We start from the raw sequence: 115343 nt of genomic DNA, 5'->3' as shown, positions 1-115343 counted from the left end.
GAACACTTTATTCCTTTAAATGGGACGAGTGATAATATTCGTAATAACGATGTGTATTTAGGTCATGTATATGCGTTTTTGAAACTGATATTGCATATTCTTTCATTTAATTATACACTTTTCTTTCTATTAGAGAAAATTAGACCCTCCATTTCTAAAACTAAATCTTAAAAACAGAACACTTTCATCTAGCTTTTGTACCTATTATTATTTTTTGATGAGGCCGTTTTCTCAAGATCACGTACCACTGTTATATCCATTATATTTGCATATACCTGTGTAGTCTTCACACTTTTGTGTCCTAATAGCTTTTGTACCGTAGTAATATTGGCACCACTATATAATAATAAGGTGGCATTTGTATGGCGGGCGGTGTGGAATGACACACGTTTATCAATTTTCGCCAAGCCTGCTAATAAATTCAATTCTTTGTTGATATTCGAATTGTCTTTCAACTTAAAGAAGCTGTCAAGATCATCTTTATAGCGTTGCAATATCTCGATTCCTTTGCCTTCAAATAATAAATATAAAGGAAGACGTACCTCAATACCAGTTTTAACAGACTTGTATATAATCCAGGTTTCCTGATGGAATTCAACAATATTTGCGGAGGTCAGACTGGTGAAATCAGAATATCGTAACCCTGCGTAGCAACAAAATAAAAAAGCATCTTTTGTTTTTTGTAGCCTCGTATATCTTCCTGTTAGCTGTAAATTTTCAAAGCGATATAATTCTTCCGGAGCCAGGTGCGTATGACTTCCCTCTATACTTTTAATTTTATACTTTCTAAAAGCATACTTTTGTATATCCATATATTCCTTATTTATAGCAACGTTAATATATCGTTTTAGATGCTTCATGTGCTTGGCAATAGTATTAAGGTGATAGCCTTTAGACTGCAGGTGATTATCAAATTCGGACACAAATTCAAATGTCAAATCGGTGAATAATATCTCTTTCTTAAATCCCTGAAGTAATTCAAGGGTGGAAAGATGATTTTGTCTGGTACTCTCTTTTAAAAGAGAATTAGCTACTTCTTCTTTGAAGAAAGTTAAGAATGACCTCCCGTTACTCAGAGGTTTATCAATCGAATTCTTTAATAAATCTAGCGATATAGGCTTTCCTTGTTGCCATAATCCAAGTTCTGTATGCTCAATAGCAGCTATATTTTCATACAACATACGATTCAAAACATTGGCGTTAGGATGATTCTTCACCATCTTTCGTTTGGTATCCCACTGATCGGGTTTGAGATATATTTTGGTGGAGAAATACATTTTTTTCCTGTTCAAGTAGGCCTCTACTTGTACTAACGCCATTCCTTTTTTATTCAATCTCTTTTTTCTGTTAAACACAAGGTTGTAACTGATCTTTTCCATACTTTCATTTTTTAATTAATAATAGAACAAATTAGATGTAATTCTGTGCTATATTAGAGGCGAATAAGCATTAATATCTCTAAAAAAATAAATCTTCAAATAACATAGTATTCACAAAACTTTAAATTAAATGCCACTTTTTTATTCGTTCTTCTACGAAAAAAGCAAAAAGAATAGCTTTTAAAAGTGTTTTATGACTAAAAACGAGCAAAAGAAATATTAAAGGATACATTTTGCTCATACAAAGTGTTACTATTCATTTTATCGATCAACGCTTTTAATAAGAAAAAATATGCTTATCGGCACAAATACAGTATATAAAATAACAAAATGTTATATTTGCAACCTTTTTTTATTAATATAATTGTTAGTTTCAGATTTATTGATATATTTGCAAATTGTTAGAGTAAAGATACAAATAATGTAAAGTTAAACTTTAAGAGAGAATTTATGAAAAGAAAATTGATGCTGTTATTGGCATGCCTTTTTGTGGGCATAGGTCTGGTAACTGCCCAAACTCAAAAAATCACAGGCGTTGTGATTTCTGAGGAAGACGGGCAGCCGGTTGTTGGCGCTTCTGTGTTGGTAAAAGGTACCACTCAAGGTACAATCACAGATGTAGATGGTAATTTTAATTTGTCGAATGTACCAAGTTCTGCAAAGACTTTGCAAATCTCGTACATTGGTATGCAGACACAGGAAGTGGCGATAAGGCCTAATTTGCGAGTGGTTCTTAAATCAGATGCACAGCTAATAGACGAGGTTGTTGTAACTGGATATGGAGTAACTAAAAAAGCTGCATTTACGGGGTCGGCTCAAACGGTGGACAACAAAGACTTGATGAAAAAAACAGATGCAAATTTTATGAAGTCTTTGGAAGGGTCAGTCGCTGGTTTACAGGTAAATAGCATGACTGGACAACCTGGCGCATACGCTTCTACTACTATTCGTGGAGTCGGTTCAATGAATTCCGGTACCGAACCTTTGTATGTCATCGATGGTATTGCCATTTATACAGACAAAATGGGGGCTTATAACAAGGCCGGAACAGGGGATATGGCGGCAAGTCCGATGGCTAATATCAATCCTAACGACATTGAGTCTATCACAGTTTTAAAGGATGCTACAGCTACAGCTATTTATGGAGCTCGTGCAGCGAATGGAGTAATTGTAGTTACTACTAAAAAAGGTAATCTTGGAAAAGCGCGTTTTAATGTGAATGCAAAGGTCGGAACCAGTTTTATTGGTAAGATAAATCATAATTATCGTACGACAGATCTGGATAAGTACAAAGAGATTTGGACTGAGGGACTGACGAATGCCGGATATGACGGAGAAGAGGGTATGACCTCCGCTGAATGGTTGAATGCTTATGTGATGAATGGGTTTGGTGTGGATTTGACGCAAAACATCAAGAGCGTAGATTGGCTGAAAGAAATTCTACAAAACGGTTTTTCACAAGAGTATGATATCAGTGCTCAAGGTGGTAATGAAAACTTGCGCTATTACATTAGTGGAGGATATTTTCAGAATACCGGTATTGTTATCGGAACTGGAATGAAACGTTATAGCGGACGTATCAGTCTGGATGGAAAAAGCGGGCGGATAGGATATGGGCTTTCTGTAAATGGAGCACTTTCTGATATCAACAATACTATGACTGAAAGTCAATATACTAATCCTATTGTAGCAATATACGACATTCGTCCTTTTGAACAAGTACGTAATGAAGACGGAACATATAATACAAACGTATATTATAACCCTGTAGCCATTAACGATAAGGAAAAAGGTGATAAACGTAATCAAAAGCAGATTACATTGGTTGTGAATCCATATTTCACTTATAATATTATTGATGGTTTAACATGGAAGACAAATGCTGGTTTGAGCTTGATTGATTTGGACGAGTTTTTTTACAGTTCAATTTATAATCCTCAATATTCCGGTAGTGGTATGCTTGGTCAAAGAAACCAGGAACGGGCAACAACCTTAACCATTACCAATACCGTAAATTTCAACCGTACTTTCAAAGACATGCATCATTTGAATGTATTGTTGGGACAAGAAGCACAGAAAATATCTTATAGAACTATCTATGCAGCTGCCAGTGGATATCCTAGTGATGCTGTTTTTGAACTGGACAATGCTTCCAAACCAACAGGAGCAGGGTCTTCAACCAAAGCGAGTACTCTTTCTTCGTTCTTTATGAATGCTGAATACAACCTAAATGACAAATATTACCTGTCAGGCAGTTTTCGTTATGATGGCTCATCAAGATTTGGTGTAAATAATAAATGGGCTCCATTCTGGTCTATCGGAGCAAAATACCGTATTTCTAACGAAAGCTTTATGGAAAGTACTAAAAGTTGGTTGACAGATTTGACTATCCGAGGTAGCTATGGAACTGTAGGTAATCAGGATATTGGTTATTATGCAGCAATGGGACTATATAATTATGGATATTCTTATAATGGTAAACCTGGAGCTATTCCCTATCAAATAGCCAATCCGGATCTAAAATGGGAAACAGTTGCCAAAGCCGATATCGGTATTCATGCCGTTTTCTTCGAAAGACTGACACTTGAGGTAGACTACTATAATCAACGGACAAAAGATATGATATTTGATGTACCTCTTTCTTATACAACCGGATTTGGCTCTATCTTGAAAAATGTAGGTGAGATGGAAAACAAAGGTATAGAGTTCTTGATAAACGCTAATGTGCTTAGGGCTAAAGATTTTAGTTGGGATGTTCGTTTTACTGGTACGGCAAATAAAAACAAAATTATAAAACTTGCTACAGAAAAACCAATTGAGAATACTCTAACCATAAGAAAAGTTGGTGAAGCGTACAATACGTTCTATATGCCGGAATATGCAGGAGTAGATCCTGAAACCGGAGAACCAATGTGGTATAAAGGACAAGAAGGAGAAGAGAAAACGAAAAATGTAAATGAAGCCGGTCAGCGAATTGTGGGTTCTGCCGATCCTAAATTTTATGGTGGCTTTGGAATGAATTTCAAATACAAAGGGTTTGATTTCTCTTTTGATACTAGTTTCACGTTGGGAAATAAAGTCTATAATTCCGGATTTGCATTTGATATGCAGGTTGGACATTATTTCTTAGGCCCAGTATCTAACTATGTTTATGACAATCGATGGCAAAAGCCGGGAGATATAACCGACGTACCGAAATTTGTAGCTGGAGACGGCTCGGGAGCAGAGACCTATTCCAGTCGTTTCTTGATGAATGGTTCTTATTTAAGAATGAAGTCCATGGTTTTAGGGTATACTCTTCCGAAGAACCTTATGAATAAAGTGGCTATTGACAATTTAAGAGTTTATATCTCAGCTGACAATTTGTTCACTATCACAGCTAAAGATTTTATAGGGTTTGATCCGCAAACTAGATCTACTGGTATGCAGTCTTGGGCATATCCTGTGCCTAGAAATATCATGTTCGGTCTTAATCTTAGCTTCTAAAACAATAACTTTAGAAATTTATGACAATGAAGAAAATATTATTTGTTTTATTAACCGGTTGGATGGCAATTTCATTCACCGCATGTGATGACTTTTTAACTGAAACACCGTCAACTTCTGTTCCGACAGAAGAAGCTTTGGTTAGTACTCAAGATTTTCAGAATGCTTTAAATGGTGTATATTATACATTAGGTACATCTCGTTTTTTGGGACGTGACGTATTAGCAATTGGAGATGCGCCAACGGATATCACTTCACATTCCGTTGCAACGTCTCATTTCTATGATATCTTCCGCTATCAGATACAGGATACGAATTCATACATAGAAGAAATATGGGCATACGGATATTGGGCTATCGACCGTTGTGCGCGTATCATTAAAGAAGGTGCTTCATTTAAAGAAGTAGCTAAGGGGGATTTGGCAGAAGTGGAAGGATGCATCGCTCAAGCCTATGCAATTAAGGCCCTTTGCTCTTTCTATTTGACTAATATGTTTGCTTTACCATATTCGGAAGCCAATAAGACGACATTAGGTATCGTAAATGTTATTGAACCTGTTCCTGCCTATTCACAGGTGTCAAGAGTCAGTGTTGAACAAAATTATGATCTGATTCTTGATGATATATCGAAGGCGAAAGAATATTATGCTAAAGAAGGTGTTGAAAATGTAGGTAAACAGTATATGAATACGGCTGCGGTTGCTGCACTTGAAGCTCGTGTAAAACTCTATATGAAAAATTACGAAGGGGCTATAACCGCTGCTCAAGAGGCAATAAACCTAAGTGGTGGTACAATTGTATCAACTAAAGAAGGTTATAAGAATATGTATACAACATTGGCTGTTTCAACAGAGGACATTTTCTTTATAGCAAAAGCTGAAGATGATTATCTGTCCGCCAATGCGCTGAATACCTTATGGAATAAATATGGTTTGTCTATAAATAGCACAACAATAGCAGAATATTCACCTAATGATATTCGCCTGGCACTTCTCGGAGGTACATGGACAGGAGGAAAAATGCGTGGTATTACCACTAATAATCAGATTTCTAATTTGCCGGTTTTCAGACTGCCTGAAATGTATTTAATACAGGCAGAAGCGTATGCGAAACAATCAACTCCTGATTATGGTAAAGCTAAAGAAAAACTGTTGGAAGTAGCGGCAAAAAGAAACCCGGATTTGGATGATAGTGAAATTGCAGAGGATCAGACGATTATTGATGTGATTGACAAAGAAAGAAAATTAGAACTGGTTCAAGAAGGACATCGCTTCTTTGATGCAAGAAGATTAGGCAAAATTATTAGTGTGGCAGATGGAGCGTATACTAATTTCAACATTGCCAAATTTGTGTACCCAATACCTTCTTTTGAAGTTAATTCAGGTTTTGGAGTTATACAAACAGAGGGATGGAGTGATAATCTACCTCAATAATATTTTTTAATTGTCTTCAATATAAAGATAAGTCTTAAATAAAAAGATGAGACCTGCAGATTTAGAGTTAATCGAATTTGCGGGTTTCTTATTTATAAATACGTATACGAGTATGAAAATTGCGATGTCATGTCGTAAGTCTGTTGTTTGCGGTGTAATAGCGACTATGATATAGCGGCTGCAATAGGAATAATATAGGATATTTTGAATTCCAGATGATACGAAAAAGAGGGCAATAAAACATTGTCCTCTTTTTTTTTGTTATATTTGCGCTCACATTATTATATATAATAGAAGTAAAGAATGAAAGAATTTGTAATATCCGAAGCCAAAGTAGAGACAGCAGTGCTTGTCGGACTCATCACACAAACGCAGGATGAGCGTAAAACGAATGAGTATCTGGATGAACTGGCTTTCCTTGCCGAGACGGCTGGGGCGGAAGTAGTGAAACGATTTACGCAGAAGTTGCCCACAGCTCATTCTGTGACCTATGTCGGAAAAGGAAAGTTGGAAGAAATCAGACAATATATTCGTAACGAAGAGGAAGAAGAACGTGAAGTAGGAATGGTCATCTTTGATGATGAGCTTTCTGCGAAGCAGATTCGTAATATTGAAGCTGAACTGAAAGTGAAGATACTGGATCGTACTTCATTGATTCTTGATATATTTGCCATGCGTGCGCAGACAGCCAATGCGAAGACACAGGTGGAGCTTGCGCAATATAAATATATGTTGCCGCGTTTGCAGCGACTCTGGACTCACTTGGAACGCCAGGGAGGTGGTTCTGGTGCCGGTGGTGGTAAAGGTTCCGTGGGACTTCGTGGTCCGGGTGAAACACAGCTCGAGATGGACCGCCGTATCATCCTGAACCGTATGTCATTACTGAAAGAACGCCTGGCGGAGATTGACAAGCAGAAGGCTACCCAACGAAAGAATCGCGGACGTATGATACGTGTTGCACTGGTTGGTTATACCAACGTGGGAAAATCAACCATGATGAATCTTCTCTCCAAGAGCGAAGTGTTTGCAGAAAACAAACTGTTCGCGACTTTAGACACCACTGTACGCAAAGTGATTATTGATAATCTACCGTTCCTGTTGTCAGATACGGTAGGATTTATTCGCAAGTTGCCTACCGACCTGGTCGAATCTTTTAAATCTACCTTGGATGAGGTGCGTGAAGCAGATTTGCTTGTGCACGTAGTCGATATTTCCCACCCCGGATTTGAGGAACAGATTGAGGTGGTGAACAAGACACTGGCAGAGATTGGCGGCAGTGGCAAACCTATGATACTTGTATTTAATAAAATAGACGCTTACACCTACGTGGAGAAAGCGCCGGACGACCTTACCCCCCGAACAAAGGAAAACTTAACACTCGAAGAACTGGTGAAGACGTGGATGGCAAAGATGGAGGATAACTGCCTCTTTATTTCCGCCCGCGAACGAATCAATATAGACGAACTGAAAAATGTAGTTTATCAGCGAGTGAAAGAATTACACGTTCAGAAATATCCCTATAACGATTTTCTTTATCAGACCTACGAAGAAGAGGAAGAATAATCAATATGTCAAAGTGCAGATGTGCCGATTTCTATGCAACATGCGTAGTCAATTGACACATTAGCATATTGACACATTAACACATTATTAAAATGAAAGACTATCGTAGATTGACTGAAGATGAGGTACTTCAGTTGAAGAGCCAGTCGTGTCTGGCCGATGATTGGGGAAATGTATCAGTGGCAGAGGGCTTTAATTGTGAGTACGTCCATCATACCCGTTTCTCGGGTGAAGTAAAACTGGGGGTATTCGAATCTGAATTTACATTGCCAGGGGGAATTAAGAAACATTCGGGATTACGTCATGTGACGTTACACAATGTATCGGTGGGTGATAACTGTTGTATTGAAAATATCCAGAATTACATTGCTAATTATGAGATTGGTAGTGATACCTTCATTGAGAATGTAGATATAATCTTAGTGGATGGATTAAGCACTTTCGGTAATGGGGTAGAAGTGGCCGTTTTGAATGAAACAGGGGGGCGCGAAGTGTTGATGAACGACAAACTATCTGCGCATCAGGCATATATACTTGCGCTGTATCGTCATCGTCCCGAACTGATTAACCGCATGAAAGCAATTGCGGATTATTATTCTAACAAACACGCTTCTGCTGTCGGTAGTATTGGCAATCATGTCATGATTCTCAATACAGGTTCAATCAAGAATGTCCGGATTGGTGATTACTGTCACATTTGTGGAACTTGTCGTTTGTCCAATGGAAGCGTCAATAGTAATGTGACAGCGCCTGTACATATCGGTCACGGGGTAATTTGTGACGACTTCATTATCTCTTCCGGTTCAAAAGTGGATGACGGCACAATGCTGACCCGTTGTTTCGTCGGACAGTCCTGTAAATTGGGACACAATTATTCCGCTTCCGATTCTTTATTTTTTAGTAATTGTCAGGGAGAGAACGGTGAGGCGTGTGCTATTTTTGCAGGTCCTTTCACTGTGACACATCATAAGTCTACTTTGCTGATTGCCGGAATGTTCTCGTTTATGAATGCAGGCTCGGGATCCAATCAGAGCAACCACATGTATAAGTTGGGACCTATTCATCAAGGAACGATGGAAAGAGGAGCGAAGACTACTTCTGATTCATATATCTTGTGGCCGGCACGTGTCGGAGCGTTCTCATTGGTAATGGGACGTCATGTCAATCATGCCGATACATCTAATCTTCCTTTCTCTTACCTGATAGAGCAGCGGAATACAACTTATCTGGTTCCGGGAGTCAACTTGAGAAGTGTAGGTACTATCCGTGATGCACAAAAATGGCCGAAACGTGATAGCCGCAAAGACCCGAACAGGCTGGATTATATCAATTATAACCTGTTGAGTCCTTATACCATTCAGAAGATGTTCAAAGGTCGTTCCATTTTGAAAGAATTGAAACGTGTGTCCGGTGAAACTTCAGAAATCTACTCTTACCAGAGTGCTAAAATCAAGAACTCTTCTTTGAACAACGGAATCCGTTTTTATGAAATTGCTATCCACAAGTTCTTAGGAAATTCCATCATAAAACGACTGGAAGGCATTAACTTTCAGAGCAATGAAGAAATCCGCCAACGCCTGAAACCCGATACGGAAATTGGTATTGGCGAATGGGTGGATGTTTCCGGACTGATTGCCCCCAAGAGTGAGATCGACCGATTGCTGGATGGCATTGAGAGAGGAGCTGTCAATCGTTTGAAGTCCATCAATGCAAGCTTCGCGGAAATGCATGAGAATTATTATACTTATGAATGGACATGGGCTTATCATAAGATTCAGGAATTTTATGGCTTAGATCCGGAAACGATAACAGCACAAGATATCATCGGTATCGTGAAAGCCTGGCAGCAAGCTGTTGTCGGATTGGATAAGATGGTATATGAGGATGCTAAGAAAGAATTCTCGTTGTCTTCCATGACCGGATTCGGTGCTGATGGCTCTCACGACGAAATGAAGCTGGACTTTGAGCAAGTACGCGGTGATTTCGAAAGCAATACATTTGTGACTGCTGTGTTGAAACATATTGAAGATAAAACAGCTCTTGGAGATGAGCTTATCAAGCGAATTGAAGCTATCGTAGAATAATCGAAACAGCAAACTGTAAACAAAACAGTGGGCGGTGAACAGCAGATGCCGGAGGATAGCATTGCTTGTTCGCCGCTTCTTGTTTTATAGTTTAGGGTTGTCTCTTGCTGTTCCTTCTTTTCTCCGTTATTCATTCTTAATTCTTCATTCATCATTCATCATTCTTCATTCTTAATTACTACCTTTGCCACACTAACTAACATTACGTAATAAAATAAGAAACTTATGGCAACACCTCCGTTTAAGTATCAGCCCATGTTTGAAAAGGGAAAAGATACAACTGAGTATTATCTGCTTACAAAAGACTATGTATCAGTAAGCGAGTTTGAAGGAAATCCCATCCTGAAAATTGAAAAAGAAGGTTTGACTGCGATGGCTAATGCTGCTTTTCGTGATGTATCATTCATGCTTCGTCGTTCACACAACGAACAAGTTGCTAAGATTCTGAGTGATCCGGAAGCAAGTGAAAACGATAAGTATGTGGCGCTGACTTTCCTGCGTAACGCAGAAGTTGCTTCAAAGGGCATACTTCCATTCTGTCAGGACACTGGTACTGCTATTATTCACGGTGAAAAAGGACAGCAGGTGTGGACTGGATATTCTGACGAAGAAGCGCTTTCACTGGGCGTATATAAAACATACACTGAAGAAAACCTGCGTTATTCACAGAATGCGCCTCTGAATATGTATGATGAGGTAAATACCAAATGTAACCTCCCTGCACAGATTGACATCGAAGCTACCGAAGGTATGGAATATGAATTCCTTTGTGTAACAAAAGGTGGTGGCTCTGCCAACAAGACGTATTTGTATCAGGAAACAAAAGCGATCCTGAATCCCGGTACACTGGTTTCGTTCCTGGTTGAAAAGATGAAAACATTGGGAACAGCAGCTTGTCCTCCTTATCATATCGCTTTCGTAATTGGTGGTACTTCTGCTGAAAAGAATCTGTTGACAGTGAAATTAGCTTCTACTCATTTCTATGATAATTTGCCGACTACCGGAAACGAATATGGCCGTGCATTCCGCGATGTCGAACTGGAAAAAGAAGTATTGGCAGAAGCTCACAAGATTGGGTTGGGGGCACAATTCGGAGGTAAATATCTTGCTCACGATGTACGCATCATCCGTCTGCCTCGTCATGGTGCTTCTTGTCCGGTAGGGTTGGGCGTATCTTGCTCTGCCGACCGTAACATCAAATGTAAAATCAATAAAGAAGGTATCTGGATTGAGAAACTGGATTCAAATCCGGGTGAACTTATTCCGGCAGAATTGCGTCAGGCTGGTGAAGGTGATGTTGTAAAGATCGACCTCAATCGTCCGATGCCTGAAATTCTGAAAGAACTGACTAAATATCCGGTTGCTACCCGTCTGTCATTGAACGGAACGATTATCGTAGGCCGTGACATTGCTCATGCTAAACTGAAAGAACGTTTGGATCGCGGTGAAGACTTGCCACAATATATTAAGGATCATCCTATTTATTATGCAGGTCCGGCAAAAACTCCGGAAGGCATGGCGTGTGGCTCTATGGGTCCTACTACGGCAGGACGTATGGACTCTTATGTAGAACTGTTCCAAAGTCATGGCGGTAGCATGGTGATGTTGGCAAAAGGTAACCGTAGCCAGCAGGTGACAGATGCTTGTAAGAAATATGGTGGTTTCTATCTTGGCTCTATCGGAGGCCCGGCAGCTATCCTTGCACAGAATAACATCAAGAGCATCGAATGTGTGGAATATCCGGAATTGGGTATGGAAGCTATCTGGAAGATTGAAGTAGAAAACTTCCCTGCATTTATCTTGGTAGATGATAAGGGTAATGACTTCTTTAAACAGTTGAAACCGTGGAATTGCAAAAAATAACCGGTTTATACCTATTGGGATAAAACTGTAAGAAGAGGTTGTAAATACCGTGAATTTATAAGGGGCTGTCTAACTTTTTTGTTGTTAGACAGCCCCTCTTCTTATTTTAAGGACTTAAAGATTTTCCGAATATTTACTTTTGCAGTGTAAATATCAACTTTTCATCATTTGTGATTACTTATTCTGTTCTTTTTTCCATTTTTCATATCTCTTCAACACCTTACTTCCATCTTTGTTATACCAGCTATAGCCATTCCGGCGCTCGTGCCCGATTTCTGATATATCATATTTTTTAATGCCGTCACGGTCGCAGAAAAAAGGCCGGTTTGTCTCCAGTTCATAAAAACGTGCCCAAAGAGTAGGGCAGTCTTCACAAGGAATCATGCGATAATCTTTTTTGCCTTCACTGTTAGTGAAATATTCCTTCTGTATTCCTTTTATTTCAGACTTTTGGAACCATTTGATAGCTCCTTCTATGGATTTTACAACGTCTGCAGATGGATTGGGAAGTGACATCAGCAGCAATACAATATTGTCAGACTCTTGTCCGCTTAGTGACGGGAGTTCATAGGCACGTGCTTTGCAGGGTTCCAAAGTGACACGGTCGTGTTGGGCGCACCATACTGTTAACTCTCCATTTTGGCGCACCTGCGTTTTGAGTATACACTCTATCCCTTTATTAAATGCATTATGTGCTTGTTCGCAGATATTGTCAGGAAGGAAAGTGTACGGAGCTTTCTTTTCGTATATGGCCCGAAGTTGATTCATGACTCTTACCATTGCATTGTCATTGTAGGTGATTTGTACATAATAACCTTTGGGACGCGGATAAAATTGAGGCCATCCACCGTTTTCATACTGTGATTTGAGCAAATATTGAATACCATTCAGCACTCCTTCTTTATATTTCTCCTTTTGCGTAGTCAGATAAAGCCGTGACAAATATTCTATTTCTGTGGTAGTGGCATTGTTATCAATGGTACTTTGGTTGGTATCTTCTTTAGCTTTTAGTGCCGCATTATATTCTTGTTCCGTCAGTTCCGCCGGCATATAGATATTCTTAGGCCAGCCTCCGGTCGTTTGTTGATATAGTAACACGTTGTCACCGATGCGTTGGGCTTCTTCCGTCTTGAAGAAATCATCGTCAAATTTGGGAGCGATGTGTACCCATTCTTTGTAGTTTTGCTGTTTTCTGTAATCTGTTGCTTTTTGGGCTGAAACATTTGTCAGGATAAAAAGTAGCAGTAAGAAAAGGCTTAGTTTTCTCATGGCTTTTATTATTTAATGTTTTTATGGTATGCAAATGTATGCTCCTTATTCCAGATACTTCGTAATCTTTCCACTGATTTGCAACAGTGATATTTCGCAAAGTTTCGTATTGTATTCGGCGGAGAGGATGCGTTCCTCTGCATCTAACAAACTTTTTTGTGCTTCGCGCACTTCAAAGCCGGAGAGGTCTCCCTGTATATAACGGTCCATGGCAATATCGTGGTTGTCCTTGGCGGTTATCAGGTTTTGACGTTCCAGATTCAACAATTGGAGATTGTTGCGATAGGCTTGCCATAGGTTACTAAGATCAGAGCGGAGTGCTAACTCCATGTCCTGTCGTTCCAGACGACGATTTTTGAAAGCCAGACTTGCATTTCTCTTTTCGCGGCGACGATTACCGTCGAATATATTAAAACCGACAGTTATTCCGGCATTAAAACCCAGTTCACCTCTTCTACTGTTTGCGTTGATGTCATACTTGTTGAACGTATATCCATATCCGGTATTTAATTTGAGATATGGATAGTTGCGTGAGTTTATTTTCTTGTAGTCCAATTGGGCAAGTACCGTGTTTTGATCGGCCTTAAGCAAAGAAGCATTGGTTGCTAACGTAGAATTCCACAAATCATCAAATTGCAAGTCGCTGTGTACGTCGATGGTGGAGTCTTTGATAATAATGTTTTGATTGACGTTGTTGTTGGCCATTAGTTCATTCAATTGGATGCGTGAAGAATGTAGCAATTCCTGTTGTTTGATGTATTGGGCACTGTCTGCATTGAAATCCACTTTTGCCTGCTGATAATCCAGTCCTGAAAACTTACCGACCAGGTGACTAGCCTCGGCTATGCGCAAGCGCTCTTTGGAAAGGGACATTGCATAATGAAAGTTTTTCAGACGGATCTTCTGCTGGATAAAATTATAGTATTCGGAAGTCAGGGCAGCAATAAAATCTTCAATAGCAATACGGGTGTTGGTTTCCCCCTGACGTTCCAGCTCTTTCAACTGTTTGTAGGTGGTACTGATATTGAATCCGTCGAAAATAGTCCAGTTGAGGTTAAGACCGACATTAACCGTCTGATCGTAGACTCCGTTATTCTTTGTTATTTCCCCGGTAGCACGCGCCTTGGTTTCAATATTGTCCAGGTTTCCGGTATATCCGGCAGAGAAGTCCAGTGTAGGCAGGTAACCCGCATTTCCTAATGTTGCGTTGTTTTTGCTGATCTGCTCTTCATTATGGATGATACGTAAAGAGTAATTGTTTTGCAATCCTTCTTCCAGACACTCCTTTAGAGTGAGGACTTGTGCCTTTGCAAAAGAGACTGATAAGAAGGCACATGCAATGGTTATATAAATGATGCGTTTCATGCAAATTCCTTTCTGTTTCATTCTTGTAGTTTTTTGATTCGGTTAGTCGAAATGTAACTGTAAATAGCCGGTACAATGTACATCGTAAGCAGAGTAGATACGACCATACCACCCACGACCGCCGTACCCATGGCAATACGCTGGTTACAACCTTCTCCGGTGGCAAATGCCAGCGGAATAAGTCCCAAAACCGTAGAGGCACTTGTCATCAGAATCGGACGGAGGCGTTGCAGGGCAGCATCTTTGATGGCACTCATTTTATCCTCTCCGGCTTCTTGTTTCTGATTGGCAAATTCTACAATCAGGATACCATTCTTCGCCACCAGGCCGATCAGCATGATAATACCGATCTGACTGAAAATATTCATCGTAATATCTCCGAAATACATGAAGACCAAAGCTCCGGCAATAGCCAGTGGCACTGTCAACATGATAATCAACGGATCTTTGAAACTTTCAAACTGGGCTGCCAGAATCAGGTAAATCAAAAGGATAGCCAGGATAAAGGCGAACATCAGACTGGATGAACTTTCACGATATTCCTTCGAATCTCCTGACAGAGCAGTGCGGAAAGTGTCGTCTAATGTTTCTTTGGCAATCTTATCCATTTCATCCAGGCCTTGTCCGATTGTTTTGCCATCTGCCAATCCCGCAGAGATCGTAGCTGACACAAAACGGTTATAGCGATATAACTTTGGAGGTGCAATACCGCTTTCCAATTCAATCAAGTTATCCAGCTGAATCATATCTCCACTATTGCTACGGACGTAGATCGCTTTCAGGTCGGCTGGTTTATTTCGTTGCTGGCGGTTGATTTCACCAAGAATTTCGTATTGTTTACCGTTCATATAGAAATATCCCATACGCTGGCCACTTAATCCATATTGCAGCGTTTGAGCAATGTTTTTGGTACTTACCCCCATAATACTGGACTTGTCGCGGTTGATCTGAATACGAGCTTCCGGTTTACTGAACTTCAAATCAACGTCCGCCATCTGGAAGACTGGATTTTCATATACTTTAGCCATAAACTTGGGCAACACTTCTTCCAGTTTTTCCAAATTGGTAGCCTGAAGTACATATTGAACAGGCATACTTCCACGACGTCCGCCGAAAGAAGACTGCTGCTGTACGAATGAACGCGCCATTGTTTTCTTCTGTACCGCTTTTGATATTTTCTCTGCAACATCCATCTGGGTGTAATTACGTTCATTCATATCCTTCAGCGTGATGCGCACGTTTCCGCTACCGCTGGATACACGGGCAGTTATAGATTCCGCATCAGTAAGAATAGAGTCTACCAGCTGATTAATGTCTTCCGTATAATCTCGGATATATTCATAAGTGATGCCTTCTGCTCCTCGTGTATTGATACTGATTTGCGAACGGTCTTCAAGTGGAGCCATTTCCGCGGGAATTGCATTCCACAGAACACCAATCAGGCATATGGTAATGAAAGTAAATGGGAGAGCGATCCAGCGTTTGCTAAGGAAAGCGGCAAGTGACCGGCTGTATAGACGGTTCATTCCTTCAAAGAACGGTTCTGTCTTGGCATAGAACCAACTCTGTTTTTCCCGTTTAATAAGTAACTTTGTTGCCAGCATCGGAGTGAAAGTCAATGCGGCAAATGAAGAAATAATAACCGAACCTGAAATAACGATACTGAACTCACGGAATAATCGTCCCGTCATTCCATCCATAAAGACGATAGGGAAGAATACCGCCACCAGCGTAATAGTGGTAGAGATAACAGCAAAGAAAATTTCTTTGGCTCCTTCTATTCCCGCTTCTTTCGGGGCCATTCCTTTCTCTATACGGATGTAGATATTTTCCGTCATAACGATGGCGTCATCTACCACCAGTCCCACCGATAGTACGATGGCGAGCATGGAAAGCACATTGATGGAGAATCCTGCCAGATACATAACGAAAAATGCACCGATAAGCGAGACAGGGATTACGATACAAGGCACCAACGTGACGCGCCAGTCACGCAGGAAGAGGAAAATGATGATGATTACGAGTACAAAAGCCTCATATACAGTTGACTTTACCTCATTGATAGACGCACGGATAAACTTGGTATTATCAAAACCATAATTATAGTGTACATCTTCCGGCAAGTCTTTTTTCATCTGCTCCATACGTTGGTATACAGCATCCGCGATCTCAATATGGTTGGCTCCCGGTTGTGGAATGACTACGACACCCACCATAGGAACGCCATTCATCTTCATATAACTCTTAATATCAGCAGGCCCCAGTTCTGCACGTCCGATATCACTGAAACGTACAATACGGTTATTCTCTTCTTTGACAATCAAGTCATTGAATTCATCTGCGGTATGCATCAATCCTAAAGTACGGATCGTCAACTCGGTAGTATTTCCTTCGATGCTACCTGAAGGAAGTTCCACATTTTCATTGTCTACAGCATTTTTGACATCGATGGGAGTGATACCGTAACCGGCCATCTTTACCGGGTCGAGCCAAAGGCGCATGGAGTAACGTTTCTCTCCCCAGATAGATACGCTACTTACATCGGAAATAGTCTGTAGTTGTTCTTTTACAGTGAGGTCCGCTATTTCGCTTAATTCCAACAGAGAACGTTTGTCACTCTGAAGGGCAACCATCAGGATAGGCATGGCATCGGCATCGGCTTTTGAAACTGTCGGTGGGTCACAGTCGCGAGGCAGATAACGTTGGGCACGTGAAACCTTGTCACGTACGTCGTTGGCCGCTGTTTCCAGATCGACGGACAATTCAAATTCTACTGTGATACGGCTTTGCCCCTGCTGGCTCACACTGGACAAAGAACGTATACCGGGAATACCGTTGATATTCTGCTCCAACGGTTCGGTTATCTGGTTCTCGATAACATCGGCATTAGCTCCCGGATAAGAGCAGCTGACAGAAATGATCGGATTATCTACCGACGGATATTCGCGGACACCCAAATAGTTGTATCCGATGAATCCGAAAAGGAGGATAATAATCGTTAATACTGTGGCTAATACCGGGCGACGTATACTTAATTCGGATATATTCATAGGGCGCTGGTATTATTAATCAATGTTGTCAAGTGTAACGGCGAGTCCGGTACGGAGTTGCAGTGTTCCTGAAGTAATGATTGTATCTCCTATGTGTAGCCCTCTTATTGCCTGTACTTCAGATGCGGTGCGGATGCCGGTAATGATATCCACCGGTTCGGCTTTTCCTGATTTGTACAGGTAGACTTTATCTTTACCCATTTCCGGCACAATTGCTTCCGTAGGGATGGCTATCGCATTAGGAATCTCATCCTTTTTCAACAGTACACTGGCGTAACGGCCGGGAAGCAGGGTGTGATTGACATTCGGGTATAATGCACGGGCGGTAAATTGATGCAGATTCGGATCGATGGCAGATTCTACAGCGTATACTTGTGCGCCGAAAGCATCCAATGTTCCTTCAACGCTGAAATTGAGATTGGTTCCCTTTTTGATTTGTTTGGCATAGCGTTCCGGTACGGAGAACTCAACTTTCAGTGGAGCGATTTTTGTCAGTTTGGCTACAACTGTAGTCGGGGAGGCATACGTACCGACACTGACCTGTCGAAGTCCGATAATCCCGTCAAACGGAGCACGAAGTTCAGTCAGTTCAATATTAGTTTTTATAATTTCTATATCGGCATTCAGGGTTGCTAAATCCGTCTTCACCTGTTCGTAGGCTTCTTTACTGACAGCATCCCGTTTCAATAAAGCGTCCTGACGGAATACACGGTCTTCTGCCAGTTTCAATTGCGAAATCAATCTTTGCAGTTGTGCTTGCAACTGTCTGTCATTCACTTTGGCTAGTAATTGGCCTTTCTTTACGGCTGTTCCTTCTTCAAAGTTGATTTCTACAATCTTTCCCGACGTTTCGAAAGATAAATCCACTTCTTCATCGGGTAGAAGAACACCGGTAGTGGTAAACTCATCTGTCAGGGATTGCGGTTTTATGACCTTGGCGTTCACATTTAGAACTTGTTTCCCTCTTTTCTGATTGCCACTCATCACTTTGTCGGCGGCTGTTAGTTCGTCGTTTTTTTTCGGTAATTGTGAGTAGATTCCTCCACCGATAATCCCGGCACCAACAAGAATAATGATGCCCCATTTAGTCTTTTTATTCATGGTTTAGTATTGTATATCGCAATTATATTATCTCTTTAGAATAATTAGACTCTCTCCGATGGGAAAGGTTTAAAGAAAGGAAGATTAAAAAAGAGTTAATCAGTAAGCAGCCCGATATTTTCCTTCCTCTTTATCTTCCAACATATTCAGATAAGAGGTATAACGGGATTCGCTGATGAGGTGGTCTTCCACTGCTTTGCGTACGGCACATCCCGGTTCATGACGATGTGTACAGTTGCCATATTTGCAGTCGGCGGAGGTTTTGAATATTTCAGGAAAATAATGTCCGATCTCTTCTTCCTCCATATCGAATGTGCCGAAGCCCTTGATACCCGGAGTGTCGATGATATAGCCATCTCCTTCTACAGGGAACATTTCGGAGAAAGTAGTAGTATGCATTCCTTTGTTGTGGTAAGAAGAGATTTCGCCGGTTTTGGTTTCTATACCCGGCAGTATGGAATTGATAAGAGTCGATTTGCCGACTCCCGAATGACCGGAAAATAAAGTAATATTGCCTTCCAGCGCTTTTTTGATTTTGTCCACTCCATTGCCGTTCTTTGCGGAAACTTTGAAGCAAGGGTAGCCGATTTGTGTGTATAAGTTGATAAGTGCGTTCAGATAGCGGAGTTCATCTTCGTCGTAAGCATCTACCTTATTGAATACCAGTTTGACAGGGACGCGATAGGCCTCTGCGGATGCAAGAAAGCGATCAATAAAAATAGTGGAAGTTTCGGGATAGTTGATGGTTACCACCAGCATACACTGGTCGAGATTGGCAGCAAGGATGTGAGATTGTTTGGAAAGATTGGAAGAACGGCGGACGATGTAGTTCTTTCTATCTTCTATTTCACTGATAAAGGCAGTGCCTTCCTGATTAAGTATAATCTGAACACGATCGCCTACTGCTACAGGATTGGTACTGCGAATCCCTTTCAATCGGAAATTACCTTTGATTTTACATTCGATAGATTGTCCGTCATCGGTTTTCACCTGATACCAACTACCCGTGTTTTTGATTACTAATCCCTTCATATTGATTACAGATTAAAAATGAAGAATGAAGAATTCAGGCTGTGTTTCAACTGAATAATACAGCATTGTGATTCCTCATTCTTCATTCTTAATCTTTGATTGATTTAAACAGTCATAATTTCTTTATCCTTTTCAGCCAGCATATCATCGATTTGTTTGATATACTTATCATGGATTTTTTGCAGTTTGGCTTCCGCATTCTTCTGCTCGTCTTCTGCCAATCCATCTTTTACGGCCTTTTTCAGTGCGTCGATACCGTCACGACGCGCGTTGCGTACGCTTACTTTAGCTGTTTCGCCTTCTCCTTTACACTGTTTTGCCAGTTGTTTACGACGTTCTTCCGTCAGGGGAGGGATGCCGATACGGATCATTTCTCCATTGTTTTCGGGCATGATGCCGAGGTCAGAGTCGATGATTGCTTTTTCGATGACACGGAACATGCTTTTATCCCAAGGCTTAATCACGATACTGCGGGCGTCCGGAGTAGTAATTGCAGCTACATTGCTGATAGGCACCATACTTCCGTAAGAATCTACGCGGATACCGTCTAATAAGCGGGTACTCGCTTTTCCGGCACGGATATGTGCCAGTGCTTCTTCCAGATACATGATGGCCATATCCATCTTTTCTTGTGCATTGTCAAGGCAAGTCTTTACGTCTACCATATTTTTTGAGATTTAAAATTGCATTTTGATTGATTAAGTAGCAAAAGTATATTATTTTTTGTTCATCTGCAACAGCATCCCCATCTTTTTTATGAGTGACTTGCCAATGATAATCAGGGTAACGGCGGTGATAATCATCAAAATACCCATCATTAACCGAGGAGTCAGTTTTTCATGAAACAGGAGAACACCGAAAAATAAAGCTGTCACCGGTTCCAGAGCACCCAATATTGCCGTTGGGGTAGAGCCTATATAATGAATGGCTAATGCGGTACAGACCAGTGATACGGCAGTTGGCAGAATGGCGAGTGATAATACATCAGCCCAGAGCCAGACAGATGGTATTACTTGCAGTTCCGTACAGAAATTTAAACGGACGATATAAACCGATAGTCCGAACAAAATGGCATAGAATGTGAGTTTCGTGGTCGGCAGGTTTTTCAATGTCGAACGGTTTACACCTACTATATATATAGCATAAGAGAGGGAAGACAACAGAACAAAGATGATTCCCAAAGTCGATAGTGGTTTATTTCCATCTCCCTGATAAAGCAAGGCAATGCCTGAAAGTGCCAGCAGGATGGAGAAAACGGTAATTGCGGAAATCTTTTCTTTGAAGAATATTCCCATAATGACAGCTACCATCACCGGATAAACAAACAGAATCGTTGAAGCAATTCCGGCATCCATATAATTATAACTCATAAACAAAAGCAGTGATGAAAAAGAGAATAACAACCCCATAATGACTAAGGGTAAGACGTCTGCCTTACGAAGCGCAAAAGACTGGTGCTGCATTTTCATCAGAATACCCAGCACGATTGCCGCAAAGAAGTATCGGTAGAATAAAACGGTATCGACACTCATTCCGGCTGCATAGAGCGGAAGTGCAAAAAGAGGATTCATACCGTAGCTCGCAGCGGCAATCGCTCCATAGATAAAACCTTTGGTTTTGTTGGTCATTGTTTTGCTTTTTTAAATGGCGTGCAAAAGTACGCAGTTCACCAATGATAAACAAGTGTTTAGGCGGTTGATAGTATAATTTAATCTTTCGTATGCTAAAAACTATTTCTTGGTAAAGAGATAACTAATCTTGTTTATGCATAAAATTAATCGTCTGACTATAGTCGAACTTGCGTCTGACTACTGTTAAACTTACGTCTGACTATAGTTGAACTTTCGTCTGACTATAGTCAGACGAAAAAGAATTAACTGTCAGATGATTAATTTTATTCGATAGGGAGATTAGTTATACGCCTCCCGAGTAATAGTCTGCAGGCAATAGGCAATCAGGTTTTTGAATAAACGCTTGCATATATCTTGGATTTTCCCGAATATTGCATCTGAATTATCGAAAAACACAGATGGCCAAAGCTAAATTTCTTGTTGTTTATTGCCTGTTCATATCGGGACTTTGTTGCATGGCAAATGTGACGAAGGATATCAATATGCGCTTTAAGGACGTAAGGCAAGGGCTTTCTCATCAAACGGTCAATTGTTTCTATCAGGATGAATTCGGTTTTTTATGGATTGGCACTCAAGACGGGCTGAATCGATTTGACGGACGTAAGTTTGAAGTATTCAAACCGGATAACGCTAATCCTTATTCCATCAATATCAATAATATCAGGCAGGTTTGCGGAAATAAAGCCGGATTGCTCTTTATCCGCAGTTTGCAGAGCGTGACTCTTTATGATATGCGTTTGAATCGTTTCAGGGTGTTGCGTGAAGGAGAAGTTGCGGGAATCTGTTATGCGCACGATGCATTATGGATAGCTACCGGAAAGGAAATCTACCGTTACCGCAACCTCGACCAGACGCCCGAATTATTCTTTTCATTTCCTTCGGATGAGGAGGATGTATTGATGAACAGTCTCATGGTTCGTCAGAATCAGACAGTGGTGGTGGGTACTTCCTCCAAAGGGATATATTGCATTGACCAGTCTGCACATATCACCCGGCGTATGGATGTGGGAGCTGTCAATTCAATAACAGAAGACAGAAACGGAAGTATCTGGATAGCTACCAGAAACAGAGGACTCATACGGTTGGATGAAGATGGAAAATTTACTCATTTCAGGCATCATAAGATAGCTGAAAATACGATTAACCATAATAATGTGCGTCATGTGACACAAGCTAATGATAGTCTCCTGTATATCGGAACTTATGCCGGTTTGCAGACTTTAAACCTGTTTACCGGAGAGTTTACAGATTATGAATATGACTTGAATGTGGAGGCGGCCGATATACGTTCCATTATTTCGATGCATTACGACACTTCGGGGACTTTATGGTTGGGGACTTTCTATCAGGGAATCCAATATTATAATGTAGCGAATGATGCTTTCCATTTTTACCGCTCGTCTACGGCTGTTGGCGGTCATTTGAATTCTTATATTATCAGTTCCATAGCCGAAGACCGTTCCGGACGGATCTGGTTTGCAAGTGAAGGAAGCGGGTTGAACTATTATGATAAACATACCAAACGCTTTTTCCCTTTAAAAAAGGTCTATTCTCAGGAGCTTTCTTTTAAGATAGTGAAGTCTCTTTATTATGAGAAAGAGCCGGATTATCTTTGGGTAGCTTCTCTTTATCAGGGAATCAACCGGATTAATCTGTCGACCGGGCATATAGAATCTATCTCGGAAAACATCTATACTCCGGAAGGAAAAACAGTTGTTGACAGAGCCTATAATCTGGTGAAAATGATAGAGTTTGCCGGCCACGATTCTTTATTGATAGCTGCCAAGGGAGGATTGCTTGTATTGGATAAAAAACACCTTCGACTTCATCATTTCGAACACCCTTCGTTGGCTGCCAAACATCTGTCGCAGGTTTGGGATATGACGTTTGACAAAGACGGGGATTTATGGCTGACTACCTCTTTTGATCTGATACGAGTCAACCTCAAAGCGGGTACTGCTCATAGTTATCCTTTCTCCCAAATAGCGCAGAGTACAGCGCAGCATCACATCAACCACATTTTATGTGATAAGAAAGGACGTATATGGCTGGGATCGACAGGCTCGGGAATTTATCTATTTGATAAGAAGACAGATTCTTTTGTGGGGTACGGAGCGAAACAGGGATTGGAAAATGGATTTATAACCGGATTGGTGGAGAGTCCTTTGGATGGTTCTATCTATGTGGCAACCAATGGTGGCTTCTCTAAATTCAACCTGGCAACGACTACATTCGAGAACTATAACAGACAGAGTGATTTTCCCTTGAATAATGTAAATGATGGAGGGCTGTATATTGCGTCCGACCACGATATTTACGTGTGTGGTCTGGCGGGTATTGTCTCTATCGCCCAGGAAAAGCTGAACAAACAGTCTGTTGACTATGATGTGTTTGTAAAACGGGTGCTTGTGGATAATACGGAAATACAACCGCTTGATTCGTTGGGGCTTATCAAAGAAACCGTATTGTATGAACATCGGTTAGTATTGCCGCCCAGATATTCTTCCGTCACTTTTGAGATAGCAAGTAACACCCTGAATAATATTTCTAATATCGGTCTGGAATATAAACTTGAAGGCTTTGATAACGAATATATGAAGGCGGGCGATAATACGATGATTACCTATACCAATCTTCATCCGGGGCATTATACTTTCCATGTCCGTGGCGACCAGGTGGGCGTTCACGGTCAGGAAGCACCTTCCATTAGTTTTGAGCTGATAGTGGAGGCTCCCGTTTATCAGCGGGCATGGTTTATTTTGTTGATGGTGCTGGCAGCTATCCTCATTGCCGGCTATATTATCCGTATGTTCTGGATACGAAAAACCTTGCGGCACTCTTTATTGGCCGAGAAACGGGAAAAAGAGTATATCGAAAGTGTGAACCAGTCCAAACTGCGTTTCTTTACCAATGTATCGCATGAATTCCGTACTCCGTTAACACTTATATCCAGCCAGCTCGAAATGCTCCTGATGCATAAGGACATTATTCCTGAAGTATATAATAAGATTCTGGATATTTATAAAAATTCCCGCAGGATGAATAACCTCGTGGATGAAGTCATTGATATCCGCAAGCAGGATCAGGGATACTTGAAACTAAAGATTTCTAAAGAGAATATTGTGGCGGTGATAGAGGAAATTTGTGGTTCTTTCTATAGTTATGCCCAACTGAATAAGATAGATCTCCGCTTTTCTTCCACTCTGAAAGAAGCAGATTTGTATATTGACAAGACGCAGATAGAGAAAGTATTCTATAATTTATTGTCCAACGCTTTTAAGTATACGAAGCCTGGTGACTGGATTTCTGTTGAGCTGTCAGCGGAAGGAGATAATGACATTGTGATTTCAGTCAACAACCTGGGGGTAGGCATTGATAAATCCAAGATCAAACATGTATTTGAACGGTTTTGGCAGGATGATTCGGCAACAACCACACGAACTGTCAAAGGATCGGGCATTGGATTGGCGATGGCGAAAGGAATTGTAGAATTGCATCAGGGAACCATCGGAGTGGAAAGCGAACCGAATGGAGTTACCTCTTTTACCGTTACTCTTCACCGGGATGCGAATATGAATATGGAAGTCTCTTCCTCCGCAGATGAGCACGTTGCTGAACATTATATAATAGAGCCTCAAGAAATTTCGGAAATGGTGAAGCCGGATAAAACGGTGAAAATGCTGATTGTAGAAGATAACCCGGAAATGCGTAAGGTATTGACGCAGATTTTTGAACAGATATATGAGGTATATACGGCTGCCGACGGACAGGAAGGATTGGAACGGGCTTCTTCGCTGCAACCGCAGATGATTGTAAGTGACATCATGATGCCTGTCATGTCCGGACTGGAAATGTGCGAGAAGTTGAAAAGTAATTTGCAGACCAGCCATATACCTGTTGTCTTGCTGACAGCCCGCAACCGGGAAGAACATACCTTGGAAGGCTTGCAGACAGGTGCGGATGATTATATTTCCAAACCTTTTAATATCAAGATATTGGTAGCCCGGTGCAACAATATCATTCAGACTCGTAAACTACTTCAACAACGGTTTGTTCGCAACGACGAACCTAAAGTGGAAGACCTTCCGTTCAATCCGATCGATAAAAAGATGTTGATGGATGCTACGGCGATTGTGGAATCTTATATTGATAACGCAGACTTTGACGTGGCTACTTTTGCACGTGAGATGTGTATGAGCAGAACGTTGCTTTTTACCAAATTGAAAGCATTGACCGGACAGACTCCGAATGACTTTATTTTATCTTTGAGATTGAAAAAGGCAACAGAAAAATTGCGGAATGATCCCAATGCCCTGATTGCTGATATAGCATTTGATTACGGCTTTTCTAATCCAAGTTATTTTATCCGGTGTTTTAAAAATGCTTATGATATTACTCCGGCTGCTTATAGACGGAAATATGCAAATTCTTAATTTACAGAATTTTATATATCTGCTTCCTGACGAGAATTGTACTATTTGAACTTTTATACGGACGATTCTATTATTCGAAATCATTAATAATTGGGACTTTTGCGCTGTAATCATTCAAATTATTACATAGTATGAAAAACATCGTAATTAAATGGGCTGTGTTCCTGACAGCCTTTCTTATCTCTTTAGAGGTTAGTGCTCAAAACGTCAGAGTTTCTGGAGTGGTGACAGACGCACTTGGACCGATTCCCGGAGCTAATATTATGGAGGAGGGGACTACTAACGGTACAGTGACGGATGTAAATGGAAAATATTCAATCAGTGTGTCGGCTAAATCGACCCTTGTTTTTTCTTGTATAGGATATAAGGAACAGAAGATACGTGTCGGTACGAAAACAGTGCTGAATGTGAATCTGGTGGAAGAGTCGAAAATGCTCGATGAATTGGTTGTTGTTGGTTATGGAGTTCAGCGTAAAAGTGATGTGGCTACTTCGGTAGCTTCGGTCAAAGCGGATGAAATGAAAACATTTCCCGCCGGTAATGTGGCTGATATGTTACGTGGACGTGCCGCAGGTGTGAATGTAACGAGTAGTTCCGGACGACCGGGATCGACTCCTTCGATTACCATTCGTGGTTCCCGTTCTATCAGTGCGGACAATGCACCTTTATATATTATAGATGGTTCTCCTTCCAGTGCAACAGAGTTCAGTACGTTGAGTGCGGATGATATTGAATCGGTTGAAATACTGAAGGATGCTGCATCGCAGGCTATTTATGGGGCACGTGCCAGTGATGGTGTGGTACTGGTGACTACCAAACGTGGTAAAGCCGGAAAAGTGGAAGTCAATTATAATGGTTATCTGGGTATTCAATCTCTTTGGAGAAATTTCGATTTCTACTCTCCTGAAGAATATATGCAGCTTCGTCGTGAAGCAAAGGCGCATGATAAAGGAATAATTGATGCGCGTGAGATTTCTATAGCCGAAGCGTTGGAAGATGAGGTGATGCAACGGGTATGGGCCGGTGGAAAGTTTATCGACTGGGAAAAAGAAATGTTCAGAAATGCAATCTATCATAATCACGATGTCAGTGTACGTGGAGGAACAGAGAAAATCAAAGTATCGGCAGGTGCCAACTACTTTGACCAACAAGGAATGGTGGTTACCGGATCGGGGTATCAGAAGTTTTCTTTAAGACTGAATCTGGACTTTGAAATTGCTAAATGGATTAGTTTCGGTATCAATTCTTCTTATGCGATGACAAAACAAGATCGTGAGGATGGTAACTTTAATGATTTTATTACTAGTTCTCCATTGGCAGAGATATATGATGCTGATGGCAAGTATACAAAATATATCAACTCGGAAGGAAATTATAATCCTTTGTACCGTGCCGAACATTATGGACGTGAAGTAACTCGTGATAATTACCGCCTGAACTTTTTTATGGATGTGAAGCCATTCAAGGGATTCAATTATCGCCTGAATACTTCTGTTTATAATCAGACGTCTGAAGACGGTTCTTATAAAGATTCCCAATATCCGGGAGGCGGAGGAACGGCCGTTCTCGATGAATCGCGTACACAGAACTGGCTGGTTGAGAATATTGTGACTTATAAAGTGCCTATCCGGAATAAGAAACACCAGTTGACATTAACCGGCGTTCAGTCTGTCGACCATAATGGTTCGAAATCTATCGGGTACTCGGTTGAGAATCTTCCGGTGGATAAAGACTGGAACTTCATTTCTCAGGGTGAGTTTACAGGCAAGCCCCGTCGTCTGTTTAATGAAAATAACTTGGTGTCTTTCATGGCTCGGGCGCAATATTCACTTTTAGATCGTTATTTGTTGAACGTGGCTGTCCGCCGTGACGGTTCCAGCCGTTTCGGAAAAGAAAATAAATGGGGAACTTTCCCGTCAGCTGCTTTTGCCTGGCGTGCCAATCAGGAGAGTTTCCTAAGAGATGTGTCGTGGATTGATAACCTGAAACTCCGTGTGAGTTATGGTATTGTAGGTAATCAGAACGGTATCGGCAATTATACTACTTTGGGACTGGCTGATAATAAAGGATATGAGTTTGGAGATGTTTTTCAAATGGGATATTTGCCGGGCAAGGAACTGTCTAATCCAAACCTGAAATGGGAACAGTCTGCAACAGCTAACTTTGGTGTTGATTTTAGTTTCTTCAATGGTCGTCTGAATGGTACGGTTGAGTATTATAATACTCATACGAAGGATTTGTTGGTGGAACGTTCCCTGAATGCGTCACTCGGATATACCACCATGCTTGATAATCTGGGAAAGACGAAATCCAGTGGCATTGATCTTTCTTTAAATGGTGACGTGGTACGTACGAAGGAGTTTACCTGGACACTCGGAACTAATTTCAGCATGTATAAGAATGAAATTGTCCGTATTGACGATACTCTCGATGAGAACGGAAAGCCGGCAAGTCAGGTAGCCCAGGGATGGATTATCGGAGAACCGATCAATGTATACTATGATTATCTGGTAGATGGAATTTTTCAGTATGATGATTTTGAGATTACTCGTGATGGTACGGGAAATCTAGTCTATACACCGAGAAATACTTATGACAGTGATAATGACGGTGTGGCCGACAGTCCGATTGATTATGGTGGCGCTATTGAACCGGGAATGGTCAAAGTGCGTGATAACAACGGGGATGGAAAGATTACAGCTGATGACAGGGTACCTATCCGGAAAGATCCGAAGTTTACACTCTCCCTTTCTTCTACATGGAACTGGAAAGGATTTGACCTGTTCATGGACTGGTATGGAGTTTCCGGCAGAAAGATTAAGAACGGTTATTTGTACGAGTATAATTCCGGTGGTTCTTTACGTGGAAAACTGAATGGAGTGAAGGTGGATTATTGGACTCCGTTCAATCCTTCGAACAAATTCCCACGTCCTTCTTATAGTGCGGACCCTGCATATTTGAGTGCTATTGCCATTCAGGATGCTTCTTATATCCGTTTACGCACCTTACAACTGGGATATACTTTCCCCACCCGACTATTGAAGAATACTCCGATTCATAAGTTACGCTTGTATGCAACTGCTACTAACTTGCTGACATTTACGGAATTTAAATCTTATAGTCCCGAACTGACTCCAGGATCTTATCCGGAGTCCAGACAATATGTGTTCGGTGTCAATGTTTCATTCTAAAATAAAGAATCCTTATGAAAAAGTTAATATATACAGCCTTTGTCATTTGCGGAATGTTGACCGCTTCCTGCTCGGATTTATTAAATCTGGAATCAAAAACAGCTGTTACAAATAATTATCTGTTCACTACTCCCGAAGGATTGAATACTGCCGTTACAGGTCTGTATTCCCTGGCACGTGAGTTACCGGGTGGAGCGGATAATAATGAATCTAATTTGTACATCGTTACCATGTGTGACTTTAATACGGATATTGCCACACTTAGGGCAGGTGTCTCTACTTCAATCGGACGTTTGAATACAAGTTTTACTCCAAGTACTGGAGATGTCAATAAGTTCTGGAAACATCACTATGGTATTATCGGAAAAGCAAATGAAATTATTGTAGCCGCGGAAGCCTTGGGGCTGGATGACAGCGATGTATTGCACGCATGGAGTGAAGCGAAATTCTTCAGAGGACGGAGCTATTTTGAACTTTGGAAACGCTTTGACCGTCTTTATCTGAACGTCACTCCGACCACTGTCGATAATCTGAAACGGGAGTATAAACCGGCTTCTCACGAAGAACTGATGACGCTGATGACGACTGATTTGGATGATGCGATGAAAGGTCTGGACTGGTCGCTTCCTCAAAATAACGGAAATGTGCTGTATGGACGAGTAACGAAAGCGACTGCCAAACATGTCCGTGCACAGGTTGCCATGTGGGAGTCAGATTGGGATACAGTCATTGAGGAATGTGAAGATATCTTTAAACAGGAGGGTATCTACTCGATGGAAAAGAAGGCCGAGAATGTATTTAATAGCGCAGATTTGAAATCCCCGGAAGTATTGTGGAGTTTCCAATATTCACAAAACTTGGGTGGAGGAGGTTCCGGAACTCCGGTTGCCGGACATCGTATCTCTATTCAGACCACTACCCGAATCAATAAAATTTCAGGTTGCATCAATACGGCCGATCAGGGTGGATATGGTTGGGGACGTATTTATCCGAATACCTATTTATTGAGTTTATATGATCAGGCTAAAGATACACGATACAATGAATTGTTCGTACACCGTTTCAAATACAATGATCCTAATTCTCCTAAATATGGAGAATTGATTCCCCTTGCGAAAAGTTCCAGCTATTGTGAGACGTTGCATTTTATGTCGAAAAAATACTTTGACCAGTGGACTATGGCCGATAATCCGGACCGGACAACGGGATTCAAGGATTTGATTGTCTATCGACTGGCTGAAACTTACTTAATGGCGGCAGAAGCGTATATGCGCCGTGACGGAGGGATGAGCACGGATGCTCTGCGCTGTTACAATAAAACATGGGAACGTGCCGGAAATGACAAATTTGCGGGACCTCTGACGCAAGATATTCTTTTGGATGAATATGCTCGTGAACTGAATTTTGAGGGAGTTCGCTGGCCGTTGCTGAAACGTTTGGGACTTTTGGGTGAAAGAGTGAAAGCGCATTATGGTGAGACGAAAGTTGAAAATCCTTATTTAGATAAAGATTATGCGGAATGTCGTGCCAGCTTTGTAGTTGGAAAGCACGAATGTTGGCCTATTCCACAAGAACAGATTGACTTGATGGGGAAAGAGAATTTTCCGCAGAATGAGAATTGGTATTAAGCGATTGATTATCTGTAAAACATGAATAAGTATGAAAAGAATAATATATCTGTTATTGATTTTAAATCTAGGGATGCTTTCCTGTGTCGATGATGCGTCGGTACGTGTGATGCCTGAATTTAATTGTAAAGATACAAAAGTAAACCTAGCAAAAGCGGCGGGTTCTTCCGTCACATCGCTATTATATACTAATGTCGGTCAGATTGTTGCTCAATATCAAGCGGAGTGGCTTTCTGTAGATGTAAACGCTAAAAGTGTAATATACACTGCCTTGACGCAGAATGACGGTGAGGATGCAAGGAGTACTGTCGTGAAACTGACTTGCGGTTCATACACAGTGGAAGTAACGGTTACACAGGATTCCAAAGAACCGGATCTTTCTTTGAAGGTAGGACAAAGTGTAGATGATGGTATCGGTATGATTTTCTGGGTGGATCCTTCGGACAATATGGTAGGAAAAGCTGTATCTGTAAAACGTCAGGGAGGAAATCCTTTTGAGGCTTCCGTGATGTCTCACAATGCGCTTTCCACAGTGAATGGATATGTCAATACGGCTTTGTTTACTGCTCCTGCTGCAAATGATGCAGTGGCATACTGTCAGTCGTTGGGTGAGGGATGGTATCTGCCTGCACGTGATGAGTTATGGGAGTTGTTTGATGTTTACAATGGTATTGTACATACTGATCCGGATTTTATTTCGACTGTACCCGATAAGTTGACGGAAGTTGAAAAAGCGGCACGTGCGGCATTTGATAAGATGTTGACCGATTTGCAGGGTGATGTGATAAATGAGGCTGCCGGTTCGGGCAATGGGGAAAGCTATTGGTCGAGTACGGAAAATGCAGCAGGGGATAAGGCTTATTGGGTACGTTTCGGAAAGTCTGGTGCTGATGCAGGAAATAAAACAGCTACCAACCGTTTTGTGAGATGTATGCGCACAATTGGTGATTATACTTATCCTGAAGAGCCGGCAACTTTGACGGTTACTCCTAATCCTGTGACATTGGAAGGTGCTAACGAAGCGGAAGCAAATGTTACGTTGACATCCAATAAGAGTGTATTCAGTGTAGTGTTGGCAGATGATTCCTGGCTTTCGTATATTATTTCAGGCACAACAGTTACGTTCAAGGCAAAATCGAAGAATGGCACTGGTAATATTCGTACGACAATTGCTACAATAACAGCCGGTACTGGCGCAGCTGCAAAAGCAGTGGAGGTAACAGTGAATCAAAATGTAGCTGCCGAGGGAGACGCTTCCCTCGAACTGAGTACCAATACGGTGACTATTACTCCTGATGCGGTAGCAAAATCAGAGGTAATTACAATGATTTCTGATGAGACGGAATTTGCAATAAATATCACTGATGAATCTTGGGTGAAAGCGTATGTTGATGTAACAAATAAAACTCTTTATTTTTGGACATTATCTCCTAATCTGAATAGCTCTAACCGGGTAACGACTGCTACGGTAACAGCCGGAAGCGGAGCAAAGGTGTCTAAACAAGAGGTTACGATTACACAGAAAGGACTTTTAAGTTCCGAGTTTGCGGTTGGACAGGTAATTGCGGATAATGGAGCGTTGAAGGGAGGCATTGTTTTCTGGGTAGACGCGACTAATCGTGGTAAAGCTAAAATCATGTCGTTGGACAGAGAGAATTTGGCATGGTCTACAGCAGGCTCTCCGGTTTCTACCGGTTTGACTTTATCTAATGATGACGGTTTAGCAAATACTACTGCCTTGGCAGCATTGCCGAATGCAGTGGAAATGCCTGCTCTTAAATATTGCATGGATAAAGGTTCCGGATGGTATTGGCCTACAAGATCGGATCTGGAACAGATGTTTGAAACCTATAATGGGACTAAAGTAGCAGATGCAACAGAGAATACTCCGAATGCGATTACTGATTTTGAAAAAGCAAATCGTGAAGCATGGGATCTGGTGATTACTAATGCAGGAGGAACTGCTATGAATACGGCAGCGGCATCTTCTAATGGGGATTCTTATTGGGCTAGTCGTGAAACGTCAAGTGGTACAAAGGCATTTTATGTACGTTTTGGAAAACCACTTGCCTGGGATAAAGCAAATGAGAAAAAGACTGGGGCAAGATACATTCGTGCAGTCCGTTCAATCTTGAAATAATGGTATTAGGTATGTGTAAGGTATATAGAAAAATAATCTTAGCCTGCTTGTTATTGATTGTTACCGGCACGGTCTGTGGTCAGCGTGTGACGCAAACGATCAACGATGGTTGGAAGTTCTCTCTCTTTGAGGGAGACGCGTCCACTGCTGACTTTGATGTGTCCGGTTGGACTGACGTTTCCATTCCTCATACTTGGAATGCAAAAGATGCAGAAGATGAAATTCCCGGTTACTTCCGGGGAAAAGGCTGGTACAGGAAAGCCGTGACAGTGGAGGAACTGATTGCCGGTCAAAGAGTTTATCTTTGTTTTGAAGGAGCCAATCAGGAGACAAATGTATTTGTGAATGGAAAGTTGGTAGGGAATCATAAAGGTGGTTATTCGGCTTTCACGTTTGATGTGACTGACTATGTTCATACCGGACGCAACTTGGTGGCAGTGAGTGTTGACAACTCTCATAATCCGGATATTGCTCCTCTTTCGGCAGACTTCACTTTCTTCGGCGGACTTTATCGGGATGTTTATCTGGTGTATACTTCACCCGTGCAACTGTCTACCACTCATTATGCTTCCAGTGGAGTATATCTCAAAACAGTTGGGATAACAGATGCTCAAGCGGAAGTGTGTGCAAAAACATTCTTGTCCAACGCTTTGAAAAGTAATCAGACATTGATTCTTGAAACGGAGATTTTGGATGCAGACGGCAATAGAGTGGCACTTTCCGCAAAGAAAGTGAATGTGAAGGCAGGGGAGAAGAATGTAGCCTTTAAAGCGTTGATGACTATTGCGCAACCCAAACGGTGGGATGTTGATTCTCCTTATTTATATAAGGTGTATAGCCGTTTGAAGGATAAAAAGGGAAAAGTTCTCGATTGCGTTGTTAATCCGCTGGGAATCCGTGAATATCATTTTGATGCAGAGAAAGGTTTTTTCCTGAACGGGAAATATCGGAAATTGATTGGTACCAGTCGGCATCAGGATTACAAAGGAATGGGGAATGCCTTGCGGGATGAAATGCATATCCGGGATATACAGTTGAGTAAGGATATGGGAAGTAATTTCCTGCGAGTGGCTCATTATCCGCAAGATCCGGTTGTGATGCAGATGTGTGATAAGTTAGGGCTGTTGACTTCGGTTGAAATTCCGATTGTAAATGCTATTACTCAAAGTAGGGCGTTTATGGATAACTGTGTGGAACAGGCTACGGAAATGGTTTATCAGAACTATAATTATCCATCTGTCATCATTTGGGCTTACATGAATGAAGTGCTTTTGCGTCCTCCCTTTAATCCTGACAACAAGAAAGAACGGGCGGAATATATGAAGTTTCTTCATCAAATAGCTTCGACTGTTGAGGCGCAGATCAGAAGTCTGGACTCGGAACGCTATACCATGTTGCCTTGTCATTCTGCTTCCCAAATCTATCAGGAAGCAGGGATTACTGAACTGCCAATGTTATTGGGATTTAATCTTTATAATGGATGGTATGGTGGTAATTTGGGCGGATTTGAAGAGAAACTGGAAGAACTTCATAAAGAGTTTCCTCATAAACCGTTGCTTATTACCGAATATGGGGCGGATGTGGATACTCGTATTCATTCTTTTTCACCGATGCGGTTTGATTTTAGTTGTGAGTTTGGCTCTGTCTATCATGAACATTATTTGCCTGAAATTCTAAAGAGGGATTATATAGTGGGGGCTATGGTTTGGAATTTGAATGATTTTTATTCCGAAGCCAGAAGAAATGCCATGCCTCATGTTAACAATAAAGGGTTGGTAAGTACGGATAGAGAACGTAAGGACGGGTATTATCTTTATCAGGCTTATCTGAAAGAGTCACCTATCCTGCATATTGCTTCTAAATCTTGGAAGAACAGGGCAGGGGCCAGTCGGGATGGAAAGAGCTGTACGCAACCCCTGAAAGTCTATACTAACGCGGATAAGGTGGAAGTCTTTTTGAATGGAAAAAGTTTGGGAGTATATCCGGTAACAGATAAGGTTGTTTCCGTGGACATTCCTTTTGTGAACGGAGAGAATGTGGTAGATGCTGTGATAGAAAAGGAGGGACGTGAATATCGTGACCAGTATGTCTGTGATTTTAAATGTGTCAATGTGAAGAATGGCTTTACGGAGATCAATGTGTTATTGGGGGCTCGACGCTATTTTGAGGATCGGACAGCAGAGATGTGCTGGATACCCGAACAGGTTTATGAAGAAGGTTCATGGGGATATATTGGTGGGGAGGTGGCTCCTAACAAAACTCGTTACGGTTCTTTGCCTGCCAGCGATACAGATATACTGGGGACGGATCAGGATCCTATCTTTCAGACACAGCGAGTAGGCATTGAGGCTTTTAAGGCAGATGTGCCGGATGGTGTCTATGCTGTATATTTGTATTGGACGGAACTTACTTCTGAAAATAAAAGAGAGGCTTTGGTGTATAATTTGGGAAATGATGTGGTGAGGGAGGACTATATTAACCGGGTATTTTCTGTGGATATAAATGGGGTATCTGTTGCCGGACAAATGAATATTGCAGAAGAATACGGTTCCGAACGTGCGGTTATTAAGAAATATATTGTTCCGGTTTCACAAGGAAAAGGGCTTGTCGTTCGTTTTGGAGCGGTGGAGTCTGTGCCCATTTTAAATGCAATACGAATCGTAAAAGAATATTAGATGATGAAAAATAGTATAGTTATATTGTTTTTGCTGCTGTTATCCCAGTTTGGTTATGCCCAGGGACGTACATTTAAGGTCACTGCCCGTCCGTGGGTGAAAGGACAGAAAGATCTTCCCTGGAAAGAGTATGATACTCGTACTATTGCTCAATTGGATGGGTTCAAACCTACTGGTAAAGTACATGTGAATGAGTATGGAAGTGATTTGGATGCTCCTAGGCATCAGGCTACAGGATTTTTCAGGGTAGAACACATCGGGGATCGATGGTGGATGATTGATCCCGATGGGTATCGGCATTTGCAGAAAGTGGTGGTTGGAGTACGTTTAGGTACTTCCGAACGCAATAAACAAGCAATGCTGGACAAATTCGGTACGGAGGAAAAATGGATGAAAGGAACAGCACAAATGATTCATTCGTTGGGCTTTTCCGGGGCTGGTTCTTGGAGTAATGAGGAAGCTATTGCCTCTTACAATGCCTCTCACAAGGAGGTACTGACCCGTTCAATCATTCTGAACCTGATGAGTGGATATGGGAAGAAACGTGGAGGAACTTATCAGTTGCCTGGCAATACGGGATATCCTAATCAGTGTATTTTCGTTTTTGATCCGGAATTTGAAACCTATTGCGATGAGATGGCACAAAAACTGGTCGCAAACAAAACGGATAAAAACATAATCGGTTATTTTTCGGACAATGAACTGCCGTTCGGCCCGAAGAACCTGGAGGGGTATCTGACTTTGAAGAATCCCAATGATCCGGGAAGATTGTATGCAGAATCCTGGTTGAAACAGCAAGGTATTACTTCGCAGCAAATTACGGACGAACATCGGGAAGAGTTTGCGGGGGTAGTAGCGGAACGATACTATAAAGTGGTATCGGAAGCGATTCGGAAGTATGATCCCAATCACCTTTATTTAGGTAGTCGTCTACATGGAAAACCTAAGTTTGTCCGCCAGATTGTGGAAGCGGCAGGCAGGTATTGTGATGTCGTTGCTATTAACTACTATGGTGCATGGACACCGAGTGAGAAGACCATGAAGCATTGGGGAGAATGGGCTCAGAAACCTTTCATCATCACGGAATTTTATACGAAAGGAATGGATTCCGGGCTGGCAAACACAACAGGGGCAGGTTTCACCGTTCAAACCCAGCAGGAACGTGGATATGCCTACCAGCATTTTGTTTTAGGATTATTGGAAAGTGGGAATTGCGTCGGATGGCATTGGTTCCGTTATCAGGATAATGATCCGACGGCAAAAGGGGCAGATCCTTCGAATCTGGACTCTAACAAAGGACTGGTAGATAATGAATACAATCTTTATAAACCGTTGGCTGATGCTATGAAAGAATTGAATATCAACGCTTATCGTTTGGCTGACTGGTTCGATCAACAATCAACTAATAATAAATAAAATACATACCATGAAAAAACTATTTATATTGGGAACTTTACTGTTTATAAGTTCTATTCCTATGGTGTCTTGTACGGATGATGATGATAAAGATCCTAATTTTATGCCTCCTGATATAGTGATGGGAGGGGGAGATGTAGAGTCGGAATATCCGGAAGATTTACCTGCTCCCGGAGCTTCCGTGATGTATACTCCGTCATTAAATGCCAATATGTATCGCCCTATCAGTGTTAAGTATTCCAGTGCTTATCCGCCTATATCCAGCTGGAAAACAGAGAATACACGTATTATTGCGTATATGGACGGGTATAAACCGGCTATTAAAACGTTGAAAGCGTATCAGGAGTCGGTTAATAAATACGGAAGTTCGACTACGCTTCCGAGGCAGGCGGCTACGGGAAGGTTTTATACGAAGAAAATAGACGGACGTTGGTGGTTGGTTGATCCGGAAGGTTGTCTGCATCTGGAACGTAGTGCGACTTCTTTGCGTAAGGGAACTTCCAGTCGTAATAAAACGGCCTGGAATAGCAGGTTTGGAACTGATGAGAAATGGCTGTCTACTACTCAACGTGAATTGAGTGAGATCGGCTTTCACGGTACAGGTGCCTTTTGTACAGGAACTTATTCACAGATTCAGGCTCATAATGCTTCTAATCCGAGCAGTCCGTTGACTTTGGCGCCTTCATTTGCTTTTCTAAGCCAGTTCAAGAGTGCGAAGTCTTATAATTATCCCGGAGGAAGCGATGATAACGCAGCAGGCCTTGTGTTTTATAATGGATGGGTTGAATGGTGTGATTCATATTTAGCTGGTAGCGCTTTCGCTGATTATTTGCGTGATCCTAATGTATTGGGTTTCTTTTCGGATAATGAGATCAACTTCTCTTCAAACAGTTCCCGGATTTTGGATCGTTTTCTGGCTATCAGTAACTCAAGTGATCCGGCTTATGTTGCGGCGAAGGCTTTTATGGATTCTAAAGGTACGCAAAATGTGACGGACGCCTTGAATAATGAGTTTGCCGGGATTGTAGCAGAGAAATATTATAAAGCCGTGAAAGAGGCTGTGAAGAAAGTAGATGATAAGTTGCTTTATCTGGGAACTAGATTACATGGAACTCCTAAATATATGGAAGGAGTAGTGAGAGCTGCCGGAAAATATTGTGATGTTATTTCTATCAACTATTATAGTCGTTGGAGTCCTGAACTGACAACAGCGATTGCTGATTGGGCTAATTGGGCGGACAAACCGTTTCTTGTAAGTGAGTTTTATACGAAAGGGGTGGAGGACTCTGATCTGAATAACCAGTCGGGAGCCGGATATTCTGTCCCTACACAAAATGAGAGAGCTTATGCTTATCAGCATTTTACATTAGGATTGCTTGAAGCTAAGAATTGTATCGGATGGCATTGGTTCAAATACCAGGATGATGATGGTACGGATAATTCGTCGAAACCTGCTAATAAAGGTCTTTATGATAACTCTTATCAACTCTTTCCTTATTTGTCTTTCTTTGCCCGCGAATTGAATTTTAATGCGTATGATTTGATTCAGTATTTTGATAAATAGGTGTTTGTTTCTATATAATATTTGAGAGGAAAAACAAAGTGCGAATTTTACAGGATTAGTTTTTATTAAAGCTATACTGCAAAATTCGCACTTCTTATTTTTTATGAATAATCAGTGTCTTATCAGAGTATAATCTGATAGATAAATATCGGTAGGGAAAAATTAGTTATGTACTAACGTACCTATCTCTTCTCCACTGATAACTTTCTTTAGGTTGCCTACTGTGTCCATATCAAATACGACGATTGGCAGATTGTTTTCTTTGCACATACAAGTCGCTGTCAAATCCATGACTTTCAGACCACGTTTCAGTACTTCATCGTATGTAATATCGTCGAATTTGGTAGCGGTAGGATCTTTTTCGGGATCAGCTGTGTAAATACCATCTACACGAGTACCTTTCAGCATAACGTCTGCTTCGATTTCTATACCTCTAAGTGAAGAACCAGTGTCAGTAGTAAAGAAAGGATTTCCCGTTCCAGCGGACATAATGACCACTTCGCCGTTCTCCATACATTCGATAGCTTTCCATTTACTGTAGAATTCACCGATAGGTTCCATCCGTACTGCTGTCAACACACGTGCCTTTACGCCGGTAGCCACAAGAGCAGAACTTAGAGCGAGACTGTTGATAACGGTAGCCAACATTCCCATTTGGTCACCCTTCACACGGTCAAAACCTTTATTGGCTCCGCTTAGTCCGCGAAATATATTGCCTCCTCCGATAACGATACCAATCTGTACCCCTTGCTGGTGGATCTCTTTGATTTGTTCAGCATATTCTGCCAGTCTTTTTTCGTCAATGCCGTATTGCTTTTCGCCCATTAAGCTCTCTCCACTAAGCTTTAGTAAGATTCTTTTATACTTTGCCATACCTTTTGCTTTTTATTGTTTGCCGCAAATATAGAGATAATTTATCGGATAGCCTCACTGGGATGCGATTACTTTTTTCATTATTTGCCTTCCCAAAAGGGTTTGTACAATTCCTCGCAGTGAAAGATAAATGAGAAAAGCCAACCATAGAGCATGATTTCCTAAAAGTGGATGGAAAGCGTAATAGACCCCAAAAAAGCTGGCAGAAGCGACTAACATGGAGTAAAGCATCTGCCGGGTAGCAGTGGCACCGATAAAAATGCCATCCCATAGGAAAGCGGAGAAACCGGCTAACGGAATAATCAGTGCCCAGTAAAAATAAGTGTCTGAAGCACTGATTACTGAAGTGTCATTGGTTAGTAATCCCAGGAATTCTTTTCCGCCAGTTGCATAGAGAATTGTGAATACCAGTGAAAGACCGAATCCCCAATAGAAAAGTTGATGTACTGTGTTACGCAAGCCTATTTGATTTTTAGCACCTATGTAACGACCGGCCAGTGCTTCACCAGCATAAGCAAATCCGTCCATAATGTACGAAAACAAAGTAAATAACTGCATGAGCAAGGTGTTTACAGCTAATACGATTTCTCCTTGGGCGGCTCCTGCAGAAGTAAAAAACATAGTGACTATAACAAGACAGAGGGTACGGAAGAATATGTCCCGGTTAACTTGAAAGAAACGGTACATGGCTTGCTTCTGTATGATCTCTTTCCATACAATCCGCTTTTTAAGTGCACTGTAATAGCGCATATATAGCAGAATAGCCATGAAGAAACCTGCATATTGAGCAATTAAAGTCCCTGTTGCCACTCCTGCCACTTTCATATCCAATAAGTAGACAAAACATAGACTGGCCACAATGTTGACAATGTTTTGAGTAATAGCGATATACATGGGAAAGCGTGAATTCTGCATCCCGATAAACCAGCCGGCGAATCCATAAAGTCCTAATGTGGCTGGGGCTCCCCAAATACAGATATAGAAATAAGTCGTTGCCAATTGCTCGACTTCCGGTGTGGTTTGTATCAGTGTAAATGCCAGTTTCAGGATAGGATATTGGAGTATCAACAGGCAAAGTGCTATAAACAATCCTACTCCAACGGAACGTAGTAGTAACCGGGTGATTTCGTTTAAATTATGCTGGCCGTACGCTTGTGAAGTCATTCCACTTGTCCCCATGCGCAGGAATCCAAAAATCCAGTAGATAATATTGAATAACATTCCTCCTACTGCAATGGCTCCAATGTACGCCGGAGAGCCAAGATGTCCTACGATCGTGACATCGATAAGTCCCAGTAGCGGAACGGTAATATTCGATATAATCGATGGGATGGCTATCTGTAATATTCGTCTGTTTACGGAGGATTTTTTTTTATCTGTCATTGTATAAAAACACTTTTATCAAATTGATTGTTCTTTTCGCGAACAAAGGTACATTTTTTATTTTTTTATTGTATCTTTGTGTGTCACGAACTAAATAGCAATCAGATGGATTATGAGGACCTTAACTATTTTTCTTATCTCTTTATTTTCATTGCCACTGGTGCTGAATGCGCAGTCGGTTGATGAGATGTTACAAAAAGTGTCTGCTGCCATTGAGGCAGGGCAGAATGGGCAGGCTGTGAGCTATTTCCGGCAGACTATCGCTCTGAATATAGACCGTACGGAAATGTATTATTGGACGAATGTAGACAAGAACAGTGAAATTAGCTCCAAACTGGCTACAGAATTAGCGCTTGCCTATAAAAAGAATCGGAATTACGATAAAGCCTATTTATTTTACAAGGAATTACTGCAAAAGACTCCTAATAATGTAGATTGTTTGGAAGCTTGCGCGGAAATGCAGGTATGTCGCGGGCAGGAAAAAGAGGCTTTGCGTATGTACGAAAAAATACTGCAACTTGAGGCGGATAATCTGGCGGCTAATATCTTTTTAGGTAACTATTATTATTTGACAGCGGAACAGGAGAAGAGAAAGCTGGAGACGGATTATAAGAAACTTTCTTCTCCCACTAAAATGCAGTATGCCCGCTACCGGGATGGATTATCGAAGTTGTTCACTACCCGGTATGAGAAAGCGCGTAACTCTTTGCAGAAAGTTATTTTGCGTTTTCCATCAACAGAAGCTCAAAAGACATTGGATAAGATATTGAGGATAGAAAAAGAGGTGAATCGCTAAGTGGTTCACCTCTTTTCAATTATACTCAATTTGTTATTTTATAGTGCGTATTGGTAAATCCAAGGGACTTTCATTAAGTGCTCGGGTATCAATGTCTCCTTTTTTCGGTCCAGGTATCAGAGGACTATAGGATAAGACATGTCTGATACGTTCACGTTGATTTTGAGTGAATTGGTTTGAATAACTGTAGGAGTAATCCATAATATTTTTAGATATAAATTTAATATCTTGGCAGTTACTTCTTTGGCATAAATATTCTAATTCATAACTAGTTCCTGGCAGTTCATTGAGCCAATTATCATATTCTATCTTATTATAAGAAGGAGTGTCTTTGCAATAATCGGTGTCTTTACATTCATCTAATAAACCACCAGATTCTTCTTCAGAGAACACATGGCGTAAGCCCAGATAGTGACCTAACTCGTGAGCTAAGGTTACTCTGATATCGGCTTCAGAATATTTAGTGCCAGATGGTTCATTAATAAATAAACTGTTGACGGATACACAATAAGGAAACTTCAGATTATTCTTTTCTAGGTGAGTGTATTGTGTAGAATTAAGTCCTTCCAAAAAGTTATTATTGATGGTGGAAAAAGGAAGATGAGATATTCCCAATATAGTTGAATTAGAGTTGGGATCTGACGCAAAATTATATATCATAATGTTGATATATTGGTTAGGATCCCATAAAAAATCAACATACTTGCCCGAATTATCATTCATGAAAACTTCACAGTCAATGGGATAGTTATCTGGCCATTCTTTATATTCTACACCTGGAGTGGGTAGAACCTCATTATTCGGATTTTTAGTTGCAAGTGTAAAAGTCAGATTCATATCTACACTTTTAGTTGCATCTTTATATAAGCTGTTTACTGTATTGAGTATATTGTTTAAACGGCTTTGGCTAACGTATTGAAGCGGATCATTTTTGTCTTTATATAATACATGGAAGATTACAGGGAGTTCATAATGGTATTCTTCTGCTGTATTGGTAGAGCCTTTTTGAATGATTTGAACCGTTTTGTTAACTTTGTGACTTATAATAGTGATAGTTGCGGTTCTGGGACTGGATTCCAAGTTAGCGTTGACAGTCAGGATTAACTTTCCATCGTTTTCTCCTTTTTGTGTATTAGGAATACACCATTGTTTATTACTTGTTACAGTCCATGAAGAACTACATGTAATATCTATCGTTAATGATTCACCGCTTGCGCTGATGTTATCAAACTTCGATTCTGATATATTCAATGTTGCAGAATCTGAATCATCGCATCCTATTAATATCCATAACAATGGAAGGAAGAAAATTAGTTTTGTTTTCATAAATGAAAGAGTTTTATATAAAAACGCACGTTCCAAAGATAATGTTTTGATCTGGAATAGGATAGCTTATTTCAGTAAATATTCCACTTCCTTAAACATATAGTCTCTTTTCATCAGCATCTCGTCTTCTAAAATCAACCTTCCTTCTGGTTCTACACAAACGATTCGTGCAAGAAATTCTCCGTTGGCATCTTTGTATCGATGCAGTCCTTCCCTTCTGAAAAGAGATTTTTCATATTGACAGGCTATTGATGTCGTATCACCTTTTTTGAGCAAGCCATAATAAGATTGGATACGCAGCATGATATTTTTCAGTATTTCGAGTAGAGCATACTTTTTTCCTGTGATTTGTAGCAGTGAAACGGGGTTAGGAGCAGAACTGTGAAATGTTTCCTGATTAATATTAATTCCGATTCCTGCAATACTTTGACTGATGTTCCGCCCCATCAGATCGTTTTCTATCAACATCCCACATATTTTCTTTTCTTTCCAATAAATATCATTCGGCCATTTGATAGAAATGTCGGTGGTATATGTATCTAATTCTTCTTTAATAGCTAAAGATATAATCTGTGAAATGAGAAACTGACGTCGTGCTTCCAAAAACTCGGGGAAGATAACGGTGCTGAAAAGAAGGTTCTTGCCAGGATCTGATTCCCAGGAATTGCCACGCTGTCCCCGACCGGAAGTTTGAAAATCGGCGACAACGACAGTTAATTCCTCCAACTTCTGTTCAGAACAGAGAGACTGCAAATAATTGTTGGTGGAGTTCGTCTCGCTGATACGAATCAATGGAACCGGGAATATATCAGGGGAGGGCATCATATTCTGTGCGTAACTTTTTAGTAAATTTCTTGATTACCTCATCATAAGAGTGATCGATAAGCTCTTTCATCAATTTATCGTCTACGTCACTGTCAAAGCGGACACTATTCCAGTACTTTTTATTAAAATGATAAGCTCCTTCAATTCCCGAATAATGTTCACGCAGTTCGATTGCTTTTTCCGGATCACATTTTAGTGCGATGTGATTAGCTTCTTCCAGGTCAATGAGAGCAAACATTTTGTTCATAACCTTTACAACCAGTGATACATCATCGAAAGGGAAAGATTCGGTGACTCCTTTCTTGTTCAAGCAGTATTCTCTGACAGTTTCTACATTCATAATGAATTAATAATTATAATATGTTTTCATAATTAGTTTATATCATAAATTAAAGCACGAATTTCACAGCTTTTATAATGATGAATAAAGTTCCAGCATTTTTTAATATAAAGGAGGATAAAACGCTTCCTCTATATGTTCAACCTTGAAATTCCTGTTGTCGCCTACTACAGTAATGATATCGAAGCGTACAGGAGTGTCAATCTGGAACAATCTGATATAGGCATCTGCTGCACGTACTGTACGTTTTATTTTAGGCAAATCTACAGCATCTTCCGGCTCAGCAAATAGGGTATTGCTGCGGGTCTTCACTTCTACTATAATCAGTTCATTGCCTTTTGCGGCTACAATGTCCAGTTCGAAATGTCCCCTTCTCCAATTCCGGTCACGAATAAGATATCCTTTCTGTTCAAGATAAACTACGGCGGCATTTTCTCCGGCTTTTCCTAAATCATTATGTTCAGCCATCTTTTTTTGCAAATTTACTGCTTTTATTCTTTGTATTTACAGAAGTAAAAGTAATTTTGCAGAAGATATGAGAAAAAGGAGTAAAAAGTGCCTGAAAATGCACGTCGAGTGTACCAAAAGGGAACGACGGATGAGCATTTTGTTGAGCGACGAAGAACAGCTGATTGTAGATCGTTATCTTGAGAAATATAAGATAACGAATAAGTCACGTTGGCTTCGTGAAACGATTCTCATGTTTATCCATAAGAATATGGAAGAAGATTATCCCACTCTTTTTGGTGAACACGATATGAGGCGATAGGGGATCATTATTAAATTAGAAATTGTAGATAAAAAAATAAAGAGGGGGATGCTTGACGATATTTACTTCATGAAACAGGCTTTGATAGAGGCAGGTAAGGCTGCCGAGCGAGGAGAAGTTCCCGTAGGAGCTGTCGTGGTTTGTAAAGAGCGGATTATTGCACGTGCCCATAATCTCACAGAAACATTGAATGACGTAACGGCTCATGCCGAGATGCAGGCTATTACAGCTGCTGCCAATGTGCTTGGCGGTAAGTATTTAAACGAATGTACCCTGTATGTCACAGTTGAGCCTTGTGTGATGTGTGCAGGAGCTATTGCTTGGGCACAAACAGGCAAACTTGTATTTGGTGCCGAAGATGAAAAACGGGGCTATCAGAAATATGCCGGTGCGGCATTACATCCTAAAACAGTGGTTGTAAAAGGGATAATGGCTGACGAATGCGCTGCGCTAATGAAAGAGTTCTTTGCAGCGAAACGGAAATGAAAGCAGTGTAATGTCTATTTGATTTCCTCAAAATCTACATATTCACCATCATCCTGGGTGAATATTTTTTTATGTCTTTTCTCCGGAACATTCTCGGAATATATTTCCTCTTCATTATCATTTGAACGGTAATTCCTTTGCTCATAGTCCTGTTGGCTTGTACGTCCTGATTCTGTTTGTTTCGGGCGGGATGAAGAAGAACTGCGTCCTAATCCGAAAATCGTTCTTAGTATGAATCCGACAATAGAAAGGCCAAATACAAAAATGGCAATGATAAAAATGAGTATGAATAAAAGTATATGCATCGGGCTATGATTTTTATGTTGTTACTTCGATAAAACTCATAGTACAACAAACGTGCCAAGAGATTGTTTATTTACTTTTTCTTGTAAAAAGTGAAAGTAAAATATACCATACAATAATGGCAGCAAAGCTACTAATTCCAAGAAATATAAGGAGGGGAATGCAGATAATCAGGAATATAAAACTGATTTTGTTGTCATTCCATGAAAGGTTTTTAAATTTCAAAGAAAACATCGGTATTTCTGATACCAGCAGTCCGGAAAACAGGCAGACAAGTATAAGAAGGTAGACAGGATGGCAGTTGGCTGATATTAGGAAGTCATGTGCCCCTGCCACTAATGAGCCCCAAAACAGAGCATTGGCAGGTACCGGAAGTCCGACAAAAGAACTCGTCTGCCGTGTATCATTGTTGAATTTTGCCAGACGCAATGCTGAAAAAACAGAAATCAAGAATGCCAAATAAGGTAGATAAGGAGCGATGAATTCCATATTTGCCGGATAGTACATCTCTTTGAATAGAGAGAATACGATCAGTGAAGGAGCAACCCCGAAGCTGACATCATCAGCCAATGAGTCCAAGTCTTTTCCAATAATGGAATGGGCATTGAGTACACGAGCCAACAATCCGTCGAAGAAATCGAAGATAGAACTTAAAGCGATGAAAAGTAGAGCCAGTTCATATTTTGCTTCAAAAGCCATGACACAGGCAATACAACCGGAGAAAAGGTTCAGGCAGGTTACAGTATTTGGAATACTATTTTTAATAATGTTTGTCATTGTGACAGAATTATTTAAGTTTGGCGATAACCGTTTGGTTACCGGTCGTTAATTGTCCCATGCTGACACATACTTCTGTGCCGATGGGTAGATACACATCCACACGGGAACCGAATTTGATAAATCCCATGTGTTCGTCAATATAACATTCTTCTCCTACTTCAGCGTAGGTGACAATACGGCGTGCCACTGCTCCGGCGATTTGCCGGGTGAGTACTTCCACTCCTTCCGGAGTTTCGATCACTACCGTAGAACGTTCGTTTTCTGTGCTGGCTTTCGGCAGCCATGCTTTCATAAAGTTTCCATTATGATGTGCTACCTTTTTAATAGTACCATCTACCGGGTACCAGTTGGCATGTACATTCACAATGCTCATGAAGATGGATATCATTAAGCGGCGGTCATGGAAATATTCGTTTTCATCAACTTCTTCGATGACGACGATTTTTCCATCGGCGGGTGCTACGACAATCTTTTCAGTGTCCTGCCCGAAGAGACGGATCGGACATCGAAAGAAATTCACCATCAGCAGATAGACTGCTATACTCGCTACTGCTACCACATAAAAAGGTATTTTGCAATCGATTCCCCAATAAAGAGCTGCATTAATCAATAGCAATAGCAAGAAGCTAGCCCATAATATATGTGTTCCTTCGCGGTGAATACGTATTTTTTTTAATTTTTTTAGTCGGCCCATGAATGCTGTTTAATGATATTGTCTGCAAAAATATACTTAATTTAAAAAATCAGCAAGTAAATGAGCATAGAAATGTGAATGTTGATAACTTTTTGAGGATTATTTTTGTTTATAACCCGAGAGGTAGTAATTTTATGCCTTCAATTTAACTACTTATCATTATGCAGGATTTCGTTCATTTACATGTCCATACTCAATATTCTCTGTTGGATGGTCAGGCTAGCGTAGCTCGTCTGGTCGATAAAGCGATGCAAAACGGGATGAAGGGGATTGCCGTGACCGATCATGGAAATATGTTCGGTATCAAGGAATTTACGAACTACGTCAATAAAAAGAACAGCGGTCCAAGAGGTGAAGTCAAAGATTTGAAGAAGCGAATTGCAGGAATTGAGGCCGGCACAATAGAGTGTGCGGATAAAGAGGCGGAGATTGCTGCATGTAAAGCTAAGATAGTGGAAGCGGAAAATAAGCTTTTCAAACCTGTCATCGGTTGTGAAATGTATGTTGCGCGCCGCACTATGGACTTAAAAGAGGGTAAACCCGACCAAAGTGGTTATCACCTGATCGTATTGGCTAAGAATGAAAAAGGTTATCATAATCTTATTAAATTAGTATCGCACGCATGGACGCGCGGATATTATATGCGTCCGCGTACTGACCGCAGCGAACTGGAAAAATATCACGAGGGACTTATTATCTGTTCGGCCTGTCTTGGTGGTGAAGTGCCGAAACGAATTACTGCCGGGCAATTTGCAGAGGCTGAAGAGGCTATTCAATGGTATAAGAACTTGTTTGGTGATGACTACTATTTGGAGTTACAACGTCATAAAGCAACTGTTCCCCGTGCCAATCACGAATGTTATCCGTTGCAGGTGAATGTGAACAAATATCTGATTGAATATGCTAAGAAGTTCAATGTTAAACTGATTTGTACGAATGATGTTCACTTTGTAGATGAAGAGAATGCGGAAGCGCACGACCGTTTGATCTGTTTGAGTACTGGTAAGGACTTGGATGATCCTACTCGTATGCTTTATACCAAGCAGGAATGGATGAAGACACGCGAAGAGATGAACGAACTCTTTGCTGACGTGCCCGAAGCGTTGAGCAATACACTGGAGATTCTTGACAAGGTAGAATATTACTCCATCGATCATGCACCTATCATGCCTACTTTTGCTATTCCCGAAGATTTTGGAACGGAAGAAGGGTATCGGGCGAAGTTTACGGAAAAAGACCTGTTTGACGAATTTACTCAGGATGAACATGGTAATGTGGTATTGAGTGAAGAGGATGCGAAAGCGAAAATTAAACGCCTGGGTGGTTATGATAAACTTTATCGTATTAAACTTGAAGGGGATTATCTAGCTAAATTGGCTTTTGACGGAGCCAAGAGAATTTATGGCGAACCTCTGTCGGAAGAAGTTAAAGAACGAATGAACTTCGAGCTGTATATCATGAAAACGATGGGTTTCCCCGGATACTTTTTGATTGTACAGGATTTTATCAATGCGGCACGTAAGGAACTGGGTGTGTCGGTTGGTCCGGGGCGTGGTTCGGCTGCTGGTTCGGCAGTGGCCTATTGTCTGGGGATTACGAAAATCGACCCTATCCAGTACGATTTGCTGTTTGAGCGTTTCTTAAATCCGGACCGTATCTCCTTGCCCGATATTGATGTCGACTTTGATGATGACGGACGTGGTGAAGTACTTCGTTGGGTAACGAATAAATATGGTCAGGAAAAAGTTGCTCATATCATCACTTATGGTACAATGGCTACTAAGTTAGCTATCAAGGATGTTGCCCGTGTGCAAAAGCTACCTCTTTCGGAGTCTGACCGATTGGCTAAATTAGTGCCAGATAAAATTCCTGATAAGAAATTGAATTTGCGGAATGCGATCGAATATGTTCCCGAACTGCAAGCTGCGGAAGCATCATCCGATCCGTTGGTTCGAGATACGATCAAGTATGCTAAGATGCTTGAAGGTAACGTGCGTGGTACAGGTGTACATGCTTGTGGTACGATTATCTGTCGTGACGATATCACCGATTGGGTACCTGTCAGCACTGCTGATGATAAGGAAACGGGCGAAAAAATGCTTGTTACCCAGTATGAAGGTTCGGTGATTGAAGATACCGGATTGATTAAGATGGACTTCCTTGGCCTGAAAACTTTGTCTATTATCAAAGAGGCCGTTGAAAATATCCGTTTAAGTCGTAATGTTGAAGTAGACGTTGATGCGATAGACATCTCTGACCCGGCTACATATAAATTATATAGTGACGGACGTACGATTGGTACATTTCAGTTTGAATCTGCCGGTATGCAGAAGTACCTGCGCGAATTGCAGCCTTCTACATTCGAGGATTTGATTGCCATGAATGCCCTTTATCGTCCGGGACCAATGGATTATATACCTGATTTTATCGACCGTAAACATGGACGCAAGCCGATTGAGTATGATATTCCGATAATGGAGAAATACTTGAAGGATACGTATGGCATTACGGTTTATCAGGAACAGGTGATGCTTCTGTCACGTTTATTGGCCGACTTTACCCGTGGTGAGTCTGATGCACTCCGTAAAGCCATGGGTAAGAAGTTGCGTGACAAGCTGGATCACATGAAACCTAAATTTATTGAAGGTGGGCGTAAGAACGGACACGATCCGAAAGTGCTTGAAAAGATTTGGACCGACTGGGAAAAGTTTGCGTCTTATGCTTTCAATAAATCACATGCTACTTGTTATTCGTGGGTAGCTTACCAAACAGCCTATCTAAAAGCAAATTACCCTCCTGAATATATGGCTGCAGTGATGAGTCGAAGCTTGTCGAACATTACCGATATTACGAAACTGATGGACGAATGTAAGGCAATGGGGATTCAGACGCTGGGACCGGATGTAAACGAAAGTAACCTGAAATTTACTGTAAATCATGACGGTGATATTCGTTTCGGACTTGGTGCTGTCAAAGGTGTAGGTGAAGCTGCTGTACAAAGTATTATGGAGGAACGTAGTAAGAATGGTCCTTTCCTCGGTATATTCGACTTTGTGCAACGTGTCAACCTGAATGCCTGCAACAAGAAAAATATGGAATGTCTGGCATTAGCCGGAGGGTTTGATAGTTTTCCTGAACTGAAGCGGGAACAATATTTTGCTGTAAACTCTAAAGGTGAAGTATTTCTGGAAACATTGATGCGCTATGGTAACCGCTATCAGGCAGATAAGGCAGCTGCTGTCAATTCTTTGTTCGGTGGTGAAAACGTTATTGATGTTGCAACTCCTGAAATTCCTCAAGGTGTGGAACGTTGGAGTGATCTTGATCGGCTGAATCGTGAGCGTGATTTGGTCGGTATCTATCTTTCCGCTCATCCGTTGGATGAATTTTCTATCGTATTGGAACATGTCTGCAATACACGGATGGCGGATTTGGAAGATAAAGCTGCACTTGTTGGTCGTGAAATAACGATGGGAGGGATTGTGACTAGTGTTCGTCGCGGAGTCAGCAAGAATGGAAATCCGTATGGTATTGCTAAGATTGAAGATTATTCCGGTTCTACCGAAATCCCATTCTGGGGAAATGACTGGGTGACTTATCAGGGATATCTCAACGAAGGAACGTTCCTATATATTAAAGCCCGTTGCCAAGCGAAACAATGGCGGCAGGATGAATTGGAAGTGAAAATCACTTCTATGGAGCTTCTTCCCGACGTGAAAGAAGAACTGGTGCAGAAGATCACGATTATCATTCCTCTGTCAGTCTTGAACTCGGCTTTGGTTACTGAACTTGCCACTCTGACTAAGGAACATCCGGGAAATACAGAATTGTATTTTAAAGTGACGGATGATGCTGATGTAAGCCACATGTCAATTGATTTGATTTCTCGTCCAATTAAGCTTTCGGTGGGGCGGGATTTAATAACATATTTAAAAGAGCGTCCCGAACTGGGATTTCATATAAATTGATTATATTTGTGGCGAGAATAAGCTAACGAAATAACATTTAATAATTAATACTTAAAAAAATGGCTTTAGAAATTACAGACAGCAACTATAAAGAGGTTCTTGCAGAAGGAAAACCGGTTGTTGTAGATTTTTGGGCTCCTTGGTGTGGCCCATGCAAGATGGTGGCTCCTATCATTGAAGAATTGGCTGCGGAGTTTGAAGGACAAGTAATCATCGGTAAGTGCGATGTAGACGAAAATGGTGATATGGCTGCTGAATATGGTATCCGTAATATTCCTACTGTATTGTTTTTCAAGAACGGTGAAATAGTAGACAAGCAGGTAGGTGCAGTTGGCAAACCGGTATTCGCAGAAAAGGTGAAGAAGCTTTTATAGTCGATAATACTTATCACTTAATACTTAAAAAAATGGGACTGGAAGACGATTTTTTATTAGCAGATGCCGATGACGAAAAGACCATCGAGTTCATCAAAAACTATCTGCCTCAAGAACTGAAAGAGAAGTTCTCGGACGATGAATTGTATTATTTTCTCGATTTAATCGACGAGTATTACTCTGAAAGTGGCATTCTCGACGCTCAACCCGATGAAGACGGTTATGTTAACATCGATTTGGAAGAGGTTGTGGCTTACATTGTAAAGGAAGCCAAAAAGGATGAAATAGGAGAATACGATCCTGAAGAAGTCCTCTTTGTGGTTCAGGGAGAAATGGAATACGGAAACTCTCTGGGACAAGTGGACTAAACGACGTTCGGTCTCATTGTAGATAAATTAAGATAAGGGGTGTGCTCTGTGAGTATACCCCTTTTTGTGTGATGCTTTTTCTCAAGCATTCTTATGCCTATGAGAAAAAGTTCTCATTGCGATGAGAAAAAATACTCATTACTATGAGTATTAATTCTCACTGCAGTGAGAATAATCCCTTGCCAGAATAGTCTGAAACAGCGTATTCAAGTTATATTTCTTCCAATGCATAATACTGATAATCGCGAAGTACAGTCTGAAGAAATTTTTCCTGATTACCGTCACGAGGAGTAACGGAAAGCAATTCCTGTACTTTCTTAGCAAGTGCCATGACACGTCTTGTCCGGTCTTTCTCACCGGATTCCAAAGTTCGGGTAATTACATTCACTTGTTCGAGAGATAAATCGGCGGATTGCGGATATACCGGATGATAATTTTGGGTCAGATAATCGAATTCATCAAGGCTGACATGTATCTTACGATAGTTTTTCTCTTTAATTACCATAGTGCCGGCAGCTAGATCCCCTAATCGTTGATTGTTCTTATTCAATAACGCGACCAGAAGTCCAAGGCCACTCGTGATGGGACCATCAATTGGGAAAAGAAGCCATCGTAACAGATAAGAGCCGATGCTTGGAGTAGAACCATCTACTTTTACGACCCGGATATTGATGAGTTTTTTGCCAAAGCTCTGTCCGTGATTGAACATTTCACAAAGAAAAGAATAACCCAGAATCGGTAAATAAACGACGCACAGAAAAAAGAACAAACTGAATCCTGATGGTAAACTTAATTTAGACAAGAGTGTAGCAGTGGATAAAATGTAAAGCCCGATCAGAAAATAATCGATGATTAAAGCCATCAATCGTTCGCCGATACTGGCGGGCGTTTGACTGATACGAACGAATTGTCCGGTTATTATCGTAGATTCTGCCATCTCAGGTTAAACATTTTTAGGATTCCGTTGCAAATATATCATAATTCTCTTATTTTTGCTTCCGGTTTCGGACAAAACTTATCCGAAATCTATTGAAAAGCATGAAAGAAGTAACGTTTATTCGTCGGAACATTGAAAAATGGAAGGAGACAGAGAAAGTTGTGGAGCGGGCGGCAAGTCTGTCCCCCGACCAACTCGCCGATGTATATACGGACTTGACGGCTGACCTGGCATTTGCCCAAACACATTTCCCAACTTCCCGCATTACTATTTATCTGAATAATCTGGCTTCAGCGTTGCACAACGAAATCTACCGCAATAAACGCGAGAAGTGGACACGGATTATCACCTTCTGGACACAGGAAGTGCCACGAACCATGCACGATGCACGTCGCGAATTACTGACCTCCTTTCTGATTTTTGTTGCCAGCGCATTAATCGGCGTATTATCAGCAGCGAATGACCCGGATTTTGTCCGGTTGATATTGGGAAACGGTTATGTGGATATGACGCTCGACAATATTGCCAATGGTGAGCCGATGGCCGTATATAACGGCTCTTCTGAAGTTCCGATGTTCTTGGGCATTACACTTAATAACGTGATGGTCTCTTTCAACTGCTTTGCAATGGGATTGCTGACCAGTTTTGGAACAGGGTATATGCTTCTCTCCAATGGTATCATGGTAGGAGCTTTTCAAACATTCTTTTATCAACACGATTTGTTGTGGGAATCCAGTCTTGCCATCTGGTTGCACGGAACGCTCGAGATTTGGGCAATTATCGTGGCCGGTGCCGCCGGATTAGCTCTAGGCAACGGCTGGCTGTTTCCCGGTACCTATTCCCGACTGGAATCTTTCAGAAGAGGAGCGAAGCGAGGCTTGAAGATAGTGATCGGCACTGTTCCTGTATTCATTATGGCAGGTTTTATAGAAGGTTTTCTTACCCGTCACACAGAGCTTCCCGATCTGTTGAGGCTTGGCGTGATATTCACTTCTCTGGCATTTATTATATTCTACTATATTTATTTACCAAATAAAAAACAACATGGAATCACAGAAACCTAAGATTGCGATGTACGTGAAACGTCCTTTCGGTGAGAAGTTGAACGCTTCTTTTGATTTTATAAAAGAGAATTGGAAACAATTGTTTAAGTATTCAACTTATCTGATACTTCCCGTATGCTTAATTCAAGCCGCAAACTTTAGCGGTCTGATGGGAAGCATGACAGATCTTACTGCCATGCAGGCATCCGGAGGAATAAGTGATAATCCTTTAGCAGTTCTGGGACCTTCATTCGCGCTGAATTATGCAGGAGTTATCTTTTTTTCATGTTTGGGAGCTTTGCTGATGACTTCCTTGGTTTATGCGATGGTACGATTGTATAACGAACGGGAAGAACGCCTGAACGGGATTGCGTTCGGTGATATTAAATCGCTGTTGCTCCGTAATATTAAAAGACTATTTTTAATGGGGATTGCCTGCAGCTTCTTATTCATCTTTGCTGTGGTCCTTGTTGTCTTGTTGGCTGTGTTAACACCTTTCACGCTCATTTTGACCATCCCGCTTTTATTCGCGTTTATGGTTCCTTTGGCATTAATGGCTCCCATCTATTTATTTGAAGACATCTCGTTGAGCGAGGCATTTGCAAAAACATTCCGGTTGGGATTTGCTACCTGGGGTGGTGTCTTTCTGGTTTTAATGGTGATGGGACTTATTGCCAGTGTCTTACAAGGAATCGTTTCTATACCCTGGTATGTGATCTATATTGTAAAAATGGTCTTTACGATGAGTGACGGAGGTGCGACTTCTTCATCAGTCGGACTGAATTTTGCGCAATATTTGTTCTCTATCCTGATGTTGTATGGTTCTTACTTGTCGGCTATATTCAGTATCGTCGGTCTGGTTTATCAGTATGGTCATGCATCGGAAGTGGTGGACAGCATAACGGTAGAAAGTGATATTGACAATTTTGATAAACTCTAAAGCAAACCTCCATTAGATGAATCTCACTTCCCCGGCTGATACACTAGTCTGTGACACGGCGCAGATTGCCCTCTGGCGGTCTGATCCGGCATACAACTATAACCGTGAACTGATTACTCCGGAGATGAATGTTTTTGAGTGGATCAGCCGACAGTTTGGGGAGTTGTTGCGCAAAATATTCGGCAGTCGTTTTGCTGAAGAGTATTCAGGGCTTATCCTGGTATGTATTGCCATTCTTCTTTTGTTGCTGATTGTTTGGTTCGTCTACCGGAAACGCCCGGAGTTGTTTATGACCTCGCATAAAAATGCGTTGCCTTATACAGTTGAAGAAGATACCATTTACGGTGTAGATTTTCCGGGAGGGATAGCGGAAGCGCTTTCCCGTCAGGATTACCGGGAAGCAGTACGTCTGCTTTATCTGCAAACTTTGAAACAGCTTAGTGATGCAGAACGTATTGACTGGCAACTTTATAAAACGCCTACCCAGTATATCAATGAAGTCCGGCTACCGGCTTTCAGGCAACTGACCAATCATTTCCTGCGGGTACGTTATGGCAACTTTGAGGCGACGGAAGAACTCTTCCGGGCAATGCAGACCTTACAGGAAGAAATAGGGAAAGGAGGTGTCTCATGAAAGGAAGTCGCTGGTTCATTGTCTTTATTGTCGCTTTTCTGTTCATCATGTTTGCAATAGAATATCATTTGCCGAAGAATTTTGTGTGGAAGCCCACATTCGGACATAATGACGAGCAACCTTTCGGATGTGCAGTGTTCGATAGCGTGTTGTCTTCTTCTTTGCCACAGGGGTACACTTTTTCGAGGAAAAGTCTTTATCAACTGGAGCAGGAAGATACGACGCAACGCAGAGGTATATTGGTTATCTCTGATAATTTGCGATTGTCGGACGTCGATGTAAACGCTCTGTTGAAAATGGCGGAACGCGGAGATAAGATCATGTTGGTAAGTACCTTGTTCGGCAGATATTTGGAAGATACCTTGAAGTTCAGGTCTTACTATTCTTACTTCAGTCCGATGGCTTTGAAGAAATATGCGACTTCATTTTTGAAAAAAGATAGCTTGTATTGGATGGGAGATTCGGCGGTTTACCCCCGTCAGACTTTCTATTTTTATCCCCAGTTGTGTGCCTCTTATTTTTGGGGAGATTCGCTTCCTGAAAGGGTGCTGGCACAAAGAGTTCTTGAGTCGAATGAGTTCCGGTATGAAACCGAGGCGGACTCGTTGGCAATGGATAGTCTTGTTTATATGCCTGTAGCGATGTCCCGTCGGTGGGGGAAAGGAGAAGTTATTTTAGTTTCCACTCCTTTGATTTTTACTAATTACGGAATGTTGGACGGCAAAAATGCAACCTATATTTTCCGTTTGTTGTCGCAGATGGGGAAGCTTCCCATCGTTCGCACGGAAGGGTATATGAAAGAAACGGCACAGGTGCAGCAATCACCTTTCCGTTATTTGCTGGCACACCAGCCGCTTCGTTGGGCTTTGTATCTGACGATGATTACGATTATACTCTTCATGATATTCACAGCGAAGAGGCGGCAACGGGTGATCCCTGTTATTCACGAGCCGGTCAATAAATCTCTTGAATTTACCGAACTGATAGGTACACTTTACTTTCAGAAGAAAGACCATGCGGATTTAGTTCGCAAGAAGTTTTCCTATTTAGCCGAAGAACTGCGGAGAGAGATTCAAGTGGATATTGAAGAAGTGGCAGACGATGAACGCTCTTTCCACCGGATTGCCCGGAAAACCGGAATGGATGCCGGAGAGATTGCGGATTTTATCCGCGAAGTCAGACCCGTAATTTACGGAGGACGTGTTATTGACGCGGAGCAGATGAAGGGGTATATCGATAAAATGAATGAAATAATCAATCATATCTAAAGAAGAAATTTATGGAAGAGAATACAGAACAACGAGTAGATTTAACTCTCTTTTCCGGGAAGATACAAGAGTTGAAAGACCGGATTGCTTCCGTCATAGTAGGGCAGGAGCAGACAGTCGATTTGGTACTGACGGCAATTTTGGCGAATGGACACGTCTTGATAGAAGGTGTTCCGGGAGTTGCGAAGACACTGTTGGCCCGTTTGACAGCTCGGCTGATTGATGCAGACTTCAGTCGTATCCAGTTCACTCCGGACTTAATGCCGAGTGACGTATTAGGTACGACTGTGTTTAATATGAAAACCAATGGTTTTGATTTTCATCAGGGACCGATTTTTGCGGATATTGTATTGGTCGATGAAATCAACCGTGCTCCTGCCAAGACGCAGGCTGCCTTGTTTGAGGTAATGGAAGAGCGCCAGATCAGTATTGATGGAACGACTCACCGGATGGGGGATCTTTATACGATTTTGGCTACCCAGAATCCGGTAGAGCAGGAAGGAACATACAAACTTCCCGAAGCACAGCTCGACCGTTTTCTGATGAAGATAACGATGGATTATCCTTCATTAGAAGAGGAAGTGAATATCCTGGAGCGTCATCATACCAATGCCGCATTGGTGAAGTTGGAAGACATCGTTCCCGCTATTACCAAAGAAGAACTGTTGTCGCTTCGTGCTTTTATGAATCAGGTATTTGTAGACCGCACGTTGCTTCAATATATCGCATTGATTGTGCAGCAGACCCGCACCAGTAAGGCCGTATATTTGGGAGCTTCTCCGCGTGCGTCTGTTGCTATGCTGCAATCGTCAAAAGCGTATGCTCTTTTGCAGGGACGTGATTTTGTGACACCGGAAGATATCAAGTTTGTAGCTCCTTATGTACTCCAGCACCGTCTGATCCTGACTGCGGAAGCTGAAATGGAAGGCTATTCACCAGTAAAAGTGACACAACGCTTGATTGATAAAGTGGAAGTCCCGAAATGAAAAGATAAGTCCGAAGAAATCATAAACCGAAGAAACCATAATTCATAAATCATTTGTTTCTAACTCGTCGTTTCTATATTGCCCTTGTCATAGTTATCCTGTTATTGGGTAGCGGATATGTTTTTGCTCCGTTCTTTGTTATCGGGCAGTGGACACTCTTTGTCTTGCTTCTGGTGGTACTGGCAGACGTATACTTTCTTTATCGTATCCGTGGAATCCGTGCTTCTCGTCAGTGTGCCGACCGTTTCTCTAATGGCGATGAAAATGAAGTAAGTATTCGGGTAGAGAGTAGTTATTCGCATCCTGTATCTTTAGAGATCATAGATGAGGTACCTTTTATCTTTCAGAAACGTGATATCGACTTTCAGGTGAAGCTTGGAGCAAACGAGGGAAAAACAGTGACCTATCGTCTTCGCCCGACTTGTCGTGGAGTTTATTCTTTTGGTCATATCAGAGTCTTTGTGACCGGAAAGATTGGCTTGGTTTCCCGGCGTTATACCTGTGCAGAACCTTTGGATATCAAAGTATACCCGTCATATTTGATGCTCCATCAATATGAATTGCTGGCAATAAGTGATAATCTGACTGAACTGGGAATAAAACGTATTCGCCGGGTTGGCCATCATACGGAGTTTGAACAGATTAAAGAGTATGTAAAAGGTGATGATTATCGTACGATTAACTGGAAAGCAAGTGCCCGTCGACATGAACTTATGGTGAATGTGTATCAGGACGAACGCTCACAGCAGATTTATAATGTGATTGATAAAGGTAGAGTAATGCAGCAAGCCTTCTGTGGAATGACCTTGTTGGATTATGCGATTAATGCTTCGCTGGTGCTTTCGTATGTTGCCATGAGGAAAGAAGATAAAGCCGGATTAGTGACTTTTGATGAGCACTTTGATACTTTTGTTCCTGCTTCCAAGCAACCGGGATATATGCAGACATTGCTGGAAAGTCTTTATAGCCAGCAGACCACTTTCGGGGAGACAGACTTCTCGGCTCTTTGCGTTCATTTGAACAAACATGTCAGTAAGCGTAGCCTGCTGGTACTATATACTAACTTCTCGAGTATAGGAGGAATGAACCGTCAATTATCTTACCTGAAACAACTAAACCGCCAGCACCGTTTGCTCGTAGTCTTTTTTGAAGATGTCGATTTGAAGGAATATATCGCCCAACCGGCAAAAGATACGGAAGGGTATTACCGACAGGTGATTGCAGAAAAGTTCGCTTACGAGAAGCGGCTGATTGTATCTACTTTGAAACAACATGGAATCTATTCTTTATTAACTACACCGGAGAATCTTTCGATTGATGTGATTAATAAGTATCTGGAGATGAAGTCACGACAATTACTGTAATATCAATAGAGTGTTTGATTCTTCATTTTTCCGTAAGACGAATCTACAATCCTACGGCTTTCCGTGTTTCCACAAAGAAGAATACAGCCATTCCAATGATGATAATTCCCAGTATCCCATAGAAGAGCCTTGCCCGGTTGCGTCCTACATTCCGGACAATGGTTTGTGCGTTGCGCGTTGTAAAGAACCAGTCCCAGTTCAGCAATGACGCCAGCAGGGAGACGATTCCTGCCAGCGCAAAGATTCCTTGTACGATATATTGTCCGGTCATAGTTTGATTACTCTATTTCCGTCTTCCTGTTCTTCAATCGTTACTTTTACGGCATCTCCCGGAAGTAATTCTTCTACCAGTTCCGGCCATTCGATAAAGCAGAGGGCTCCACTGTAGAAATAGTCTTCGTAACCCATGTCATACACTTCGCTTAGTTTCTTGATACGGTAAAAATCGAAGTGATAGATTAACTCTCCGGTTTCGTCCGAACGGTATTCGTTGACAATAGCAAAAGTAGGAGAAGTGATAACATCCGTTACACCCAATTCTTCGCAAAGTGCTTTGACAAATGTAGTTTTGCCGGCACCCATCTTTCCGTATAAAGCAAATACAGTGTTATCGCCCATAGCAGCGATAAATTCACGGGCTGCTTCATGGATACTTTCCAGTGATTGAATTTTGATTTCCATATACTATCTATTATTATGACTTTTTTCTGCAACAACTCTTTCCGATTTTACAAACGGCGTAAATCAGGATAGAGAAGAATATGATGGAAGCTCCCGAAGGGACTTTCCAGTGATAAGAAATAAATAATCCACCCAGGCAGCCCAAGAAACCGATGCCGATTGATAACCAGATAATCTTCTTGAAACTATAAGTGAACAAGTTGGCTGTCATCTGTGGAATGGTGAGAAGAGAAATGGCCAGTACGATACCTACCATACGCAGGCAGGCTACAATTGTCAGCGCAATGAACATCATCAACACATATTCGAATATCTCTACCGGAATCTTTTGCGAACGTGCAAACTCACGGTCAAAGGCAATATATACGATAGGGCGGATAAACAGATAAAAGAATCCGGTCAGTATCAGTGCCAATATGCCGAGCATCCATAAGTCAATTTGATTGATGGTCAGGATATTCCCGAAGAGGTAAGCTGATAAGTCGGGCGCAAATCCCGGCGACAGGAAGCTGAACATAATTCCAAGTGCCATCCCTAACGTCCAGAATACTGCAATGGCAGAATCTTCGCGCATATCTTTCCGTCTGCTGAGCCACTCGACACCAAAAGCTGATAATACCGAGAAAACGGCTGCCGATAGTATCGGGGAAATTCCGGCAAACAATCCTAATCCGATTCCTCCGAAAGAAGCATGAGTGATTCCTCCACTGATAAATACCAGGCGGCGGGTTACGATATAGGTACCGATAATCCCACAGGCTATGCTTGCCAGCAGACTTCCCAGCAGGGCGTGTTGAAAGAATGTATATTGTAGTAAATCCATCACCTGTCATCTGCCTTTTTTACTTCTACGTTTCTTCTTTCTCCGATAATCAGAAAAACTTCGTCTTTGAGATCATCCGGCAATTCAATGCCACGGAGCTGAAGGCTACGTACCCATCCGGCCACTTCTACATCCAGTGTCGTATACAATACATCCCGAAACATTTCTGTCTCTTCTTCTGTATACGCATCTCCTGCCTTGCCAATGAACTGGTCCAGTTCTTCATCATCATAATATTCTATCTTTTTGCTGACAGCTGCCAGCAGGCTATCCCGTTCGCATACTTCGTGTTGTCCGCAGCATTCTACATCTACTTCCTTCACTTCCGGCATACGGTCCAGTTCGCCCTTTTCTATTTTCTTTTGCAGTCTTTTGTTGCGGATAATTCCGGCTATCAGCGCAATGACACCCAGCAACACCAGACTTATAATAAGTATCCACATGACAATATAACAGTTACAAATCAAATTTGTGCAAAGTTACTTATAAATTTGCATTCTATCATGTATGCTATCCATTTCTTTCGTACTTTTGTATGTTACCTACAAAATAAACATTGGCAGGTGAATTAAATCTCACCAATCAATGAAGATGACTTAAGATATTTGAAGTACAATGAAGAGAGATTATTTACTATTAGCGTTACTGTTGGTTGGAAACATTACTTTTGCCCAATCTCCTGTTGAGAGAGGGCTGAATACGATTAACCGTTCCTCTGCCGAAGCTACTATCAACTTTCTGGCAGGCGATGAATTGCAAGGGCGTGAGGCCGGTTTTCATGGTTCGCGTGTGACTTCGGAATATATTGTTTCTTTGTTGCAATGGATGGGAGTATCACCTTTGGCTGACAGCTATTTCCAGCCTTTTGATGCTTACCGTAGAGAACGTCAGAAAAAAGGACGTCTGGAAGTACATCCTGATTCCATAGCTAAACTGAAACAGGCAGTTCATCAGAAGCTTTCCATGAGGAATGTATTGGGAATGATTCCCGGTAAAAATACCAAAGAATATGTGATTGTGGGGGCTCATTTCGATCATTTAGGTATTGATCCAGCACTCGATGGCGACCAAATATACAATGGTGCTGACGATAATGCTTCCGGTGTATCGGCAGTGCTGCAAATTGCAAGAGCCTTTCTAGCCAGTGGACAGCAACCCGAAAGAAATGTAGTCTTTGCTTTTTGGGATGGAGAAGAAAAAGGACTGCTTGGCTCAAAGTATTTTGTGCAAACTTGTCCTTTCCTGTCTCAAATCAAAGGCTATCTGAACTTTGACATGATTGGCCGTAACAACAAACCTCAACAGCCCAAACAGGTCGTTTATTTCTATACAGCCGCCCATCCGGTCTTTGGGGATTGGTTGAAAGAGGATATCAGAAAATACAGTTTGCAATTGGAACCGGATTACCGCGCCTGGGAAAATCCGATAGGAGGAAGTGATAACGGTTCGTTTGCCAAAGTAGGCATTCCGATCATCTGGTATCATACGGACGGGCACCCTGATTATCACCAGCCTTCTGATCATGCCAACCGGCTGAATTGGGATAAGGTTGTAGAAATCACTAAAGCCTCTTTTCTCAATATGTGGAAGATGGCAAATGAGAAGTCTTTCTAATGAAGCAGATAAAATACAATCCTGATAATTAACGGGAAAAGTCAGGATTGTATTTCTTATTTTTTGAGTATTCTTTTTAAATAGTCGATAGTTGGCAAATTCACAGTCTCAAAACTTCCTTTATAAAATACAGCAAAATTATTAAAAACACAAGGTAACTCTTTTGCTTTCTGTAGCGTATTTACTTGAATAAAAGAAACAGGGACATCATTTGTTTCACAATATTGTTTGATCATTTCAATGTATTTATAGATATAGGGGCATTGCATATCATAATAAATCGTCAGTTCCTCACTTTCTATTTTCAGATTCTTGGCATTTGGCGCAAATTTCGGTGTTGTTCCGTCAAAAGAAAGAGCAAGCAATTCATATCCGTTATCGGTAGTGTCAACAACTTCAAAACCAAATTTCTTTGCAAATGATTGATCAGAAAGCCAGCTCTTCTGTTTTTTTGCCCCGAGCATACAAATACCGGATCTGCCTTTTTCTTTGGCATCGGCTATACAGTACTCTATTAATGCTTTCCCATATCCGTTTCCTCGGGGGCTGCCTAAGACCCATAAACAATACAGATAATAATAGTTGTTACCAATGATGGGAACCCAAGCTGTTTCAAGAGGGGCATATTCAATGAAGACTGTAGCTTTTGCATTTAACTTTCTAAAGACATGGCCTTCATTCAGCCGGTCGGAAAGCCATTGTCGCTTTGCTTCAATACCAGGATGAGACTTTTTGCTGCGGATAAGGCAGCATAAATGCTCATTAGAAAGATTTTCTGTTGTTAAGTTTACGAAATCAGTATTCATATATACCTTTATTTCAAGTTCGATATTGTCAATCGGTTAGTGTAGTAATTGTAATTCTTTATGGGTCTGTTGATAGAGTACCTTTGCAAAGGTAGTGAATTTGTGCAGATAATCTCTCTTGCCAGGTTGTAGAATTCACGAAAGTTTCTTTTCTTACTATAATATAGAGAGGTGGCGAACAGGCAGAACTTTACATCCGGCAATAAATAGCAGATGGCAACAGACGAAACAGGATAGTTACATATCTCCATCTTTTGGAAATGAAAGCTACTTTTTTCTTTTTAGAGATAGCTTTTTTAATTTGTTTCACAGCTTTCTCAACGGGAGTAACCCAGAACAATCCTTCTCCTTTTGCCATGGCGGTGTCTACAAACCCGGGACGAATATCAGTAGTGTAAATAGAATAAGGAGATTTAGTTGCTTTCTGTCGTAGTCCTTCCATATAGTTGATTTGATAGGCTTTCGACGCGTTGTAGGCAGGAGCGATGCCACTGCCGCGCGTACCTCCAACGGAGGAAATGGTAACCAGATGCCCGCTTTTTTGCTGTTCGAAATATCGGAACCCCCAGTCTGCGATGTTGGTGAATCCTATCACGTTCGTTAGTAAGGTAGGTTCTTCCAATTGGTAGGATAGTTCGGGATTTAGTTCTCCGGTCCCGGCGCAGATAATCAATATATCCATTCCACCCATCTTTTGAGTGAGAGTTTCAAGGGATGAAATGGTAGCTTGTGTATCAGTGATGTCGCACACTTGGTAGAATAGTTTGTCTTTGTTCCGGGCGCATACCTCTTCTAATAGATTTTCCCTGCGACCGGTAATGCCGATAAGATAATCTTCTTGAGAATAGACTTCCGCCAATCCACGACCGATGCCGGAGGTTGCACCTATAATTATAATTTTTTTCATGAAATACAATATACTTTGTTTGCCCGCAAAAGTAAGGGTAGAGAATAAATAAACTCTTGATTGAAATCAAGAATTTACTTTTGTACGACTTTTCTTCGGATACGGCTTAATGTTTCGGGACGAATTAGAAGGTAAGAAGCCAGTTCTTTTAAAGTTATCAGTTTCAGTAAGTCGGGACAACGATTGATAATTTCAAGATAGCGTTCTTCCGGTGTCAGGCTGTACATTGAAATCATCCGGTCGTAGACTTCCCACAATAACGTTTCTGCGATGCGGCGTCCTAACTTTTGGTGAGCGTCGTTGGTATCGTAGAAGTCTGCCATTTGCTGATAATTGATTACGTATACCGAACAGTCACATAAGGCTTGTATATCTACATTTGATTTATCCTGTAACTGAAAAGCCGGATAGTTGCCAACAAAAGAATGGTCGAAAGTATAGCCTACAATACTGCTCTCGCCTACACTGTTGGTGCAACAGTATCGGAAAGAACCGGAACTGACGAACCCCATTGTTTTGCATACTTCTCCCTGGCGGGAAAAGTAGTCTCCTTTCTTATAATAGGTCTGCTTCCCCTGTTGCAATACAAAATCGACAATAGGGGAGTAGTTGATGTGGGAAGTATATTTGTTGAAATCTTCCACAGCGTATGGAAATTAGCCTTCGTTTATAACCTGAAATCCGGCCTGTTTCAAATCTTCCCAGTATCCGGGATATGATTTGGTAACGACTTGTGGGTCGGCAATGAGTAAATTGGGATGGCGGATAATTGCCGGTGCAAATGCCATTGCCATCCGATGATCCTCGTAGGTTTCAATCACCGGAGTTTTTTCCGGTTCACATCGTTCGCCATTCCACATTAATATACTGTCATTTTCTTCCTCGATCACATATCCCAACTTTTTAAGCTCAATTCGCAGGGCGGCAATGCGGTCGGTTTCTTTTATTTTCAGGCTTTGTAATCCGGTGAAGCGGAAAGGAATATTCAGCAAGGCGCAAGTTACGACAAATGTCTGTGCTAAATCCGGAATGTCAACAAAGTCTTCTTCCAGTCTTTCCGGTACTTTTCCTGTTTTTTTTAGTTTCACGCCTTGTGGAGTAAATTCGGTGGTTATACCCAACCGTGAGAAAACTTCCGCTCCCCGGCTATCACCCTGATAACTGTTACGGAACAATCCCAATAATTCAATTTCTGCTTTGGGAGATAAGGCGGCAATCTGATACCAATAGGAAGCTGCGCTCCAATCACTTTCTATTTTGAAAGGAATACTCTGATAGGGCTGTGGGGCAACGGAAATGCTACTGGGAGAAGTCCATGCGGCTTTGGCTCCAAAGTCTTGCATCAATTGCAATGTAAGATTGATATAAGGGCGGGAAATAATCTCTCCGCTTAAATGTAAAGTCAATCCGTCTTTGAGTGCCGGACCTATCATCAGCAGAGCAGATATATATTGGGAACTGACATTTCCTTTCAAGGTTATTTCATTTCCTTTCAACTCTGCACCTTTGATGCAGAGGGGAGGATATCCTTCATTGTGGGTATACTCTATTTCAGCTCCTAACTCACGAAGTGCATTGACTAATATCTGTATCGGACGTTGCTGCATACGGGCTGTTCCTGTGATCGTCCGTTCTCCCGGAGTTACACTTAAATAGGCGGTAAGGAAACGCATAGCAGTGCCCGCAGCCATAATGTCAATCGTCTCTTTTCCTTCAGTGAGAGCTTTTATCATCACCTCTGTATCGTCACAATCGGACAGGTTTTCTGGAGGATAAATACCTTTACCCAGCGCATTGATAATTAATGCACGATTACTGATACTTTTGGAAGCCGGCAACTGGATCATTGCTGTTACTACTGAAGGAGGGATGAGTTTATAGAGTATCATTTCTTGGTATATTCTTTGTTATGGAGTACAAAAGTAGAGATTTATTTGGAGACTTCCAACTGGTTTGGACTCTTGGATAGGGAGTTGAGGCAATATCTGTATCTTCTTATTTATTCTTTTTATCATTAACAATGATTTGTATGGAAAGAAATTTTATATTTGCAATGTACTAATAATAAGCTCATGAAAATAAAATCCTTGTATGCCTTATTGTTTTGCATTGATAAAAATAGCAATAAATTAAAATGAAAATACCGAATATACGTTTACTTAATCAACAGTTATTAAGTCCTCTTTTCTCTCAACCAAAGGAACTTGTGTCCTGGATGGGGGCTATGCAGGCACAGAATTATTCCATGGTGAAATGGGCAGTGGGGATGCGTTTGAAGTCGGCAACGATTCAGATTGTGGAAAAAGCGCTTCGCGATGGTGAAATCCTGCGGACTCATGTGATGCGTCCGACATGGCATCTCGTAGCGGCAGAAGATATCCGATGGATGTTGAAACTTTCCGCGGGGCGTATAATATCTGCTAATGAGTCTTATGCGAAAGGTCATGACTTGGAAATTTCTGAAGAACTCTATACGAAAAGTAATAATCTGTTGGAGAAAATTCTTTGTGGGAAGAAAAGTCTGACAAGGCAGGAGATTGCCGAGCATTTTAATCGTTCGGGGATTGTAGCGGATAATCACCGTATGACCCGCTTTATGGCTCGTGCGGAGCAGGTGGGGATTGTATGTAGTGGAGAAGATAAAGGAAGTAAATGTACGTATGCACTTTTGGAAGAGCGTGTTCCACCGATGCCGGAATTGACCAAAGATGAATCTTTGGTTCGTTTGGCTAGAAGCTATTTTCGTAGTCATGCTCCTGCTGTTTTGCAAGATTTTGTCTGGTGGTCGGGATTGCCTATTACAGATGCACGTCAAGCTGTTTATTTGATTGATTCGGAATTAACGGCAGAAGAATGGAATGGACAAACATGGTATATTCATGAAGATTGCCGGACTCGTGGAAAAGTTACCGGCAGTTTGCATCTTCTTCCTTCTTATGATGAATATTTGCTTGGTTATAAAGACCGGACAGACGTTTTGCCCAAAGAGCATTACTCGAAAGCATTTACCAATAATGGGCTGTTTTATCCGATTGTTCTTCATGAGGGGCAAGTGATAGGAAACTGGGATAAATCAGTTAAAAAGAGAGATTCATTTATAGAACATTCATGGTTCCGGTTGGATGATTGTGTCGATGAAGTTGCGTTAGACCGTGAGAAAGATAAGTATATACGGTTTTGGAGATAATATGGAAAGTGTATCCTTTATTGTTGTATAAATCCGAATATATAGGAAATTTTTGTATGTGCCCTATTTTCTTATATAAGGAAATAGAGCACATAAAGTATAATATGTTTTTATTTATTCATTTGTTTCTTGGCCCATTCCAGTCTTCTTTGATCGGCTAATGGAGTCACTTTAAACTCTTCGAATGTAGCAGTGAAACCTTTGCCGTCCGGACAAGCTCCCATCAATCCTACCATAACAGGACAATTATCCTGCAACCAGCAAGTACGTATCATGATATATTCTTTGTCGTCACGTGAAAAAAATATTTCTACTGCATCCAGGCGACGGACTGCTTTTATCCATATAGAGCGGGGAGCATCCGGCAATTGTACTACACTCCAGTCGCTAGTACGGTGCGTAACTACCGCACTTACATTCTGTTTGCCATCAACGTATTCCACACCTGCTTTTATCCAGTTCTCATGGTCGATGCGCAGCATCAATCCCATTTGGTCAAAGGTGGTCACATAGTTGCCGGTAATTTTTACTTTGGCTTCAAATTCTCCACCATAAGTCGCATAATAGAAAGGTCCGTCGTCCACTGTGAATCCATAATGGGAAATACGCCAAAAGTCTGTTTTTGCAGGAACATCCATCACTAAAGTTTTGCCATCTTTTATTTCCCACTGTTGAGGCTCATTCAGCCAATTCATCTTATTCAGACTTTGTGCCATAGAAGAAGTAGCTACTGCCATAAAGGCTATTGACATGATTTTGATTTTTAAATGTTTCATGATCATTTCTTATTTGATTATCTTTATCTTTATCTTTGTGGCGCAAAGATAGGTCATACCTCCGTGTGTAACAATACTGAATAATAACCATTTTATAAGATGGATGTATTACAAAAGGAAATAGATGAAGTTTATGCGACACAACTGATAACCGATGAAATATTGGATAATGGAGTTGTAGAGCAACATCAGCGCTTTATTCATTCATTGACGGAGATTAATGGTGGATGCGCTGTTATTTCAGATCTTTCGAATAGAAAAAGTTATATTGCTGTTCATCCTTGGGCGCATTTTCTAGGTTTAACTCCCGAAGAAGCAGCTTTGAGTGTGATTGATTCTATGGATGAAGATTGTATTTATCGGCGTATTCATCCTGAGGATTTGGTAGAAAAGCGGTTATTGGAGTATAAGTTTTTTCAGAAGACCTTTTCGATCTCTTCCGAAGAACGGTTGAAGTATCGGGGAAGATGCAGAATACGTATGATGAATGAGAAAGGAGTCTATCAGTATATTGATAACTTAGTGCAGATAATGGAAAATACTCCTTCCGGAAGTGTATGGCTGATTTTTTGTCTTTATACTTTGTCTGCAGATCAACGAACAGAACAGGGGATATATCCTACTATTACCCATATGGAACGTGGAGAGGTCGAAACGCTCTTTCTTCTGGAAGAACATCGCAATATCCTATCCGAACGCGAAAAGGAAATACTTCGTTGTATACGTAAAGGACTATCTAGTAAAGAAATTGCAGCTATCCTTTATATTAGTGTGAATACAGTCAGTCGACACCGGCAAAATATTTTGGAAAAACTCTCTGTCGGTAATTCGATAGAAGCGTGTCGGGCTGCAGAATTGATGAAACTGTTGTAATTGTATTCCAATAAGATGGCATTGTTTACTGATTTCTTTCTTCAGATTTGAAACTTATCTGAAGAAAGAACGGAACTTATTTAAAACAAAAGCAGTAATTCATCAAATCTTTTCACCTGTTTCAGATGGTCATGTGTGAATGTGTCTACTACTTCATGTTTCCACATCACTTCAAAAGGAATATGTATGCCATATCCTCCCAGCGATAGAACAGGTTGAATATCTGATTTCAGAGAATTTCCAATCATGACAAATTCGGAAGGAGCAATCTGTAAGATATTCAACATTCGTTGATATTCTTTCTCTGTTTTATCGGACATCACTTCAATGTGATCGAAATAAGAGGCTAATCCGGAACGCTCCAGCTTATTCTCCTGATCGAGCAAATCTCCTTTTGTGGCAACTACTAATTTGTATTTACCTTTCTCTTTCAATACTTTAAGCGTTTCTTTTACTCCCGGCAATAGTTCAATAGGCATTTTCAATAATGATTTGCCTAATTCAATAATATGTTGAATGTCTCTACCTGAAATCTTTTGTCCACTCATATGCAAAGCTGTCTCTACCATAGAAATGGTGAAAGCTTTGGCTCCATAGCCGAGATATTTCAGATTATTCATTTCTGTTTGAAATAAAGCGGCTGAAATATCTTCAGAAGTGCCATAAGGCATTAACAGGTCTGTATATTGTTTCTCTATTTCCTGGAAAAAAGGTTCATTGCTCCACAAGGTATCGTCTGCATCAAAAGCAATGACTTTAATAAGTTCTTTCATCGGTTTCGTCGTTAATGGTGAATTTTAGATCATATGTTTGGTATTTCGTATGCAAAGTTACAATAAAAAGGGGAATAAAGGCAGACGGTTTGTTTTTAGAACTGAATCTCCATTTAATTTCATAGAAATCTCTATCTTTGTTACTCGTTTTTTTGAGTTTGAATTTTAATTGGATATACAATAATGAAAATAGGAGATAAAGTACGCTTTCTTAGTGAGGTAGGCGGTGGAATCGTAACTGGATTCCAGGGAAAGGATTTTGTGTTGGTAGAAGATGCGGATGGATTTGATATTCCAATGCCGATACGTGAGTGTGTAGTGATTGAAACAGATGACTATAATATGAGGCGTAAACCCGGTTCGTCTGCTCCGAAACCGGAAGAACCTGTTAAACCGGTAAAACCGGAAATGCCTGTCATTCAACGTCAGCCGGAGGTGCGTGGAGGAGATACTTTGAATGTATTTCTAGCTTATGTGCCCGAAGACGCAAAAGCGATGATGACTACTCCTTTTGAAACTTATCTGGTAAATGATAGCAATTATTATTTGTATTACACTTATTTGAGTGCAGAAGGAAAAGCATGGAAGAACCGTTCACACGGTTTGGTGGAGCCCAATACAAAATTGTTGTTGGAAGAGTTCACGAAAGATGTACTGAATGATATGGAGCGGGTGGCTGTTCAGTTGATCGCTTTCAAGGACGGTAAGCCTGCGGCTATCAAACCGGCTGTTAGTGTGGAGATACGGATTGATACCGTGAAGTTCTATAAACTTCATACATTTAGCGACTCTGATTTCTTTGAAGAACCGGCTTTGATTTATGACATAGTGAAAGATGATATGCCTGCCAAACAAGTATATGTTTCAGCGGAGGAGATTCAAGAGGCTTTGTTGCAAAAGAAGTCTGTAGATAAACCGAAGTCACAACCTATTGTGAAACCAAACCATATTACTCATGGCGGAAAGAGCGGAATTATTGAAATAGATCTTCATATCGATTCTTTGCTGGATGATACTCAAGGGATGGGCAATGCTGAAATTCTGAATTACCAATTGGATAAGTTTCGCGAAGTGATGGAAAACTATAAGAATAAGCGTGAACAGAAAATAGTCTTTATTCACGGCAAGGGAGATGGGGTACTTCGAAAGGCTGTCATTGATGAATTGAAACGGAAATATAGTAATTGCCGTTATCAGGATGCTTCTTTCCAGGAATATGGGTTTGGGGCTACGATGGTAACTATTAAATAATGGTATAAAAAAAGTGGAAGCCAACCGGCTTCCACCCTCTCTCTCTTACATATTAATCATTTTACTTATTCAGTTCAATACCTTTATTCTGTAAAGTGATGTTCATCAAAGCTGCATACTTGGCATACTGTTCAGCACTAAGAGTCTTTTTCATCAGTTTCAAGTTACCATAAACAGCATTGCGCAATTTTGCTTCTTTATCTTTCTTCGCTGTTGTAGCTCTTGACATCTGTTCGGAGAAGTAATCGCAAATATTGGCTACTTCTTCACTCTGATCGGAGTTTAGCTTTAAATATTTGCCTAGTTTGCTTACATTGATGTTACCTTCCCATTTTGCAGTTGTAGGCTGATTTCCGGCTGCAAATGTTGTAGCAGCAAGGCAGAGCGCTGCCACTAATGTTAATCCTAAACGTTTCATAATACCTACTTTTTTAATTGTTATACCTAAAAACTATTCCTAAAAACAAATCTAATACCTATTGAAAATACTGTCTAAGCGCTTAGTTTTTTCTTTTTACCTATGCAAATATAAGAATATGTTTTATAGCATAAAAATAAAGAAAAGGAAAAGATTCTTTTTAGGCTGATTTCTTGATGTAAGTCAAGAGGTGATCTGCTTTTTGATATAAAAATGCCTTTTTATGAAACATTTTTGTAATACGTGTACGGAAACGGTAGTAGAATATTTCTCTGTTTCAGGATTTGTTGCTATTAAAATGATATTGAACAAAGGAATGTGACAAGGAACGGAACACTGAAATCGACAACAAAGCCATGGAAGATGGAAATGATAACAAATTCCTTTCCCGAATATCGGGTAATGATAGGAAGAGTTGTATCCATCGTTGTAGCTCCACCAACGGAGATAGGGGCTAACTTTCCGAAATATTTCACTAGCAATGGTGCGCATAGCAAAGCGATAATTTCACGCATGATATTGGGAATATTCTTAACCATCTTAAAAATATACACTTAAATATTTTATAATCAATATATTATAAGAAAGGTAATTTTAATGGAGAAACAAATAAGGAACAAAAATAGGAATTAAAGTGATTTCTCATTTTTCTATTTGCACTCTGTTTCTTTCTTTTCGTTTGTTTGCTTTCAGAGTGCATTCTGAGCAATTTTATCTGCTCTCATCATTCGAAGAATTTGCTCCTAACTTTAACTAACAAATTATTTGCAGCTCATAAAGAGAATACAAATTATTATCTCTTGAAGTTGTATTGCTTGTAGCAAAGATAATCTTTTTTGTACAGGCAGCCAAAAATGCCTGCCTATATTTAGTTTAATTTAGTTTAGCATATATAAGGCTAACAAACTAAACCAAACTGGATTTTCATGTTACTTTTTGTGATTTTCCCATTCTACCCATACAGCCAAAAGAGAAGATAAGCTCTTGCCTCTTTTCTCTTTTCGCTGCGATACTCTTTTACTTCATAGCCACCTTTTACACACATCCGTACCGAGCAAACTCCCACATGCTCGCATATCAACTTTCGGTCTGCCCGATGGGAATTGTGTCGCAAAGGTATTTGCCATGTCTTTATTGTATGCAAGGTTGTAACCTGAAGGTTCACTACAAAATCTCCACGCTCCGCTTCGCAGAGGTAGTATTTTGTAGTGAAACCCTGCATACATAGCCATGCCACCTGTTGAAGCGACATAATTTCAATCAAGCCCGAAAGTAAGTGAAATGCTACAGGAGGGAAAGTAACAAACTTAAAACTTGGTATTTATGGCAAATTATGCAACCAACATTTTCCACGCAAGAACGGAAAATAAAACAGACCTCGACAAAATAGAGGCTTTCTTGGATGACACTTTCAGCGAATTTACCAATCGATATGGTGATAGTGTAGATGCAGAATTTTCCTCTCGTTGGGTGTATCCAGAAGAAGAAATCAAAAAATTGGTAGAATCGTTGGAGGACAAAGATAAAGTCTATATCAAGATTCTAACCTATGAATTTGAAGACGAGTACGTGAGCTTTAGAATATTCTCTCAGGGAGAATGGAAGGTCAAATTAATAACTGAATGAGTAGAAGAAGATAAAGTAAAATTATGGTCTATCCTACACTTTGCTTATTCTATAAGAGACACACGGATGGAACGATTGTCGGTGATTTCGACAACAAAATCACTGTTCGTTTCATCTGTGGCAAAGAGAGAGTATTAAATACTGTGATGAAGTAATTTTTACAATTTTACAACATAGAAACCATGACACAGATAGCAATGAAATTCGTCCAATGGGATGTGCCCGAATTGGAAAAACTGAAAGATAGCAAGGTTTACAAATTACGGGAACGTCTTGATAATGGCGACAAGTTGAGTCGGGAAGAAAAGAACTGGCTCACCCGCAATGTGAAAGAGTGCTGCCATTTCAAAAGAGGTATCGCTTTAATGGGCTACCGTTTTGACTTCTCCGATGTTCTCAAACGGTATTTCGTGAAACAACACGGACATATTGCCGAATATTATACCATTGACAAAACCGCACTACGTTCTGTCCTATATGGTCGAATTGAAGATATAATCGAAGTACAATAAAAATCAAAAGAAGCATGAAAGTAACAATTGAACACAGCTTTTGCCCCTATTGTGACGAGGTAACTGAACTTTATTTCCGAATCATTAACACGATTCTTTTTTCTGGCAATGAGGCGGAATTGCGTGAAAGCATGAGACAGTTGGAGAAAAAAACTCCACTTGATGAATATTTCACATACGGTTACGGTGCACGACACCTTTGGGTTTGCCAGCGACGTCCCAGCGACAAAACCAAAATATTCGAGCATCGTATTATGATGGTTGAATTTCAATGACACCTTGGACAAATATCATCGACTGGCTGGAATGGAATCACCCATTTCAGCCTTACTTCCATTTTCCTTTTATAACTTTTTCTTTTGGCTGCGCCACTCCCTTTTGTAGAAACCAGCCATTCGCACAAAGCGAATTGGAAACCACTTTGTGAAAAGTCTGGTTCTTCCTGCCGTTTTTCCTTCCAGTTCCATTTTTTTTTCGATGCGGATATCACTATCCTCCAAGGATGGGCTACCTACGCTTCTGTCCACTCTTGGCTGACACATTCCTTATGCAGTGGCCTTTTTTCTGATTGGATGGTATTCTGTTTGTTACAGTCTCAATTCAAGCCAGGCATGTCTCGCTTTGGCTTTGCTATTCTTCACTGACTTTCGGACGGATGTCTCGCCTTTGTGCCGACATTTGGATTTGCTCTTTTTCCTTATCATTACCGGTTTACTTGTTTCCCATTTTCCATAATCGCTTTTTATCGAAGCAATCATCATTTTTCCTCTGCAAAGATAGTATGCCGACGGGAACGACATGGTTGTCTTGACCAATGGCGTAGCCGCTTCAATCTTCCTTTATCGAGCCTTCGATTTTACCTGTGGCTAAAAATAAAGCGTATTGACGCGCTATCCTTGGTGCATCCCTTAAACGACATCTACTTTTTAGGCAGTGTAAAAATTGATTTAATAACTTCTAAAAGCAATTCAACATGAAAAAGATTGAAAACAATTTCACAGTAACCGGATTCTTAGGTAAAGACGCTGAAATCCGAGAGTTCACCAACAGCAGTGTCGCACGTTTCCCATTGGCCGTAAGCCGTCAGGAAAGGAATGCCGAGGAAACCAACCGCATTTCAGCCTTTATGAATATTGAGGCTTGGCGTAAAAACGAGAATACTGGGTCATTCGACCAACTGACCAAAGGTACGATGCTCACCATTGAAGGCTACTTTAAGCCTGAAGAGTGGACCGACAAGGTCGGTGTGAAGCACAATCGTGTTGTTATGGTGGCTGTCAAGTTTTATCCTCCTATCGAAAAGGAGGATGTTCCTGAAAAGCCGGTAAAGCCCGTGAAAAAAGGCAAAAAATAATTCTTGCCTTATCATGAACAAAGCGATCTTTTGGTCGCTTTTGTTTTGCTCATGACCGGATTAATACGCATCATACTTTTATAAGTGACTGTTGCGATGCCAAGCTCCAAATGAAATCTTCACCCGGTAATACTGTTATACTTAGCTCCACTTGATGAACAGGCAGATTACGATTTTCAATAGAAAAAAGAAGACTCTCTCAATTCCATACCTCTGAGCAGCTTTCCAGTCCCTCTTATAACCATATTTCTTCCCAAAAGTGAGGTTACGTCCGCCGTCCATTAATTTTACAGTGCGAAGTTAAGTCGGACGTGAACCTGCAAGGCGCGTTTCATTTGCAGTCAATGCCGTTCAAATGAAATCCTTCGGATTCCGCTTCCTCCTTGCATTGTTCCCTTCTTCCGCCTTGTGGTTTGCACGTAAAATCAAATCCCACCGGACGAGGTAAAAGCCTCTGAAGGGAAGGGAAAATAAAAAATTAGAATGTATGAAACAAATAATTTGGTCAAGTGATGCTCTATTGGATGAAACAGCAAGAGAGTATTATCAAAATTTCAAGCGAGAAGAACTGGACGATGATGCCTACAAGGTCAGCGATGAAGAGTGGTCGGACGAAGTGTATAATGAATTGGGGGATGAGCGGCAGAACCTAAACAAGGATGTCAATGGAGTCATTATTGCATTTGGAGATTTAGGATTGTGGAACGGACGCAAACAAGGCTATCAAATTTTGGGTGACAACATTGCCGGGATATTACAATCTACACAGTATGATGCAGAGTGGTACGGTGACGGCTACGATATACGAGGCCGTATGTCGCACCATGATGGCACGAATTATGTTTTGTACCGTGTCGCTGAAAATCGTGACGACGCAGAACGGATTGCCGCAAAAATCTACAACTATGAAATTGACGAGAATGGTTTTCGCCAAGTTACACGTTCCCTCCACCCCTATGTGGCCGCAGTGTATGGCTGGAAAACTCTACAGGACAACCTCGTTCAGGTAAAATAGCCTGTAACCTGTACTTAAACAAATGCCGTAACGCTTTCTCAAGAGGCTGTTACGGCACTTGTGTTTTATGCCGTATATATTCTGCATAAAATGTGGTGGGAAACTATTCCTTTTTACACATTTATGAATGTTCCCGCCCAACTGTTGTAGGTGGCCGCTTGTGCCAGTTTCCTTTTTTAGACTCCGGCCCTCCTTTATAGCCCCATCCAGCTACCCCCCTATATTTCTATCCCGCAAGCCTGGTTATTTCCCTGCAAAATTCGATTGCCGGCTGTCCGTCCTGTCAAGGACCGCTGACACTTGCTGCTGTAAAATCTTCCTCTCCGAAATATCGAAGAGTGTATTTTCCGCATCCTCCTTGCCCGTTCTGGCCGCCAATCCCGTGGGCAGAAAAATAATCAACCTTTCGGTACAGGAAGTATCGAAGGGAAATAAATAAAATATTAATCTTAAAATTTGAGGCATTATGACATTCAGAGAATTTATGTTAGAGAACGGTTATGAATTGCAAACAACCTTTTGGAATGATTTTTCCATTGCTGACCGATTTGGTCTTTCGGCGATACAGGACACTTTCAACCGTGCTTTTAAGGAGTGGAAAGAGAACTACAAGTATCTCACGGAACTGGTTTTAGTGCTTAACCATAAGATATGGCAGTATTATGAAACAAGGCCGGAAATTGCGACATTGTATAATACCCTTTGGGCACAAGCCAGTCAATATGCAATGGAGTATCTGAAAGATGACGAGCTAAGCTATTATTATGATGTAACGGATTAAATGTCCCAGCTCCTCCCACAGGAACAAAAGAAAGCCGGCTTTTGTCGGCTGCTCTTTGTGGTCATTCCCTTTTTTATCACTCCGTTTTACCCTTGTATAAAACGAAATTATTTCGTTTCAGGCTGCTACCAGTCAGGACTTGTTTTTTCCTGTGCAAAGGTATTGCCACGGAAAAACATTCAAGTACCGCTACGCTATTTGAACACAATTTTTCAGTAGCTTTCCCGATTTTCAATCGCTCAAATGTCGTATACGCTCCATACCGCAACTGTAAAAATTCTGTCCAAATTCCTTGCCTGCTTTTCCTTAAAGGCAATCTTGAATGCACGTAAAAATCAAATCCCGACTGGAGAAGCCTAAAGGCTTCCGAAAAAAGGGAAAAAAAGAACATGATGTTTAATAGCTAAATTTTAAAAGTATGGAAATTCAATTTGTGATTGTTCGTTCAGAAAATGCAGAGTATTTGTGTCACAATGTAAATGGAACGTATGTGGATGTCAGCGACCCATCAACAGAATTTGTTTCTGGAGAGGATGATTTTCGCTTGGTAGAGCCGGACAGCTCCCTAACGCGGAAAGAATACGAGTTTCGTGGAGAACGCTTTTATCTCATGCCTCAATTTTATGGCAATGGCTGGTTAGCACTTACTTTGCAAAGTGTGGAAGATGAAACAGAGTATATCGTGCTATCCGTCAATTTGGAGAGCATGGATGCACTCGATTTGCCAGACCGTACATTTATTGATGTGAATCATTATCCGGATGCAATGGAGTTTCTGGAGACAAATAATTTAGCGACCTATTCAGGTTACAAGCGTAGAAGCGGATTTGTGGAATATCCAATGGCGGTATTGAATCTTCCTTTGCTTTATCAGCACGCCCCGCAGATTTTCCAAGAGGCGAATATCGAATGTTTTTAAATGGTTTTCTGAAAGTATGGTACTGATGACTACCAAAGAGATACCGTATCGGTTAAATCCTATCGGTATGGTATCTTCTTTTGCCCGAAGACAGGTGGCATCCCCCTTTTTTACAGATTGCTCCGTGCCCACTTTTTTAATTTCCTTGTTTCCCTTTTATAGCAGCGTAACTGCCTGCTTCTCTTTTACAGCCCTTATGTAATGAATGTTGATGTTTCCTGTCGTTATCCAGACTTTCGCCCGGTCTTGTTTTCGTGTGCAAAATTACGGCGAACGAACGCTATCCAAGTATCGCTACGCTATCCGAAATGAAATTTGACGTAATCTTCCTAAATCATAGATTTCGGTATTCATAAAATTTCATTTCCGATTCCTTGCACTGCGTTCCTGCTTCGTCGTTTGGGACGCACATGAAAAACAACCCTTCCGGCAAAGTCGAAAGACTTGAAAAAAGGGAAAATAAAAAACTTAATTAAAAACGAAAACGAGTATGACAATAGAAGAAGTATTACAGCACGATTTAAAATTCAGGTATATGTTATTGGGGCGTTTGCAAGCCGACTGTGAATATTATCTTGGCTTTGGAAACAAAAGTTCTCGTCGTTTGTGGGCTGGTTCTGAAAAGGCACAAATTGAATACATGACGAAAATTCACGACAGCTTCCGAGAAAACGAAAAACCCGAATGGCTGACAATGGAGCAAATCAAAGAATACAGCAATGCTATGGAAGTAACACAAGAATAATTCAAAAAAAATACCGTAATAACCTTTAACGGAGGTGTTGCGGTATTACAGTATTACAAATAAGGGTCGGAGTTTGAGAACATACCCTCTTATAATTGAGAGGGTAATAATAGTCCCTCTTTTATAATTATATCATTCTATTCCTTTTTTATATTTCTGCAAAAGGAATAGCATTCTTCTTTTATATTAATTATTTTTCATTTTATCTCCCATCTATTCTTCATCCTATCACCGGTTTGGTTTTATCAAATGCAAAGGTCGGCTATCGCGCTTGATCCTGCTACTTGAAGTGTATTTCTTACAAAATTCTTCCTTCCTGCGCAAGAGTAATTTGGCAAGAAAAGTTGCCGTATGAAGCTGTATCGACATCCGTTTACCGCATCCATAAATCCCAAAACGGTTCAATCAGTAAAGAACCGACAATATGGGAAATAAAAGTTAATACTAACCAATTCTTTAAACATTAAAATCATGCCTAATTATGTAACAAACCGTTTAGAAATAAACGCAGACAGAGAAACAGTACAAAATGTGATGGATTTCTTAAAAGGAAAAACTGATGAAGACAGTACGCCTTGCTATATTGACTTCAACAACATTATCCCTATGCCAAAGGACTTACTGATAGAAGCGTCCACTTCTGGGGAATTTGGTATGCAGTATATCATAGCACAGCAACGTAAACCGTTCAATTCACAGGACGACCTGAAAGTCATTCAATGGATGGAAATTCAGGAGGAAAAAGTCAGGGAAGAAGCATTACAACTTGGAATGACATATCTGAGAAACTGGGGAAAATACGGTTATCCTACTTGGTATGAATGGTCTATTGCCAACTGGGGTACAAAATGGAATGCCTTTAATCAGAATTTTGAAGAACCGAACGTGCTTTGGTTTGATACGGCTTGGGAAGGTGTGCCTCTGCTTATCCAAACACTCTCCGAGATATTTCCGGACGTCGAGTTTCAATATGCCTATGCGGATGAAGACCTTGGTTCCAACGTGGGCAAAGGGACTATCCGAAATGGAGAAACCGACATGACATTCCCCGATAACGGAAGTAACGAAGCCTTTGAAATTGTCTTTTTCGTAAAACCGGGATTAGAGGAATACTTGGAACTGACAGACGAGGGGTATAGGTGGAAAGCCTAAACATCTCCGGACAGACAATATCTGACATGTATTCAGGGTATATCTCAACCGATATATCCTGGATTCCTGTTGCCGGAAGCTCCGTTTATATTTATTCCATTCCACTTCCTTTTTACAATTTCACGCCTCTTGAACCAGTCTTTTTTGACCGTATTTACCCATCCCTTGGCTGGCCTACTTATCATCTTTGAAGCTGCTTTTACTGAAACCGCCAAACACGCCCTTCAAGAGCTTGCCGACAACCCAGAATACCAGCAATACAATTATAATATCTCCCATAAGTCTTACTTTTATAGTTTTAACAATAATAAAAATACAAAATAATAACCGAAAAACAAATATACGATCCTGATTATCTGAAAATTCTATCAGGAGTTACCTTCATTTGTTCCGTCCTCTTTCGGGTTCTGTTTGACACGCGGACCGCTGGTTTGGCCACGATCAAGTTTTACGCCATATTTATTGAGTATGCGCCAAATAGAACTTTTGCTGCTAAAACCGCTTGCAGCCCAAATGTCATCGAAAGAATGCCCGTTGATATACATATCCACGATTGTCTTATCTCGTTCAGCTTTAGGTAATACCTTCGGCACAGCCGGGGCTTTGATATTCTGGCGTAACTTCTCGACATGAGCGGAATATTTTCGTAGTGCGGCAATTTCTTCCGGAAATGCCCCTATTATCCACAACACATCGGCTGCTGTCGTACCGGGGAATAATTCACCGCGAGTATCAACTCTGTCATGAATGGATATGACACGTACAATTTTGATACGGCATAGTTCGATGAACGCGGCCAGTTCTCTTAAACCGCGTGCAGCATTGCTGAATTTGGATATGACTATTTCATCGCCCCTTTGAAGATTCGCCATAAGCTGTTTCCACATAGGTCTCAATGTTTCATGTTCAACTGTTTCCTCTACGATTTGTACACAACCATATCGCTGCATCCATTCTCTCTCAGCATCAAAACTGTCATTATTTTCCTTGAATATATAGCCAACTTTTGCCATTTTAATATACACTGTTTTGATAACAAGTGCAAATATAGCACTTTCATTTTAATCTAAAATCATATCGTGGCAAAAATCTCGCTAAATCCTTTTTTTAGCTTTTTTTCTTGCACTTGTTTTCATTGATAATCATATTATTAATATGATACCAAAAATTATACTAAATGCGATATAAAAGGGCTTTTACAATAAAAATAATATATAGATTTGCATCGTTAAATATGAATTGTTAAATATGAAAATTTTAAAATCATACTACAAGACTCCATCATTTTTGACTGGAAGATGTATCGTTTCATTGGCCATATTGGGCCTGATATCATGCAGCGATAGAAATGGCAAATCATTGTCTGAAGCTACGAACGATCCTGCCGGAATATACAGGGAGTACTTGTACAATATACGACGTCAGAAAGATTCCTCATTTCAAGTATTGACCAAGCATATCCTACAATGGCAAACAGTAAAAGACTCTGTTTTTAGGTATCTCCGGAATGATACGCTCAGCCACCCCCATTCCAATCAGCGTGAAGAGTGTATCAGACTGCATGATTCTATCCGCACTGAGTTCTCACGCTTAGCCCTCTCAAAGACGCGTACTTATCAGGAACTTTTGGCTCTCAAAGGAGAGTTCTCACCTTATAACAATGATGAGGAACTGCATCATGCCGCTGGAGAAATCCGCCCGTTTTTCAACTCACTGGATAATCTTCCGCTTCATAAGGGTAACAAAGAGGAAATCCTTGCGGCTTACCGTATGTTACTGACCCGAACTATCCGTAACGGCATACATAGCCGCAATGAACTGATTACTTATATCACTAAAGAAGATGCTATATTCCGTGCGTTCCTCTCTCACTTGCACGATTTCGAAGGTGAGAGTATGGCTGACATCACACGTGGTACTGAACAGTGTTGTTCGCAGATATTCTTTGCCGCTGAGAGAAAGGAGATTACCTATCGGGAGGCTATGCTTTATTTGACAATGCGCACCAATCGTCGCCAAATACAAAATATGCAGATTTGTATAGAAGATGTTCGGAACAAAAAAATCAAGACTTCTTCGCAAGCACATGCTTATATATGGATGCTTATCCACCCTTATACTTCATTGGACGGATTCTCTATGACATTGCTTTCCGATAAAGAACGGAAACAACTTGACAGGATGGCGGCACAGACACCTGTGGCGTTCAAAACCTTGAGCCGAATCCTGCAATCGGAAAGTGGTCAACTGACTGAACTGCCAGGAATGCTTATGGATATTTTCATACAGACGCTCTAACAATATAAAAAATGAATATGTTACGACATTTTTTCAATGACTTTATGACATTTGTCCCTCTGCAACTACCGCAACTACTCGATGTGACGACAATGGAGGAAGCACAATTCTACGGTGACTACGCCCTACTGACCTTCCCGCTACGCGACCCTTACGATTTGGAGGAAGTGATGGATCTGTTTGAGGACGATATGGAGCTTATAACTCTCTACCACCACATCCCCACGCACGCTGACAAATTCGGGCATAGCACCTGTGCATACTCCAACCCGGCATTTGGACAGATGTTCAAGATGAATTGCAAGACAGATGCAGACGGTAAGGTAAATAGCATTCTTGTCACCATCTATGATTCTCTTGAGCAGATGTACGGCGAGCTGTGCCTTGATTTGGATCTTCATTCCAAAAGTGGCACATTCAAGTATAAGAAGAACAAAGACGATCTCTTGATGGATTTCCTTTAATGGTCATGTTATGCGGGACACACTATACCGACAAATGGTTTATTGGATTAGGGAATACCGGACATGGATAGAGGTTGTTGATGACAATTTCTATAAGGAGTATGCTTTGTCAAGAAACGGATATATCAATTACATTGTTTCCCGCACGTTGGTACTGCGGGCTTACAAAGACAAAGGCTCATACGCCAAAGGCATGACATGGACAATTCCGGAACATAAACTGGATAAGGCATTGGCAGCCTACCGTAAGCAGGAGCATACGTTCAAGCAACGTATTAAGAAAGCAGCGATATACCTTTCACCGAGGGACGCCGAAGTTATCATCCTATTGGCCACCCACAATATTGTCCAATTAGAGTTGATGATATCCCCCATTCAAATACGCGAGAAACCCTATTATTTATGATTTGGAATATACTACAACTTATCTTCTGTATAACGCTTTTCGTATTGCCATTAGCATTGTACAAAAGCCACCGTTCTTTTATGGTAAGGTTCTACGATGCTATGATACACAGTGTAAAGGCTCGTAAACTATATGTACAGGTCGTATTGATTCTGCTATTGCTCTTCCACTATGTTTACATCAGCGGACATGTTGGCGAGTTCGGTGTTTTTCTTTCAACTGCTATCTGTGCCACTATATATTCATTTAGAAGAGCGGACAGATTGTTAAGAGGTTTATGTGACCGATCATGTATGTTTGTCATACTCTCATTGGTGGCTTTGGCCATCAGTTTTGTTCCACACTTGTACACAACGGCGGTAACTGCCGCCTATCTTCTTTTGGCTGCCCTGTTCTATCCCTCTGTTCGGGTTATGACCGAATTTCAGGACATAGGCATAATCTCTGAATGGATGAAATTCCCCAGACTATTAGCCGAAAGTTATTATGACCATCATCACGCGATATTGCCGCAAGATGCGGATAGCGGCAACACTGATATATCCGCACAATAGTAATAATTAAAAAATGAAATGAAAATGAAAACCAAGCAGAAAATAGCTGTCCCTATATTGGCAGACAGAGAAGTATTTGACTACCTCAAGGAGAAAGTCGGTGAACGAAAAACAAAGACAGAAGCCTTCTGTGATTTATTGGATAAATCTTTGGCAGGTTTTGTTTCCCCTTTTTTAAGGAACAAAGGCTACGAACTTCAACCCAACCAGTGCCACGTGACTGTTTCTGACCTTTCATCGGAATGGCATTGGCATAGGGCTACTGTCCGTTCTTTTTTGGATGTAATGGAAGAGTTCGGCTTGTTGAATCGCATCCGGCTTTCCAAAAGCGTCATCATTACCATGACTGTGCAAACCAGCCAATCCACGGAGTCTTGCAATGGACAGAAGAAGTTGAACCTTGCAGAACAGCTACGTGAGGCATTGTCCGATTGGATAATCGGCAAAGTGTCCCTTGACGAGATCGGAATCAAGTGTGAGCAACTTGTTCGTCGGGCAATGGATGAAGCTGGCATATGCGATAGCTGCCCATCTCCGGACAGTATCACTCGCATCAATCCGGCAGCGGATGATGATGAACGAGCTGTCAAGATTCGTATGGTAGCTTTGGAGTGCATTACATTTGCCGCTATACAACGGGCACTGCGTAAGTCGAGATTCGATGACAGTGCAGAGTTTATGGACTACTTCCGATTGGAATTGTATGGGGACTGGACAGGACTTATTGCAACTTCGAAAGGTATTGCCGGGCTTATTCTTGATGTAGATAGGGATGAAAATTCCGATTATGATGAAGATGACAGGGAGTTCCTTAAAACGCTTTTTAAGCCTTTTCTGGCATTTGCGGCAAAGGCACAGGAGGCAACGTATCAGATTGGAGGTTGAAAACAGAATGTATAACCGCAACAATCCACTTTTGTATCCAGTGAAGCCCCCCTGCCAGTTATAGAAGGCATCCGGGCTTGCCCGCCTGCCACGAACAAAGGGAAGGGGGAGCCTAATACCCCACCTGCCTGACGTTGGTGGGAAGGGTGTCCGAACAAGCAGCAAGCTGGGACACGGTAGATTGTCCGAAACAATATGAAAAACGTATGGCAAATCAAAAACAGGTACTCGACGTGCAGGTGTCGAAAGGGATTACCACCGCCCAAAGTAATGAACATCTGCGTGACCGTAGTGAAAAGGCAGAGAAGTACGCTATGAGTAAGGGAAATTATGATCCTACGCGTAAACGGCTGAACTTCGAGATTGCGCCCGGAGGTAAAATACATCCCATCGACACAAGCCGTAGCATTCCCAAACGGATGGCGGACATATTAAGTCACCGTGGAATCAAAGATCCTAATGAGGGGCTGCTCGAACCAAAATACCGCACGGTGGTAAATATCATCTTCGGCGGTTCACGGCAGCGAATGCAGGAACTTGCTTTCGGTACGCAACAGGTGGACTTTGAAAAAGGTGCGGACAATACCCGCATCGAACGGAAGCGTGACATTGAACGCTGGGCCAAGGATGTTTATTCATTCGTTTGTGGCAGATATGGTGAGCAGAACATCGCTGCATTCATTGTACATCTGGATGAATTGAACCCGCATATCCACTGTACGCTTCTGCCAATCAAGGATAGTCGCTTTGCGTACAAGGAAATCTTCGCCGGTAAGGATAAGTTTGAATATAGTGCAAGAATGAAACAACTTCATACGGACTTTTTCGCAGAAGTCAATACAAAGTGGGGAATGTCAAGAGGAACAAGCATATCCGAAACGGGTGCACGGCACAGAACGACTGAGGAATACCGCCGAATGTTGTCTGAAGAGTGTACAACAATCGAGGATAATATCAAACTCCATCAACAGGTATTGGGTGAACTTCAATCAGACATCCGGTTGGCAGAACGCAGAGTCAAAGGGCTTACGACAATGGTTAGCAATCTTGAAAAGCAGAAAACTGAAAAAGAAACCTTGTTATCGGCAGCCGAGTACAATTTAAAAGAAAACAAAGGCAATGCGGCAGAATTGGCAATCCAAATACAAATGTTGGAAAAAGAGCTGCAAGGAATCATCAGGCAACTGGCAGACAAGCAGGAAAAGTTGCAGACGGCTGACCGGCAACTCATCGAACTGAAAAAGGATATGGGAGCCATTGAAGAACGTACCGAAGAACTCAAAGAGGAGGCCTATCAATATTCCCGTGATGTACACTCCAAAGTGGATAGCTTGTTTAAAGACGTCCTACTGGAGAGTGTAATCAGCGAGTATCGTAACGCATCGGCACAAATGAATGTTTCAGAACGGCAGCTCTTTGACGGTTCACTGGTACAGTCTATCGCCGAGCGGGGTACGGAAATCATGCACTGTGCGACAATGCTATTTCTCGGAATGGTAGATGATGCCACTACATTTGCCGAATCACATGGTGGTGGAGGCGGAGGGAGTGACCTCAAATGGGGACGCGACGAGGACGAGGACAATCGAGCATGGGCACTTCGCTGTATGAGGATGGCGAGCCGCATGATGCGCTCGACTATCGGCAAGAAATCTAAACGGTAAATGGCATACGCCTTACACCAGATTAAAAGTATAACTAATGAAATCATTGGAATATGACGAAACAAATTATTTTCATCTTCGCTTTGCTCTGCACGTTGCAGGCACAAGCAAGTGTACAACCCGTACAGAAGGACACTGTACGACACACTATTCATTATGAAGTAGCGGAATTGCTTCAACCGATGCAGCCCGTCTATCTCAACGGGGTGCTACTTCCGGCATCTCGAACCGGCAACTGGTTTGTTAGCATATCCGGAGGTGCGACAGTTTTTCTTGGTACACCTCTCGGTTGTGAAGACCTTTTTGGACGAGTGAAACCTTCGTACAGCCTCGCCGTCGGCAAATGGTTTACTCCTTTGGTCGGCGCAAGGGTAAATTATAGTGGCTTGCAGTTTAAGGATGCACAATTATCTACGCAGGACTACCATTATATCCATGCAGATCTCCTGTGGAATCTCCTTGGACGCAGATATGCCCGACAGGAACAGGTACGTTGGAGGCTTGCACCCTTTATGGGTGTCGGTCTGCTACATAACGCCACCAACGGGAACAATCCCTTTGCGCTTTCTTACGGCATACTAACACAATACCGTATTTCCAAACGGGTTAGTGCTATGCTGGAACTCTCTAACACAACTACATTCCAGGATTTCGACGGATATGGCTATCCAAACCGTCTGGGCGATCACATGCTTTCGCTGACTGCCGGATTCACCTTTCATCTCGGTAAGGTCGGCTGGAAGCGCGCGGTGGATACGGCACCATACATCCATCGGAACGAACTGCTTGTCGATTATGGCAACTTCCTTTCGGAGGAGAACAGGCGTTATGTGGGACGTCACAATCAAGATAAGCGAACACTCGTGGAATTAAAGAAAATTCTGGAAATCGAAGGACTACTCGATACATATAGCCATATCTTTGACAACGACGATATAACCGGATGCAGATATCCTATAAATAATTATAGCGGTTTGAACTCGCTTCGTGCAAGATTGAAGCATAGCTATTGGGACGGGTCGTCACCTCTTGACACGACTATTCTTCAGACAGAGAATGGAAAGCCATCATATAATTACACGGCTTCCCGAAATGTGCAGTCCGCCCATCAGGACACCCTCGCTATGGATTCCACGGTTCTTTCATACGCTGATGGAGAGTGCATCGGTACACCCATCTATTTCTTTTTTGCTCTCAATACGACACATCTGACGGATACCTCACAGAGGCTTAATCTTGACGAACTGGCTCGTGTAGCTAAGAAATACAGTTTATCCGTGAGGGTAACTGGTGCTGCTGACAGTTCTACAGGAACATCAAGTATCAATGATTCTTTGAGTATATCGAGAGCCGGTTTTATTACCGCAGAACTGGAACAACGTGGAATACCAGCCAAGCGGATTATCAGAGTTAGCAAAGGTGGAATTGCCGACTATACGCCCGTGGAAGCCAACAGACATACGAAAGTGGAGTTGTTTTTTCCAAAAGCGAAATAGAAATTTCGCATAATTGATGTTTAACTTTGTCATAATCAATGAAGCCTCTCCGCTGTGAAGCGAAGAGGCTTTTTCGATATGGTACACGTGAAGTTCGCCATTTTCCTACTGTCAGAACCAGAATGAAAATTATTTCGATGCTTCAAGTGACTCTTTTCTGAACTGTTTGAGAAGTTTTTCAAGTTCAAGTGATACTTTGCGGGCACGAGTTCCGGCAGCTTTGTTGCCTTTCTCCATCTGGAGGTTGGCATCTTTTGAGAATTGATCGAACAATTCACAGATTTGTGTAAATGTTTTTTCCATTGTTATGTTCTTAATATTATATAATACGCTGGCAAAGATAGCAAAAATATTTTTTTAGGACTTATATTAGCTCTGTTATATATTTCGCCTATAATATGATACCCCTTTTTATGTTTTTCCATTCTGAGTATTCCCTTATCGCACCATCGGCAAATCTGGCCGAAGAGATTTTATATGCAAAGGTACAGTGTCCGGACGATTGTCAAGCACCGCTATGCTAACGGTTCCTGGATATTTTACGGCAGCCTTCCTCAAATCAAAGATTGACTTTCAGTCCCCTTCTCATTGCAAGGTATAAAAGGACAAGCCTGCTTCTGCTCTTACATTCGAAGGTTGGGTATTCCGTTCCATTCCATTTACTGTTTACTTGTCTTATCGCCCTTATTCCACTGTTAATCCTGCATAAAAATCAATCCCCGGCAAGAAGCCGAAAGAGCTTCAAGCAAAGGGAAATAATAAATCAAAGAATATGGGAAAATACGATTTTATCAAGTTGGGTAATCTTCTTTATTGGCATGACCCAGATAGTGGTCTGTCTAATGGGGTTTACCAAGTGGCTTCTATTCCGGAAAACATTGAAGAGGATAGCGTTATTTTGATTGCATCTGATACTTCGGAAGCGGAGGTTTTTCCTTCTGAATTATCACCGATACATACCGGTAGAAGTCATAAAGAAGACTTTTTGCGTTGGAAAACAGAACGTGAAGCTGAAGGTATTGAGTTTTACGACCACCTTTCCAAGGTGATGGATACGGAAAACGACTTGAGTGTGGGAGATATGGTGGCGTTTACAAACGATTATGGAGTGATATTTGGACCTTGTGAGGTCTTAGCTTTTGGGAATCTCTGTAATAGTGGCAGATGTGTATATATTGACAGTGATTCTTATTGGTTTCCTAACCGTCCCGACCAACTCACCATCATGAGAGGTGCGGAATGACAATAACATATCCACCTGTAGCCAAAGCGGGTGGATAGCATTTCCTTGTATTGTATATTCAGCCCGATTACTCTTATAGCCATGCTCCACCGAACTCCCACAACCGGTCCTATTCCTTTTTTACTCGTCGTACTCCGTTTCTAAACAGTATAACACATTTATTGGCCTGACATTCTTGAAATTCACAACGGAAACGGCTTGGTTTCCGTGTGATGAAACACTTGAACTGGTATGTGAGAAATTCCCAACACTATGTTATTTCTATCAATCGGAAGAGTCGGGTCTGGCGGAGTACTGGACAAATGACCAAGAGAGTAAATACTTTCCCGAAAAGTACATTGCAGACCTATGTACTCCAGACGACAAATGGTACAAGGAATATTTTGTCAACCAGACAGAAGTATTCAAGTGGTTTGAGGTGATAAGCGGTCAGTCTGTCGAATCAATAACAGAAATTCTTGCTATTGCCGAACAACGGAAAGATGAAAACGACAATTCTTTCTGTAACATCTATGAATATGCCGCAGGCTAAGACTAATCCGATGCAGAAAACGAAATGACGGTATGCTGACAGCGTGCAGCGAACTATCATTATCCGATAAGCTTCTCTGATTTCATGCAGATTGGAGACTTTGTCGCCTTCAGTCCTTTTATACAGTCTCAGAGTGCTTCTCCAGTCTTTTATAGATATTCTTTATATCGCACATCGGCAGTTCTTATCTGAGAGATTTTGTATGCAAAGATACAGCTTTAGAATGGTCGTCAAGTAACGCTGCGCTAACAGTTCCCGGATACTTGTGGCAGCCTTCCGCATATCGAAGATTTGGGTATTCCACTTCATTCCATTCACTGTTTACTTGCCTTATCCATCCTTTCCTTGCTGTCAATTTCGCATAAAAATCATTCCTGACAAGAAGCCGAAAGAGCTTCAAGTAAAGGGAATAAAGTTTAATCATTTAAATTTCAAAATTATGCACAGCCGAATTTTTCAGATTTCTAAAATGTGGATAGAAAAAGAAAACTATCTGAATGAAGACACTCTCCATCAAGGAGATGGCAGTTTCTATGACTATTGTGCGGAGATAGATGACGAAGAACGTAAGGAGGATATTCGTTATTTGGTCAATACTGCTCTACCAAAAGATATGTTCGAACTTGTAGGTGATGACACCATACGCTACATTGGTGGTGTGGAACAATGGAAAGAGAACTTTGTGACTAACATCCGTAAGAAAGCTGAAGCTATTACGACGGAAAATATGTTGGAGTTTGTAGGCCCTGTTTATCAACTTGAAAAGGCATTGGAAAATCCATTGGATATTGCGTATCATTTCTATTTGGACGGAGAGGGATACCAGTCATTTGCCGAAAAATCTTTTGCATTTATGGAGTTTGTCTGTACGCTTGAACCGGGAACGATACTCTATATCGGAGGAGTCATCGACTATCACTTCTGATACTCCATATAATTTTTTTAAAGCCACCCGCAACTCAAGCGGGTGGTTATCATCTTCCTATATAACAGTCCGGTTACTTTTATAGACCATGTTCTGCCGAACCTCTGTTACCAATTCACAGCCTCTTTTACCGATTCTATATTACCTGTTCTAATTGTATTACATTCTCACAGTCCCGACATGCACCATTGTTTGTTTCGTGCGCAAAGGTACGGTGGCAAACGATGTTCAAGTACCGCTGTTGCTACCTGAAATGAAATTTGACGTAACCTTCCGCAATCACAGATTCCGGTATTCATAAAATTTCATTCCGGTTACTTGCTCATAGTTCTTGCATCCACCGTTGAAAATGCACATGAAACAACCTCTTGGGTAAAGTCGGAAGGCTTCAAGAAGAGGGAAATAAAAAACAACTTAAAAAAATAAATGCAATGAGAACTAAAACACTCTACAGATGCGATGCACAGAAAATAGACATCAGTCGTTTCCCTAACTTTCACATAACAGGAAGTATAACCGGAATGAAGAAACTCTATTATGGCAAGAATGCTCTATTGGTACGTTGCGGAAGCTGGATTTACAACGTGTCAAGTGAACCCGAAGTTTATTATAATATAGCACATTAGTAGTATGAAAAAAGGTTATAAAAAAGATTTTCAGAGTTGGAAAGGTATAGTAACTCTAAAATTACTTTGCTGCAATATAGCAGCAGGTCGTTTTGATTGGAAGAAATATTGTACGCCACAGCCTTATTGTGGTCAGGAGATTTGCGTTATACCGCTACATTGTTCTTATGGACAGATAGGCTACACTGTGTATTTCCCTTATTCTGATATGCCGGAAGTGGAATACGATTGGGAAATGAACAAATTAACTATTGACAAAGAGAATTGGGAGAATTATTTACAGAATTAATATTAAAAATATGGCACAGAATTTTTATACCAAATGGCAGAACGCAATCCTTGCAGATGCAGGAGTCTATGTTTCAAAAAAATACCGCAGTTTCCAAACGGCCTTAGTACGTGAGATTTCCAAGTACGCAACAGCCGTTGGCGCAAAAGTAACATTCAACTTAAAGGGGCATTATAATACCTCTTGTTTCATAGAACGTAACGGTAAATTCGTTTACATCAGTCACTCTTCCGGTTTGTCCCGAATGGGTAGCGGTGTAAAAATAGAACTCGATTCTTTCTTAATCCGGACAGCCCAACACGCGAAAGATTACAGAGGGGGACATAATCAGTATTGCGATATAACAAATTTACAGTCTATGATAGATAATTTGTTAGAGTAATAAAATAAATTCAAGAAAAGGTACGGAGCAAACAGCTCCGCATCTTTTTCCGTTTTATCGGCGCATTCCGCCGCTGTACTCTGCTTCTTGTAGCTCTTCCCGGTATTCCTCCATATTATTCAGCTTTTCGTTCACGGTTTGCAGGTTGGCATCCAACGAAGCATTATGGTCGTATGGGAAACGATGTTGTGCGACAAGTCCCGCATTAGTAACCGGCCCGATATCTATCATGTCGGATTCTTTATTATAGCTGACATACAGCACATCACCATTCGGCATTTCAAATGCAGGAATCTTTTGTTGTGTCATGATAGCGAATTGTTCCGCAGCCATCTCCTTGGCTACCCCTTTTAATGTATCTCCAGCATGTTCGATACCATAACGCCTGATATGGTCGCGTACTTCCTTTTCCGTGAATTTCAGCATCACTTCATAAGTTCCCCCGACACTCCCATTGTACACCACAGCAAAATCCTTGTCCTCAATCAAAAGATTGTCTCCTCGGTTCTGTATGGGAGAAGAATAAGTATATTCTTCGTTAATGCCGTTACCGTCATAATACTCCTTGGCGAGAGTCAGCAGTCCTTCGTAGTCCCCCTTATCCTTGAATGCGTCCAACCGCATCGTGTCATCGGTAAGCTGAAGATAGGCCACGGAAGAATAATACACTTTTTCTTTCGGTGCTACTGTTTGCTCTTCATCAATGTTCTGCTCCAATTCCAGTGCAATCTTATCCACCTTTTGGGTAATCAGAGAAGCCGCTCTTTTCACATCCAACAGAGTTGTCTTGATGAATTGTGGCGATTCTTTCAATTCGTCGAGCCATCCTTTGAGGTAGGCACAACTGTCCTCTTTTATATGTTTCGTCATGCCGTAACGTTGGGCAACCAATGCGCTGCCTAACTCGGCTACCAATTCTTCGCGCGCATACTCTGCCGAGCCGAAAGTTGTCGGCTTGATACGGTCGAGAACTCCTTCCGCACCGGTCGAGTGTGTCATCTCATGGAATAGTGTTCCATAGAACGCCTCTCCAGATTTGAACTGTTCCTTTTCCGGCACAACGATTTCATTTCTCGATATAGAGTAGTAAGCGTTATCCTGATGCTGTGGTTTGATCGGACAAATCCACAGATTGTCCTTTATCAGCGCATCGACGGGAGCGAAGCTGAAATACTCTCCGTTCTCAATCTTCGGTAGCGAATACTCCTTTTCGAGTTTTTGCCACAGCTCCGGTCTTGCCTCCTGCAAGTTGGTCTGTGCCACGTTAAAGACTCGGAATACCTGCATCTTAGGATAAACATTGTATTCCTTCTTCTCGTTATCAGATAGTTTTTTGTAGTCATCATACTTAATCTTCTCACCAGAATCCTTGTGTATGCAGGTGAATGTAGTCAGCATGATTGGGAATGATTTCTCTCCACGAAGTACAGAAACACGAGGTTTCTCCTGATTGTCCTTATCGGATTTGTTGAGCCGTTGTACACACTCAAAAGTGCAGAAGCGCGGAATCTTGTAACCTTCCTTTTCACAATGTATAAGCAACATAATGGCATTCATGCCATTATACTCGCGTCCGGAAAGATTGCAGGGCCATTGTAACGCTTCTTCTGTGAACCATGGCTTTCTCCAATCCTTACGGATACTCTCGATTTTCTCAATCATCATTTCAGCGAAGAGGTCTAATGCTTTATCTTCGCTGTTCGGCCCGTCCGTGTGCTGTTTTTTATATCCGGCCATATCCTTTACTGATTGGAATTAGACGAATCTGCTACATACTGTACAAGTTCTTCCACCTTGCATGAAACATTCAGCTTTCCGTTATATGCCGAAAGGGATATTTCACCTTTGGCATCCACTCGCACGCCCGGCTGTAACCATGCTTCGCGTTCTTTGCCAAAACAGAAAAAACGTACCCATTGGTATTCAAAGCCATCCTCTACTTTCTCCGTACTGAATGCCGAAAACATTGTGTAAGGCTGGTCTTTCTTATCCCTTTTTTCCTCGATATGCTGCCCGACCTTACCTCGAAATACTAATTCGCCCTTGACCGTATCTTTCGCATCTGCCGTAGCTGTACGAATTTCGTTAATAAAAAGATTGAAATAAAGTTTGTCACCACGGTGTTTGAGATACATTGTCCCCGAAACCTCGATGCGGGAACCATTTCGATATTTGGAAACCTCCTTTCCGGCAGTATCTTTGCTGACATCCACCTCAATAGGCATAGTCTTCCCGTCAGTGTCAGGGATCATTACTCGAAGAGGAAAAACCAGGAACGTTTTCCCTTCCTTATTGGTGCGTATCGACGCATCACGTCCGATAACGCCACATACCGTAACATTACATTTTATCATTTCTATTGTCTTTTAATGTGATACATAATCACCCGACAACTGTGTTGCCATGATTTGTTGTTGAACTGCTAAATCATTGCTCTTAATCGGGTGCTCGTATCATTGCCCAGATCAGCCATCCGGCAAGGAACAGTTGAACGCTCACGATAATGAGCGTTGCTACCCAGCCGAAGAGTTGGTAGCAGAGCAGGACATACAAGGCAAGGTAGGACAGTCCGAACAGACATCTGCATAGCTGTATCATCACGCATTTTACCATATCGCCACGCTTCTATCTTTTTAGGTTCTCTGTCTGTCCCTGCTGTTGGGACATCCCTTGTTCAAAATTCTGTGAAGCCGCTTCCGAGAGGATAACCGTATTCAGCATACCGGTTACACGTATCCTTTTGGCTTCTTCTGTGAGAGTATTGTTATTCAGTGTTGCCGACAGACGGCTTAACTCCGCAGTAGTCAACTCACGTGACATGCGCAGTTCTCCATTGTTCACTCGCAGAATAGCCTTTCCATTTTCACTGATTGCCAGTTCGCAGTTTTTCATGCCCGGTAATAATGATTTCAGATTGATGCGTCCACTATCCATTTGTTTGGATATGGCAGTCTTTTGCTCCTCCTCGTTCTTGTTGTCGATTTGTACGGCCAATAGCATAAGGGAACTAAAGGCTGTCATCGCCATCTCTACTATAGGGTCATTGCATCCTGACATTCCCACACCGCTATCCTCTGACGAAAGCAACTTCTTCATCCATCCGTCGGGCGAAAGGTTTTTGCCGGCGGCATTCTCTTCTGTTCCTTTATATCGGGTGAGCAGGCTGTTCCCGTTGTGCAACACTTCCAATTTGATATTACCTTTCTGTGCGATTTCAGTCAGATAAGCCGCAGGGTCGATGTCACGCTTTGTTCCGTCTGCATAGAAGTTTGTCACGCCGAAATGTAGATGTTCGCCCGTTGTACGTGTACCTGTGTTGCCCGATGTGCCGAGCTTCCCACCGGCTTGTACTACATCACCGACCTTTACAGTAACCTCCTTAAGGTGCATATAAGTACATTGTACCTTGCTGCCATCCGTTCTGGTATATTCCACAGTCAGCGATTTTCCACCGGGCGTGTTCTTATTCTGATTCACAGCCACCACCTTCCCGTTGTTCTCAGTAGCCAGTACCGCATCGCCATTGCAACGGATATCAATTCCCTTGTGCATCTGTTGTTTCGTGTTGTCCATCGGATCTTGCCGCATACCGAAAGGCGAGGTAACAAAAAGAAACTCTTCACGCTCTACCGGGAATGAGTACTTCGCACCATACTCTGAATTTTCAGACGTTCGGAGAGGATTATGTTCCGTACCGAACCGCTTACCCTGTGTCTCCATTTCCTGCATCACCAGTTTGTCATACTGCTGTAAGCCATTTTGCTCTATAATCCGTTGCAGACTCTCGGCATATTCTCCGCCTGTGGCATAACCGGCCTGTTCGATATTTTGTGTCCAACCCTTGTAATCGTCGGGCGAAAGTGCAAAACATTGGGCATAGCGGCTGTTTTCTTTTAAAAAACGGGAGTGGTGTTCGTATGAATCACCCACACTGTCATAACTGCAAAACTTCTCATTCGGCTTATCGTCAGTATATATACCATACCTTCCTCCTTCGGCAATCCATGCAGGCGTAGCCTTGATGCCAAAATGATTGTTCTCGTTTTGCGCCAAACGGCTTTGCCCGTTGGAACTTTCCAGTATGCCTTGTGCCAACGTCACGGATGCGGGGATTCCGTACCGGCGCATCTGCTCCATAGCATACTCTGCATATTTCATTGCGTATTGTTGGTTCTTGCTCATTTCCTTACTCCTTATCTATGAAAACCTCTGTGTGTTTCTTGTTCCTCCATGTCACTTATAGCAACCCGTGCCCCGGCACGGACGAGCTTAGACAGATAGTTGTCGAGCTGCTCCGTTGAAAATTCCGTTGAAGCCGTAATGTCCCCTTCCGGATACTCTTTTAGGGTTATGCCCAATATCTTTGCACCCTGTACCGCATCTTCGTTATAGAGCCGATAACCATCTTTCGTGCGAAGCAGTTGCAAGGCATCGGGATGATTCGCTTTAAGTTTGTCCCACAACTGCCGTTCCGGTGAAATACCCTTGTTGTCTGATTCCGTCCGTTCCTGCGCTACCGTTTCTATCGGCCACAACTCTGCTTCTTTCTGTTGTTTCTCTCCGGTGTGTGCCTCCTGCGATTGTCCTTTTTGTAGTACGTCTGCGAATAAGGTAGCTGCCAAATGACGTTTGTAGCTGTCACGCTCTTCCGCTATCCACATCCGCTGCCACTGTTGCGGAGTGACACTTCGGGCAGGCTGTTTCTGCCCATCAATAGTTGCGACGCATTGTATGCCGTCTTGTTTGGTTTTGAAAACCGAAACACGCTGGATACGGTTCAAGTCTATTTCCGGCATTTCGCTGCTGAACAAATCCACCTTCAGGTCAGGTTTGACCTCGGCCAGCGCATAATACTTGTGCGCCAGTTCCATCCGAACCTTACCGATGTTATCCATTGCTTGCTTGAGTGTTGAAAAGAAGCGGTTTATATCTTCTTTATCAGGATAGATGCTATATCCGCTCTTATTTTCGGGTTTGATATAAAGTGCCCATCGTTTCTTATCATCTTGAATCATCTCTACGTGGTCAAATCCGATCTCATTCGCCTGTTTGACCGCTGACGCCACGTCCAGTGTGGAGAGCTTCTCCATTGCCCAATTCTTCAGCCGGGCCAGCATAATTATCTTCTCGGCAAAATAACTGTCATCGGGTCGATAACCTAATGCACCATCCGTATTGTAGAAGCGTACCTGCTCGATTCCATCTTTCTGCAACGCTCGCATGATACGTCCCTTGTTCATTCCCGGTATCTCGTTATCTGCCTCTGTAGAAGCCCCTGCTGGAAGAATTACATCTGCGGTTTTTGCCTGTGGGTCAATAACAAGCACAATTTTTTTCGTTTCTTTATCCGGATGCTGCCGAATCTCGTTCGACACAAAATAATGTTTGGGCATTTGCTCCTGCATGGTTGAAGTGTCTCGCCGGTTGCGCATGGTGGCGTATTCGATTTTCTCGCCCCGTTCCGCTTTATTGATTACTTCGATGGCATTGTTTACGTCACTTTCGAGAGCGTCCATCAAGTTCGGGTTCTCTTTTAGCTCCCGGCACCAGTATTCCACTGTCTTCAGACTTTCTTCAGACAACCGTGCTGGCAACCCCAGTTCCAACATTTTAATCCCTGAAGCCAGTTCCACTACCAACCGTTCCTGTCTGACAGCATCCTCCGAAGGAGCCACACCGTTCTTCATCACCATACCTTCACGCGCTAATCGTTGTTGGTGTCCGGTAGCACTCACGATTTGCCGCAAGGCTTCCTGTATATAGTCGTGATAATGTCTGAACTCTCTTTGTCGCGGCATATAGACCGCATCCTTATCTGTTTCGTAGTGGGGTACACCGCTTCCATCCAAACGAACAGGCACAAGGTTGTCTCGCATCCTCAGTAGGAAGTCGTTGAATTGAATATGCAACCGTCGGTTGTCAGCTTCCGTATATCCTCTTTCCACTGCACTTCCATACCGCCGCAACGTCGTTTCGTATCGCTCCTTATCCACGTAGGGTAGTGTCGTCTGGTCAATGTTGAACAAAGTGCGAATTTCACGGTTATGTACACCTTTATATAATTTTTGTTCCTCTTCATACAGTTTCATGTAGTCATCACGACTGATAACCTGTTCTGGATTATTGCGGTGAACGTACTTGTTCCAATTATAAAACAAAAATGGAACGCCTTGCTCATTCTCACGCACCGAGGCTCCTTGTGCCTTGGCATCGCTGAATAGCGTGAACTGGTTGGTTTTGCATCCATTTTTATCAGAATGCAGCGTCATGAATAGTGCATTGAATGCGCTGACAGAAACACCCTTTGGATAGAAGCGCGGGTATCCCTTTCCTGATGCGTTGAGCCAGTGTCCACCGGCATTCGAGGCTTCACTCAAAGCCGTAGAAAGCAAGGTGATTTGTTTTTCCTCGGCTTTCTTTTCGATTTGCGATTTTTCTTTCATCGTTTATTTGATTATAGGATTATTGAATACCCCGTGGGCGCACGATGGTTTCCAGTTTTCCGTCCTCATAATTCCGTGCGGCAGCCTGGCGAAGCTGGTCGTTCTTGGCAAGGACAGCATTTGCCAGCGTGTTCAAAGGCAATGCCCCGGTACGGTAGGCTTCTGCTACAATCGGTGACAACTGGATGGTACACGGTACTCGGTCTATCGTGGCAATCAACGTACTATCTTGCAATACAGGGTTTACTATACGTGGGTTCAGAGTTTCATTTGTATAGCGTCGGTACTGCACATTGTTCTCATTTGTTACGTTCAGTTTTCCCTCTGTTCGTTCTTTCAAGGCTTCGTGTCCTGCCTTATTCAACAAGTTCATACCTCCCAGGCCTATCAGGAGCATTTTCAGCAACGGGTTACGCACAAACATACCCGCCACAATGCTCGCTATCGGTAACATATTGTCTTCCAAATGCAATGATTCTGTCTTGCCTGTGAATATTCCCAGTAGAACATCAGGGAGCATGGCCATTACATAACCGAGATTGCCTGTGATATTACCTATGCCATCCAGTCCCAGCATACCAAGCAGTCCGCCCCAACCGTTTCCCTGTGCTACTTGCGCACTTTGTATCGTTTGTACATGTTGTTCCGCATCATTGGCAGGAACAACAGTTTCATGCTTCTCTTCTTTCATAATTTCATCCTGTTCTGTCCTGACCATTTTCGCTTTGTCACATTGTTCCAAAGACTGCAAGTAGGCTTCTTCCTGTCCGGGAGCAACAACAATCGGCACATCCTTGTACCGTTCCTCATATTTCTGTTCTTCCTTGCTCTGTACATTCGGCCACAATAAACCGCTATTCTGGTTTTGTGTCCATTCCATGAAGCCAAAGTCCATGACAGGGATTTTCTTTTTCAGTTGCTTGTTGTCTGTACCAATCGCCGTGTTCTCTTTGATTTGTATTTGGGCTGCCTCTTTGCGAAAATCGTCGAATACGTTTCTGTCTCTGCCGAACACTCCTTTACTGATGCACTGTTCTACTGAAAGGGTATCAGGCTTCTTGCCTTCAAAATGATTGGTGATGGCTGCAATAGCCACATCTGCACCGGTAAACTTTGCCAGTGTCGTCCATGAACCAGTACCACCCATCATCAGGGTATCTGCGGCTGTGCCCAACATCCATCCCGTACCTTTTTCCCATCTGTTCGGGCGGTAAGCTGCTTCGCCTCGTGCCTCTATTTCATCGGTCAGCGGTGAACGGCTTAACGTCTGCGATAATCCCAGCAGACTCGATTCGGCAGCCTTTCGGATGATGTAGTCAGCGGAAGACTTGGGCATACGTTCTTTCACCAACCGGTCAATCATCAGTTCCTCTATTCGGTGGTCCATATAGGCATAGGCGAGGTCACAACCGAGCTGTTCTGACAACTCATTGTAACGTGCCCTTCCGATTTCCTGCACGACGGTATCCCGCCACTGCCCGGCCATATACGCAAGGTCTTGCTGCATTTCCTCGGAACCGGTAATCTCCGTCTTGCACATCTCGATATAGTCCTCTGTTGTTTTGGAGTTCCATTCGCCTGTGACCTTGAGTGCTTGATAGGGGTCGCTCATTGGTTGTGCCGAAGATGCCATCATACTGAGAATACCACCTAAAGAGGTGGAATATTCTTTCATTTCCTCTCCCTGATTCCGTATGAGGTCAGTCCGCGTTTTTGACATGATGGGTGCGATATGGCAGTTGAAATAGTCGTTCACGAGGCGTTCCATTTCTGCAAACCGTCCGCTATGCTTGATTCCGTCCATAGTGTATTATATGTTTATCCTATTCTATTCATTAATAATTGCTCTTTTGTCTGCTCGATGGCGTTGTGGTAAATTTCCATCTGTTTGGGATAAAACTCTTCCAGCCATACATCCTTCTCGATGTTGTCGTGAATGAAGCGTATCGCTTGTTCTCGCTCAATCTCCACCGATGCTTCGCCCTCTTCCCGGTTATTGAACCATGCTTTCGTCCACCAGCGCACACCGGCCCGGTCAGGATATACCGTGACTGCTCTCGGTATGTCAAAGCTCTGGATGTCTATGTCTAATTCTGCCAGTGGGTCAATGATACCACTATGGGTCAGGGCTTCGTCGTAGAGTTTTTTTTTACATCATCGCCCATCGTCGATAAGTACACGCCATGCCGTAGGGCAAGGTAATGCAGGAAGTCCGCAATGAGTAGGTTCTGCACCTTACAAGCAAGCGGCATTGCTTTATGTCCCAGTCCGAGTGGGTTGGATATACTTGGCATATTTTCATAGAAATATTCTTTGACTGCTCCCATTGTAAAGACATGGCGGAGTGACTGCTCCGTATGTGGAGGAAGTCGGTATGCACCACGCTGTAAGTCTTCCATGTAGTAGGGCAGGAAACGTAGCATCAATTCCTCTATTTCCTGTCTGTCCTGCTCGTAATCGGTGGTCAGTGCCATCTCCATGTTGGGAGATGTTGCCGCTTCGCCTCCATCAGCATGACACAATGCTTGGATATTCCCATACAGCATGGTTAGAAATTCCAGCGGATTCAGTTCCTCACCCTTGAAGCGTATCCCGATATGCAGCTTGTCACCGCTTAAAGCTACAGTCTGTCCGGCCTTGACACGCTGTCCGAACTGGGCGAAGACATTTGACAAATGCCCATAGGTCACTTCATACTCCCCATAGCGTATAGTTTGGCAGATGCCGAGTATAGGGTCATTGCCTATACCTGACACGATACCGCTGGCGACAGCCGCCAGTGTGTAACACCGTACATCGAAGTCGATGCCATGATGAAAATATGTTTTGCCCGTTGTCGGATCGGTTTGTTCGCCATAGCCGAGCGATAGTTTCACATCCTTGCCCTTCCGTTCTTCAAAAGGCATACAGTATCCACTTTCGGATTGCAGGATCATTTCTTCTGTATATTTCATTATGTGATTATATTTGATTCTTATTCTTATCTTTTCATCCCCCCGCTATTCGTCTGTTCTTCAACGGGAAGAGCGGGTGTCTGTATTCGTTGTATGCTTCTCGTATCAGGTGTGCGGAAAATACCGGCATTGTTACCGATAAGCATCATGCCGAGAAATGCACCGGCAATCTTGCCCAGCCAGCCGAAGCGTCCGAATATAAGAAATGCTGCTGCGACCAGTCCCGCTATACTCAATCCCGACACGTTACCCTGTCCGAGATTACGGAAAAAGTTACCGAACATATCGGAAACTCCGCCATTGGAGACTTGCCGTAGAAAATTCGATACTCCACCCAGTTTTGAGTCTATGCCGGCTACCGTACCGCTGACGGAACCGACTGCTTCTCCGGCTTTGCTTGTCAGTTCTCGCACACCGTCCGCTGCATCTGCAAGGGTATCCGTAGCCGATTTCCCTATGACCGCATCGCTTACGATATGTACCACGCTCTTATCTGTGGTTAGTTTCTCCCAACCCACATAACCGACTGCACCGCCGATGGCTGCGGTCTTGACGGCTTGTCCTGTGCCCCGTAAGGTTTGTGAAGGATGCAGTGCAGCATGTCCCATACTTCTTCCGGTAGCTTTTGCTGCTTTGCCGCCATATTTTAATATTGAATCCCAAATTCCCATATCATTACATTTTTAAGGTCTTACATTCTTTCCAATCTGTCGCCAACGTCGCTTGGCTGCGTCCACGATACTACGTTTATCAGCTTCGGGACGTGCACCCTCGTCGATTTCCCGCCAAATGTCGCCCATTGTCGTGTACTTTACCGCTTTGGTCAGTCGTTGCAGCTTTGTGTTCATAGTTTTGAGCTTTGGACGGATGCCAAAGACAATTTCCATACGCTCTTTTTCCGTCATCTTGTTCTCCGAAAGGCACGCTGTGCGTATATCGTTCACTATTTCCACGCTGTTCATCATCAGTTCCCTATAAATCTTGTTGCGCTGTGTGGATAGGGCTACGGCAAGCGTATTGGCTGGACTTCGCTTCAATTGTTTGGTGAAGTCGCCCATATTGTCTGTCAGCCTCGATACCTCATAATAGAACCCATAAGTTTGCGCCGCATAGCAGACTATTGACCGGAAAGAGTTTAGATAGTTATTAAACTCTCGTTGCAGGTCTGTTGTCGCCTGCACTTCTTCTTTTGTCCAAATATGTCCGGTGGTCTGCATCAGCATGACCTTTTCCTGATTCTTCAGCTCCTTCTCTGCCTTTTCGGTATATACTGCAATCATTCCGGCCAGTACAGGGTCATTCTGCGCTTGTACCTCACCGATACCGGTAAGACACAGCAGTAATATACTTATCCAAATTGTCCATTTCATAACTGATATATTTTATCGGACGAGAGCTGCCGCCCTGTGCCAATGGGACAGAGCCATACGAGCTGCCTCACCGTTGTCACGGTCAAGCATTCCTGCCGTTACGTTGTTCCACACATCATTGAAAGTATAGTACCGTATGCTCAAATAGAGCAGATGTAACTTCCGGCTAAAATCCGATAGTTGGTCGTTCAACGCCCATAGCGTCTTGCTGCGTTCTGCCCCCGTAAGCATGTTTTCGTTGCTACCTTTGGCCACAGCGTCATTCAGCAATGTAAAAACAGAGACAAGTTCCGTTGCTGTTTCTATATAGAGGTTGTTCATGTTCATACTGGCCACAATGCCCTGCGGATTGTTTTGGATGGCCTTGCCTAATTTCCCCAGCGTGAGGAAAATCCGCACACCGTCATTGTAGAGATGCGTACAGGCTTTCAGTGATGAAGCGTAACCGCTTGCTGTCTTGAGGTAACTGTTGTACTGCTTCTCCCACTTGTGGATTTGGTTGAACTCGGTAGCGATGCTGTTTTGGAGCAAGGCTGTTTGTGTCTGTCCCTTTATTTGTTTTTCAATCTGCCCGTTTATCAGTTCGTTACCTTCGGCCAATGCAGTCCATTCCAACGGATTGGAAGCCGCAATTTGGGCTTCTGCCACCTGTGGAAGCAGGCATACCAGCGAGGCAACCAGCCCCAGACTAATGATTCGTGATTTCATATATTCCCTTTTTTCGTTTGTTAGTTTCTACCCGTTCACGGATAATTGACACGAGGTCGTCCCTATGGAAGATACCGATCAGGTCAAGACGGGGCGTGTTTCTGTCCATTGAAAGGATACGTACGGTTTTCAGCCCACAAAATTGTTGCAGCAGGCTTTGGTGCTCTTGAAAATCCACGATACGATATAGCTCCATATAATCCACTTTGCGACGGATAATACCGTATTCACTGACAAGTTGTTCCGTGCCGATGCAATAACGGATTCGCCGCAGGTAGAGATAACGGTAGAGTAACAGTAACGAGAGTATCAAGGCAATTACTGTGGCAATAGCTGTCAATGGCAGCCCTTCCATGCCTCCGTACACCCATACAGTGCCGCACAGCACGAGAGTGGGCAGCTCGTTGATGACAAATTGCCCGGTATGTGGATGGATGACAATGGTTTTGTGACAAGTTCTCTGCATAGGTTTTATGGATTATCGGTGAAAACGGGAATGAAAGTCTTCTCTCATTCCGGAAAGAGAATTGGTTATATCCACTTCCAACCGGGCAAGTTCTTCCCGTATCTTGTACATTTCCTGAAAACCCTTATCTGACATTCCCTGGTCATTGGTTTCAAAGGAGAATATTACTCTGTCCGCACGTTCAAGACGCTTTCGCACAGCCTCATGGTCTGCTTCGTCGTATAATCCGTTTCGGATATGTTCCGGATTGACTTCGGGCAAATCGGACAAGGCATGATTCAGCGTGGCTTTACCGCTGATCTCCCAATCGTCAAGGTTGTCCTTCTCTGGTTTTATCCGTTTGCCGAGTAGCTGGTCGTTCCAATCCTTATAACCCTCTGCGGCAGATTCATACAAGATGCATCCTGTAGCTTCCGGACCGGAAATGGAAGCATCAATCGCTTTTTCGATGGCTTCCAGATTGCTTCTCATTTTCTCTAATTCTTCCTCACTGGCAGAACCTTCGTCACGAGCCATGTCGTACTCATCCATACAAACCATTCTCATTTCCTGTAGATAGCCGTCACCAATTCCCATGTCGTCACGCTCCCCATTCTTCAAATTTTGTTTTGCATCATTTATACCCAGAATGGCTGTAATCTTTTCAAAATTGAATGGTTCAAGTTCTATTTCATACTGTGAATAGTCTTCGCTGTTGTTCTGTACAATCAGTCTGCCGGTTTGTGACAGACAGGTGGAGAAGTTCCAGCCTGCATGAGTGAGAGCAAAGTGGATAGCATAGACTTGTCCGGCACGGTCATGATCGAAGCAAAGATGATGTGAGGCATGGGGAGTTGCTTTTATCGCTCCTTTGAATTGCTGCTGGCTCGGTGCCCCTCCGGTAGAGATGAATACCGCCTTTCGCAGATCCTTGTTCTGTGCCTGATGAAGTTGGTAATATGCCATCGCATCATAAGCACTTTCGAACCAATAGATATGTTTGGCGGAGGTGAGAGAAGTGCGGGCAGGGCTGGCAATCCACAGTCCCTCGCTTGAATTGCTCCCTGCGGCTTTGCCTTTGTAGCTGCCGCTCCCGTCCATACGGGCACGTCCTCGTTCTTCAAGTCCCACAATCGCTCCGTCGCCTTTGGGCAGGGTTAGTGGAAAGGACAGGTTCGTGTAGGTCGCACCGTCCTCCCGATGTTTCGTAGCCAGATAAAAATGCCGATGGAAGGCATATTGTGTATAAAGGTCGATACCTCGGCTTTTAAAATAAGGATAAAATTTTTTCTGCGTTTCCCGATTCTGCGGATTGAACTTATGAATGTCGTAATCCGCTATGTCAAATGGCTTTACATCTCGTTTAGGGTTCACTATTCGGGTTTTCCGTTCAGTGACAGGAATGTTCAGTAATCTGTTACAGACAAGATTCACCAGTCTGTCTGGAGACATACCCGCATGGTACTCCGTGAAAAAGTGCGGATGCTCCTTGATGAAGGAAATGATGTTATAAACTTTCTGTTGTTGTGCGTGGAAACAGCATTTTCCTTGTTGTGTCACAATAAATTTGTCACCACGGATACGTCTGCCGTCGCTGTCCAAACGAACATACGAGGGATAGCGCAGACCGTCACGACGGTTCAGGTGATACCCTGCGTCAATCAATACGTCCTGGATGTTTAGTCGTTGCAGAAAGTCATCGTATGTAAGGTCTCCGTCTCTCATAGGTTTACCTCCCTCTTCTCATTTCATTAATATCTTGATTCATCTGTGCCTCGAAATTACGGATGGCCACATCTCTCGGTGTATCTACGCCGGGCTTGAAGTATGGATGTGGCGGTCCGCTGAAACGTTCGCCATAGAACTCCGGAGAGTGGTGGTGATGGAAGCCATGTGCGACTTCCGATGCCACCACAGCACCGGCGGTAAGGGCAGCGAATATCTTCACGCCAAGCCCCTTGTTCGCTTCAGGACGTGTCTTCATATCCACCTCGTTGAAAATCTTCGAAAAAAGTTTCATCCGGTGGTAATCATCCACAGCAAGAAACTTGTCGTAGTCTTTCTGGCTGATTTCGTGGCTGATGACCTGTCCGTCAATAACAGCGGACATCTTGTATTTACCCTCCGTCTGTGCCGGTTGCACGGCAATGTCACTGACCTCTACTTCCCGGCCATGTTTCTCCTCACGATACCAGCCTTTGCTTTCGTTGAGTAGTTGCAGGTCACGACCGTCCACGGCTGCACCGATACTGCCCTGTATGTATTCCTGCCGCATCGGAGTTTCTTGCTGCATGAATAATTCTTGTTCCTGCCGCTGCCGTTCTTCCAGTTCATGCCGCACTTCGGGATGCAGGCCGATACTGATGCGTTGTTCGCTGTTGAGCTGTTCCATCGTTACTTTATCGGCAAAGTCCGCTCCGATAATGCCGTTCAGCAGATCCAGCCGTTTCTCCACAGGTTGTTCCTCGATGGATGCGGTAGCCAGTTTTTTCACTTCTTCTTCCGTCAGGTCATAGACCATATCGGCATTGACACTTTCCGATTGTACGGTCAGTGTCCTCCGTTCCATATCCACGATAAGACCGTGCGAAGTAAGGCACTCCGACCATTTCTCGTTGGAAAAATAGACTGGTGAAGCAATCAACTCCTTGTATGCTTGTGCCGGTTCCTTGCTGCGCGGACGGCTGACAAGCGGTGTAATGACCTCCTGCAAGTTCTTCAATACATCTTGCTGTACAATGGGTTGCTCCTGTTGACCGCCTTTGTAGTAAAAGCCGTAGCCACCCGATTGCAGTTCGCCGGGCTTCATGCGCCCGTCTGGGCGTTCGGGTACGATGGATGGCCCCGGAAAGAAAAGCTGCCCACCAACTCTGCGTAGGTGGAAACCCCACTGTTCGCGTGGTGTCCAACCAAGGAATGGAGGGGGCATACCCAGTCGCCCCATGTGTCCGTACTCACCGATACCGATGCGGTAGCCATGTAGCCCCATCGCCACGCGACCGTTGGCATTGCGGGCATGGACGAAATTTTTCGGCATATAGAAATCTTTTCCTATGATACTCGTGAGTATGTTGTAGGCTTTCTTGTTGGCCGTATTCGTTCCCCAGTCCGTCAGAGCCAACATCTGTCGTTCTGTTATAGGATAGACCAATAACGGTGAATCATGCCCTTGCACAATCAGCCGGTAGCCGCCTCCGTCAAATGCGACATGGGCTTGAAGTCCGTTACGCATCAGTAGATTGCGCATTTCGGGTTGCAAGTCCATCTGCCGAGGATTAGTGTTTGTTCGTATCGTCATAGTCTGATGTTATGATGGTTACTTGTTATGCGTTGCCGTATTTCATAGCCGCTTCCAATTGTTCGTCTTTGAAACGGACAAACCCGGCGGCAGAATCTTCGCAGACCGTGAGTCCTTTTTCCTCACAGTAATGGGCGTACTCCTCCTGCCACTCGGCAGAAAAATGATTGATGTAATCGAGCCAGCCGTATTCGCCGCTCTGCATCTTCTCGACGAGAATCTCTTCGGGATAATATTTCTGTTGTGCCATACGCTTATATTAAATAGGTTTTATTTGTGAATACCTGCCATTCGGTTACGCTCACCGCTTTTCTTCTGTTCGTTCCACAGTTCTTCGGTGTATTCCTCCTCTGGAACGTAGTCGAGATTGCCGTCATCATTCATCACCCAGCAACCGTAGCAACCGAAGGTGTACTTATCCCATTCACGCTTGGGTTGCTCTTTCCATTTCTGCGCGTCACCTGCGCAGAAACGGATGCCTGTCTTGTTGTGAAGGTCGATGCCTACCGTGACAGGTTCGCCATCCACTGCCACCGTCAGAGGCTCACCATGCTGCATTCCGTTTACTTCTACTGTACCTAAGTGCATTACCTCTGCCAGCACTTTCAGGTTACGGGCGATGATGGGTGTCGGAACATACATCACCTGTTTTGTCTCCTCGTCGATTTGCACGAAAGCTTTACTGCGTCGTCCGTCCGCCATAGCCACGTCTGCAATGATGGATTTGCCGTCAAGCAACTGTTTTTGCTGCTCCTCGTTGTAGCATTCCAGTGGTGACGACTTTAGTGTGGGATAAAAGACCACATCCACCTCGCCGCTATCCATACGGATAAAGGCAAACCGACTGCGACTCTCGATTACTTCGCCATTCTCGTTAGTGACACGCATGGGCAGTACCGGCGAGTAGCCGCCTTTCCCGATTTCTTTCAGGATACACAGGGGCAAATCTTCAATCATTTCTTGGGTAAGCCCAAAGCGGGCCAATGTCGGATAAGGCAGTTCGTTGAACTCAAATTGTTCTTTTTTCATATTCTGAACGATGTTATAAAATTATACTCAGCAAATATAGAGCGATTTCTTATCTGATGACTAAAACATTTCTTTATAAGTGATTATAAAGTGGTATTTTTAATGTTTTGAATATGATTTTTCGCAAATAATCATATTCAAAATTGATTAAATAGTTATATTTGGAGAGAAAACAGTCGGCAATGGACAGACCATAAGAAGAGCGTGCTAACTTTGCTGCCATGAGAAAGATTTTATTATTGATGATGACGGGTGTCTCATTATGTATCACGCCAGCCAAAGCACAATTCAATACCGTTGCCGTTACCCCAACACGCTACAAGATGGAGGTATTGGATATGGGGTTAGACCAAGCGGAACCGGCATCCGAAAGCGAGATTTCCGTACAGGAAGTTTCAACAGGTATCCCGGTATCCGCAGATATGGATAAGAAAAAGTGGATGGATCGTTACTTGAGTGTAAGTTACCCGTTACGTTATATCAAGGTCACTTCGCCTTATGGCTACCGTAAGGACCCGTTTACGGGAAAGAGTAAATTTCATGGCGGACTGGACTTGCGCGCACGTGGCGACAAGGTGATGGCCATGATGGAGGGTGTGGTCGTGAAGGTCGGACAGGACAAGACTTCCGGCAAGTATGTAACCTTGCGGCATGGTAGGTACACCGTCAGTTATTGTCATCTCTCTAAAATTCTTATCGTCAAAGGGGCAATAGTTCATCCTCGTGATGTGGTTGGCATTACCGGCTCCACAGGACGCAGCACCGGCGAACACCTGCATATCACCTGCAAACTCAATGGCAGGAGTATCAGCCCCTCGCTTATATTCGATTATATCCAATCCATCCGGCAGGAGTGTATATCAGCATTGGCAGGTTTGTAAAAGAGAAGTGAAAAGGGCTGAAAACGTTCCGGTTACTTTGTCATCCGTTCAATAATATGGGCAATATGGTTGCCCCAGACGTGTATTTGTACAAGGAGCATCGAAGGCATGGAGAGCGTCTTGCCATAGAAAATAGCCGCCACTACTTTGCCACCGCACCGTTCTATCTCTTCCTTGTAATCCACCACGCTTTGCCCGGTTGTCAGCACATCATCTATGATGATAATCTCTTTCCCTTTGATTTTTCCGGTAATGAGGTAGTTTCGTTCGAGGATACGCTTCTCTCCACCTTTGGCCTCATGCAGGCTTTCTCGTGCATCGCAAATATCAACGTCGTACAGTCCTGAAGTTAAATCCTGTCGGTGCTTTCCGATGTACCAGTCGAGCCGTTTGAACCGTTGACCGTATTTTATCCAGTTGCTACACGGCATGAACATTATATGGTAAGGTCTCTTTTTCAGTTGCAAGGCATTCATACACGTTTTAAAGAACTCGATTCCGTGTATATCTCCTTGTTTGAACTGGTAGATGGAATGGCAGAAAGCCCTCTGTTCATCATTGAGCAGCGCATTGTATCGTGACGGATAGTAATATCCGTAAAAGGAGATTCGGATGCCTCGTAACTTGAACGGCTTATGGGGAGAATGGCCATCAAACCGTTCGGGATGCAAGAGACAGAACATACGGCAGGCTTCCCGATGACCGGCCATTACCGCCAGACGACAGTAACGTTCACGTTCCTCGCTCTTTTCGGTCAACCGTGCGGCGGCGAATGCCGCTTCTCCTGCTTTTCGTCGCCAGTAGCCGATAATATACCACAATGCCCCAATTGTGAAAAGCAGGAGTATGAACAATAGTCTTGCATTCATCGTATTTTTATTTGAATGAAGCGGCCCGTTTCAATCCGGTTATTTACAACATTACGGTGTATTTCGACATAATCGGATATGGGAATTATGGCTTCATTACTTATATCAAATTCGTTTTCACTCACTTGCAAAGTTAGCAAAATCGTGGCACTAATCTAAAATAGCACCGATAATTTATAAGCCATATCACTTTTATATCATAAAGTCTTGCCCATACAATTTCCTCTTTTAATTGTACATGCTCAACTTTTATAGAAGATGTTCGCCCTGACCGGTACACGGCAAATGGCATACAAGTCTGCTATATGCTGTGTACCAGTCTTTGGGATAAAGCAAGGACGATGGCACATTTGCCACAAGTGTCAATCAAGCCAATCTGTTGTCCTTGCAGCGACCTCTGCTATCTGTTCTTTTGTAACCGGCAATGCCGTCTGTTTGTTTTTATAGCTTCGCCCCACACCATCAGCGGAGCGTCACAGGACTTGTCCGCAAGAGACATTCACTCACCTTATGGCAGCAGAGCTGCTATGGGGTGAGTGAAAGACTCTTTACGGAAGCCAAACATGAAAAGACCGTACACCTCGGTCACAAACTGCCAAGGCTTACGCTTCGCCAGATTTGAGACTAAGTTGTATGGTCACTTCATCGGGAAGTTTGGACCGGCAAGCCACAGACGTTCCACTGCCCACCCATTCCTTTTATAAATCTTGCACCTATTCTACATGTCTATATGACAACCGCCTGTAGTAAGAAAGCATATTCTGTTTGTCGGTTAGCTCTGCTGTAGTCATATTTTCCGCAAAGTAAGCCGCCTTTTACCAAACATCAAATCGCCACTATCGCTGGAACGAAAAATCTTCCTCTGACACGTCAGAGCGTATTTCTTGTCGCCGTTTTGTCTTATCGGTATTCTTGGGCGGCAGTTGATGGCAGAAAATATCCCTCAGCAGGCTGAACAGCCTTCAAAAAGAGGGAAAAAGAAAAATTATCAGAGTTATGGCAAAGACGATAGACATAGAACTTCAAAAACAGTTGGACAAGCCACAGGCATGGTTCTGCAAGTATTTTCCTGCACGCATACGCAATGTGAGTGAGCGTGAGATAGCAGACCGCAAGTTAGTCTTTGATTTCAAGGATGGACGGGCATACGAAGAGGTTGCTCAACGCACGGCAGCCAACATGACCGAACGTTATGGAACATCATGTACTAACATTGTATTTTCTCCCGTACCGGCATCCACCGATAAGAAGAACGAGATACGTTACAAAGCATTCTGCCAAAGAGTATGCGAACTGACGGGAGCTATCAATGGTTATGACCATGTATCAGTGAGTGGTGAGAGGCTAACCATTCACGAAAACCGTAAGGCAGAGAAAGAAATCCGTAAGGTAAACGTCATTGAGTTTGATTCGGCTTTTTTCAACGGCAGGTCTGTGGTAGTCTTTGATGATGTGATAACCAAAGGGCTGAGTTATGCTACCTATGCCAATCAGCTTGAAAGCCTTGGTGCTAATGTACTCGGAGGTATATTCCTCGCAAGAACCCATTACAAAGTGAAATAATATGACCCAGACAAAGTATGATAAGGCAGTGTCCGTTTGCTTCAGTGGACACCGCAATATTCCATTCCTATACAGGAAGCAACTGAAGCTGCAATTAAAGGCAGCGATAACCAAGGCATACGCTGGAGGTTATCGTCATTTTTACTGTGGTTGTGCCATGGGGTTTGATATGCTGGCGGCAGAAGTTGCTCTTGCGTTGCAGTCCGAATTGTCAGGTCTGCAAGTTATTGCCGTAGTACCGTATCGCGGACAATCCGAGCGGTGGAACGATGCGATGAAAGCCCGGTATGATACTATTCTCTGTAACTCGGATGATGTTATCATCCTGAGCGAACACTACTACCATGGCTGTTTGCTTCGACGCAACGACTATATGGTTTTTCACAGTTCGTCTCTTATTGCCTGGTATGACGGCAACCCCAAGGGTGGTACGTTTTATACTTATCGTAAGGCTACAGCGAATGGACTAAAAGTTCTAAATCTCTATGGCAGCTCAATCGTATAACAGCCATCTTGTTTTCGCATATTCCGAGCCGTAGCGGTGACTCCTTTGCCATTCATGTAAAGGCTGTTTTGTCAGCCATAGCGTGATATGGCAAAGTACGCTATTAGTTCTGATGTATTGCCCGGCTTTACCTATGTGCCGGTTTAGTTGGTGTTGCTGTATTTTTATATCTTCGGAGGCTCCATCCTCCTTATATCTTTCTCTACCTTTTTTAGTATTCGGCTTAAAAAGTAATATACTTGCCTTACTTTTCGCCTATTTAGCATGTTTAAGGCACGTCTTTTTATAAATAAGTGCAGCAATTGGTTGCTGCACTTTTGCTATAATATCTATTTGTCATATTAGACCTTCCCGTACACCGTCCTCATTTTTCCGTCCACCAGCACCTTATTTGACCGCACAATCCAAGCTCTGCCGTCATTCAATCCGCATTCCAATGCCTTTTCGCCGCCGCCGATTAGTACCGGAACGGTTGTCACTGTGATTTCGTCCGCCAGCCCGTTATCCAAGAGTAAAGCCCCGATTTCCTCACCGTAAGCCACCACCATACCGTCGCCGTCTTCCTTCATCTGTCTCAGTTCTGCCACTGCATCTCCTTGGATGAACTTCACTCGTTCATTCTCCGTCAGGTCGATGCCGCCGTTCGTCACAACCAAAGTCTCTTTCGCCGTAATCGGCCAACCCAAATGGTTCATATAAATACGCAGGTAAGTTTCTTCGTCAATCAGCACACAACTGGAGGCATCCACAGCCGCATCAAAATGCTTGTCCGAAGGAGCCGGACAACCGTCGATGGACTGATACACGTGCAAGGAAATCTGTTTCATATTCAATGTGTTTTTAAGAATTATGTCCACCTTGCACCCTAAAGAACAGCATGAACCCACGCTATTCCGGAATAGAGGTACTGCCATACCTAAAAGGCAGATAAGCAAACCCTTGCTGTATAAACATACAGTATGAATATTTTGCTATACATCTTGTCTTTTTGATAAGTGTCAGTTTTCTATTCCAAGACGTTCAGTGAACGTATAATATGTATATCAATCTCCGCCTGTTTCCAAGCCGAGTATGAATCTTCCATGTCACGACAATGACCGTACCCGAAAGTACCGTCTGCTGTCTTCATTTTGACAAAGATAACGAAAGATTGGCGGATAAGCAAACAAAAAACATTGTTTTTCAGGTTGCCTGTTCCGAACTGCATTCTGCCTTATCAAAAAGACTTACTCATTCCCCATGATTTAATACAGTCGTCATTCTGCAATTATCAAGAGATGGGCCAATCCATCCGATTCCACCTCCCTTTATAGTTCACCTTCCTCCGATATAATACGGGCAATCCATTCCGATTGTCCGTTACCCTGTTTTACAGTTTTATTCATCCCTTTCTATTTGATTGTCATTTATTATCGTTTTGCTGCTGCCGTGCGACCTCTCGTGGACTTATTTTCCCGCAAAGGTAATAGGCTGCTCCAATCTTGCCAATGCCGGCGTTCCGCCGCGAGTGAGCCGCAAAAATCTTCCTCTCCGTCTGTCAAGCGTATTTTTCCGCATCAGCCTTGTCAGATTGTTTCCGCCACCTTTTGGAGGCAGAAAAATAAATCCCAAAGGTCGCAAACAGGTTGAACAAAGGGAAATAGTAACAATAAAAAAATAACATTATGAAAACAGAGATTAGGCAGAATGGCAAAGTGATACTATCGAGTACAGACGATATATCCATTCCGATGATTTTCAAAAACTTATGTGGTAAGAACTTTTCTGGAAACGACTATCAAAACTATCTCAGAACAGTTTGTCAGGATATTGGTGTTACTACGGGGGCGATTGAGTATTATGCCGACAACGTTTTGATTGAGAAAGCAACTATTCCTGATTTTTAAAAACTATATACAATGAAAAGGAAAGAGAAAGCAGCAGTAGATGAATTTGTTGCCCTTGTAGGAGGCAAGACATGGGAACCTGTACGCCATAAATGTATGGGTAAATGGAGTGGTATGACCGATTACGGTTTTGTCATAGACGGACGGATAACGCTCTTTGTTTCCAATAGTATGGCATACTTTAAGAAACGGATTCGTGAGTGGATTAAGTCGATACATACTTTTGAAGCGAAGAAAGATTGCTATCTCCGCTTGCTACGTGAACAAATTGAAAAGGACAACGACAAGGCAAAGGACGAAAAGTTAAATCCTGTCAGACTGATAGACATCGGTATCTTATCCCCCGAAAGCAATAGCCCGTTTGATTTTTTTGCCCCTTATGTGTTAGTCGAAATAAACGGCAGGCGGTTCAAGCATCAAACAGCGGAGTTAAGTTGCGCTATTATGGTGGATAGTTTGGCAGGATACCTTGAAGAATGCAACTGCAAGGATATATACACGGCAAGGGCAGTGCGTACACCTGACTACATTTTTTGCGGTGTGCGGTTTGACTCCCGTGATAATATGTATAAGATTGGAAAGTAGAGATTAATGATGTCTGAAGAAGTTATTACTTACAACGATAACTCCAGTCGTTTTATAGGACGGCATCAGCATTTGACCTACTAAATACATAAGTTCCCAATTTACGATTGGAAACTTATGTATTTTTCTGTATGGAAAACTAATCAAATAATCGCTGACTTATCATCCAGTCATTAAGCACGTCCGGATCTACACGATTTGTAAGATTCACATTTTTACTCAAACAACCGATTTTCTCACCTCTTAAATAAATAACTGGTGGGGTTAATGTATTCGGATTGTATGGACTTAACGATGAACTGGGACTTCCATATATGGAATACCGATTCTTGAAAGATATACTTGAAAAGTGACTACCGTATATATTCTCGTTGTTGGATATGGAATCAGGAGTAGATGTGTTCAACGACAATCTGCCTAAATACAAACCGTCATTTGCCAATAGAAACGATTCTTTCCTTGAAATTCTGGTATCTAAACCTATTCTATCCATTCCCTATGATTTAACGCCATTATTTAATAATGCCATAACGTCTTTTAGTTGCATTATCGAACACCTCTGTCTCTCTTAGAAACTGCATTACCCGTTCCCTGTCTTCGGAAATCAGGCAACCTTTCAGTTTACCGTTCTTTTCCGTGATTTTTAATTTTGAAAGTTCGAATATATCGGAACAATCCAGCCAACTGTCATAGTCCAGAATATCACGATAGTTCCGAACCATCAAAGGATATTGGCAGTCCAGTAGCTCTTCCGACCTCTTGGAAGAATCTATTTCCGAATTTATCAGTAAGGCACCGATAGCGACACCTTCCGGAGTAAAGCCGATAATAACAATATATTTATTGCGGTCTTTATATCCGTCTTTTAGTATCAGTCCGTCCTCTTCGTCCAAGGGGACATAAATAATATCACCAATTTTGACTGATGACATATCTACTTGCTCAGCTTTGGCCATTATAGCTTTCAGCTTTTCCAATGCACCGGTTTTGTCGTCCATTTGATTTAAGATAAAGCGTTCTTGACAATCTGCTTTTCTCGGATATAATCTACCATGTCCTTGGTAGCTTTTCCTGCCCGGGCTATATCTATAATGGTAATGAAGTTTTTTTGAGGATCATCCTGAATGCGTGTCATCGCTTCTTCCCATGCCGAGTCATGCGACAAATCGGACAAGTCATAAGGGTCTGTATCCTTATATTTAGCGATAGCAGCGTCAAGACAACGTTTGTTGGCACCTGATATATAGTCCATATCGGGTACGGCAGAAGTATATACCTTCTTGTCACGAACCTCTATGTCTGAAAGGAACTCGTCAAAATTCCCATCCAAGGGTTTGCCTTCTGCAATTTGCAGTGCCTTGTAGGTATAGGCTGGCACCGGGCCATGCTTCAATGCTCTGAAAGAGTCTTCGACAATCACTTTGCCATATTTGACAAGATGGTCCTGTTGGGCAAAATAAAGTATTTTAAATAACTTTATATAGTCCACTCCTTGAGTGAAACTCTGCATGATGTAGAGTACCACTGCTCTTATTTTAGCAATCTGTATAGCTGTTTTCATTTCAAAAAAATCTATGCGATTACAAAGATACAACTAATTTGCTGAATAATACGCTCATGATACAAAAAAAATAGTCCGTTGCATTTTTTTTACGACATTTAATATAGTCGTCATTCTGAGAGTAATAGTCTGCAATTATCAAGAGATGGGCCAATCCACCCGATTCCACCTCCCTTTATAGTTCACCTTCCTCCGATTATAGTACGGGCAATCCGTTCCGATTGTCCATTACCCTGTTTTAACACCCCTGTTTTACAGTTTTATTCATCCCTTTCTATTTGATTGTCATTTATTATCGTTTTGCTGCTGCCGTGCGACCTCTCGTGGACTTATTTTCCCGCAAAGGTAATAGGCTGCTCCAATCTTGCCAATGCCGGCGTTCCGCTGCGAGTGAGCCGTAAAAATCTTCCTCTCCGTCTGTCGAGCGTATTTTTCCGCATCAGCCTTGTCAGATTGTTTCCGCCACCTTTTGGAGGCAGAAAAATAAATCCCAAAGGTCGCAAACAGGC

The 115343-nt window shown here is 42.2% G+C and carries 114 protein-coding genes and 1 pseudogene; 57 read left to right on the top strand and 58 right to left on the bottom strand.

The genetic code is table 11. The features are described from left to right. Nucleotides 1-188: 188 nt before the first annotated feature. Nucleotides 189-1379, bottom strand: a complete 1191-nt coding sequence (locus I2I04_RS06540; protein ID WP_195654616.1) for a site-specific integrase — start codon at nt 1377-1379, stop codon at nt 189-191. Between the two features lie 450 nt (nt 1380-1829). On the opposite strand from I2I04_RS06540, the gene I2I04_RS06535 reads away from it, so the two are divergent. From I2I04_RS06535 to I2I04_RS06515, 5 genes are all read left to right on the top strand, one after another. Then, complete coding sequence (locus I2I04_RS06535; protein ID WP_195654615.1) at nt 1830-4865, top strand: SusC/RagA family TonB-linked outer membrane protein; 3036 nt, start codon at nt 1830-1832, stop codon at nt 4863-4865. Nucleotides 4866-4885: 20 nt separating this feature from the next. After that, on the top strand, nt 4886-6298 hold the full coding sequence (locus tag I2I04_RS06530) for a RagB/SusD family nutrient uptake outer membrane protein (RefSeq protein WP_195654614.1): 1413 nt from the start codon (nt 4886-4888) through the stop codon (nt 6296-6298). 303 nt (nt 6299-6601) lie between these two features. Next, nucleotides 6602-7861: a GTPase HflX gene (gene hflX, locus I2I04_RS06525; protein WP_143257654.1), complete on the top strand. Its 1260-nt coding sequence runs from the start codon at nt 6602-6604 to the stop codon at nt 7859-7861. 92 nt (nt 7862-7953) lie between these two features. Continuing rightward, nucleotides 7954-9945 (top strand): DUF4954 family protein, encoded by a 1992-nt coding sequence (locus I2I04_RS06520; protein ID WP_143257655.1) that lies wholly within the window; start codon nt 7954-7956, stop codon nt 9943-9945. A 225-nt stretch (nt 9946-10170) separates the two neighbouring features. After that, entirely contained in the window at nt 10171-11808 is a 1638-nt protein-coding gene (locus tag I2I04_RS06515; RefSeq protein ID WP_195654613.1) for a fumarate hydratase, read from the top strand. Between the two features lie 174 nt (nt 11809-11982). On the opposite strand, the gene pelA is transcribed toward I2I04_RS06515, so the two are convergent. From pelA to I2I04_RS06480, 7 genes are all read right to left on the bottom strand, one after another. Continuing rightward, nucleotides 11983-13077, bottom strand: a complete 1095-nt coding sequence (gene pelA / locus I2I04_RS06510; RefSeq protein WP_195654612.1) for a pectate lyase — start codon at nt 13075-13077, stop codon at nt 11983-11985. A 45-nt stretch (nt 13078-13122) separates the two neighbouring features. Beyond that, complete coding sequence (locus tag I2I04_RS06505) at nt 13123-14463, bottom strand: TolC family protein (RefSeq protein WP_081352715.1); 1341 nt, start codon at nt 14461-14463, stop codon at nt 13123-13125. Then, a complete protein-coding gene (locus I2I04_RS06500; RefSeq protein ID WP_195654611.1) occupies nt 14460-17492 on the bottom strand; it encodes an efflux RND transporter permease subunit in 3033 nt (1010 codons plus the stop codon). Before I2I04_RS06500 ends, I2I04_RS06505 begins: the two co-directional genes overlap by 4 nt. Nucleotides 17493-17507: 15 nt before the next feature. Beyond that, nucleotides 17508-18593, bottom strand: a complete 1086-nt coding sequence (locus I2I04_RS06495) for an efflux RND transporter periplasmic adaptor subunit (protein WP_195654610.1) — start codon at nt 18591-18593, stop codon at nt 17508-17510. Between the two features lie 99 nt (nt 18594-18692). Beyond that, nucleotides 18693-19625, bottom strand: coding sequence for a ribosome small subunit-dependent GTPase A (rsgA, locus tag I2I04_RS06490; protein ID WP_195654609.1), 933 nt, complete (start codon nt 19623-19625; stop codon nt 18693-18695). 104 nt (nt 19626-19729) lie between these two features. Beyond that, a complete protein-coding gene (frr, locus tag I2I04_RS06485) occupies nt 19730-20290 on the bottom strand; it encodes a ribosome recycling factor (protein WP_143257661.1) in 561 nt (186 codons plus the stop codon). Nucleotides 20291-20341: 51 nt separating this feature from the next. Next, complete coding sequence (locus I2I04_RS06480; protein ID WP_195654608.1) at nt 20342-21253, bottom strand: EamA family transporter; 912 nt, start codon at nt 21251-21253, stop codon at nt 20342-20344. A gap of 401 nt (nt 21254-21654) precedes the next feature. Here I2I04_RS06480 and I2I04_RS06475 point away from each other — a divergent pair, with 401 nt between their 5' ends. The 7 genes from I2I04_RS06475 (at nt 21655) to I2I04_RS06445 (ending at nt 38303) form a co-directional block, all read left to right on the top strand. Continuing rightward, complete coding sequence (locus I2I04_RS06475; protein WP_195654607.1) at nt 21655-25689, top strand: response regulator; 4035 nt, start codon at nt 21655-21657, stop codon at nt 25687-25689. A 131-nt stretch (nt 25690-25820) separates the two neighbouring features. Beyond that, complete coding sequence (locus tag I2I04_RS06470; RefSeq protein WP_195654606.1) at nt 25821-28880, top strand: SusC/RagA family TonB-linked outer membrane protein; 3060 nt, start codon at nt 25821-25823, stop codon at nt 28878-28880. 14 nt (nt 28881-28894) lie between these two features. After that, a complete protein-coding gene (locus I2I04_RS06465) occupies nt 28895-30508 on the top strand; it encodes a RagB/SusD family nutrient uptake outer membrane protein (RefSeq protein ID WP_195654605.1) in 1614 nt (537 codons plus the stop codon). A 31-nt stretch (nt 30509-30539) separates the two neighbouring features. Further along, entirely contained in the window at nt 30540-32648 is a 2109-nt protein-coding gene (locus I2I04_RS06460; protein WP_195654604.1) for a BACON domain-containing protein, read from the top strand. 11 nt (nt 32649-32659) lie between these two features. Further along, a complete protein-coding gene (locus I2I04_RS06455; protein ID WP_195654603.1) occupies nt 32660-35323 on the top strand; it encodes a glycoside hydrolase family 2 TIM barrel-domain containing protein in 2664 nt (887 codons plus the stop codon). A gap of 3 nt (nt 35324-35326) precedes the next feature. Beyond that, nucleotides 35327-36739, top strand: coding sequence for an agarase (locus tag I2I04_RS06450; RefSeq protein ID WP_143257979.1), 1413 nt, complete (start codon nt 35327-35329; stop codon nt 36737-36739). Nucleotides 36740-36749: 10 nt separating this feature from the next. Then, on the top strand, nt 36750-38303 hold the full coding sequence (locus I2I04_RS06445) for a hypothetical protein (RefSeq protein ID WP_143257668.1): 1554 nt from the start codon (nt 36750-36752) through the stop codon (nt 38301-38303). 162 nt (nt 38304-38465) lie between these two features. Here I2I04_RS06445 and pyrH read toward each other — a convergent pair whose 3' ends face one another. Further along, nucleotides 38466-39176 carry a UMP kinase gene (pyrH, locus tag I2I04_RS06440; protein WP_004299207.1) on the bottom strand — a complete coding sequence of 237 codons (711 nt, stop codon included), beginning with the start codon at nt 39174-39176 and terminating at the stop codon, nt 38466-38468. 54 nt (nt 39177-39230) lie between these two features. Continuing rightward, nucleotides 39231-40559, bottom strand: coding sequence for an MATE family efflux transporter (locus I2I04_RS06435; RefSeq protein ID WP_143257698.1), 1329 nt, complete (start codon nt 40557-40559; stop codon nt 39231-39233). 112 nt (nt 40560-40671) lie between these two features. On the opposite strand from I2I04_RS06435, the gene I2I04_RS06430 reads away from it, so the two are divergent. Continuing rightward, complete coding sequence (locus I2I04_RS06430; protein WP_195654602.1) at nt 40672-41355, top strand: tetratricopeptide repeat protein; 684 nt, start codon at nt 40672-40674, stop codon at nt 41353-41355. 33 nt (nt 41356-41388) lie between these two features. Here I2I04_RS06430 and I2I04_RS06425 read toward each other — a convergent pair whose 3' ends face one another. From I2I04_RS06425 to I2I04_RS06410, 4 genes are all read right to left on the bottom strand, one after another. Then, nucleotides 41389-42681, bottom strand: a complete 1293-nt coding sequence (locus tag I2I04_RS06425) for a zinc-dependent metalloproteinase lipoprotein (protein WP_195654601.1) — start codon at nt 42679-42681, stop codon at nt 41389-41391. 66 nt (nt 42682-42747) lie between these two features. Continuing rightward, entirely contained in the window at nt 42748-43506 is a 759-nt protein-coding gene (locus I2I04_RS06420; protein WP_143257701.1) for a biotin--[acetyl-CoA-carboxylase] ligase, read from the bottom strand. Then, nucleotides 43490-43846: an MmcQ/YjbR family DNA-binding protein gene (locus tag I2I04_RS06415; protein ID WP_143257702.1), complete on the bottom strand. Its 357-nt coding sequence runs from the start codon at nt 43844-43846 to the stop codon at nt 43490-43492. The genes I2I04_RS06420 and I2I04_RS06415 overlap by 17 nt, the downstream gene beginning before the upstream one ends. Nucleotides 43847-43948: 102 nt before the next feature. Further along, nucleotides 43949-44314, bottom strand: coding sequence for a YraN family protein (locus I2I04_RS06410; protein ID WP_195654600.1), 366 nt, complete (start codon nt 44312-44314; stop codon nt 43949-43951). A gap of 67 nt (nt 44315-44381) precedes the next feature. Here I2I04_RS06410 and I2I04_RS06405 point away from each other — a divergent pair, with 67 nt between their 5' ends. Both I2I04_RS06405 and I2I04_RS06400 read left to right on the top strand, forming a co-directional pair. Next, a complete protein-coding gene (locus I2I04_RS06405) occupies nt 44382-44615 on the top strand; it encodes a hypothetical protein (RefSeq protein ID WP_004299215.1) in 234 nt (77 codons plus the stop codon). A gap of 48 nt (nt 44616-44663) precedes the next feature. Further along, nucleotides 44664-45101, top strand: a complete 438-nt coding sequence (locus I2I04_RS06400; protein WP_143257704.1) for a nucleoside deaminase — start codon at nt 44664-44666, stop codon at nt 45099-45101. 14 nt (nt 45102-45115) lie between these two features. Here I2I04_RS06400 and I2I04_RS06395 read toward each other — a convergent pair whose 3' ends face one another. The 3 genes from I2I04_RS06395 to I2I04_RS06385 all read right to left on the bottom strand — a co-directional run bounded on the left by I2I04_RS06395 (nt 45116) and on the right by I2I04_RS06385 (nt 46878). Next, entirely contained in the window at nt 45116-45406 is a 291-nt protein-coding gene (locus I2I04_RS06395) for a DUF4834 family protein (RefSeq protein ID WP_195654599.1), read from the bottom strand. A gap of 67 nt (nt 45407-45473) precedes the next feature. Next, entirely contained in the window at nt 45474-46181 is a 708-nt protein-coding gene (gene pssA / locus I2I04_RS06390; protein ID WP_143257706.1) for a CDP-diacylglycerol--serine O-phosphatidyltransferase, read from the bottom strand. A 10-nt stretch (nt 46182-46191) separates the two neighbouring features. Further along, nucleotides 46192-46878: a phosphatidylserine decarboxylase family protein gene (locus tag I2I04_RS06385; RefSeq protein WP_004299219.1), complete on the bottom strand. Its 687-nt coding sequence runs from the start codon at nt 46876-46878 to the stop codon at nt 46192-46194. A gap of 161 nt (nt 46879-47039) precedes the next feature. Between I2I04_RS06385 and dnaE the strand changes: the two genes are divergently transcribed. The 3 genes from dnaE to I2I04_RS06370 are packed head-to-tail and all read left to right on the top strand — an operon-like array spanning nt 47040 to nt 51588. Beyond that, nucleotides 47040-50846, top strand: coding sequence for a DNA polymerase III subunit alpha (gene dnaE / locus I2I04_RS06380; protein WP_143257707.1), 3807 nt, complete (start codon nt 47040-47042; stop codon nt 50844-50846). Nucleotides 50847-50905: 59 nt separating this feature from the next. Further along, a complete protein-coding gene (trxA, locus tag I2I04_RS06375) occupies nt 50906-51220 on the top strand; it encodes a thioredoxin (protein ID WP_004306576.1) in 315 nt (104 codons plus the stop codon). Nucleotides 51221-51252: 32 nt separating this feature from the next. Next, nucleotides 51253-51588: a hypothetical protein gene (locus tag I2I04_RS06370; RefSeq protein WP_004306577.1), complete on the top strand. Its 336-nt coding sequence runs from the start codon at nt 51253-51255 to the stop codon at nt 51586-51588. A gap of 211 nt (nt 51589-51799) precedes the next feature. Here I2I04_RS06370 and I2I04_RS06365 read toward each other — a convergent pair whose 3' ends face one another. Further along, on the bottom strand, nt 51800-52525 hold the full coding sequence (locus I2I04_RS06365) for an RDD family protein (protein WP_143257724.1): 726 nt from the start codon (nt 52523-52525) through the stop codon (nt 51800-51802). Nucleotides 52526-52626: 101 nt separating this feature from the next. Here I2I04_RS06365 and I2I04_RS06360 point away from each other — a divergent pair, with 101 nt between their 5' ends. Genes I2I04_RS06360 through I2I04_RS06335 form a run of 6 tightly spaced genes read left to right on the top strand, consistent with a single transcriptional unit; the run spans nt 52627 to nt 58760 of the window. Beyond that, nucleotides 52627-53589 (top strand): stage II sporulation protein M, encoded by a 963-nt coding sequence (locus I2I04_RS06360; RefSeq protein ID WP_195472967.1) that lies wholly within the window; start codon nt 52627-52629, stop codon nt 53587-53589. Further along, on the top strand, nt 53570-54508 hold the full coding sequence (locus I2I04_RS06355; protein WP_195654598.1) for a hypothetical protein: 939 nt from the start codon (nt 53570-53572) through the stop codon (nt 54506-54508). Before I2I04_RS06360 ends, I2I04_RS06355 begins: the two co-directional genes overlap by 20 nt. A gap of 16 nt (nt 54509-54524) precedes the next feature. Continuing rightward, entirely contained in the window at nt 54525-55142 is a 618-nt protein-coding gene (locus tag I2I04_RS06350) for a DUF4129 domain-containing protein (protein ID WP_195654597.1), read from the top strand. Continuing rightward, entirely contained in the window at nt 55139-56410 is a 1272-nt protein-coding gene (locus I2I04_RS06345) for a DUF4350 domain-containing protein (RefSeq protein WP_143257728.1), read from the top strand. Before I2I04_RS06350 ends, I2I04_RS06345 begins: the two co-directional genes overlap by 4 nt. Nucleotides 56411-56421: 11 nt before the next feature. Beyond that, nucleotides 56422-57396 carry an AAA family ATPase gene (locus I2I04_RS06340; RefSeq protein ID WP_143257729.1) on the top strand — a complete coding sequence of 325 codons (975 nt, stop codon included), beginning with the start codon at nt 56422-56424 and terminating at the stop codon, nt 57394-57396. A gap of 53 nt (nt 57397-57449) precedes the next feature. Then, entirely contained in the window at nt 57450-58760 is a 1311-nt protein-coding gene (locus I2I04_RS06335) for a DUF58 domain-containing protein (protein WP_195654596.1), read from the top strand. A gap of 43 nt (nt 58761-58803) precedes the next feature. On the opposite strand, the gene I2I04_RS06330 is transcribed toward I2I04_RS06335, so the two are convergent. From I2I04_RS06330 to I2I04_RS06315, 4 genes are read right to left on the bottom strand one after another with little or no spacing between them, the layout of a single operon-like run. Beyond that, a complete protein-coding gene (locus I2I04_RS06330) occupies nt 58804-59031 on the bottom strand; it encodes an immunity 17 family protein (RefSeq protein WP_143257731.1) in 228 nt (75 codons plus the stop codon). Further along, nucleotides 59028-59441, bottom strand: a complete 414-nt coding sequence (gene tsaE, locus I2I04_RS06325; RefSeq protein WP_143257732.1) for a tRNA (adenosine(37)-N6)-threonylcarbamoyltransferase complex ATPase subunit type 1 TsaE — start codon at nt 59439-59441, stop codon at nt 59028-59030. The genes I2I04_RS06330 and tsaE overlap by 4 nt, the downstream gene beginning before the upstream one ends. Before the next feature lie 13 nt (nt 59442-59454). Continuing rightward, a complete protein-coding gene (locus tag I2I04_RS06320; protein WP_004307944.1) occupies nt 59455-60264 on the bottom strand; it encodes a metal ABC transporter permease in 810 nt (269 codons plus the stop codon). After that, nucleotides 60264-60707, bottom strand: a complete 444-nt coding sequence (locus I2I04_RS06315; RefSeq protein ID WP_118418354.1) for a phospholipase — start codon at nt 60705-60707, stop codon at nt 60264-60266. The genes I2I04_RS06320 and I2I04_RS06315 overlap by 1 nt, the downstream gene beginning before the upstream one ends. A gap of 172 nt (nt 60708-60879) precedes the next feature. Between I2I04_RS06315 and I2I04_RS06310 the strand changes: the two genes are divergently transcribed. After that, a complete protein-coding gene (locus tag I2I04_RS06310) occupies nt 60880-61878 on the top strand; it encodes a M28 family metallopeptidase (RefSeq protein ID WP_195654595.1) in 999 nt (332 codons plus the stop codon). A gap of 56 nt (nt 61879-61934) precedes the next feature. Here I2I04_RS06310 and I2I04_RS06305 read toward each other — a convergent pair whose 3' ends face one another. The 4 genes from I2I04_RS06305 to I2I04_RS06290 form a co-directional block, all read right to left on the bottom strand. After that, complete coding sequence (locus I2I04_RS06305; protein WP_195654594.1) at nt 61935-62684, bottom strand: GNAT family N-acetyltransferase; 750 nt, start codon at nt 62682-62684, stop codon at nt 61935-61937. Nucleotides 62685-62874: 190 nt separating this feature from the next. Then, nucleotides 62875-63591, bottom strand: a complete 717-nt coding sequence (locus I2I04_RS06300) for an SDR family NAD(P)-dependent oxidoreductase (protein ID WP_143257736.1) — start codon at nt 63589-63591, stop codon at nt 62875-62877. A gap of 74 nt (nt 63592-63665) precedes the next feature. Further along, nucleotides 63666-64235 (bottom strand): Crp/Fnr family transcriptional regulator, encoded by a 570-nt coding sequence (locus tag I2I04_RS06295; RefSeq protein ID WP_004299287.1) that lies wholly within the window; start codon nt 64233-64235, stop codon nt 63666-63668. Nucleotides 64236-64247: 12 nt separating this feature from the next. Beyond that, the gene (locus tag I2I04_RS06290; protein ID WP_195654593.1) at nt 64248-65480 is read right to left on the bottom strand and encodes a 3-phosphoshikimate 1-carboxyvinyltransferase; all 1233 of its coding nucleotides are present in this window, start codon (nt 65478-65480) and stop codon (nt 64248-64250) included. Nucleotides 65481-65725: 245 nt separating this feature from the next. Here I2I04_RS06290 and I2I04_RS06285 point away from each other — a divergent pair, with 245 nt between their 5' ends. Further along, complete coding sequence (locus I2I04_RS06285) at nt 65726-66778, top strand: winged helix DNA-binding domain-containing protein (RefSeq protein WP_195472958.1); 1053 nt, start codon at nt 65726-65728, stop codon at nt 66776-66778. A gap of 110 nt (nt 66779-66888) precedes the next feature. On the opposite strand, the gene I2I04_RS06280 is transcribed toward I2I04_RS06285, so the two are convergent. Next, nucleotides 66889-67560 carry a DUF1349 domain-containing protein gene (locus I2I04_RS06280; RefSeq protein WP_229067731.1) on the bottom strand — a complete coding sequence of 224 codons (672 nt, stop codon included), beginning with the start codon at nt 67558-67560 and terminating at the stop codon, nt 66889-66891. Nucleotides 67561-67653: 93 nt separating this feature from the next. Between I2I04_RS06280 and I2I04_RS06275 the strand changes: the two genes are divergently transcribed. Continuing rightward, the gene (locus I2I04_RS06275; protein ID WP_195654592.1) at nt 67654-68427 is read left to right on the top strand and encodes a response regulator transcription factor; all 774 of its coding nucleotides are present in this window, start codon (nt 67654-67656) and stop codon (nt 68425-68427) included. An 80-nt stretch (nt 68428-68507) separates the two neighbouring features. Here I2I04_RS06275 and I2I04_RS06270 read toward each other — a convergent pair whose 3' ends face one another. Beyond that, entirely contained in the window at nt 68508-69200 is a 693-nt protein-coding gene (locus I2I04_RS06270; protein WP_143257740.1) for an HAD family hydrolase, read from the bottom strand. Nucleotides 69201-69383: 183 nt separating this feature from the next. On the opposite strand from I2I04_RS06270, the gene I2I04_RS06265 reads away from it, so the two are divergent. After that, complete coding sequence (locus I2I04_RS06265) at nt 69384-70451, top strand: DUF2027 domain-containing protein (protein WP_195472999.1); 1068 nt, start codon at nt 69384-69386, stop codon at nt 70449-70451. 61 nt (nt 70452-70512) lie between these two features. On the opposite strand, the gene I2I04_RS06260 is transcribed toward I2I04_RS06265, so the two are convergent. From I2I04_RS06260 to I2I04_RS06250, 3 genes and pseudogenes are all read right to left on the bottom strand, one after another. Next, nucleotides 70513-70869 carry a hypothetical protein gene (locus tag I2I04_RS06260; protein ID WP_195473000.1) on the bottom strand — a complete coding sequence of 119 codons (357 nt, stop codon included), beginning with the start codon at nt 70867-70869 and terminating at the stop codon, nt 70513-70515. 293 nt (nt 70870-71162) lie between these two features. Beyond that, nucleotides 71163-71396 (bottom strand): annotated as a pseudogene (locus tag I2I04_RS06255) (lysine exporter LysO family protein); the annotation flags it as partial. 425 nt (nt 71397-71821) lie between these two features. After that, entirely contained in the window at nt 71822-72121 is a 300-nt protein-coding gene (locus I2I04_RS06250) for a hypothetical protein (protein ID WP_008777440.1), read from the bottom strand. 71 nt (nt 72122-72192) lie between these two features. Between I2I04_RS06250 and I2I04_RS06245 the strand changes: the two genes are divergently transcribed. The 10 genes from I2I04_RS06245 (at nt 72193) to I2I04_RS06205 (ending at nt 78973) form a co-directional block, all read left to right on the top strand. After that, nucleotides 72193-72495: a hypothetical protein gene (locus tag I2I04_RS06245; RefSeq protein ID WP_008659523.1), complete on the top strand. Its 303-nt coding sequence runs from the start codon at nt 72193-72195 to the stop codon at nt 72493-72495. A gap of 23 nt (nt 72496-72518) precedes the next feature. Continuing rightward, entirely contained in the window at nt 72519-72650 is a 132-nt protein-coding gene (locus I2I04_RS23405; protein ID WP_004323451.1) for a hypothetical protein, read from the top strand. A 27-nt stretch (nt 72651-72677) separates the two neighbouring features. Beyond that, a complete protein-coding gene (locus I2I04_RS06240; protein ID WP_004308738.1) occupies nt 72678-73007 on the top strand; it encodes a hypothetical protein in 330 nt (109 codons plus the stop codon). A gap of 14 nt (nt 73008-73021) precedes the next feature. Further along, nucleotides 73022-73282: a hypothetical protein gene (locus I2I04_RS06235; RefSeq protein ID WP_004308737.1), complete on the top strand. Its 261-nt coding sequence runs from the start codon at nt 73022-73024 to the stop codon at nt 73280-73282. Nucleotides 73283-73980: 698 nt separating this feature from the next. Then, complete coding sequence (locus tag I2I04_RS06230; RefSeq protein ID WP_004308735.1) at nt 73981-74361, top strand: single-stranded DNA-binding protein; 381 nt, start codon at nt 73981-73983, stop codon at nt 74359-74361. Nucleotides 74362-74848: 487 nt separating this feature from the next. Continuing rightward, nucleotides 74849-75376: a hypothetical protein gene (locus I2I04_RS06225; protein ID WP_004308734.1), complete on the top strand. Its 528-nt coding sequence runs from the start codon at nt 74849-74851 to the stop codon at nt 75374-75376. A gap of 466 nt (nt 75377-75842) precedes the next feature. Next, nucleotides 75843-76157 (top strand): hypothetical protein, encoded by a 315-nt coding sequence (locus I2I04_RS06220; protein WP_004308733.1) that lies wholly within the window; start codon nt 75843-75845, stop codon nt 76155-76157. A 418-nt stretch (nt 76158-76575) separates the two neighbouring features. Continuing rightward, a complete protein-coding gene (locus I2I04_RS06215) occupies nt 76576-77076 on the top strand; it encodes a DUF4313 domain-containing protein (protein ID WP_007218096.1) in 501 nt (166 codons plus the stop codon). Between the two features lie 490 nt (nt 77077-77566). Next, on the top strand, nt 77567-77821 hold the full coding sequence (locus tag I2I04_RS06210; protein ID WP_004313639.1) for an LPD11 domain-containing protein: 255 nt from the start codon (nt 77567-77569) through the stop codon (nt 77819-77821). 471 nt (nt 77822-78292) lie between these two features. Beyond that, on the top strand, nt 78293-78973 hold the full coding sequence (locus I2I04_RS06205) for a hypothetical protein (RefSeq protein WP_004308730.1): 681 nt from the start codon (nt 78293-78295) through the stop codon (nt 78971-78973). Between the two features lie 44 nt (nt 78974-79017). Here the strand turns inward: I2I04_RS06205 and I2I04_RS06200 are convergent, their stop codons facing one another. Continuing rightward, nucleotides 79018-79158, bottom strand: a complete 141-nt coding sequence (locus I2I04_RS06200; RefSeq protein WP_008016945.1) for a hypothetical protein — start codon at nt 79156-79158, stop codon at nt 79018-79020. Between the two features lie 183 nt (nt 79159-79341). Beyond that, nucleotides 79342-79986 (bottom strand): recombinase family protein, encoded by a 645-nt coding sequence (locus I2I04_RS06195; protein ID WP_004308728.1) that lies wholly within the window; start codon nt 79984-79986, stop codon nt 79342-79344. Between the two features lie 235 nt (nt 79987-80221). Here I2I04_RS06195 and I2I04_RS06190 point away from each other — a divergent pair, with 235 nt between their 5' ends. From I2I04_RS06190 to I2I04_RS06160, 7 genes are all read left to right on the top strand, one after another. Further along, the gene (locus I2I04_RS06190; RefSeq protein WP_004323439.1) at nt 80222-81271 is read left to right on the top strand and encodes a hypothetical protein; all 1050 of its coding nucleotides are present in this window, start codon (nt 80222-80224) and stop codon (nt 81269-81271) included. 17 nt (nt 81272-81288) lie between these two features. Beyond that, nucleotides 81289-81735, top strand: coding sequence for a hypothetical protein (locus tag I2I04_RS06185; protein ID WP_004308726.1), 447 nt, complete (start codon nt 81289-81291; stop codon nt 81733-81735). Nucleotides 81736-81745: 10 nt separating this feature from the next. Then, nucleotides 81746-82141, top strand: coding sequence for a hypothetical protein (locus I2I04_RS06180; RefSeq protein WP_008640424.1), 396 nt, complete (start codon nt 81746-81748; stop codon nt 82139-82141). Next, a complete protein-coding gene (locus I2I04_RS06175) occupies nt 82138-82695 on the top strand; it encodes a hypothetical protein (protein ID WP_004308724.1) in 558 nt (185 codons plus the stop codon). The genes I2I04_RS06180 and I2I04_RS06175 overlap by 4 nt, the downstream gene beginning before the upstream one ends. Before the next feature lie 24 nt (nt 82696-82719). Then, the gene (locus I2I04_RS06170; protein ID WP_008640423.1) at nt 82720-83580 is read left to right on the top strand and encodes a hypothetical protein; all 861 of its coding nucleotides are present in this window, start codon (nt 82720-82722) and stop codon (nt 83578-83580) included. Nucleotides 83581-83786: 206 nt separating this feature from the next. Further along, nucleotides 83787-85244: a MobV family relaxase gene (gene mobV / locus I2I04_RS06165; protein ID WP_004323434.1), complete on the top strand. Its 1458-nt coding sequence runs from the start codon at nt 83787-83789 to the stop codon at nt 85242-85244. A gap of 53 nt (nt 85245-85297) precedes the next feature. Beyond that, the gene (locus tag I2I04_RS06160; RefSeq protein ID WP_004308721.1) at nt 85298-86740 is read left to right on the top strand and encodes an OmpA family protein; all 1443 of its coding nucleotides are present in this window, start codon (nt 85298-85300) and stop codon (nt 86738-86740) included. A 129-nt stretch (nt 86741-86869) separates the two neighbouring features. Here the strand turns inward: I2I04_RS06160 and I2I04_RS06155 are convergent, their stop codons facing one another. Beyond that, complete coding sequence (locus I2I04_RS06155; RefSeq protein WP_004308720.1) at nt 86870-87043, bottom strand: histone H1; 174 nt, start codon at nt 87041-87043, stop codon at nt 86870-86872. A 469-nt stretch (nt 87044-87512) separates the two neighbouring features. Here I2I04_RS06155 and I2I04_RS06150 point away from each other — a divergent pair, with 469 nt between their 5' ends. Together I2I04_RS06150 and I2I04_RS06145 are read left to right on the top strand one after the other, a co-directional pair. Continuing rightward, nucleotides 87513-87983 (top strand): hypothetical protein, encoded by a 471-nt coding sequence (locus tag I2I04_RS06150; protein ID WP_004308716.1) that lies wholly within the window; start codon nt 87513-87515, stop codon nt 87981-87983. 175 nt (nt 87984-88158) lie between these two features. Beyond that, nucleotides 88159-88515, top strand: a complete 357-nt coding sequence (locus tag I2I04_RS06145; RefSeq protein WP_004308712.1) for a hypothetical protein — start codon at nt 88159-88161, stop codon at nt 88513-88515. 184 nt (nt 88516-88699) lie between these two features. Here the strand turns inward: I2I04_RS06145 and I2I04_RS23175 are convergent, their stop codons facing one another. Continuing rightward, nucleotides 88700-88939 (bottom strand): hypothetical protein, encoded by a 240-nt coding sequence (locus I2I04_RS23175; protein ID WP_008659509.1) that lies wholly within the window; start codon nt 88937-88939, stop codon nt 88700-88702. 15 nt (nt 88940-88954) lie between these two features. On the opposite strand from I2I04_RS23175, the gene I2I04_RS06140 reads away from it, so the two are divergent. The 4 genes from I2I04_RS06140 (at nt 88955) to I2I04_RS06125 (ending at nt 90737) form a co-directional block, all read left to right on the top strand. After that, complete coding sequence (locus I2I04_RS06140) at nt 88955-89440, top strand: hypothetical protein (RefSeq protein ID WP_004323429.1); 486 nt, start codon at nt 88955-88957, stop codon at nt 89438-89440. A gap of 431 nt (nt 89441-89871) precedes the next feature. Next, nucleotides 89872-90066, top strand: coding sequence for a hypothetical protein (locus I2I04_RS06135; protein ID WP_004313635.1), 195 nt, complete (start codon nt 89872-89874; stop codon nt 90064-90066). Between the two features lie 4 nt (nt 90067-90070). Next, on the top strand, nt 90071-90355 hold the full coding sequence (locus I2I04_RS06130; protein WP_004308705.1) for a hypothetical protein: 285 nt from the start codon (nt 90071-90073) through the stop codon (nt 90353-90355). A gap of 10 nt (nt 90356-90365) precedes the next feature. Further along, the gene (locus I2I04_RS06125; RefSeq protein ID WP_004308703.1) at nt 90366-90737 is read left to right on the top strand and encodes a hypothetical protein; all 372 of its coding nucleotides are present in this window, start codon (nt 90366-90368) and stop codon (nt 90735-90737) included. Between the two features lie 54 nt (nt 90738-90791). On the opposite strand, the gene I2I04_RS06120 is transcribed toward I2I04_RS06125, so the two are convergent. The 16 genes from I2I04_RS06120 to I2I04_RS06045 all read right to left on the bottom strand — a co-directional run bounded on the left by I2I04_RS06120 (nt 90792) and on the right by I2I04_RS06045 (nt 106984). Then, nucleotides 90792-92474, bottom strand: coding sequence for a zincin-like metallopeptidase domain-containing protein (locus tag I2I04_RS06120; RefSeq protein ID WP_004308700.1), 1683 nt, complete (start codon nt 92472-92474; stop codon nt 90792-90794). 5 nt (nt 92475-92479) lie between these two features. Beyond that, entirely contained in the window at nt 92480-93091 is a 612-nt protein-coding gene (locus tag I2I04_RS06115) for a hypothetical protein (RefSeq protein WP_004308698.1), read from the bottom strand. Between the two features lie 82 nt (nt 93092-93173). Next, nucleotides 93174-93350 (bottom strand): hypothetical protein, encoded by a 177-nt coding sequence (locus I2I04_RS06110; RefSeq protein ID WP_004313634.1) that lies wholly within the window; start codon nt 93348-93350, stop codon nt 93174-93176. Between the two features lie 12 nt (nt 93351-93362). Continuing rightward, nucleotides 93363-94919, bottom strand: coding sequence for a glucosaminidase domain-containing protein (locus tag I2I04_RS06105; protein WP_004308692.1), 1557 nt, complete (start codon nt 94917-94919; stop codon nt 93363-93365). A gap of 11 nt (nt 94920-94930) precedes the next feature. Next, nucleotides 94931-97180: a zincin-like metallopeptidase domain-containing protein gene (locus I2I04_RS06100; RefSeq protein WP_004308690.1), complete on the bottom strand. Its 2250-nt coding sequence runs from the start codon at nt 97178-97180 to the stop codon at nt 94931-94933. Nucleotides 97181-97199: 19 nt separating this feature from the next. Further along, nucleotides 97200-98984: a hypothetical protein gene (locus tag I2I04_RS06095; protein WP_004323424.1), complete on the bottom strand. Its 1785-nt coding sequence runs from the start codon at nt 98982-98984 to the stop codon at nt 97200-97202. A 14-nt stretch (nt 98985-98998) separates the two neighbouring features. Next, nucleotides 98999-99280, bottom strand: a complete 282-nt coding sequence (locus tag I2I04_RS06090; protein ID WP_009017568.1) for a hypothetical protein — start codon at nt 99278-99280, stop codon at nt 98999-99001. 23 nt (nt 99281-99303) lie between these two features. Then, nucleotides 99304-100134: a M23 family metallopeptidase gene (locus I2I04_RS06085; RefSeq protein ID WP_004313633.1), complete on the bottom strand. Its 831-nt coding sequence runs from the start codon at nt 100132-100134 to the stop codon at nt 99304-99306. 26 nt (nt 100135-100160) lie between these two features. Further along, a complete protein-coding gene (locus tag I2I04_RS06080) occupies nt 100161-100805 on the bottom strand; it encodes a hypothetical protein (RefSeq protein ID WP_004308686.1) in 645 nt (214 codons plus the stop codon). 12 nt (nt 100806-100817) lie between these two features. Next, on the bottom strand, nt 100818-101504 hold the full coding sequence (locus I2I04_RS06075; RefSeq protein ID WP_004308685.1) for a hypothetical protein: 687 nt from the start codon (nt 101502-101504) through the stop codon (nt 100818-100820). A 12-nt stretch (nt 101505-101516) separates the two neighbouring features. Beyond that, nucleotides 101517-102212: a hypothetical protein gene (locus I2I04_RS06070; protein ID WP_004308684.1), complete on the bottom strand. Its 696-nt coding sequence runs from the start codon at nt 102210-102212 to the stop codon at nt 101517-101519. After that, a complete protein-coding gene (locus I2I04_RS06065; RefSeq protein WP_004313632.1) occupies nt 102193-102678 on the bottom strand; it encodes a PH domain-containing protein in 486 nt (161 codons plus the stop codon). Before I2I04_RS06065 ends, I2I04_RS06070 begins: the two co-directional genes overlap by 20 nt. Before the next feature lie 12 nt (nt 102679-102690). Beyond that, nucleotides 102691-104382 (bottom strand): toprim domain-containing protein, encoded by a 1692-nt coding sequence (locus tag I2I04_RS06060; RefSeq protein WP_004308682.1) that lies wholly within the window; start codon nt 104380-104382, stop codon nt 102691-102693. A 4-nt stretch (nt 104383-104386) separates the two neighbouring features. After that, entirely contained in the window at nt 104387-105955 is a 1569-nt protein-coding gene (locus tag I2I04_RS06055; RefSeq protein ID WP_008659504.1) for a hypothetical protein, read from the bottom strand. 25 nt (nt 105956-105980) lie between these two features. Further along, complete coding sequence (locus I2I04_RS06050) at nt 105981-106205, bottom strand: hypothetical protein (protein ID WP_005836766.1); 225 nt, start codon at nt 106203-106205, stop codon at nt 105981-105983. A gap of 20 nt (nt 106206-106225) precedes the next feature. Then, nucleotides 106226-106984 carry a DUF4099 domain-containing protein gene (locus I2I04_RS06045; RefSeq protein WP_004308679.1) on the bottom strand — a complete coding sequence of 253 codons (759 nt, stop codon included), beginning with the start codon at nt 106982-106984 and terminating at the stop codon, nt 106226-106228. Nucleotides 106985-107205: 221 nt separating this feature from the next. Here I2I04_RS06045 and I2I04_RS06040 point away from each other — a divergent pair, with 221 nt between their 5' ends. Continuing rightward, a complete protein-coding gene (locus I2I04_RS06040; protein ID WP_004313629.1) occupies nt 107206-107865 on the top strand; it encodes a M23 family metallopeptidase in 660 nt (219 codons plus the stop codon). A gap of 32 nt (nt 107866-107897) precedes the next feature. On the opposite strand, the gene I2I04_RS06035 is transcribed toward I2I04_RS06040, so the two are convergent. After that, on the bottom strand, nt 107898-108734 hold the full coding sequence (locus tag I2I04_RS06035; RefSeq protein WP_004308677.1) for a phosphoribosyltransferase family protein: 837 nt from the start codon (nt 108732-108734) through the stop codon (nt 107898-107900). 305 nt (nt 108735-109039) lie between these two features. On the opposite strand from I2I04_RS06035, the gene I2I04_RS06030 reads away from it, so the two are divergent. From I2I04_RS06030 to I2I04_RS06020, 3 genes are all read left to right on the top strand, one after another. Further along, nucleotides 109040-109270 (top strand): hypothetical protein, encoded by a 231-nt coding sequence (locus tag I2I04_RS06030; protein ID WP_083835130.1) that lies wholly within the window; start codon nt 109040-109042, stop codon nt 109268-109270. A gap of 460 nt (nt 109271-109730) precedes the next feature. Then, nucleotides 109731-110297 (top strand): ribonucleotide-diphosphate reductase subunit alpha, encoded by a 567-nt coding sequence (locus I2I04_RS06025; protein ID WP_004308675.1) that lies wholly within the window; start codon nt 109731-109733, stop codon nt 110295-110297. Nucleotide 110298: 1 nt separating this feature from the next. Further along, nucleotides 110299-110802 (top strand): SLOG family protein, encoded by a 504-nt coding sequence (locus tag I2I04_RS06020; protein WP_004313628.1) that lies wholly within the window; start codon nt 110299-110301, stop codon nt 110800-110802. A gap of 341 nt (nt 110803-111143) precedes the next feature. On the opposite strand, the gene I2I04_RS06015 is transcribed toward I2I04_RS06020, so the two are convergent. Beyond that, complete coding sequence (locus tag I2I04_RS06015) at nt 111144-111629, bottom strand: dihydrofolate reductase family protein (protein ID WP_004308674.1); 486 nt, start codon at nt 111627-111629, stop codon at nt 111144-111146. A 179-nt stretch (nt 111630-111808) separates the two neighbouring features. Further along, complete coding sequence (locus tag I2I04_RS06010; RefSeq protein ID WP_004308673.1) at nt 111809-112009, bottom strand: hypothetical protein; 201 nt, start codon at nt 112007-112009, stop codon at nt 111809-111811. Nucleotides 112010-112466: 457 nt separating this feature from the next. Here I2I04_RS06010 and I2I04_RS06005 point away from each other — a divergent pair, with 457 nt between their 5' ends. Beyond that, nucleotides 112467-112688 carry a hypothetical protein gene (locus tag I2I04_RS06005; RefSeq protein WP_004308672.1) on the top strand — a complete coding sequence of 74 codons (222 nt, stop codon included), beginning with the start codon at nt 112467-112469 and terminating at the stop codon, nt 112686-112688. A gap of 12 nt (nt 112689-112700) precedes the next feature. Further along, nucleotides 112701-113273, top strand: a complete 573-nt coding sequence (locus I2I04_RS06000) for a hypothetical protein (RefSeq protein WP_004308671.1) — start codon at nt 112701-112703, stop codon at nt 113271-113273. A gap of 139 nt (nt 113274-113412) precedes the next feature. On the opposite strand, the gene I2I04_RS05995 is transcribed toward I2I04_RS06000, so the two are convergent. The 4 genes from I2I04_RS05995 to I2I04_RS05980 form a co-directional block, all read right to left on the bottom strand. Next, a complete protein-coding gene (locus I2I04_RS05995) occupies nt 113413-113766 on the bottom strand; it encodes a hypothetical protein (RefSeq protein ID WP_004323416.1) in 354 nt (117 codons plus the stop codon). 19 nt (nt 113767-113785) lie between these two features. Then, on the bottom strand, nt 113786-114271 hold the full coding sequence (locus I2I04_RS05990; RefSeq protein WP_004308670.1) for a hypothetical protein: 486 nt from the start codon (nt 114269-114271) through the stop codon (nt 113786-113788). Nucleotides 114272-114276: 5 nt separating this feature from the next. Next, nucleotides 114277-114834, bottom strand: coding sequence for a Panacea domain-containing protein (locus I2I04_RS05985; protein WP_004308669.1), 558 nt, complete (start codon nt 114832-114834; stop codon nt 114277-114279). 329 nt (nt 114835-115163) lie between these two features. Beyond that, nucleotides 115164-115343 (bottom strand): hypothetical protein (locus tag I2I04_RS05980; protein ID WP_195580664.1); only part of this gene is annotated, 180 nt, incomplete at its 5' end.

The sequence above is a fragment of the Bacteroides sp. 1001136B_160425_E2 genome (assembly GCF_015559655.1).
In the GTDB taxonomy this organism is placed as follows: Bacteria; Bacteroidota; Bacteroidia; order Bacteroidales; family Bacteroidaceae; genus Bacteroides; species Bacteroides luhongzhouii.
Note: the sequence above shows the minus strand (reverse complement) of the source record. Positions and strands in the feature narration are given on the sequence as shown.

Excerpts from the sequence above, each read along its gene's own strand:
- I2I04_RS06305 (WP_195654594.1), bottom strand. The coding sequence starts at position 62,684 with ATGAATACTGATTTCGTAAACTTAACAACAGAAAATCTTTCTAATGAG.
- I2I04_RS06175 (WP_004308724.1), top strand. The coding sequence starts at position 82,138 with ATGATTTGGAATATACTACAACTTATCTTCTGTATAACGCTTTTCGTA.
- I2I04_RS06105 (WP_004308692.1), bottom strand. The coding sequence starts at position 94,919 with ATGAGCAAGAACCAACAATACGCAATGAAATATGCAGAGTATGCTATG.
- I2I04_RS06215 (WP_007218096.1), top strand. The coding sequence starts at position 76,576 with ATGGAAATTCAATTTGTGATTGTTCGTTCAGAAAATGCAGAGTATTTG.
- I2I04_RS06085 (WP_004313633.1), bottom strand. The coding sequence starts at position 100,134 with ATGAAATATACAGAAGAAATGATCCTGCAATCCGAAAGTGGATACTGT.
- I2I04_RS06450 (WP_143257979.1), top strand. The coding sequence starts at position 35,327 with ATGAAAAATAGTATAGTTATATTGTTTTTGCTGCTGTTATCCCAGTTT.
- I2I04_RS06540 (WP_195654616.1), bottom strand. The coding sequence starts at position 1,379 with ATGGAAAAGATCAGTTACAACCTTGTGTTTAACAGAAAAAAGAGATTG.
- I2I04_RS06350 (WP_195654597.1), top strand. The coding sequence starts at position 54,525 with ATGAATCTCACTTCCCCGGCTGATACACTAGTCTGTGACACGGCGCAG.
- I2I04_RS06070 (WP_004308684.1), bottom strand. The coding sequence starts at position 102,212 with ATGAAATCACGAATCATTAGTCTGGGGCTGGTTGCCTCGCTGGTATGC.
- hflX (WP_143257654.1), top strand. The coding sequence starts at position 6,602 with ATGAAAGAATTTGTAATATCCGAAGCCAAAGTAGAGACAGCAGTGCTT.
- I2I04_RS06430 (WP_195654602.1), top strand. The coding sequence starts at position 40,672 with ATGAGGACCTTAACTATTTTTCTTATCTCTTTATTTTCATTGCCACTG.
- I2I04_RS06530 (WP_195654614.1), top strand. The coding sequence starts at position 4,886 with ATGACAATGAAGAAAATATTATTTGTTTTATTAACCGGTTGGATGGCA.
- I2I04_RS06095 (WP_004323424.1), bottom strand. The coding sequence starts at position 98,984 with ATGGACGGAATCAAGCATAGCGGACGGTTTGCAGAAATGGAACGCCTC.
- I2I04_RS06480 (WP_195654608.1), bottom strand. The coding sequence starts at position 21,253 with ATGACCAACAAAACCAAAGGTTTTATCTATGGAGCGATTGCCGCTGCG.
- I2I04_RS06120 (WP_004308700.1), bottom strand. The coding sequence starts at position 92,474 with ATGGCCGGATATAAAAAACAGCACACGGACGGGCCGAACAGCGAAGAT.
- I2I04_RS06200 (WP_008016945.1), bottom strand. The coding sequence starts at position 79,158 with ATGATAAGTAGGCCAGCCAAGGGATGGGTAAATACGGTCAAAAAAGAC.
- I2I04_RS06110 (WP_004313634.1), bottom strand. The coding sequence starts at position 93,350 with ATGGTAAAATGCGTGATGATACAGCTATGCAGATGTCTGTTCGGACTG.
- trxA (WP_004306576.1), top strand. The coding sequence starts at position 50,906 with ATGGCTTTAGAAATTACAGACAGCAACTATAAAGAGGTTCTTGCAGAA.
- I2I04_RS06150 (WP_004308716.1), top strand. The coding sequence starts at position 87,513 with ATGGGAAAATACGATTTTATCAAGTTGGGTAATCTTCTTTATTGGCAT.
- I2I04_RS06225 (WP_004308734.1), top strand. The coding sequence starts at position 74,849 with ATGAAACAAATAATTTGGTCAAGTGATGCTCTATTGGATGAAACAGCA.
- I2I04_RS06400 (WP_143257704.1), top strand. The coding sequence starts at position 44,664 with ATGCTTGACGATATTTACTTCATGAAACAGGCTTTGATAGAGGCAGGT.
- I2I04_RS06185 (WP_004308726.1), top strand. The coding sequence starts at position 81,289 with ATGTTACGACATTTTTTCAATGACTTTATGACATTTGTCCCTCTGCAA.
- I2I04_RS06455 (WP_195654603.1), top strand. The coding sequence starts at position 32,660 with ATGTGTAAGGTATATAGAAAAATAATCTTAGCCTGCTTGTTATTGATT.
- rsgA (WP_195654609.1), bottom strand. The coding sequence starts at position 19,625 with ATGAAGGGATTAGTAATCAAAAACACGGGTAGTTGGTATCAGGTGAAA.
- I2I04_RS06370 (WP_004306577.1), top strand. The coding sequence starts at position 51,253 with ATGGGACTGGAAGACGATTTTTTATTAGCAGATGCCGATGACGAAAAG.
- dnaE (WP_143257707.1), top strand. The coding sequence starts at position 47,040 with ATGCAGGATTTCGTTCATTTACATGTCCATACTCAATATTCTCTGTTG.
- I2I04_RS06030 (WP_083835130.1), top strand. The coding sequence starts at position 109,040 with ATGCTGTGTACCAGTCTTTGGGATAAAGCAAGGACGATGGCACATTTG.
- I2I04_RS06300 (WP_143257736.1), bottom strand. The coding sequence starts at position 63,591 with ATGAAAAAAATTATAATTATAGGTGCAACCTCCGGCATCGGTCGTGGA.
- I2I04_RS05990 (WP_004308670.1), bottom strand. The coding sequence starts at position 114,271 with ATGGACGACAAAACCGGTGCATTGGAAAAGCTGAAAGCTATAATGGCC.
- I2I04_RS06470 (WP_195654606.1), top strand. The coding sequence starts at position 25,821 with ATGAAAAACATCGTAATTAAATGGGCTGTGTTCCTGACAGCCTTTCTT.
- I2I04_RS06080 (WP_004308686.1), bottom strand. The coding sequence starts at position 100,805 with ATGGGAATTTGGGATTCAATATTAAAATATGGCGGCAAAGCAGCAAAA.
- I2I04_RS06205 (WP_004308730.1), top strand. The coding sequence starts at position 78,293 with ATGCCTAATTATGTAACAAACCGTTTAGAAATAAACGCAGACAGAGAA.
- I2I04_RS06355 (WP_195654598.1), top strand. The coding sequence starts at position 53,570 with ATGGAATCACAGAAACCTAAGATTGCGATGTACGTGAAACGTCCTTTC.
- I2I04_RS06410 (WP_195654600.1), bottom strand. The coding sequence starts at position 44,314 with ATGGCTGAACATAATGATTTAGGAAAAGCCGGAGAAAATGCCGCCGTA.
- I2I04_RS06495 (WP_195654610.1), bottom strand. The coding sequence starts at position 18,593 with ATGAATAAAAAGACTAAATGGGGCATCATTATTCTTGTTGGTGCCGGG.
- pelA (WP_195654612.1), bottom strand. The coding sequence starts at position 13,077 with ATGAGAAAACTAAGCCTTTTCTTACTGCTACTTTTTATCCTGACAAAT.
- I2I04_RS06015 (WP_004308674.1), bottom strand. The coding sequence starts at position 111,629 with ATGAAACAGATTTCCTTGCACGTGTATCAGTCCATCGACGGTTGTCCG.
- I2I04_RS06475 (WP_195654607.1), top strand. The coding sequence starts at position 21,655 with ATGGCCAAAGCTAAATTTCTTGTTGTTTATTGCCTGTTCATATCGGGA.
- I2I04_RS06290 (WP_195654593.1), bottom strand. The coding sequence starts at position 65,480 with ATGATACTCTATAAACTCATCCCTCCTTCAGTAGTAACAGCAATGATC.
- I2I04_RS06010 (WP_004308673.1), bottom strand. The coding sequence starts at position 112,009 with ATGCAGTTCGGAACAGGCAACCTGAAAAACAATGTTTTTTGTTTGCTT.
- I2I04_RS06420 (WP_143257701.1), bottom strand. The coding sequence starts at position 43,506 with ATGATGCCCTCCCCTGATATATTCCCGGTTCCATTGATTCGTATCAGC.
- I2I04_RS06275 (WP_195654592.1), top strand. The coding sequence starts at position 67,654 with ATGGATGTATTACAAAAGGAAATAGATGAAGTTTATGCGACACAACTG.
- I2I04_RS06220 (WP_004308733.1), top strand. The coding sequence starts at position 75,843 with ATGACATTCAGAGAATTTATGTTAGAGAACGGTTATGAATTGCAAACA.
- I2I04_RS06035 (WP_004308677.1), bottom strand. The coding sequence starts at position 108,734 with ATGAATGCAAGACTATTGTTCATACTCCTGCTTTTCACAATTGGGGCA.
- pyrH (WP_004299207.1), bottom strand. The coding sequence starts at position 39,176 with ATGGCAAAGTATAAAAGAATCTTACTAAAGCTTAGTGGAGAGAGCTTA.
- I2I04_RS06320 (WP_004307944.1), bottom strand. The coding sequence starts at position 60,264 with ATGGATTTACTACAATATACATTCTTTCAACACGCCCTGCTGGGAAGT.
- I2I04_RS06000 (WP_004308671.1), top strand. The coding sequence starts at position 112,701 with ATGAAAAGGAAAGAGAAAGCAGCAGTAGATGAATTTGTTGCCCTTGTA.
- I2I04_RS06360 (WP_195472967.1), top strand. The coding sequence starts at position 52,627 with ATGAAAGAAGTAACGTTTATTCGTCGGAACATTGAAAAATGGAAGGAG.
- I2I04_RS06130 (WP_004308705.1), top strand. The coding sequence starts at position 90,071 with ATGAAAAAAGGTTATAAAAAAGATTTTCAGAGTTGGAAAGGTATAGTA.
- I2I04_RS06285 (WP_195472958.1), top strand. The coding sequence starts at position 65,726 with ATGAAAATACCGAATATACGTTTACTTAATCAACAGTTATTAAGTCCT.
- I2I04_RS06060 (WP_004308682.1), bottom strand. The coding sequence starts at position 104,382 with ATGAGAGACGGAGACCTTACATACGATGACTTTCTGCAACGACTAAAC.
- I2I04_RS06075 (WP_004308685.1), bottom strand. The coding sequence starts at position 101,504 with ATGAAATGGACAATTTGGATAAGTATATTACTGCTGTGTCTTACCGGT.
- I2I04_RS06405 (WP_004299215.1), top strand. The coding sequence starts at position 44,382 with ATGAGAAAAAGGAGTAAAAAGTGCCTGAAAATGCACGTCGAGTGTACC.
- I2I04_RS06190 (WP_004323439.1), top strand. The coding sequence starts at position 80,222 with ATGAAAATTTTAAAATCATACTACAAGACTCCATCATTTTTGACTGGA.
- I2I04_RS23175 (WP_008659509.1), bottom strand. The coding sequence starts at position 88,939 with ATGATTAAACTTTATTCCCTTTACTTGAAGCTCTTTCGGCTTCTTGTC.
- I2I04_RS06125 (WP_004308703.1), top strand. The coding sequence starts at position 90,366 with ATGGCACAGAATTTTTATACCAAATGGCAGAACGCAATCCTTGCAGAT.
- I2I04_RS06135 (WP_004313635.1), top strand. The coding sequence starts at position 89,872 with ATGAGAACTAAAACACTCTACAGATGCGATGCACAGAAAATAGACATC.
- tsaE (WP_143257732.1), bottom strand. The coding sequence starts at position 59,441 with ATGGAAATCAAAATTCAATCACTGGAAAGTATCCATGAAGCAGCCCGT.
- I2I04_RS05985 (WP_004308669.1), bottom strand. The coding sequence starts at position 114,834 with ATGAAAACAGCTATACAGATTGCTAAAATAAGAGCAGTGGTACTCTAC.
- I2I04_RS06500 (WP_195654611.1), bottom strand. The coding sequence starts at position 17,492 with ATGAATATATCCGAATTAAGTATACGTCGCCCGGTATTAGCCACAGTA.
- I2I04_RS06385 (WP_004299219.1), bottom strand. The coding sequence starts at position 46,878 with ATGGGCCGACTAAAAAAATTAAAAAAAATACGTATTCACCGCGAAGGA.
- I2I04_RS06100 (WP_004308690.1), bottom strand. The coding sequence starts at position 97,180 with ATGAAAGAAAAATCGCAAATCGAAAAGAAAGCCGAGGAAAAACAAATC.
- I2I04_RS06315 (WP_118418354.1), bottom strand. The coding sequence starts at position 60,707 with ATGTGGATACTTATTATAAGTCTGGTGTTGCTGGGTGTCATTGCGCTG.
- I2I04_RS06065 (WP_004313632.1), bottom strand. The coding sequence starts at position 102,678 with ATGCAGAGAACTTGTCACAAAACCATTGTCATCCATCCACATACCGGG.
- I2I04_RS06330 (WP_143257731.1), bottom strand. The coding sequence starts at position 59,031 with ATGACCGGACAATATATCGTACAAGGAATCTTTGCGCTGGCAGGAATC.
- pssA (WP_143257706.1), bottom strand. The coding sequence starts at position 46,181 with ATGACAAACATTATTAAAAATAGTATTCCAAATACTGTAACCTGCCTG.
- I2I04_RS06280 (WP_229067731.1), bottom strand. The coding sequence starts at position 67,560 with ATGATCATGAAACATTTAAAAATCAAAATCATGTCAATAGCCTTTATG.
- I2I04_RS06265 (WP_195472999.1), top strand. The coding sequence starts at position 69,384 with ATGAAAATAGGAGATAAAGTACGCTTTCTTAGTGAGGTAGGCGGTGGA.
- I2I04_RS06435 (WP_143257698.1), bottom strand. The coding sequence starts at position 40,559 with ATGACAGATAAAAAAAAATCCTCCGTAAACAGACGAATATTACAGATA.
- I2I04_RS06240 (WP_004308738.1), top strand. The coding sequence starts at position 72,678 with ATGACACAGATAGCAATGAAATTCGTCCAATGGGATGTGCCCGAATTG.
- I2I04_RS05995 (WP_004323416.1), bottom strand. The coding sequence starts at position 113,766 with ATGGATAGAATAGGTTTAGATACCAGAATTTCAAGGAAAGAATCGTTT.
- I2I04_RS06260 (WP_195473000.1), bottom strand. The coding sequence starts at position 70,869 with ATGAAACGTTTAGGATTAACATTAGTGGCAGCGCTCTGCCTTGCTGCT.
- I2I04_RS06195 (WP_004308728.1), bottom strand. The coding sequence starts at position 79,986 with ATGGCAAAAGTTGGCTATATATTCAAGGAAAATAATGACAGTTTTGAT.
- I2I04_RS06055 (WP_008659504.1), bottom strand. The coding sequence starts at position 105,955 with ATGACGATACGAACAAACACTAATCCTCGGCAGATGGACTTGCAACCC.
- I2I04_RS06445 (WP_143257668.1), top strand. The coding sequence starts at position 36,750 with ATGAAAAAACTATTTATATTGGGAACTTTACTGTTTATAAGTTCTATT.
- I2I04_RS06025 (WP_004308675.1), top strand. The coding sequence starts at position 109,731 with ATGGCAAAGACGATAGACATAGAACTTCAAAAACAGTTGGACAAGCCA.
- I2I04_RS06180 (WP_008640424.1), top strand. The coding sequence starts at position 81,746 with ATGCGGGACACACTATACCGACAAATGGTTTATTGGATTAGGGAATAC.
- I2I04_RS06235 (WP_004308737.1), top strand. The coding sequence starts at position 73,022 with ATGAAAGTAACAATTGAACACAGCTTTTGCCCCTATTGTGACGAGGTA.
- I2I04_RS06045 (WP_004308679.1), bottom strand. The coding sequence starts at position 106,984 with ATGAAAAAAGAACAATTTGAGTTCAACGAACTGCCTTATCCGACATTG.
- I2I04_RS06005 (WP_004308672.1), top strand. The coding sequence starts at position 112,467 with ATGAAAACAGAGATTAGGCAGAATGGCAAAGTGATACTATCGAGTACA.
- I2I04_RS06345 (WP_143257728.1), top strand. The coding sequence starts at position 55,139 with ATGAAAGGAAGTCGCTGGTTCATTGTCTTTATTGTCGCTTTTCTGTTC.
- mobV (WP_004323434.1), top strand. The coding sequence starts at position 83,787 with ATGGCAAATCAAAAACAGGTACTCGACGTGCAGGTGTCGAAAGGGATT.
- I2I04_RS06520 (WP_143257655.1), top strand. The coding sequence starts at position 7,954 with ATGAAAGACTATCGTAGATTGACTGAAGATGAGGTACTTCAGTTGAAG.
- I2I04_RS06140 (WP_004323429.1), top strand. The coding sequence starts at position 88,955 with ATGCACAGCCGAATTTTTCAGATTTCTAAAATGTGGATAGAAAAAGAA.
- frr (WP_143257661.1), bottom strand. The coding sequence starts at position 20,290 with ATGGTAGACGTAAAGACTTGCCTTGACAATGCACAAGAAAAGATGGAT.
- I2I04_RS06155 (WP_004308720.1), bottom strand. The coding sequence starts at position 87,043 with ATGGAAAAAACATTTACACAAATCTGTGAATTGTTCGATCAATTCTCA.
- I2I04_RS06465 (WP_195654605.1), top strand. The coding sequence starts at position 28,895 with ATGAAAAAGTTAATATATACAGCCTTTGTCATTTGCGGAATGTTGACC.
- I2I04_RS06395 (WP_195654599.1), bottom strand. The coding sequence starts at position 45,406 with ATGCATATACTTTTATTCATACTCATTTTTATCATTGCCATTTTTGTA.
- I2I04_RS06160 (WP_004308721.1), top strand. The coding sequence starts at position 85,298 with ATGACGAAACAAATTATTTTCATCTTCGCTTTGCTCTGCACGTTGCAG.
- I2I04_RS06425 (WP_195654601.1), bottom strand. The coding sequence starts at position 42,681 with ATGAAAACAAAACTAATTTTCTTCCTTCCATTGTTATGGATATTAATA.
- I2I04_RS06415 (WP_143257702.1), bottom strand. The coding sequence starts at position 43,846 with ATGAATGTAGAAACTGTCAGAGAATACTGCTTGAACAAGAAAGGAGTC.
- I2I04_RS06505 (WP_081352715.1), bottom strand. The coding sequence starts at position 14,463 with ATGAAACAGAAAGGAATTTGCATGAAACGCATCATTTATATAACCATT.
- I2I04_RS06310 (WP_195654595.1), top strand. The coding sequence starts at position 60,880 with ATGAAGAGAGATTATTTACTATTAGCGTTACTGTTGGTTGGAAACATT.
- I2I04_RS06115 (WP_004308698.1), bottom strand. The coding sequence starts at position 93,091 with ATGATAAAATGTAATGTTACGGTATGTGGCGTTATCGGACGTGATGCG.
- I2I04_RS06270 (WP_143257740.1), bottom strand. The coding sequence starts at position 69,200 with ATGAAAGAACTTATTAAAGTCATTGCTTTTGATGCAGACGATACCTTG.
- I2I04_RS06245 (WP_008659523.1), top strand. The coding sequence starts at position 72,193 with ATGGCAAATTATGCAACCAACATTTTCCACGCAAGAACGGAAAATAAA.
- I2I04_RS06210 (WP_004313639.1), top strand. The coding sequence starts at position 77,567 with ATGACAATAGAAGAAGTATTACAGCACGATTTAAAATTCAGGTATATG.
- I2I04_RS06535 (WP_195654615.1), top strand. The coding sequence starts at position 1,830 with ATGAAAAGAAAATTGATGCTGTTATTGGCATGCCTTTTTGTGGGCATA.
- I2I04_RS06515 (WP_195654613.1), top strand. The coding sequence starts at position 10,171 with ATGGCAACACCTCCGTTTAAGTATCAGCCCATGTTTGAAAAGGGAAAA.
- I2I04_RS06365 (WP_143257724.1), bottom strand. The coding sequence starts at position 52,525 with ATGGCAGAATCTACGATAATAACCGGACAATTCGTTCGTATCAGTCAA.
- I2I04_RS06040 (WP_004313629.1), top strand. The coding sequence starts at position 107,206 with ATGAGAAAGATTTTATTATTGATGATGACGGGTGTCTCATTATGTATC.
- I2I04_RS06230 (WP_004308735.1), top strand. The coding sequence starts at position 73,981 with ATGAAAAAGATTGAAAACAATTTCACAGTAACCGGATTCTTAGGTAAA.
- I2I04_RS06170 (WP_008640423.1), top strand. The coding sequence starts at position 82,720 with ATGAAAACCAAGCAGAAAATAGCTGTCCCTATATTGGCAGACAGAGAA.
- I2I04_RS23405 (WP_004323451.1), top strand. The coding sequence starts at position 72,519 with ATGGTCTATCCTACACTTTGCTTATTCTATAAGAGACACACGGATGGA.
- I2I04_RS06050 (WP_005836766.1), bottom strand. The coding sequence starts at position 106,205 with ATGGCACAACAGAAATATTATCCCGAAGAGATTCTCGTCGAGAAGATG.
- I2I04_RS06460 (WP_195654604.1), top strand. The coding sequence starts at position 30,540 with ATGAAAAGAATAATATATCTGTTATTGATTTTAAATCTAGGGATGCTT.
- I2I04_RS06250 (WP_008777440.1), bottom strand. The coding sequence starts at position 72,121 with ATGTCGCTTCAACAGGTGGCATGGCTATGTATGCAGGGTTTCACTACA.
- I2I04_RS06340 (WP_143257729.1), top strand. The coding sequence starts at position 56,422 with ATGGAAGAGAATACAGAACAACGAGTAGATTTAACTCTCTTTTCCGGG.
- I2I04_RS06020 (WP_004313628.1), top strand. The coding sequence starts at position 110,299 with ATGACCCAGACAAAGTATGATAAGGCAGTGTCCGTTTGCTTCAGTGGA.